Source organism: Anoxybacillus tepidamans PS2 (genome assembly GCF_000620165.1).
Taxonomy (GTDB): Bacteria; Bacillota; Bacilli; order Bacillales; family Anoxybacillaceae; genus Anoxybacteroides; species Anoxybacteroides tepidamans_A.
Genome location: NZ_JHVN01000001.1, coordinates 171,090 through 286,432 on the forward strand (window position 1 = coordinate 171,090; position 115,343 = coordinate 286,432).

Consider the following 115,343-nt stretch of genomic DNA (forward strand, 5'->3'; position numbering starts at 1 on the left):
TTCAATTTTTTTTCTTTTTGTATTTTGCGGTGCCCCCGTATAAATCATAAATGTATTTGCCCCGTATGAAACTGCTTCTTCGCTGGCTGCAAGCAGCATTTTTTTGCCGCTCATCGATACGTGCGAACCAATTTTCAACATCTCCATCTCCCCTTCTTTCGATGCCGCCTTATTTATTTTTTAAGCGGCGTAGCCGTTTTTTTCTTTTTTCGATTTCTTCTTGCATTTTTTTCTTATATCCTGGTTTGACTTTTCTCGGCTTTGCAACAGCTTTTTTCGCAAGCTTCTCAATTTCTCCCTCTTGTCTTGCCCGCTTGCTTCGTTGATTCCACGCCGGCAAGTCTGTCCATTCTCCGCGCACAAGATCACGGTGGAGAAACTGAATCCCCATTTTTTCAAGCTTTGTCAGCGTATCTTGATCGGAAGGTTCATAAATTGTCACAGCTGTTCCGGTATACCCTGCCCGCGCTGTTCTTCCGACACGGTGCACATAAAACTCCAAATCACTCGGCAATTCGTAATTAATGACATGGCTGACTCCCTCAATATCAATGCCGCGCGCTGCTAAATCCGTCGCAACAATGTACTGGAATTCAAGATCACGAATTTGCTTCATCATTTTTTTTCGTTCCCGCGGTGTTAAATCACCGTGCAATACCCCCGGTTTTAATCCTTTTTCACTTAACGCGTCAGCGACCTCGTCCGCCATCTTTTTTGTATTCGTGAATACAATGGCTAAATACGGATTGTACGCAACGAGTAGATCATATAATAATTTCATTTTATCGCGATGACGAAGCGGAATGAGCACATGTTCAATCTTTTCAGCAGTTACTTGCTTCGGGTCGACATGAACATATTTCGGATTCTCCATATACTTCTTCAAAAATGGTTTTAATTTTTCTGGAATCGTCGCAGAAAATACTAACATTTGCAATTCTTTAACCATTCTCGATGCAATTTGGTCCACATCGAAAATAAATCCCATATCAAGCATCAAGTCTGCTTCATCCACTACAAGCGTCGCAGCAGTATGTACAGATAACGCTTGTTCACGAATCAGGTCGTTGATTCTTCCAGGTGTTCCGACAACAAGGTGCGGCTGTTTTTTTAATTTCTCGATCGTCTTTTGCTTATCCGTTCCCCCAACAAAACAACGGGCCGTAATCGCTGCCTCTTTCGGACTGTATTTTGTAATTTTTAATATTTCATGATAAATTTGCGTCGCAAGCTCACGTGTCGGCGCCGTAATCACTGCTTGCACTTCCTCGCGCGATGGATCAATTTTTTCAATGATCGGCAATAAATATGCATGCGTCTTGCCGGTTCCCGTCTGCGACTGTCCGACAACGCTTTCCCCGCGAAGAATCCCCGGAATCAGCCGCTCTTGAATTTCTGTCGGTTTGTAAAAGCCGAGGTCTTTAATAGCTTCTATAATAAAAGGTTGAAACGAAAACCGTTCGAACAATGTCTCTTTCACACTTTCCTCTCCTTTCGTCTCCTATTTCATGCCGCTAAACAAACCCGATTTACCATTATAGCTGATTTTGGCTTTTCCCTGCAAGAATAGGCAGCCGTCTAAATAAAAAACACTTTTTAGGATAGTGGCATATTTTATGATAGAAGTGACCTATAAGAAAGGAGGAACACAGATGATACGTCCCCCTATGTTCCCAACTTCCTCGTCCCGGCCGTTTCCATTTATGAACTCATTATTTCCACAGCAAGCCATGTATTCAAGACCGGGAATGGGCGGATTTTTAGCAAGACTGTTTTCCCGGACTCCGGCAATGCCGACGCCGTCATCCCCATTTTTCTCGATGCCGGCTATGCAGAATATCGCAAGTAGTGCGGGAACGACGGGCGGAGGAATTACAGGCATGCTCGGCAATGTGCAAAAAATGCTCGGGATCGCTCAGAACGTTGTCCCAATGGTACAGCAATATGGCCCGTTGATTAAAAATCTCCCGGCGATGATGAAAATATTTAGAGAACTCAAATCAACAGACGAGAGCGAAGAAGAAAAGGAACAGCAAGAACCGCAGACAGCGCAAAAACAACAATCAAAAGGAAGCGACAAGCCTGCTTCTAATGTTCAACGCGAGTTGCCGACCTCCAAACGAGCGGCAAAAGAAAAAACTGTTCAAGAACCGAGGCCATCTACCCCTAAGCTGTACATTTAATTCTTCTTTGTGTTCTTCCTCCTTCTCCGATATAATGAAAAGGGAGTGTTCTAATGCCCTGTTGAAGGAGGATCTTTGCGTTATGGAAGTGATTAAAATTACGCCGCGCGGCTACTGTTATGGAGTGGTGGATGCCATGGTGATGGCGAGAAACGCCGCGTTGGACCCGACGTTGCCGAGACCGATCTATATTTTAGGAATGATCGTTCATAATAAACACGTAACTGATGCGTTCGCTGAAGAAGGCATCATCACGCTCGATGGGGAAAACCGCTTGGAAATTCTCGAGCAAATTGATCATGGAACCGTCATTTTTACCGCTCACGGTGTGTCGCCGGAAGTCAAAAAACGCGCTCGTGAAAAAGGACTTGTCACCATCGACGCCACATGCCCAGATGTTACGAAAACACACGATTTAATTCGCGAAAAACTAGCGAACGGATATGAAATCATTTACATTGGCAAAAAAGGGCATCCTGAGCCGGAAGGAGCCATCGGCATCGATCCAGAGCGCATTCATCTTGTCGAGACGGTCGACGATGTCGCGAAATTGGCGATTCAAAGCGACCGTGTTATGGTCACAAACCAAACGACGATGAGCCAATGGGATGTTGCTCATATTATGGAGAAAGTAAAAGAAAAATATCCGCATGTAGAAATGCATAAAGAAATTTGTTTGGCTACCCAAGTGCGTCAAGAAGCGGTGGCTAATCAAGCGAAAGATGCAGATGTCACCATCGTTGTCGGCGATCCGCGAAGCAACAACTCAAACCGTCTTGCCCAAGTGTCTGAGGAGATTGCTGGAACAAAAGCATACCGTGTTGCCGATGTAACAGAAATTGACATTGAATGGATTAAAAACGCTAAAAAAGTAGCTGTTACCGCAGGCGCATCAACACCGACGCCGATTACAAAGGAAGTCATCGAATTTCTTGAACAGTTTGATCCGAATAATCCTGAGACATGGAAACGGGAACGAAAAGTACCGCTACAAAAAATTTTGCCAAAAGTAAAGACGAAGCACGAACAATGAATCTCTCTCTCCTACATATGGTGTAGAAGTGGGAGATGAAGCGGTGATGATGTTAAAAAGGGTGTCCGTATTGCGGCACCCTTTTGTATTTGAATAGATATCTCCTACCTACAATATAGAAGAAAAAATGGGTCGGCGAACGCGTTAAACAAACATAAACGGGTCGGTATGCACTTGTGATGCATAAACAGTCGTTGCCCATTTTTGCTTGCTAAATTCCTGTTTTAAAAAGCGAGCGACGCCTTGCTTCATTACTTTTTCTACATTATGTCCAGGGTCGATGATGTTTAGGCCCATCGCCATTGCGTCATGTGCTACATGATAGTAGATATCTCCTGTTACATACACATCCGCTCCGCTCATTTTCGCCTGCCAAATATATTTATTCCCATCGCCACCGACAACTGCTACTTTTTTAATTTTGTCTTGCAAATCCCCAACTACGCGAACTTTTGGGACATCCAACGACTTTTTTACGTGTTCAGCAAACTCAGCGAGCGTCATCTCTTGCGGCAGCTGTCCGATTCGCCCTAAACCCCATACGCGCCCTTTATTTTCAAGCGGATATATATCATACGCCACTTCTTCATACGGATGAGCCTTGAGCATCGCCGCAATCACTTTTTTTTGCAGCGAAGCAGGGAAAATCGTCTCAATTCGCACTTCCTCAACTTTTTCGAGCGCACCTTTTTCACCGATAAAAGGATTTGCTCCTTCCTGCGGCAAAAATGTTCCGACGCCATCGCTGTTAAACGTACAATGGCTATAATTGCCGATATGGCCGGCACCCGCGTTACCGAGCGCCTCTCTCACAACATCCGCGTGTGTTTTTGGAACATAGACAACTAATTTTTTCAGCGCTTCCTCGTATGTAGGAACAAGCACTTCTACGTGCTGAAGCCCCATCGCTTCAGCGAGCCAATCATTGACTCCGCCTTGGGCGATATCTAAATTAGTATGAGCCGCATATACGGCAATATCGTGTTTAATGCATTTTTCAACAATGCGGCCTTGCGGCTGTTCGGTCACAACTTGTTTCAATGGGCGATAAATTGGCGGATGGTGAGCAATAATTAAATCGACACTTTTCTCTATTGCTTCATCAATTACATTCTCAAGAACGTCTAAAGCGACCATTACCGTCCGAATCGGTTTATTAAGCGTGCCGATTTGCAGGCCGATCGGATCCCCTTCCATCGCTAAATGTTTTGGTGCAAATCGTTCAAACAGTTGGATCACTTCATATCCATTTGGAATCTTACTCATTGCAAAACCCCCTCTACTAACCGAATTTTTCGTTCCAATTCCTCTTTTTTCGCTATGCTTTCTTCGGTCGTCCCTTTGGCCTCGAGATGCGCCACGATCCGCTTCCAATGACCTACTTCACTTTTCCATTTTTTTAAAAAAACTCCATTGCGTTCTTGCAGCAAAAACGGTCCAACCAATAACTCTGCTTCAAGGCGGTGATACGGTTTTAGTCCGCTTCCTTTTTCTGCTACAAGCACTTCATAAATTTGGCCGTCTTCCTCTAAAATGCGCTCATCTATTAATTCCCAATCGTTGTCAACTAACCATTTCCGCACGATATGCGCACCGACATTCGGCTGCAATATCAAGCGCTTTACTCCTTCTAGCTTTTCCTTCCCATCTTCTAAAATGTTCGCAATCAGCGTCCCTCCCATTCCGGCGATCGTGATGCAATCGACCTCGCTCGGATGAATAACGGCAAGGCCATCACCCTTTCTCACCGAAATGACGTGGCTAAGCCCGGTTTTCTCGACTTGCTGCTGTGCTGAACGAAAAGGACCGTCGGCCACCTCTCCCGCCACCGCCATCGTTATGTAACCGTGAAGATAGGCATAGCAAGGCAAATAGGCATGATCAGAGCCTATGTCAGCCAGCCTTGACTGCTTTGGTATGAACGAAACAACTGTTTCAAGCCGTTTCGACAACTTTAACTCATTCATCGTATCTTCCTTTCACCGTTGCGTCATTTCTTCGCTATTGTACCATAAACAAAAAATCCCTTCACCTAAGGTGAAGGGGATTCGGTCATTATTTCAATTTAGAAAGCCATTTTGCCATTTCATCAGCTTTTTCAGGTGGAACAAGTCCAGAAGGCATGTTGCCGCGGCCGTGTTGGATGACATCTTTGATTTGATCTAAAGAAAGACGTTTACCGACGCCTTTTAACGACGGACCGACGCCACCTTCATAGTTTACACCGTGACAGCCGCTACATGTTTGTTTATAAAACTCCTCCGGATTGGCAGCAGCCGTTTGTTCTGTTTTATTGCCGCCTTCTTTCTCCTTCGCAAGTTCCTTTGCATCGCCAAGCCCTTTGAATGAAAGAGTGATCGTAAGACCAATCCCAAATACCATAATGAGTACAAACGGGATCAATGGATTTCGATTCATTGTTTTTACCTCCCTTATGTATACACTCTCCTAAAAATGTAACCGCTACAAACAATTTTATTTTACTGTAAATTCAAAAGAAGGAAAAGCCCTAAATGACATTCTCGTTGAAAATCGTCGAAAAAACGGCAGCTAGAAAAAGAATGAAGCGAGCAATAATAGAATACCAATTGCTCCAGAAATAGTGAAATAAAGGAATCGAAAACGTATTCCGATCGCCAGCCATAGTAAACAATTAATAAAAATCGTGATCCCTGAGACAAATGTCATTTTCGGAAAATAATAATCGCTGATCCGAATCGATGAAAGGAACAATAAAAACGCCCCGCTAACAAGCGGAAGATGAATGAGCTTCGCTTCCTTTCTCCATGCCCATCCCCCGATAAAGCAAATTAGGATAAAAAAGGACAAAAAGAGCATTTGCAAAACAAACGACAATTCAGTAAAATAAATGACAAGAATACCAGATGGAAACAATAGACAAATTAACAATATCAAGAAAATGCGCTTCCCTGCAAACGTGCGCAGCCTTTCTGAATGCGAGTTGGGAATATCGCCTTCGGTATAAAGCGCGAGCAAATAGTCGCAGTATTGTTCCGGAAGGAGACGAGAGCGCTTCCAATATTCAATTTCCCGCACAATGATTTCACGCCGTTTTCCATTCATGCCGATCGACCTTTCCAACTTGGAAATAAAAATAGTTTACTTCCGCAAACTAGAAGTAAACTATTTGTCCTCGATCGTTGCTAAAGCAAGCATAAATTTGTGAAAAAAGAGGATTCCTCTTTTTTCACAATGATTCGATGGATCGAGAACTTAAGGTTAGAACTCATCACTCAAGAAAGTCCTTTAAGCGCTTGCTGCGGCTTGGATGGCGCAATTTTCGAAGCGCCTTCGCTTCAATCTGGCGAATGCGTTCTCTTGTAACGCCAAATACTTTTCCGACCTCTTCAAGCGTGCGTGTGCGTCCATCATCTAGCCCAAAACGGAGGCGAAGCACATTTTCCTCTCGATCTGTAAGCGTGTCGAGCACGTCTTCAAGCTGCTCTTTTAGCAGTTCGTAGGCCGCGTGTTCTGAAGGAGAAGTCGCATCCTGATCTTCAATAAAATCTCCTAAGTGCGAATCGTCCTCTTCACCGATCGGTGTTTCAAGCGAGACGGGTTCTTGAGCGATTTTTAAAATTTCGCGTACTTTTTCCGGCGTCAAATCCATTTCTTCGGCAATTTCTTCCGGAGATGGTTCGCGCCCTAAATCTTGTAAAAGCTGGCGCTGAACGCGAATGAGTTTATTGATCGTTTCGACCATATGAACTGGAATGCGAATCGTCCGTGCTTGATCAGCAATCGCGCGCGTAATCGCTTGGCGGATCCACCATGTCGCATACGTGCTGAACTTATATCCTTTTCTATAGTCGAACTTTTCTACAGCTTTAATTAAGCCCATATTTCCTTCTTGAATCAAGTCAAGAAATAGCATGCCGCGGCCGACATAGCGCTTGGCAATGCTCACGACAAGGCGCAAGTTTGCTTCTGTTAAGCGGCGTTTCGCATCTTCATCGCCTTGTTCAATGCGCTTGGCCAATTCGATTTCTTCTTCAGCGGAAAGAAGAGGAACGCGGCCAATTTCTTTTAAATACATGCGAACAGGATCATTAATTTTAACGCCAGGAGGTACTGTTAAATCATTCAGGTCAAATTCTTCCTCTTTCACAAGATCATCTAAATCCGGGTCGTCGTCTAAATCCGATTCGCTAATGACATCAATACCTTGCTCTGTTAAGTACTCGTAATACTCATCCATTTGATCGGAGTCGAGATCAAATCCAGATAACCGTTCGGCAATTTCCTCATACGTTAATACTCCACGCTTTTTTCCTAATTCCAGTAATTGCTCTTTTGCTTGCTCTACTGTTGCATCAGAGTCGACTTGTTTTGAACGAGCTGATTTTTCAGCCATTTCGTCCCCTCCTTCTAAAACTTTCAAACGACATTATGAGCTGGATAACAGTTTTTTCATTTCAATAATTTCTTTAGCAATACGAGCAGCCTTTAAAAAATCCTTCTGGCGCTCCGCTTCAATTTTTTCTTGCTCTTTTTCTTTTAGCTTTAACCATTTCGGATAATTCAACACATGTTTCACATAATCATTTAGCTCTTGTGAAGAAATATGCTCGTTAATAAGCATCATCGACAACTCTGTAACAAGCGGCTTAAGTTCGTCGGGCAGACGTGCAAGCAACGCGCTCACATCCGGGCTATTTCCTTCCTCGTAAAAAGCGTATACGTAAGCTGCAATCGCCCGGTGCTCCTCGATATTAAAATTTCCTTGGATTTCCCGCTGAACAGCCAAAGCCACATCTCGGCTTCGAAGCATATGGGCTAACAGCATACGTTCAGCATTATGAAACGCCGGAAACAATTTTTTTTGCATAGGTGAAAGCGCCTTTGTCTGCTTTGCGATTTCGGAAGCCGTGACCTTCGTTTTTTTGTATCTTTCTAGCTGCTGTTGCAAAGCCGATAATGAGAGAGAAAATTCGTTCGCAAGCTGCCGCAAATAATAATCCCGTTCAACAGGACTGGATAGTTGAGCAATTTCTTTTAGCACTTCTTCAACATAACGAATCTGGTCGCTTTCACTTTGCAAATTTTTCCCTTTTCGTAAATATGCCATTTTAAATGCCATCAACGAACTGCCCGCTTCTAGCACATCGCGCCGGAATCTCTCTGAGCCGAACTTCTTAATATATTCATCGGGATCGAGGCCATCAGGAATCGTTGCTATTTTCACATGACAGCCTGCCTGTGCCAACAATTCGGCTGCACGGAACGCTGCTTCAACTCCCGCTGCATCCCCATCGTAACAAATAACAATAGACTCAACATTGCGACGTAGGATGCGGGCCTGTTCATCAGTTAACGCAGTTCCCATTGTCGCAACTGCATTCGCCACTCCTGCTTTCACCGCAGAAATGACATCTGCAAATCCTTCAAACAACACAGCTTGTTGATGTTTCCGAATGTGCAACCGCGCTTGGTGAAAGTTATATAAAATTTTGCCTTTATGGAAAATCGGCGTTTCCGGACTATTTAAATATTTGGGTTGTTCATGTCCCATGCTTCGTCCCGAAAACGCGACTGTTTCCCCCTGATGATTATGGATTGGAAACATGATTCGATTGCGAAAGCGGTCAAAATACTCGCCGTTTTCTTTGCGAATGACAAGTCCCGCTTTTTCCATTAGTTCAAGCGAATAGCCATGACCCTTTAAAAACTTTACAGCAACATCCCATGAATGAGGGGAGTAGCCAATCTCAAATCCGTCGATCAGCTCGCGGTCTATTCCGCGCGCTTGTAAATAGTCGAGCGCATTTTGCCCCTCTTTTGTATTTATGAGCAAATGATGATAAAATTTCTTTAAAAGTTCGTGGGCTTCGATCATTTTTTTGGCATCGCTTGTTTCCGACAATCTTTTTCGCTGATCATCGCGCGCAAGATGCGATAAATCGATGTTTGCCCTTGCTGCTAATCTTTCTGCGGCATCAACAAATGAAAGACCCTCTATGTCCATAAGGAATGAAAACACATTTCCACCTGCGCCACATCCAAAACAATGAAAAATTTGTTTCTCGGGCGAAACAGAAAAAGATGGTGTTTTCTCTCCATGGAATGGACACAATCCAAAATAGTTGCGTCCCTGTTTTTTTAACTGGACATAATCGCTGATGACGTCGACAATGTCGATCGATCGCCGGATTTCTTCAATTGTTTCCTCGGGAATACGGTATCCCATACGAACAACTCCGTAATGTTATTATTCTCGGCCTACCTCTTATTTCCTGCGAATTTCGACAAAATTTTTTCGAAGCTTTTTCGAAACTCATTTCGTTCTTCATTTGAAAAACGCTTGATGCCTTTAGTGTATATGCCCCTTTTGCGCAGCTTCGCATGAAGGTGACGAATGTAGAGCTGTTGCCCCATTTCTTTTTCCTCATATACCTTTCCGCGTGGGGACACAACACAAATTTCTCGGCTCACTAGCATGCTCGCTAATCCGATATCTTGTGTAACAACGATGTCCCCTTTTTGTGCATGATTGACAATATACAAGTCAACCGCCTCTTTTTCTGTATCTACATATACCCATTCCATTTCTTCATCATGAGAAAAATGGTTATATGAAGATACAAAAACGCTCTTTATATTATATTGACAAGCAAGAGCGAAAATTTCACCTTTTACAGGACATGCATCAGCGTCGACAAAAATAGTCAAATGTCGCCTCCTATATTTTTTATATTCTACATCGCTTTCGAAAATCCTGCTTCTCCCCTGATGCGACAAACGAATTTTGTCGACATCCGTTTCTTGACAATAAACTATAAATAGTTTACTCGTTCTATATGTACTCTAAACATGTTGACATTTATTTTTATCACAATTTTTTATTATAATACAACTATCGAAAATATGCCATAAAATTTTATAAACATGGTGTAAAAAAAAAAACGAAGCACAATGCTTCGCTTCTTTTATAACTTTCTCTTTTTCATAATAATATTTGCCGTTTCTTCCACCGCTTTATTTGTGACGTCAATAACGTCACAACCGATTTTTTTAATGACTTGATCAAAGTAATCGAGTTCTTCTTTAATCCGCTCCATGTTTGCATAAATTGCTTTATCGTCTAAACCGAGTGATTTTAATCGTTCACGCCGAATCGAGTTTAACTTTTCCGGACTAATTTTTAACCCAAAGCATTTGTCCGGGGCCACTTTGAACAATTCCTCCGGCGGCTCGACCTCCGGAACAATTGGAACGTTCGCCACCTTTAGCCTTTTATGTGCTAAATATTGCGAAAGCGGTGTCTTCGATGTACGTGATACACCGATCAATACAATATCCGCACGCAAAATGCCGCGCGGATCGCGCCCGTCATCATATTTGACCGCAAATTCAATCGCCTCAATTTTCTTGAAATAATCTTCATCTAACACGCGAACTTTGCCTGGCTCATAACGAGGTGTCATGCCAAATAAATCCCGCATTTTCTCGATAAGCGGACCTATGATATCGTATACCTCTACCCCTTCGCGCTCGGCCTCTTCGATTAAAATTTGGCGCATTTGCGGTACGACGAGCGTAAATGCAATGATAGCATCATTCATTTTCGCAAGCGCTACAACTTCCTTTAATGTCGATGGATCCTCGACATAAGGCACTCGCTTTAATTGGATTAGCGCGCTATTAAATTGGCTTGCAGCTGCTTTTACGACTAATTCAGCGGTCTCTCCTCCCGAGTCAGAAACGACGTATACAACACGCTGGCTCATCTTCAACCTCCTCAAAGCAAATCGTCTTTTGCTAGCGCAACGAACGCTTTTGCAATGTTCGTTTTTGTAATCCTTCCAATCACTTCATACCCCTTGTCCGTTTTTTTAACGACCGGCATTGCGTCAATTTGCTTTTCAATTAACCGCTCAGCGACATCGATGAGCAGATCGTCTTTGTAGCAAACAGTAATATTAGGCATTCTCGTCATAATAATATTCACCGGAATCGACGTGAGTTCCTGTTTGCCGATGCTGGCCCGTAATAGATCTTTCCTCGATAAGACACCAGCCAAGAGCGACTCTTCATCCACAACAAACAGCGTTCCCACATCTTCAAGGAACATGGTTACAATCGCATCGTATACGCTGACATTTTCGTTGACGACAACGGGAATGGATTGATAATCGCTTACTTTCATTTTTTTGATCCGGTCCGCCAAAAGTTGGGTCCCTGTTTTCCCAGTATAAAAATAGCCGACTCTCGGTCTTGCTTCCAAATAGCCAGCCATTGTTAAAATCGCCAAGTCGGGACGCAATGTTGCTCTTGTTAAGTTCAATTTTTCTGCAATGCTCTCTCCCGTAATTGGGCCGTGATCTTTTACAATTTGCAAAATTTGTTCTTGGCGTTTATTGAGTTCGATCGTTATTCACCACCTTGCTAAAAAACTAAAAGCGCTATGCTCATATGAAAATATTATAACTTAATGAATGGTTTTGCAAAGAGAAATCAAGAAAATTCATTTTGTTCAAAAAAGAATTTTATATAAACAAGGGCTGCCCATCTTCTTTTGGTCAGCCCTATTTACTGCAGACGATTTTTTAATTGTTCGATTTGTGTTAAAAAGCGCCTCGTTTTTAACGAAAGACCCGAATATTCATCGTAATAGGCGGAAATGACCCGGTGCAATTCGTCCTTCGTTTCTTTTTTCACAGAAATTTTACCCAGCCTTGATAAGTCAAGATAATAAAATAACCTCAAAAGCTTTACTGCTGCAGGAGAAAGGGAAATGCGATACGGATCTTTCACCGCACATTGGTCGCACAGAAATCCTCCTTCTTTTACGGAGAAGGAAAATTTCCCCACGCTTTGCTTGCAAATCGCGCATTCGTCTAGCGAAGGATATAGGCCGATGATGTTCAACATTTTCATCTCATAAATATATGTAAGAATTTCTAAATCGAACCCATCGTTCATATACTTTAGTGTTTGCAGCAGCAGTTCAAATAAATACGGATTGGGGCGCCTCTCCTCTGTAATTTTGTCAGTTAATTCAACAATATATGAAGCATATGCTGTAGCGAAAATATCTTCGCGAATCGCCCTCAATGCATCAATGACTTCTCCTTGATGCAAGCTCCCCACTCCGCGGCTTCTTTGCACTAAATAATGACCATATGTAAACAACTGCGTAACAGAGGAAAGGCGGCTGCTTGGCTTTTTTGCCCCACGAGCCATCACAGCCACCTTTCCCCATTCCCTTGTCAACAGCGTAACAATTTTATTTGTCTCTCCGTAATCGGTGGTACGGAGTACAATCGCCTCACATTTTTCAAACAATATGATCACCACCAAGCTGAGAAAAAGCAGCTTAGAAAATCGGCTGGTCCATTTCCGCTAACTCTTGTTCTTGTTCATCGCCATTTGGCTGATGCTCCCTTTCAAGTTCTTTAAAAAGGAGATATGTGTCAATATTGCCCGTTTGGCTGAACAACTTCCACGTAAATTCTAGCATCGAACCACACCTTTCCGCCTGTAGGATCGCTTATTATAAAGCTTAGAGCCGTCCTTGTTAGGGAACAGATCTTGCTTCATAGTTTACTTATAGGTTGCTTCCCTACAAACCGTTTATGTTACACAAAATTTGTTAATATTCGTCTTCCCGGAATCCGAAATCGCGCAACTGTGACAATTTATTGCGCCAATCTTTTTGCACTTTAACCCACAATTCCAAAAACACTTTAGAACCAAGCAATCCCTCAATATCCATGCGGGCGCGCTGGCCGATTTCTTTCAGCATCCGGCCTTGCTTTCCAATAATGATACCTTTTTGCGAATCGCGTTCGACGATAATCGTCGCCCCTACATAGACGGCATGGCTATCTTCCCGGCGTTCAATCGAATCAATGACTACCGCAATGGAATGCGGAACTTCCTCCCGCGTTAAATGAAGGGCTTTTTCTCTAATGAGTTCTGCAATGATAAACCGCTCTGGATGATCCGTCACTTGGTCAGCCGGATAATATTGCGGACCTTCTGGCAAATACTTCTTTATTTGCTCAATTAATGTTTCTACATTGTTTCCTTGCAAAGCGGAAATCGGAACAATTTCGGCAAACGGATAGAGCGATTTATACTGGTCAATAAGCGGCAGCAGTTCATCAGGGTGAACCTGATCAATCTTATTGATCACTAAAAATACCGGAGTGTTAATTTCCTTTAGCCGTTCTATAATAAAGGCGTCCCCGCGTCCCAATCCTTCCTCAGCGTTGATCATGAACAAAATGAGATCAACTTCCTTTAGGGCGTTTTGCGCTACTTTCATCATAAAGTCGCCTAGCTTGTGCTTCGGCTTGTGGATTCCAGGTGTATCAATAAAAACAATTTGCACATCATCAGTTGTGTACACGCCCTGAATTTTATTGCGTGTCGTTTGCGGTTTGTCGCTCATAATGGCAATTTTTTGCCCAATGACGCGATTCAAAAACGTTGATTTTCCAACATTTGGTCTACCAATAATCGAAACAAATCCTGATTTGTATCCTGTCCTAATCATGCAAATCCTCCGCTGAAAATGCTGCTGGCAATAATTCTTTTACTGTAAGCTCCGTAACGTCTCCTTTAGTATTCGCCAAAATGACTTTCATATCCGATGGGCATAATTCGGAAATGACTTGGCGGCATACTCCGCAAGGCGGAACTGGACGTGAAGAATCGGCAATGACCGCGAGCGCCGCAAAATCTCGATCGCCTTCCGAATACGCTTTAAACAGCGCAGTTCGTTCGGCGCAATTGCATGCGCTATAAGCGGCATTTTCAATATTGCAGCCACGGTATATTTTACCGTCTTTCGTTAATAAAGCAGCACCCACTTTGAATTGAGAATACGGCACATAAGCATATTCCCTTGCCTTTTTCGCTTCTTCAATTAACCATGACGTATTCAACAATGCTCTTCCTTTCTAACTAGAGGAAAGAACTCCTCTTTTTCATTTTACAAGAAATTGAGAAAAATTTCATCTCTCTTCATGTAAATATAACAGAAAAATTCGAATTTTCTTATCTAATCATGTACGGTATAAAAATAATGCATCCTATCACCACAGCAATAATCGCGCTGACGAAAACCGCCCCAGCAGCTATATCCTTTGCCGCTTTTGCGAGCGGATGAATTTCTTTTGTCGCCAAATCAACGGCGCGTTCGATTGCTGTGTTGACCATTTCTAGGCTAATAACTAAACCAATTGTTAATAAAAGTACGAGCCATTCCCATTTGGTAATATGAAAAGTGCTAGCAAGAACAATGGCTAAGGCAGCAAAAGCGAGATGTATTTTCATATGTATTTCCTCTTTTACTGCCGCCACAATTCCCGACCAAGCATAAAGAAACCGTTTCCATCGTTTGCTTCTCTCGCTCATTGCCTAACGCCTTAATCCATATTGTTCAAGAATTTGTTCTTGTTTTGCAAACATTTCTTTTTCTTCTTCTTCTGTTTCATGGTCATATCCTAATAAATGCAAAAAGCCATGCACCGCTAAAAATCCGAGTTCACGCATTAGCGAATGGCCGTACTCTTCTGCCTGCTCTTTTGCTTTCGGAACAGAGATAATAATATCGCCTAACATCGGAGGCATCTCCGCTCCGACAATTTCAATTTCTCCTTCCCCCATTTCCTCTAAAGCAAATGAAATCACATCAGTCGGCTGATCTTTTCCGCGGTACTCCCGGTTAATGATACGAATGCGTTCATTATCAACGAACGAAACGCTTACTTCCGCTCCAGCGGGAACGTGCTCAACTTCCGCTGCATAATTTAACAGTTCTGCAATCAGATTGGTTTGATCTGCTGTTACCTCATTCGTCTCATCAATCCAATCAATATGTAGCCTCATCTTTTTTGCCTCACCTTTTCTTCAATTTTATAGCGAATCACAAGTGTTGTTGATCCATTATTTTACTTAAAAAAACAAAATAGTATGGCTAAACACTGGCTTTTCTGCCGAGGTCGGCAAGCATGGCTCCCTCGAACAATGAACGCTTTGCAGGCAAATGAATTTTGTCCGTTGATGTTATTGTTCAACCAGAGGCAGAAAAGCTAGGAATCAAGCAATGTTAATTGGTTTTTATTGGATAATCAACACACCTGATAGCGAATATAACTTTACGATAAAAAGAGACCCATTCTCGAAATGGGCCTTACATTGTTATTAGAGTGGCCAAGAACATGTTCAGTAAAATATTTCCATTACAGACGAGGTGCTGGCCGATTCGCTAAAGCCATTCATCTTACATGCACGCTTTCTCTTCTCATCATATCATAAACACACTTCAAAAGGAAAAATCAATATACTGATTCTCTTCATATTCCTGCACGATCGTACGCCTCGATGATTTTTCCGACAAGCGGATGACGAACCACGTCTGCCTGTTCTAAAAAGATAAAGGAAATTCCACCGACGGACGATAAAACTTCCTTCGCAGCTGCAAGCCCGGACTGGACGCCTTTTGGCAAGTCGACTTGAGAAATATCTCCTGTGATCACCATTTTCGATCCAAATCCTAATCGAGTTAAAAACATTTTCATTTGTGATGGTGTCGTATTTTGCGCTTCATCTAAAATGACGAACGCATCTTCTAGCGTGCGACCGCGCATATAGGCAAGCGGTGCAATCTCAATAGTTCCTCGCTCAATAAGGCGTTGTGTATGGTCGGTTCCCAATATATCGTGAAGCGCATCATAAAGCGGCCGCAAATATGGATCGACTTTTTCCTTTAAATCTCCCGGCAAAAAACCTAAATTTTCACCAGCCTCTACCGCTGGACGCGTTAAAATGATGCGCTTTACATGGCCATTTTTTAGCGCATGCACAGCCATGACAACCGCTAAGTACGTCTTTCCTGTTCCAGCTGGGCCAATGCCAAATACGAGGTCATGTTTTTTAATTGCCGCTACATAGTGGCGCTGTCCTAACGTTTTTACGCGAACCGGCTTTCCTTTTGCATTTTTTGTGATCTCTTCTTCATACAGTTCAGTAAAATATTCAAGCGTCCCGTTTTTCGCCATTTGAATAGCATACATAACATCCCGCTCGCTAACGGTGACTCCTTTGCGAATGATGATTAATAAATGGCGCAATATATCGTCAACGAGCTGAACATTTTCATGGCTCCCAGAGACATGTACGACTTCCCCTCTTGTCACAATCGAAACGCCTAACTCTTGTTCAATTCGTTTTAAGTGAACGTCATGAGTGCCAAAAAGGGAAATCGCTTCATTTGCATTTTCTAATTGTTGGCTTATTGTCACAAACTCTTCTGACATTCTCTAGTCTCCTTGAACAATAGGTTGTGGTATCGCAATATTTTCAATGACTTGATAATGAATCTCTACTTTTACTTTACCATTCTCTCTCACCGCATGCAAAACCTTTTCTCCTTTAATGGAAGCATCTTCCTCTAATTTTGTTTTTAGCTCGTTCCGCGCGATCTCTTTTGCTTTTTGAAACGCCTCATTCCACGAATAGGTTCGTTTTACTTCCTCTGTTTCTCGATAAATGACCCGCTCATAAAAGATCGGCAGTTCCCAACGCCAAAACCGAAACGCCTTTTTTTGCTTTTCAATTTTATAATGTTTAAACTGCGGGTTTTTAAATCCTTTGACAGGAATCGAAAAAAACTTCCCTGTTATATAATCTTTCTCAATATACTTTCCAGTAAACACATGAAAAACAGCATTGAGCGGTAGGACAACGCTAGACTTGTACCATGTTTCGCCAAAAATTTTTCCCCGGGCTGGCACGAGTTTCGTTTTGCCTTCTGTTCCAATAATCCCTGATACTAAAACTTGTCCTTTTGTTACATAGTCGTGAACAGACACAAGCGGCTGCCCTTCTTCAACAAACATATTAGTAATAACTGCCTTCTTTTTGGCTACTAAATGGCGGACAGGAATTTTTTCCGGTTCCTTCGGTTTCTTTTTTTCCACGACTTGAAAATAAAAGGTAGTCCCTTTTAATTCAACTCCTACCCATGTGATCGTTTCAATGCGTTCCGTCAATTTTTGCTGGATTGTTTCAGGAGGGGCAAGAAGAAATTGAAACGCTCCCCTTTCAACCCCCATTTGTTTTAATTCTTTTAAAATGCGGTACTCCGTTTCCGGTTTGGCACCTTGAACACGCATATCCCACACCATGTTTGAGAGCAAAAATACAACGGTAAAAAATAATAAAAGCCCAATAACAAACCCGCTATTTTTTATCGTCCTTTTCACTAAAAAAGGAAACCCGCTTCTTCCTATAAAAAAAATTTTACATTCGCTTTTTCGTACAACAGTACGCATGCGCGGTACATCTTTCAAAAGGATAAAAAAAGTTGCTGTATTTTCACTTTGTTTTCTGACGCTCCAAATATATATCCCGTTGCGTAAGCAAGCATTAATAAACCGTTCTACTCCTCTTCCTTGCACCTTAAGTTTTACGCTCCCGTAAAAAAAATTAAGCCATTTGTTCTTCATTGTCTTCCTCCTTGACCACTATTCCTCTAAATAGATTACATGGTTTATTTTTCCTTCGAGTAAAATTTCTTCCGGTAAAATGGTCTTAATGACAAACTGTTCACCGCGAACGAGCAGCTGCCCCTGTTTTAACAGCAAACGCAATTCTTTATCGCTAAATGTTAGCAAACCACGATGGTTTTCGATATAAATATGTATATGTCCAATCATCGTAATGCGAGGAAGGTCCATCACAAGATCGGCAGGCAGTTCCAATTGATTCGTTAACCAATTTCTCACTTGCTGGCGCCATTTTTTTACCATCAAAACGAACCCCCTTTCATCTCATACATATGAAAAAAAAGGGGCATATAGCACAACCGGCATAAAAAAAGAAGGTTTTGCTTTAAAGCAAAACCTTCTTTTTTTATGCCAGGTGTTGTTGAACAAGTTTGTTGACAAGTGAACCATCCGCTTTTCCTTTTACTTTTGGCATGATGGCTCCCATCACTTTTCCCATGTCCGCTTTCGAAGAAGCTCCAACTTCGGCAATCGTCTGCTTTACGATTTCCGTTAACTCTTCTTCAGTTAGCTGTTTAGGCATATATAATTCAAGTATACGAATTTCTTCTTTTGTTTTGTCGGCAAGGTCTGAACGACCAGCGTTTTCGAATTCTTGGAGGGAGTCTTTACGTTGTTTCAATTCGCGAGAAAGTACAGTCAGCTCTTCATCCTCAGACAGCTGGCTTTTGCCAAGTTTAATCGCCTCGTTTTGCAACGACGCTTTCACCATCCGAATGACGGAGAGTTTTTCTTTTTCCTTGTTTTTCATCGCTTGTTTCATATCATCATTTAAACGTTCAAGAAGACCCATAAATACACCCTCTTTTAATGCTTGCGCTTTCTAGCCGCTTCAGACTTTTTCTTGCGTCTTACGCTTGGCTTCTCATAGAATTCACGCTTTCTTGCCTCTTGCAACGTACCTGTTTTTGAAACAGCACGTTTGAAGCGACGAAGAGCATCTTCAAGCGATTCGTTTTTGCGAACGATTGTTTTTGACATTCTACTTCCCTCCCTCCGAACAACGCCACTTGCATTTGTGTTACTAGACATGTACTTGTCAATTATAATATATCCTTTACAGCAGGTCAACTAAAAAAGCTGTCATTCTCTCCCTCTCTTGTCCATACAATGGTGAAGAAGGGAGAGAAGCATGATGCATTTATTTATATTATTTTCCTTATATATAGGCATTTTCTTGCTTGGTATGTTTATGATGAAATCAGGCCTTTACATGCTTTCCGGCCATCGGTTAAAGAAATGGCTCATGCACTTTACAAAAACCCCTTTTCAAAGCTTTCTCACGGGCACGCTCATTACAGCGCTCCTGCAGAGCAGTTCAGCGATGATGGTGATTACTGTCGGTCTTGTCGCAACGGGCTATTTAACATTCCGACAATCGATTGGCATTATTTTAGGCAGCAATATCGGCTCAACGATTACAACCGAAATTATTACTCTTGATCTCGGAAGAGGCGCCATCCCTATGTTGCTGATTGGATCATTTCTTGTTTTTTTCGTTCGCCATCGCGTTGGCTATAGTATAGGAATGACACTCGCTGGGCTTGCTTGCTTGTTTTTTGCGATGGAAGGATTTAGCGCTCTTGCCAAGCCGCTTTCATCTTATCCTCTTGTCTACAAATGGCTAGAGCAAACGAATCACTCACATCTATTAGGAATCCTTGTCGGTACAGTATTAACGTCCATCATACACTCGAGCGCAGCCACCATCGGCATTACAATGGGGTTTCTCCATGAACGCTTGCTGAATGTGCCAGCAGGTATTGCCATTCTCCTCGGCGCCAACATCGGGACATGTGTGACTGGGCTTTTAGCAAGTATCGGGGCAAGCCGAGAAGCGAAATTAACCGCTTATACACATTTATGGTTCAACGTTGTCGGTGTCGGGCTGTTTTATTTTTGGATTCATCCGTTGGCCGCTTTTGTCGGCCTATTGACCCCGAAACCAGATGTGCAGCTTGCGCACGTCAGCGTCTTATTCAACGTCATTTGTTCTGTCGTTGCTTTGCCATTCACTCGTTCCATTGAATCATGGATTATGTTTGTACATAAAAAATAGATTAATAGTCAGATGAAGCTGTTTTCCCTTGAACAATCGCCGCTCCCGAACTTGTGCCGATTCGCGTTGCACCGGCCTGAATCATCGCTTCAGCTCCCTGAAGATCGCGAACGCCGCCCGATGCTTTCACGCCAATGTTTGGTCCAACCGCTTGCCGCATCAATGCGATGTCTTCGACCGTCGCGCCGCCGGTGGAAAATCCCGTCGATGTTTTCACATAATCAGCCCCTGCCTCGACTGCTAAGCGGCAAGCTCGCACTTTTTCTTCTTCCGTAAGCAGGCACGTTTCGATAATCACTTTAACAAGCGCTTTTCCTTTCGCCGCATCGACAACAGCGCGAATGTCGCGTTTCACCAACTCGTCATCGCCGTCTTTTAAAGCTCCGATATTGATAACCATATCGACTTCTGTCGCGCCTTTTTCGATTGCATCTTTCGTTTCGAACGCTTTTGTTTCCGGTGTATTAGCGCCGAGAGGAAACCCTATAACCGTACATACTTTAACATCTGTGCCCTTTAGAAGCTCGGAAGCAGTCACTACCCACGTCGGATTTACACAAACAGAAGCAAATCCATGTTTTTTTGCCTCTTCGCATAATTGAACAATTTGACTTTTTGTTGTATTCGCTTTCAATAGCGTATGATCAATCATTTTTGCAATGTTATTTGCCATATGAAGTATATCTCCTTTCTCCTGTTAAAGAAGTCTGACCTCAATCATCATACCATTTTTCATTTTCAAAAACTAGTTCCTTCAAACAAAAAACCCAGCACAAAACGCTGGGTTACGAACTTAATTTCATTTGTCCGGCTACCTCGTCCGATACAACGCGGACAAATTCCCCTTCGTTATACGGGTAGCCTGCCTTTGTAATTTTAACTTTGACAAGCTGACCGATCATTTCTTCTGTTGCTGGGAATTTTACTTTTAAGTAATTGTCCGTATATCCGACATATAAGCCGCTTTCCGGTTCTTCCTTATACCGCTCTTCCGGAATGACCTCAAGTACTTGTCCCTCAAATTGCGATGCATATTCTTTAGCGAGTTGGTCAGAAAGAGCGATAAGGCGATGAACGCGCTCGTTTTTCACTTCTTCGTCCACTTGATCTGGCATACGAGCTGCAGGCGTTCCATTTCGCTTCGAATACGGGAACACATGGAGTTCTGAAAATTGATTATCACGAATGAAGTTGTACGTTTCCATGAACTCTTCTTCCGTCTCCCCAGGGAAGCCGACGATGATATCAGATGTCACAGCCAATCCAGGCAATGCTTCACGCAATTGCGCTAGCCGCTCCGCAAAAAATTCCGTTGTATACTTGCGGCGCATTCGCTTCAAGACGCTGTTTGAACCGGATTGAAGCGGAATATGCAAATGGCGGACAATCTTATTGGATGTTTTCAGCACATCGATCACTTCATCCGTAATTTGGCTTGCCTCAATCGATGAAATGCGAAGCCGCTTTAAGCCGACAACTTGCGCATCAATATCGCGCAGCAATGCCGCTAAATTGTAATCTTTCATATCCTCTCCGTAACCGCCCGTGTGAATGCCAGTTAGAACAATTTCTTTATAGCCGGCATCTACGAGCTGCTGCGCCTGGCGGATCACTTCCTTTGGATCGCGGGAACGCATGAGGCCGCGCGCCCATGGGATGATGCAAAACGTACAGAAATTATTGCATCCTTCCTGAATTTTTAAAGATGCGCGCGTGCGGTCTGTAAACGCAGGAACGTCCAATTCCTCATAGACGCGCGTTTTCATAATGTTTCTTACACCGTTAATCGGCTGGCGCTCCCGCTTAAATTGTTCAATATAGTCAAGAATTTTAGCACGGTCTTGCGTTCCAATGACAATATCGACGCCAGGAATCGCCATGACTTCTGCTGGAGAAGTCTGCGCATAACAACCGGTAACGCAAATAACGGCGTCAGGATTTTGCCGGATCGCTCTCCGGATGACCTGCCGGCTTTTTTTATCCCCGGTGTTTGTTACTGTACACGTATTAATGACATACACGTCAGCCTGGCTTTCAAATTCCTTCCGCTCATAACCTGCCTGCTTAAATAGCTGCCAAATGGCCTCTGTTTCATAATGATTCACTTTGCATCCTAACGTATGAAAAGCCACTGTTGCCAATGTTCTCACCTCACCTTAATTCCCACTCATACGATGCAGCAGCTAGTACATAAAGGGGAGCCGTTTCCGTCCGCAAAATGCGCGGGCCAAGACCACATAGCAAAAAGCCGCAATCATGTAATAAACGTATTTCATGCTCGGAGAAACCTCCCTCAGGCCCAAACACAACAAGTAGCGACTCGCCCGGTTTCATTTGACATAAAATGCTTCGCAAAACAGATGTTTCGCCTTGTTTTGCCTCTTCTTCATATGCAACGACACAGTGATCCATTGCCTTGGCAAATTCAATTAATTGCTCGATAGTCATCGGCTCATAAATATCAGGAATTCGCGTGCGCTGCGACTGCTCGGCAGCTTCTTTGGCGATTTTTTTCCATCTATCTAGCTTCTTTCCGGCTTTTTTCTCTTCCCACTTCACGACAGAGCGAGCCGAAAGAAGAGGGATAAAGGAAAATGCGCCAAGTTCTGTGCCTTTTTGGACGACAAGCTCGAATTTATCTGCTTTTGGCAACCCGTGCGCAATATAAATGCGAACAGGAAGTTCCCTCTGTTCTTCTACCCATTTTATAATGCGAAGGGTAAGATTCTCACTGGAAATTCGTTCAATTTCACACAATGCTGCATGACCTTTTTCATCGCAACAAATGACGGTGTCACCTTCGTTCATGCGCATGACGCGTACCATATGGTGATAATCGTCCCCCACGATGACGATTTGATTATCAATGACTTGGTCGCTTGAAACAAAATACCGTTGCAAACCGACACCTTCTTTTCATGCTTTTCTTGCGATTAATGCAACCCAGTCTTCCATGACAAGGGTTTCCTCAATGACAAATCCAGCTTTGATGAGTCCGTCTTTTACTTCTTGCTTTTTCGCTTGAATAATTCCTGATGTAATAAAATAACCGCCTTGTTTTAACAAACGATGCGCATCATCTACAAAACGCAAAATAATCTCAGCTAAAAGATTCGCTACAATAATATCGACCGGTTCCTTTACGTTATCCAGTAAATTCCCCTGTGATACAGATACCGTATTTTGCACTTTGTTCAATTTCACATTCAGTTTTGCGCTGTCAACCGCAACTGGATCTAAATCGAGCGCTTTTACTGATTTCGCTCCGAGCATAGCGGCTGCGATGCTTAAAATACCTGATCCGGTTCCAACATCAATAACATCATCGTTAGAGCGTACACATTTCTCCAACGCCTGAATACACATGACCGTTGTCGGATGGGTTCCTGTGCCGAATGCCATGCCAGGGTCCAATTCGATAATAAACTCATCGCTTGAAACCGGCTCGTACACCTCCCATGTAGGCACAATCGTAAACTTTTCTGAAATTTTCACAGGGTTGTAATATTTCTTCCAAGCTGTCGCCCATTCTTCTTCATTTACTTCGCTAATGGTAATTTTATTTCTTCCAACGTCGATATTATAAAGCATTAAGTTATTAATTGCTTGTTTGATTTCTTCTACGGTTTCGCCCAAAAAGCTGTTAACAGGCAAATACGCTTTAATAATAACCCCTTCATCTGGATAGTCATCGGGGTTGAGCTCATAAATTTCCCCAAACGCCGTATCACGCTCTTTTGTTAAATCAAATGGATCTTCAATAACCACTCCGCCAGCGCCTGCTTCATGCAAAATATTCGAAATCGCCTCAACCGCTTCCTGCGTCGTATGAATGCTAATTTCTGACCATTTCATAAATGTGTTTATTCCCCTTTAAATGCTTTTTTCACTTTCTCAAAAAAGCTGTCATGTGGCCCTTGGTGCATGCTGTGGCCACCTAACTGATCGAACTCGCGCAGCAATTGTTTTTGTTTTTCTGTTAATTTCGTCGGTGTCACGACGCGAACGATCACATGCTGATCCCCATGTCCGTATCCGTGCACATTTGGCACACCTTTTCCTTTCAGTCGGAATTTCGTTCCTGTTTGCGTGCCAGCCGGAATTTTCAGTTTTACTTTTCCGTGAAGAGTCGGCACTTCAATTTCATCACCGAGAGCGGCTTGAGCGAACGTCAATGGGATTTCACAATAAATATCGTCGTCATGGCGTTCAAAAAATTCATGCGGTTCCACGCGGAACACAATATACAAATCGCCAGCAGGACCTCCGTTTACTCCCGGTTCTCCCTGCCCAGCAACGCGTAATTGTTGACCATCATCGATTCCCGCTGGAATTTTCACATGAATTTTTTTCCGTTTTTTCACGCGACCGCTTCCGCCGCATGTCGCACATTTCTCTTTAATGAACTGCCCTGTACCGCCGCAGTAATGGCAAGCGCGGCGATTCACAATGCGGCCAAACGGCGTAGCCTGTTCAATGCTGATTTGCCCCGTTCCACGGCAATGCGAGCAAGTTTCTTTCTTCGTTCCCGGCTTCGCTCCAGAACCGTGGCACGTCTCGCATGTTTCCTCGCGCGGAATTTCAATGTCCGTTTCTTTCCCGAACGCGGCTTCCTCAAACGTTAACGTCATCGTATATTGCAAGTCGGCTCCTGCTCTCGGGGCATTCGGATCGCGCCGTCTGCCGCCGCCAAAGAAAGAGTTGAAAATGTCTTCAAACCCGCCAAAACCACTAAAGCCGCCAAAGTCAAAATCGTCGCTTCGGAATCCGCCGAAGCCTTGATTCGGATCGGCGTGGCCAAATTGATCGTAATGGGCCCGCTTCTGGTCGTCGCTCAATACTTCGTAAGCTTCTTTAATCTCTTTGAACTTTTCTTCCGCATCCGGCGATTTATTAATATCTGGATGATATTGTTTGGAAAGTTTTCGGTACGCTTTTTTGATTTCATCTTTTGTCGCTGTTTTGCTTACTCCGAGAACTTCATAATAATCTCGTTTCGTCATCATCATCCACTCCCGATTCACTCACATAAAGCTAATTGTATCATTGATTTATTTATCAATGCAATAGATCATCTCTATCTCTACATCTTTCCACTAGAAAAAAAGTCAAAGCCAAGACAGGCCTGACTTTGACTTTTCGCTATGTTTACTTATCATCTTTAACTTCTTCAAACTCCGCATCAACGACATTGTCGTCTTTTTTCTCTGCGCCTTCCGCACCTGCTTGTTGTGCTTGCGCCTGTTGCGCCGCTTGCTGGTACAATTTGACCGACAATTGTTGAACGATTTCTTGGAGCGCATTTTTCTTTGTGCGAATTTCTTCGATATCTTTTTTCTCCAACGCCGCTTTTAACGCATCTTTCGCTTCCTGCGCTTTTTTCACTTCAGATTCGTCAACTTTTCCTTCAAGTTCTTTCAACGTTTTCTCCGTCGTGAACACTAAATGGTCGGCTTCATTGCGAAGCTCGGCTTCTTCTTTCCGCTTTTTATCCGCTTCCGCGTTTTCTTCTGCTTCCTTCACCATCCGCTGAATTTCTTCTTCTGACAGACCGGATGAAGATTTAATCGTAATCGACTGCTCTTTATTTGTGCCTAAATCTTTCGCGCGTACATGCACAATGCCGTTCGCGTCGATATCGAACGTCACTTCAATTTGCGGAACACCGCGCGGCGCTGGTGGGATGTCCGTTAACTGGAAGCGGCCGAGTGTTTTGTTGTCTGCCGCCATTGGGCGCTCTCCTTGCAAGACATGAATATCTACAGCTGTTTGGTTGTCCGCGGCTGTTGAGAAAATTTGCGATTTGCTTGTTGGAATCGTCGTATTGCGCTCAATCAGCTTTGTGAATACACCGCCCATTGTTTCGATACCTAATGAAAGCGGCGTAACGTCAAGCAATACAACATCTTTTACGTCGCCGGCAATGACCCCACCTTGGATGGCCGCACCGATCGCTACAACTTCGTCAGGGTTCACGCCTTTGTGCGGTTCCTTGCCGATTTCTTTTTTGATCGCTTCCTGAACCGCTGGAATGCGCGTAGAACCGCCGACAAGAATGACCTTGTCGATATCAGCTGGTGTTAATCCGGCATCTTTCAACGCCTGACGCACAGGGCCCATCGTGCGCTCAACAAGATGAGCGGACAGCTCTTCGAATTTCGCGCGTGTCAATGCCGTTTCTAAATGGAGCGGACCCGTTTCATTCGCGCTGATGAACGGCAACGAAATTTGTGTTTGCGTAACACCAGAAAGGTCTTTTTTCGCTTTTTCAGCGGCATCTTTTAAGCGCTGTAACGCCATTTTATCTTTTGCTAAATCAATGCCGTGTTCTTTTTTAAACTGTTCCACTAAATAGTCGATAATGACTTGGTCGAAATCATCCCCGCCAAGATGGTTGTCCCCGGCTGTTGCTTTTACTTCGAATACGCCATCTCCCAACTCCAAAATCGACACGTCAAATGTACCGCCACCTAAATCGTACACAAGGATCGTTTGGTCTTCATCCATTTTGTCAAGACCGTAAGCAAGCGCTGCGGCTGTCGGCTCGTTGATGATGCGCTCCACTTCTAATCCAGCAATGCGCCCTGCGTCTTTTGTCGCTTGGCGCTGCGCATCGTTAAAATAAGCCGGAACAGTAATCACCGCTCTTGTTACAGGCTCTCCTAAATACGCCTCTGCATAAGATTTTAAATATTGTAAAATAATCGCCGAAATTTCTTGTGGCGTATATTGTTTTCCTTCAATTTCCACTTTGTAGTCCGTACCCATGTGGCGCTTAATAGAGATGATCGTGTTTGGATTCGTAATCGCCTGACGCTTCGCCACTTCCCCTACTTGGCGCTCCCCATTTTTGAACGCCACAACAGAAGGAGTCGTACGGTTTCCTTCCGGATTTGGGATAACCTTTGGCTCACCGCCTTCTAGCACCGCTACACAAGAGTTCGTTGTTCCTAAGTCAATGCCGATAATTTTGCTCATCGATATCACCCTCCTATGACGTTATTGACTCACCTTTACCATCGCTGGACGAATCACGCGATCTTTTAATTTATACCCTTTTTGGAATTCTTCTACGACCGTATTCGGCTCGTAATTGCCATCTTCGGCTTGCATCACCGCTTGGTGCAAATGCGGATCAAACGGCTTTCCGACCGATTCAATCGCTTCAACGCCTTCCTTTTTCAACGCTTCCATCAATGAGCGATATACCATTTCCATCCCTTGCAAAATCGATTTCGCCTTTTCGTCCTCTGCTTCAATTTTCAAAGCCCGTTCGAAGTTATCTAACGCAGGCAAAAGATCTGTTACTAAGCTTTGAGCGCGATATTTTTCTGCCGCCTCAAATTCGAGTCTTGTGCGACGACGAAAATTATCAAAATCCGCATGTAAGCGGAGATAGCGATTTTCCAATTCTTGCAACTTTGTTTCAAGTTCTGCAATTTTTTCATTCGCAGCTTCTAACTCTTTGTTTTCTACAGATTTGCTTTCATTTTCTTCTAATTGCGATTCCATCGCTTCCGCCTCTTGCGGTTGTTCATATGTAGTTTCTTCTTCCACTTGGATCATATCTTTTTGTTCCTTTTCCACCGACTTCACCTCCCTTAAATGAGCAAACGGTTATGTATAAAAAAGCCATTCACAAGGAAAGGATGGGGTGTCTTGCACCGACCATCCATTATCCAATATGACCAATGCTAGCTGTTTTGATACCAGTCTGTCAATGCCGTCGATAAGTCGGACGCAACGCGCTGCAAAATGGCGATTACTCGGGAATATTCCATGCGAGTCGGTCCAAGGATCGCGATCGTTCCTAACTGCTCTTCGCCCGCTGAGTAAGTGGCGGTAATTAAGCTGCAGTTTTCCATACCGCTAAGCTGATTCTCGCGACCGATTGTCACTTGAATTCCCTTTTTGCTGTTTTGCCGCAGCAGGCGATAAAAATCCTTTTCCTGCTCGATCATTGCCATTAAAGAACGGATTTTTTCAATGTCGTTAAACTCCGGCTGGATCAGCATGTTCGTTTTGCCCGCAAAAAACATTTTTTCTTCTTGCGGGATGTCAAGCGTCTCAGCGATTGTTTTCAACATGCTGTCATAGCTGTAAATATGGGTGCGTAGCACATTGGCTACCTCTCTATAAATTTTATCTTTTAGCTCGGCAATGGATACGCCAACTAAACGCTCGTTTAAAATGTTGACCATTTTTTCTAGGTCAGAAGCTTCTACAGACGCCGGAAGCGTGATCATGCGGTTTTCCACGTGCCCCGTGTCCGTTACAATAATGGCCACTGCTGTTTCTCTATTTAAAGGGATAATTTGCAGCCGTTTAAGCCGATTATCTTTTACCGCCGGACCAAGAACAATCGATGTGTAGCTCGTCAAATCAGACAAAATTTGCGCTGATTTTTGGACGATTTTCTCTAATTCATAAATCCGTTCAGCAAAAATGGATTTGATTTTCCTCATATCGTCCGGCGTAAGCCGCTCCGGTGACAATAGATGGTCAACATAATAACGATAGCCTTTTTCCGACGGCACTCTCCCTGACGAAATGTGCGTCTTCTCGATATATCCTAATTCCTCTAAATCAGCCATCTCATTTCGAATCGTCGCTGAGCTAAACGTAATTTTGTCTTTTTTGGACAACGTCCGGGAACCGACAGGCTGACCGTAACGAATAAAATCATCAATAATCACTTGCAAAATAAGCAATTGGCGATCGGTTAACAAACTATCACCACCTCTGTTAGCACTCACATACATCGAGTGCTAAATCTACTATTAAAGTATCAAATCCGCTCGTTCCTGTCAACGTCTAGATTGTTCCGATGAACGCTTGAAACACTTCGTTTCCAAGCAATTTCCCCCGATGGGTAAGACGGATATGGCTTTCTGTTTCTTCTAATAGTCCTTTTTGTTTTTCTCGTTCAATGGGCTCTTTAAATACGTCATTAAGCGAACGAAGAAATTTTTCAGCAAATCGTTGCTTCGAAACCCCTTCCGTTTTACGGAGCCCTAAAAACATTTCTTCCTCCATCCGCTCTTCATGCGTTACCTCGTGGCGCTCTACGTACGGAACGCTCGTTTTTTCCACCAATCCGATGTATTTTTTTAGCGGGCCGGCATTGACGTTCCTCACCCCATTGATATAGCTATGTGCCCCCGCTCCGATCCCGTAGTACTCTTCGTTGTTCCAGTACGTAAGGTTATGGCGGCTTTCAAACCCTGGCCGTGCGTAGTTGCTGATTTCATATTGCTTATATCCATGACGCTCCATTTGCTCCATAATTTCCTCATACATTTCCGCTTCTTCCTCTTGGCTAGGCAGCAAAAGGCGCCCTTTTCTCATTAAGTTATAAAACACCGTTTTGGGTTCGATAATGAGCGAGTAAGCTGACACATGCTGAACATCAAGCGAGAACGTCATCCTTAAAGTATCGCGTAGCTGTTCGATTGTCTGCCCTGGCAACCCGTACATGAGGTCGATGCTGATGTTGGAAAACCCTATATTTTTGGCCATTTCAATCACTTGGAGTACATCTCGTTGACGGTGAGTGCGCCCAATTCGCTGCAATAATTCATCGTCAAACGTTTGTACACCGAAGCTTAGCCGGTTTACCCCAGCGTCTTTTAATAACTTTAACTTTTCTTGCGATAGTTCATTCGGATTTGCTTCAAATGTAAATTCGACGTCTCCAGCTGCAAACGGAAGATGCTTATGAATGCTGTTTAAAAAGAACTCAAGTTGGTGCATTTCAAGTACGGTCGGCGTGCCGCCGCCGACAAAAATTGTATGAAGCTTGCGCGTCGGAGCCATTTCGAGCGTGTGCTTCATTTCTCGCTCCATCGCCTGCAAGTATTCAGCGACGGGCTGGCCTTTGAAAAATACTTTGTTAAAGTCGCAATAATGACAAATTTGTGAGCAAAATGGAATGTGCAAATATATTGCTCGAATCAATCTATATCTCTCCTTATTGATAACAAACGAGGCTATCCCACCGGAATGAGACAGCCTCGCATGCCATTATTTTTTATTATCATCCATTTTAAGCACAGCCATAAACGCTTCTTGCGGAACCTCAACCGATCCGACTTGCTTCATTCGTTTCTTTCCTTCTTTTTGCTTTTCTAGAAGCTTGCGTTTACGCGATACGTCACCGCCGTAACATTTCGCTAACACGTTTTTGCGCAACGCTTTAATGGTCGATCTTGCAATAATTTTATTGCCGATCGCTGCCTGAACCGGCACCTCGAATTGTTGGCGCGGAATTAAATCTTTCAGCTTTTCGACGATGACCTTGCCGCGATCGTACGCTGAATCGCGGTGAACGATAAAGGAAAGGGCATCGACTTTTTCGCCGTTGAGCAAAATGTCCATTTTAACAAGCTTTGAAGGCTTATAGCCAATAAGCTCATAATCGAAAGACGCATATCCTTTTGTGCTCGACTTTAAAATGTCAAAGAAGTCATACACAATTTCCGAAAGCGGAATTTCATAAATAAGCATGACGCGCTTTTCGTCAAGGTATTGCATGTCGACAAAGATGCCTCGTTTGCCTTGGCATAGCTCCATAACCGCACCGACAAAATCGTTCGGCACCATGACCGTCGCTTTTACGTACGGTTCCTCGACACGATCAATTTTTTGCGGGTCCGGCATGTTGGACGGATTATCGACTTGTACTTCCGTCCCATCCGTTAAATAGACTTTATATACAACGCTTGGCGCCGTCGTAATTAAATCAATGTTAAATTCGCGTTCAATGCGCTCTTGAATAATCTCCATGTGCAACAAGCCTAAAAAGCCGCAACGGAACCCAAAGCCAAGCGCTTGAGAGGTTTCCGGTTCAAATTGCAGCGCTGCATCGTTTAATTGCAATTTTTCTAACGCTTCGCGCAAGTCGTTATACTTCGCTGTATCAATTGGATACATACCGCAGAATACCATTGGATTTAAGCGGCGATATCCTGGAAGCGGTTCAGCGGCCGGATTTTTTGCATCGGTGATCGTATCCCCTACACGTGTATCGCTCACGTTTTTAATCGATGCTGTTAAGAAGCCGACATCGCCAACTGTTAACTCATCGACCTGTTTTGGCTTTGGAGTAAACACGCCGACTTCGACGACTTCAAATTCTTTTCCGGTCGCCATCATTTTAATTTTTTGCCCCGGTTTAACCGTCCCTTCGACAACGCGGATATAAGCGACAACCCCGCGGTATGAGTCGTAAAGCGAGTCGAAAATCAACGCTTTTAACGGCGCATCCGGGTCGCCGGCCGGCGCCGGCACTTTCTCGACAATTTGTTCTAAAATCTCTTCGATGCCAATACCAGCCTTCGCTGATGCCAATACCGCTTCTGAAGCATCCAATCCGATAACGTCTTCGATTTCTTGGCGGACGCGCTCCGGCTCGGCACTTGGCAAATCAATTTTATTAATGACCGGTAAAATTTCTAAATTGTTATCTAGCGCCAAATAGACGTTCGCCAATGTTTGTGCCTCGATCCCTTGCGCCGCGTCCACAACAAGGATTGCACCTTCGCAGGCGGCCAAGCTGCGGGACACTTCATACGTAAAATCGACGTGCCCTGGCGTATCAATTAAATGAAAAATATATTCTTCCCCGTCTTTCGCTTTATATTTCAATTGAACGGCGTTGAGCTTAATTGTAATGCCGCGCTCGCGCTCTAGCTCCATTGAATCTAGCATTTGATCTTTCATTTCTCGCTGTGAAAGCGCCCCTGTTTTTTCAAGGATGCGGTCTGCTAGAGTCGATTTCCCATGATCGATATGAGCAATAATAGAAAAGTTACGAATTTTTTCTCTTCGTTTTAATCTTTCTTCACGATTCATCTTTTTTCACTCCTACTGTCCCCGAAACTACACTAGCTTTGATTATAGCAACACAATTGTCAAGATTCAATGAGAGAAGAAAAAAAGTCGGGGAAGAAACCCGACTTCATTTAATGAGTTAGCTAAGAAACGAAAGAAGTTCGCGCATGGAAGAACGAACGGCTTCCGCTAAACGTTTTCCTAGTTCTGAAAACATATTGAACATTTTCATTTGCTCTAGTTTTTTCTTTTTTTCATCCACATTTTCAACCGTGACCTTATTCCCCATTACCATCGCTTCAAGCTTTCCGTCCTCATCTTTTGATAAATGAAGCACTGTTTGAAACGATGGATCATGATACCCTTTCATTTTAACCATGCCTTCATTGGCCTGCTGCATTCCAAGCAACACACCGAAAAAAAGGAGAACGACGACTGCAAAAAACTGAATGGTAAACCTCACCATTTTATTTCCCCCTCACTGCTTTTGAGCCGGTGCTGGCGCTTGCACTTTTTCTGCCTGCCAGTAGTACTCACTGAACGCCTCGGCAACTGCTGCAGTTGTTCGGAACAATTCCTCAAACGTATTATCAACCCCTCCAACTTCAATTAAAATCGCATTCCCTGATAGATCTTGGTTAAACTTCCCATTCGTTTCCGCCCCTTTTTTCTCGATGACTCCGCGGCTTAATCCTGGATATTTTTTTTGCAACAAATGATGAAGTTGTGTAGCTAATTGCAAATTCTTTTCATAATTCGGATTTTCCCCACCAATAATAAACGCCACGCGAGCATAATTAACTCCATTAATTGTTGTAGTCGTATATTTGCGCCTTCTAGAATCGCGGTGGATATCAATCAAATACTGCAAGCTGCGATTATGTGCCATCGCCTGCACAACCACTTCCCTCGACATATCGTACGATTGATAGTACTTCATCCCTTTTTTAGATAACTCCCCTTGAATATCAACAGGGCTTTCTTCCGCTCCAATCCCCCGCTTTTCCAGTTCCTCAGCTAGCTTTTGTCCTACTTTTGTAACGTTTACAGTGCGATGAAAAGCAAGATCTGGATTCGTCGTTCCTTTCAAAGCAGGCAAATACGATTCGTACGTATGCGTGCTATAAATATAAACCACTTTCTTTCCACCAGTTGTTTTTGTTGGCGGTGGTACGGGCTTCTCATCTTGTGCTTCATTCGCTTTTTCTAGGTTTTCCAAAGACGCTTCTCTTTCAGCGAGCATGACCTCAAGCGGCGGCGCTGATTCATAAGGCATAGTTGTATAGTCCGTTCCTTCTCCTGCCACCACAATTTTACTGTCGTATAAAGCAAAACCGGGAAGTTCGCTTCCAAGCAAACTGCGCGGGTCATCCGGATTGATGCTTGTCATCATTCTAAATAAAATGGACGAATAGTTCATTTTTTGTCGTTCCTTCGGCAAGCTTTGCAAAAAATAATGATTTTCAAAACTAAATAAATGGATAAACGCCTCCTCGGGAAAATGGTTTGTTACGCTATTAACAGAAGAAGAGGAAAGGCGATATTCCGGTTTTAGCGAGGTCATTAAACCGACGAATGTAAACATCATCATCCATCCTAAAACCGCTAAAATCGCTATTTTTTTGATACTTGTCCCATGAATGGTAACGACCATTTGCCGAGAACGTAGCCGCTTCATGCTCTCACCCTTTCTAAGCTTGTCTACTAATTTAACAGTATGGCCAAGCTTAAAAAGATAGAACATCTTTTTGAACGATTAATGCGTGTAAGACCCTGTATTGCTTTGGTCAATCTGGTTGTGAAGCGCCGCGTTTAAGCCGCTTGCTAGCAAATTTGCCATATCTTCAATAAATGTATCGACTTCTTTCGGCGTCACCATCAAATTATGCCCAAGTGGTGCCAACACTTCGTGGATCAACGCGCGTTTTTCATCATTGTTGAGTGTGCCGACCATTCCAAGAAACGTCGACCGTTGCGACTGTGACGGAAGATCTTCATCGGTCAATTTTTTTCGTTTGCCAAATAACCATCCTGCCGGAGCCAAAGCGTTCGACGGACGATGTCCTTCTTTCATCTCCCGGCCAAAATGTTTCAAAAGAAAATCGATTGTATCACTTGTAATCGACACCGCGTCGACAACGGTTGGCACACCGATCGCAATCACTGGAATTCCAAGTGTTTCTTTACTCAGCTCTTTTCGCTTATTTCCTACCCCTGATCCCGGGTGAATGCCTGTATCGGAAATTTGAATCGTAGCGTTGACACGCTCGATCGAACGCGCAGCCAGCGCATCGATGACAACTACGAAATCAGGTTTTGTTTTTTCTACAACGCCGCGAATAATGTCGCTCGTTTCAATTCCTGTCGTTCCCATAACTCCCGGAGCGATAGCGCTCACAGGCCGGAACCCCTCTTCAACACTCTCCGGCTGAAGCTGAAATAAATGTCTAGTAATCAGTAAATTTTCGACCGTTAATGGTCCGAGGGCATCAGGCGTCACATTGTCATTACCAAGCCCCACGACAAGGCAGCTTGCTTTATCTGGAATGTTCAACCGCCGCAAAAACGCATGAAATTCTTTGGCGAATACTTCCTCTACCTTTTTTTGCAGTTCCGTATCTTGACTGCGGATTCCTTGCGCTTCGATCGTTACGTACATTCCTGCTTTTTTGCCGATCGATTTTGCTCCATCGTCGTTCACTTCCACATATGACAATTTAATACCGTCGACTTCGCGGTCGTGAATGACGACTCCTTCCACTTGTGAAGATGCTTCGCTTTTTTGTTCCAATCTTTCTTCTATCGCGATTTCATGCGCTTCAACCGCTAAATCCGTCCGGACCGAATATACGCTAAGATCTAATGGGTGATCCATCATCTTCCTCCTTTTTACATCATTTTTATTTATTGTCGCCGCTTTACTCTTATTTCATTCGGCAATCAGTAAAGTATTTTTGCTTGAATAGTCTTGCATAATTGAAATGTGTTTGATAGAATATCTCTTGTTCTTGATATGTCTATATCGCTAAATACGACAAAAGAATAACGTATATGGACAGCATTACGGAGGTGAAAGACATTGGCAAATATTAAATCTGCTATTAAGCGCGCAAAAACAAGCGAAAAACGCCGTGCTCACAACGCTGCAGTGAAATCAGCGATGCGCACAGCGATTAAAAAATTTGAAGCGCTTGTAGAAGCAAAAGATGTAGAAAAAGCGCAAGAAGCGTTTGTCCTTGCTTCTAAAAAATTAGACAAAGCGGCAAGCAAAGGATTAATTCATAAAAACGTAGCTAGCCGCCAAAAATCTCGCTTAGCGAAAAAATTAAACAGCATCACAGCATAACAACGCATAAACGACCTTTTGCAGAGGTCGTTTTCTTTTTTCTAAACGATCGTTGCTTGTTCAATCGGCTCTATGAAATGTGCCGATACAACCGATAGAAAGATCTTGATGTTAGCATGTATTAGTTTAGGGATTGTATGTATTTTTAACAGGACACTGATGCTTTTTATGTCGTGGGATGAAATAGAAATGAGGAATGACCTAGTAAAAAAGGAATTTTCGGTTGTTTGCGCTCGTAGAAATAGTCGGTTTCATTTTTCGCATAATTTCCATCAGAGGAACACGTATCGTATATTTAACATATCTACCGAGAAGTCTCCCACCTCTAAGCGAAGTGTAGGTGGGGGCGGTTCATAGCCTCGCTAATCATCATTGGCATCGTCTTTACCGCAATGAAATTTTGGACATTTCTCCATTAGAGCGTTTTCGTTCAATCGCGATGAAAAGCGGACGGCCAAAAGCCGATTTAACGGCTAGCGGCGTCCGCTTTTCCGTTCCATTTCACTAGTAGCAGCTCGATTAGTAAACGTTTATCGATGGCGCTGCTTTTCATTTGATAATCTGCCTCGGCTAGATCGTTCATGATCGCGAGTAACTCCTGTTCGGAAAATAAAGCGGATTGTCCAATCGCCAGTTTGACACGAAACGGATGCACTTTTAATAAAGAAGCGATATGCTGTTGTCCATAGCCTTGAGCAGCAAGCGATTTTACTTGATATAAAAGCCGAAATTGTCCAGCTAGCAGCGATAAAATTTTAATCGGTTCTTCATTATGCTCAAACAAATCAGACAGTACTTGCAGCGCTTCTCCAACGTTTCGTTGAACAACTTTTTCGATAAGCACAAAAACATTGTGCTCAAGCGTGCGCGAAACAAGCAGTTCTACTGTTTCCTTTTCAATCGTCCCTCCTTGTCCTACAAAAAGCGATAGTTTATCTAATTCATTAGCTAAGGACATCAAATTCGTTCCTGCTAGCTGCAATAGGGTCTCCGCCGCTTCTTGTGTAATAGCCGTTCCGTTAGCGTGTGCTCGGTCATCTATCCACCTACGCAGCTCTTTTTCCCCTAGAGAAAAGGCAGCGGCTACTTCCGCTTCATTCATTAAACGCTTTACGATTTTTTTCCGCTCGTCTAGTTTTTCGTATAAACCGGTGAAGATGACAATGGAAAAAGGCGACGGAGACGTTATGTATTCCTCAAGCTTTTTTAAATTATGCTCTATTTTTTCTTTCGCTTTTTCCGGTGTAAGAAAGTAAGGATTTTTCACAATCACTACCTTCCTTTCCCCGAAAAAAGGAAGCGTCTCCGCCTCCTCAATCGCAACTTCAATAGGAGTCTCTTCACAGTCATATACGGACAAATGAAAATCCCGCTCCTCATCTCGCAAAGCGGCCTGAATAATTCGCTCCTGCGTTTCGTTTAATAAAAATGATTCTGTTCCATATAATAAATAAAGAGGTGCCAATGTTTGTTTTTTGATTTTTCCCCAAAGGTCTACCACCATGTTTCTCTGCTCCATTTCTTTTTTAAAGCGTCCATGATGAAAAGATACACTGTTTTTGGCACATTTACAAGGGAATCGGCGGACGGAAAATGCCGATTCCCATTTATATAAACGTTGATAAACGAGCCCTAGCCGTAGGAACTTGTTTATCAACGGGTATTTTTATATTGTCCCGAGCTGCGCAAACTATTTGTGTTAACTGTTGTCAACGTAGGAAATCGACAATTGTCATGTAGATTTTTTTTTACTTTTGACGTATACTAAAAATGATTGCATGAGGAGGGGTAAAAATCATGAACGAATTTGAAAAAGACGTGCAAAGCAAGCGCAATGATGCGGTTGACTCCGGCGTTGGGTTCGGGGTTTCTTTTGGCTTTTTCGCTACAATGTTCATTATTGCGACATTAGTGAAATTTTTTAGTTCATGATGGAAAAGAGATTGCTTTGAAGCAGTCTCTTTTTTTTGCTCCAATGTTTAGTTAGATGTCGCAGCTAAAACGCATACAGAATCGGTTCACTGTTGCTAGCAGGAAGAAAACTTCTTTCGTGGTGTGATATTATACTATGGCAACATAACAGTAAAGGTTCCGAATTTTTTATTGTATATATATTGAATTGCGCCATGCTGATCAGTACGCAACACCTTAATATGGTGCTTCTGAAGCCGCTCGATGACGTCCGGATGCGGATGGTGGTAACGATTATTTTTTCCGACAGAAATGACAGCAATCTTAGGTTGTATCGTTTGTAAAAAATGCTCTGATGTTGATGTTGCGCTTCCGTGATGGCCTACTTTTAAAATATCAACGCGCAGATGCGGAAAGGCGCGAATCAGCTTCTCCTCGCCTTCCTTTTCTAGATCCCCTGTAAACAGCCATGACAATGCCCCGAGTTTTGCATATACAACGACAGAACGGTTATTATCTGTCGATAGCTCCTTTTCGTCTGACGGATTGAGCACATAAAATATTGCACTGCCTGCTTCCCAACCTTCACCGCGTCCTACTTCCCTTATAGCAACGCCTTGTTTTTTTGCGGCAGCAATAAGCGACATCTGCAACGGTTGTTGCGCTCCCCCTTTACCGATTAACATTTCTTTTACTTGAATAGCGTTAATGACTTCTATGGCCGCTCCCATATGATCCGCATCGCCATGGGTAATGATAAGCCGGTCTAATTTACGAATCCCCTTTGCCTTCAAAAATGGAATGACAATATTGTTCCCCACACTCCATTCCTTTTGCCGTTTTTGCCACGGCTGCTTTGACAACTTCATCTCTCCGCCAGTATCAATGAGGTACACTCCTTTCCGATAGGGCAATTCAATATAAATACAATCTCCTTGTCCAACGTCAAGAACGACTACTTCTCCGTAACGATTGAAATAAGGAACAATCATATGCAAAAATACGACTGCAGCTATCCATAATAAAGAGCGATATTGTTTTTGTTCCATCTGCATAAACGCAAACACAATCGCTATACTATAGCACGTGAGCAAAAATGGTGATGGCCGGCCAAGGATGAGAGATAACGAATGGTGTTGCTTGAAAGCGAGAACCCACTCGTTTGAAATCGTAATGATCTGTTCCAATCCTTTCATCAGAAAACTACTCATAGGCTCGAATATGTAATGAGCAGCTAATGAAACAAGGGAGAGCGGTAAAATCACAAATGAATATAACGGAATGAAAACAATGTTAAATGGAAGGCTTAACAGCGAGAACTCAAAAAAGTGATACAGTAAAAATGGAAGAGCACTGATTTGCGCAATAAGAGTCGTCATAAAAAGACGGGTTAAAGGCGATAAATATTGCTCAATAATCTCTATAGATAAAATAAGGGTGAAGGAAACAATAAACGATAGTTGAAAGCCCGCTTGAAAAAGTGCGTACGGCTGAACAATGAGCATAGCGAGAAAAACGGCGCTGAGGGCATCTAAAGGAAGGATGATTGATTTTTTATAACTAAACCACAGCAAAATCATCGCGGTTAATGAAGCGCGAACCACTGAAGGAGAAGCCCCTGTAATCACCGTGTACACGGGAAGAAGAAGCAAAAGAACGAGCGCCGCTTGCTCTCTTGTAATAAAGCGAATAAACATATAAAAACAGGCTCTGACAAGCAGGGTGACATGTGATCCGGAAATCGCAAGTAAATGGACTAATCCTAATTTTTGATAAGCATCAAGCAAAGAATCATCCATCTCCGTCCGTTCTCCATACACAAGGGCTTGAACGATACCGACAGTCGAAGAGGGAAAAGAGGATTCAATGTCATCTAAACCTTTTTTTCTCATTAAGAGCAAGGATTCATAAACGGTTAACGGCGTTGGGCGGCAATGACGAAGAGAAAAAGAAGAAGGCTGGACGATCCAATGAATGTGTTGAAACCGCAAATATCGCCGATAATCAAAGGCACCGATATTCCGAGCGGGCTCAGGTGTTTTAAGCGTTCCTCGAAATGTACAAATCATGCCAATTTGAATGCCGGAGAGCTGTTGCTGTTCCCGCTCGCTTTTGATGCGATAAACAAGTTGTAGTTTTTCACTTTCATTGATGGTTTTTACGATTCCTTTCAATTGATCGCCGTCGATGGCTGGCGAAGTAATAAAGCGCACAGAAAAATTCATCTGGTCGCGAGAAAGAACGGTTTTGTTATGGCGATCCACCCAAAGCATATACAAAGAGAAAAAGGCAGCAGCGCATAGGCATATAGGCAGGACAGCGCGTTTTCGAATAAAAAGGAATAAAAAATAAAATAGCAGCGCTATGAAATGAAAAGGTTGTAATTGTTGATAGCCAATCACTACTCCACATAAACCGGCAATCGCTATATAAACAACATTCCCTTTCATTTTCGTTCCCCTTTTTGTTCCCCCTGCCGCCTTAGAAATAAAAAGCAGCAGGAGGAATGCTATTTTGGCAGATGTGTTGATTATCCAGTAAAAACTAATTGATATGGCTCTATTCCTAGCTTTTCTGCCGTAGTCGGCAAGGCAAGCTCCACCACCTGGCATACTTAGCATGTCCCCTCAAACAACGAACGCTTTGCAGGCAAATGAATTTGCGAGCTAGCGTTCTTGTGCGAGGCAAGAGACAGAAAAGCTTGTATTTGCCCATATCATTCTGCATTTTTAAGTCAAATAATAGATCAGCAACGCTTGTGCTATTTTTGCAGAAGCAGCAACGTTTCCCGGTCGAACGGGACATGTTTTACAAGGATGTTCGCTTGCTCAAACAATTCAAGAGCGTATGGATGGTTTTTATAGTCTTGGGCGTAGTAGACGGCGCGAATCCCACTTTGGATAATCGCCTTGCAACAATGCAGACAAGGAAAATGCGTCACGTATATCTCCGCACCTTCAGTCGGTACCCCAAACTTAGCGCATTGGATAATGGCGTTCATCTCGGCGTGAATTGTGCGAACACAATGGTTATCAATGACATAACATCCTTCATCAATACAATGCGCTCCTCCAGCGATCGACCCATTATATCCACCTGCGATAATTCGTTTATCGCGGACAATGGTCGCTCCAACTGCTAGACGCGTACATGTGCTGCGCAATGCCAATAAATGGCTCTGTGCCATAAAATATTGATCCCATGTAATCCGTTCCATTCTTAACCTCTCCCCTAACATGACATATAAGATTAGTTTAATGGTCTAAAAAAAAGGCGTCAATTTACCTGTTGAGTAAAATGTACTGGAAATCTGTCTCCTGTTGACTGCATGTTATTTGAAAAGTCTAATGTGATGCGAGCTTAAAGAATAAACTACATCCAGTTATTTAACATGATATTGCAGAATGGACTTCTTCTGCCTACACATCGTTTAGAGGTAGGAGACTTCTCGCTGAATATGTTAAATCAGACATCAACAGTTGTTCTAGCGAATCATAATTTGCTCTTTCATTTTTTCAAGTGATTTCTCCCCAATACCTGATACGTTCAATAAGTCTTCGATTTTTCGAAACGGCCCATTCTTTTCGCGATACTCAATAATCGCCGCTGCTTTCGCTGGACCGATTCCTTCAATTTGCTCAAGCTCCTCGAGCGTCGCGCTATTAATATCGATTTTTTTCTTTTCTTCCTCCGTTGGTGCAGGCGATGGTGAAACAGAAGCGTTCGTTTCCCCTTTCATTGGAACGTAAATCATCATCTCATCATGGACTTTGGCGGCTAAATTGATTTTCGTCTGATCCGCGTCTTTTGTAAATCCCCCTGCCTGTATCACAACGTCATGGACGCGTGCATTCTCAGTTACTTCATATATACCTGGATGTACAACAGCACCTTTAATATCTACAATAACAGCCGCTGGCAGTGATTGTTTCTCAGGCGTTGTGTTGGCTTTCGGTTTCTCGGAAGCCAGAGGCATTGTCGGAGAAAGCGGTCGCTCTTTGTCCCGTTCATAATAAATGAATGCAATGGCCATGAGAAAAATAGCGAGCGCTGCCACATACCATCGTTTCCCATATTTATGGATAAGCTTTTCCACACACCATTCTCCTTTCTAAAAATCGTGCATAAAATTCCGGCTCCTTCATATATATCGTTGAGAGGAGAGATATCGGCTAATAAACAAAGAGGGGGGAGAGCGATGAAAATCGGAGTGATTGGCACAGGAAACATGGGGAGAATTTTAATAGAAGCGCTGCTTGAATCGAAGGCAATCGACGCAACAGAGCTTATTATTACGAACCGCACAATCGAAAAAGCAATCGATATTCAAAAAAAGTATCCTCAACTTGAGGTAGCAGCCAGTCCGGAGAATGTTGTCAAGGGAGCGACTATCATCTTTCTATGCGTCAAACCATTGGATATTTACCCCCTTTTGAAGGAGCTGTCTCCTTATTGGACTAAAGATCATTGTCTCGTTTCCATTACAAGTCCTATTACTGTACAACAGTTGGAGTCCGCTGTTCCTTGCCATGTTGCCCGAGTGATTCCTAGCATTACAAACCGGGCTCTTTCAGGAAGTTCTCTTATGACATTCGGACGCTGTGCGGCTCATTACCGTGCATATATAAAACAGCTATTTCAACATATCTCCAATCCTTACGATATTGAGCAGGATATTACCCGAATCGCCTCCGATTTGGCAAGCTGCGGACCAGCATTTTTCAGTTACTTGCTGCGACAATTCATCGATGCAGCCGTTCGAAAAACAAACATTTCTAAAGAAATGGCGACAGCACTAGCAAGCGAGATGATTATCGGCTTGGGGGAGCTGCTGAAAAAAGGAGTGTATACGCTGCCCGCTTTACAGGAAAAAGTGTGTGTAAGAGGCGGAATTACTGGAGAAGGCATTTCAGTGCTGGAGGAAGAATTAAACGGAATATTTGACCACGTATTTGAAAAAACGCATGCAAAGTTTGGGGAAGAAATTGAGAAAATAAAAAAACAATTCAATGATTAACGTTCCACAAATCGATAAAAAATCCTTCTTACCTTAATAAAAAAGCTGCCCACCATCATAAATGGGCAGCTTATTTTTTGGCCACAAAGAAAATTCTCTCAGCTTGTTCACTAGGCGGCTGCTCATTAAAATCAGCGCTGATCTCCATTATTTTGAATCCAGCATCTATGAGCCACTGTTCATACTCGGAAACAGCAAATGTGCGTTGCACGTGCCATTCATCGTATCGTTCATATCGCCCATCTTCTTCTTGCACAAAAAACGTCAAATCATGCGCTACGGTATGCGGTGTTTCTTCCAACGCATCGCATGTCCAAATATAACTGATTGATTCCTCGTTGCTCGCAAATGTCGCCCCTCGAAAGAGATAGTCGATTTTATAAACGGAATGGACGTCAAACAATAAAAGCCCACCTTCGTGCAAAAGGTCGTAAATACGCCGAAATGTTTGCTGCACATCTTGCTCATGTTCCAAATAGTTAAGCGAATCGCAAAAGATCATAACCGCATCAAAAGGAGCGTAGCCTTCTAGTTCGGTCATGCTTTGTTGAAAAAATTCAACATTCACCCGTTGCAGTTCCGCTTTTGCTTGTGCGATAGCGAGCATATTTTCCGACAAATCAACACCCGTGACATCAAAACCGTCTCTCGCCAACCGAACCGCTAACTCCCCTGTTCCGCATCCAACATCAAGCAGCCGCTTTGTACTCTTTTTTCCATATTGTTGAATTTTTTGATGCACAAAGGCCTTCCATTTGTCATATGGCGCCTCTTTCATCAATTCATCATACCAATATGCGAACGATTCGTAGGTCATTGTACTAAATCACTCGCTATATCTTCAAATGGCGCATCTCCCCAAAGACGTTCTAAATTGTAATATAGTCGGTCATCTTTATGGAATACATGAGCGACAACGTCCCCCAAATCAACTAAAATCCATTTCGCCTCGTCAAAACCTTCTAATCGTTTAACGGAAATCCCGTGTTCTTCAGCTTTTTCTTTAATTTCCCGCGCAATAGCTTGCACCTGCTTTTCGGAATTTCCGTGGCAGATCATAAAATAATCCGCAACAAGGGAAATACCTTTCATATTTAAAGCGACAATATTTTCTGCTTTCTTTTCATCGGCCGCTTGAACAACGACACGCAAAATATCCCGTTCCGTCATGTTTCGATTCCCCCTTTTCTGTTCATAACCATTGCATTATACGTATAAAACGTATCCGGGTAAATCGGTTGATTTTTCTTCATTAAAAATTGAATCGTATTTTTAAGTGCTTGAATGAGTGCCTCGTCTAAATCATGACGCGCCAACTCCCGCACTTCCTCTACCCCCGGAAAAATGCGTCCCGGTTCAATATAGTCTGCAACATAAACCACCTTTTCAAGTGCTGTCATATTGGCGCGTCCAGACGTATGGTAACGAATTGCATTTAAAACCTCTTCGTCTTGGATGCCTACTTCTCTCTGCACTAAGTAAGCCCCCACAGGAGCATGCCATAACTCCATGTTGTATGAAAGCAAGTCGTTTGGCATATTTTGCTCTAAAATGATTTGTTTCATTTCCTCTTTCGGACGAAATTTTGCATAATCATGAAAAATCGCCGCCAACTCTGCTTTTTTTTCATCGACTCCATACTTTCTCGCCAGTTCAATGGCCGTCTCCATAACACCGAGCGTATGTTGATAGCGATGTTCAGTCAATTGTTTTTTCACTATTTCTAACGCTTTATGGCGCTCCATATAATCCCTTCCCCTCAATATACAATCTTACGCGTTCCGGCACTAAATACCGAATGCTTTTTCCCTGTTTCACACGCTCGCGGATAAGAGAAGAAGAAACTGCAAATTCAGGAATTTCCACTTCCACAAGCGGATATGTTGTATGAAGGGAAAATCCCGGCCGCTTCACACCAACAAACGTGACCAATTGAACAAGCTGATCAATACAATGCCAATGCGGCAAATATTCTACCATGTCGGCACCGATAATAAAATAAAATTCACATGCAGGATACAGCTCTTTTAATTGACGCATTGTATCATACGTATATGAAGGGCCCTCTCTCTGCAATTCAATCGTCTCTATCTTAAATTGCGGGTGATCGACGATTGCCAGTTTCAGCATATGCAATCGATCGGCGCTATTGGTAACCTGCTCATGGCGTTTATGGGGAGGGATACGATTCGGCATAAACCAAATTTCCGATAGATTAAGTGCGTGCATCACTTCGTTGGCCATTAACAAATGGCCGTTGTGTGGCGGGTCGAATGTCCCCCCAAAAATCCCGATTTTCTGCATACTCCCTTCTCCTTATGAACCCGGGTATTCATATATCAGGGTAAAATAATTTGCTTGTTTTCTTTTGATTCTTTATAAAGCACAATCGTGTTCCCAATCGTTTGGACAAGCTCCGCTTTCGCTCCGGAAGCAAGCTGCGCTGCCACCGTTTCCTTGTCGTCTTCACAGTTTTGCAATATGCTTACCTTAATCAATTCACGCGCCTCGAGGGCATCTATAATTTGCTTTACCATATTTTCATTCACTCCGCCCTTTCCTACCTGAAAAATAGGCTTCAAATGGTGGGCTTTTGCTCGCAAAAATCGTTTTTGTTTTCCAGTTAACATTCTTTTCCTCCTAACTGTTGTATCACAATTCGTCTCATGCGTTCCACATTTGGGAAAATTCCTGTCCATTTTTCAAACGCCAGCGCTCCTTGGTAAACGAACATTCCGACGCCGTTTTGTACGACCGCGCCTTTTTCTTTTGCTTCCCGCAACCATTTCGTTTCAAGCGGATTATAAATAATGTCGCTAACAATCGTATTCACTCTTAAATTCTCAAGAGAAAGCGGCGTCGCATCAACATTCGGATAAAGGCCGACAGATGTTGTGTTAATGACGATCTCATACTCGGCTAAACGCTCCTCTGCCTCTTGAAGCGAGTAAGCTGCGGATGCAATCGAAACGGCGGATTGTTCAATTAATTGCTCGGCATTGCTTTTCGTGCGATTGCAAACGTCGATCCGCGAGGCTTGAGCGCTTGCTAATGCAAAATAAATGCCTCTAGCCGCTCCCCCTGCCCCGACGAGCAGCACACGTTTTCCTTTAATGTCCGTCTTTGTTTCCTCGCAAAGCGCTCGCACAAAGCCGGGACCATCTGTATTATAGCCGATTAAGCGGCCATTTTCATTGACAATCGTATTGACAGCTCCAATCTGTCTTGCCATGTTATCGATTTCATCCAACAGAGGAATAACGGCCGTTTTATGAGGGATCGTCACGTTTACCCCCGCTATCCCGAGTGCCTTCAATCCTTTGATCGCATCACGCAAATGCTCTTTCTCTACATGAAAAGCGTAATAATGGCCGGCAATTCCGAGCTCTCGAAACGCATCGTTGTGCATGACTGGCGATAAAGAATGATGAACAGGACAACCAAGCACCCCGTAAATATTGGCCATTTTCCTCTCCCCCTTTGTCGTTAAATAAGCGATTTTCTAATCACCACATTGACTCCTTTTGGCACATGTGCAACGATTTGCGCTCCCGGTTCATTGCACGTCACCCATCCAAGTCCTGAGAATACAATATCCGTTTTCGGTTCTTTGATCGTAAATGAGTGAGCCACTAGCTCCGGAAACTGCTCTGCATAGCTTTTGCGCGGCGGCTGCAACAATTCGCCTCGTTGTTTTTCATAAAGTTCATCCGCTCTATCTAGTTTTGTCCGATGAATGGACAAGTCATTGGCAAAATAACAAACGAATGAACGACGTCCCCCTTTTATATAATCAAATCGTGCTAAACCGCCGAAAAATAGCGTCTGTTGTTCATTTAATTGGTAGACTTTTGGACGGATCTCCCGCTTTGGCGTAATAAGTTTTAAATCCTTTTTATCAATAAAATGCGCCATTTGATGATGATTAATAATTCCTGGAGTATCGTAAATAGCAGCACCGTCGTCAAGCGGAATTTCAATAAGATCAAGCGTTGTGCCCGGAAAATATGATGTCGTAATAACGCTTCCTTCTCCTGTTACTTCTTGAATAATCCGATTGATAAACGTCGATTTTCCGACATTCGTGCAGCCGACAACATAAACATCTTTTCCCGAACGGTACGTTTCAATCAATTCGATGACTTGCTTCATACCGATTCCCTTAGCAGCGCTGATTAAAGCAACGTCGAGCGGCTTGAGCCCTAATTCTTTTGCTGACTTTTTCATCCATTGAATTAGTTTTGGATATTTCACCGATTTTGGCAGCAAATCAACTTTATTGCCGACAAGCAAAATCGGATTGCCGCCAACAAAACGATGCAACCCTGGTAACCAGCTGCCGTTGAAGTCAAAAATATCGACAATCTTCACAACAAGCGCATCCGATTGACCGATTCCGTGTAAAATTCTTAAAAAGTCGTCATCGTTTAATGATACGTCTTGAATATCATTGTAATGTTTTAAGCGAAAGCAGCGTTGGCAAATAATCTCTTCCTTTTCTAAAGCGCTAGGAGGAGCGTAGCCGATTTTATTCTCATCTTCTGTCTGAATATGCGCTCCACAGCCAATGCAACGAATCATTACATCATTCCTCCCAATACACCATTCCTTTTCGTTTCATCATATGCAAAAGTTTCCGTTCAATTTTTCGGTTGAACCTCGTCCAAAACCCATCTGTTTGCGCGACAGGGACGACTAAAATCGTATGAAAGCCCCCGCGATTGCCTCCCAATACATCCGTCAGCAGCTGATCACCAATCACAACAACCTCTTCTTTTTTTAAGTTCATTTCTTTTAACGCCTGCAAAAATGCTCGCGTCATCGGCTTTTTCGCAGCATAAATGAACGGGATTTCCAGAGGCTCAGCAAACGATTTCACTCGTTGTTCGTTATTATTCGATACGATGACAATTTGAATGCCGCTCTGTTTCATTTTTTCAAACCATTGTACAAGCCTCGGTGGCGCTGATGGCCGATCCCACTCTACAAGCGTGTTGTCCAAGTCGGTAATAATTCCTTTAATCCCTTTATTTTTTAATTGGTCAGGCGTAATTTCCAAAACGCTTTTTGCGTATTCATTCGGCAAAAAATAACGAAGCACTTGTTTCCCCTACCTTTCGTTTCTCTTCAAGCCTTCCCCATCATACATAATTTTTGATACAGTTTCAAAACAAACTTTTACAAATATATACATAATCAAAAAACTTTTCGACAAAATTCTGCTTTTATTTTTCTGTGGATAACATTACTCACATCGTTCACAAGCATTTCATCTCATTCCCAGATGATTATAAACACCTTTTCCACACATTATCCACCATCTCTTGTGGATAACAGAACGATTGTTCTCCACTCATAATCATGATAAAGTAAAGAAAAGATAACTTACCATTATATGTATTGGTTGTAACTTTTATTCCATCGTTAAAGGAGGTTTCTCGCCATGAAACATTTATCGGACGATTTGCTCATTGAATCGTACTTTAAAGCCAGAGAGCTAAAGCTAAGTCCCGAATTTATTGAATTGATTGAAAGAGAAATTCTCCGGCGTTCACTAGGGCATAAAATTAAATTATCGTTATAACGGAGCCATTGCGCTCTTTTTTTATTTCCAATAACCGATTCGCTCGCCCACTTTGATCGCCATCGGCACCGTCATTTTTTCATCGAGTTCTACACTATCCTTCTCAAACAATAATACAACGGTTGAACCGAATGAAAAATATGCCATTTCCTCCCCCTTTATAAGGTGTTCGTTCGGATGGGTAAGTTCAATGCTGTTCACAAACATCGCTCCTACTTTGACAATGGCGACGTGCTTCCCATTTGAAACCACCTCTGTAATCATGCGGTAGTTTTTCGATAGCGGCTGTTTACCGTATTTCAATCCGAGACGATTAACGGGATACGATCTTTTTCCAAGCGACCATTGACGAGTGATCACTCCAGATATTGGGCTATGGATTCGATGATAATGGCTTGGACTTAAATACAAAATAATAAATAATCCGTTTAAGTACTTTTCAGCAATTGATGCGCTTCCGAGCATTTCGGAAATCGAATACCGTTTTCCCTTCACAATGATTTCCTTTTGGTCGCTGATGATCCCGACATCCTCAATCACCGCATCGACGGGGCTGATGATGCTGTCAGGAGATTCATCAATCGGCCGCGCATCAGCTTTCAATTTGCGGATAAACAATTGCTGCAACGTCTTATAATGATGCAAATTTTTTTCCATCTCTTCTTGGTTAATTTGATACACTTTTGCATAAGATGGAATGAGCCAAGCGCTCAATCGCGATTTTGTAAAAAAAGCAATAAATTTTGACGAAATGGCATGATTGGTTAATTCAATCATGATTCGGTATAACCATTTTAACAAGCATATTCCCTCCAATTTTGAACAGAATCATCGTTTTACTACTTCCCATATTATAAATAAAATGAGTATAATGAAAGTATATATTTGCCGTTTCGTTCCATAGTTAAAAAGGAGTGAGGAGAAATGTTTTTATCCGATTATCTAGACCATACAATAAAAAAGCTAAAAGCCAACACCGCTAATATATTGACGTTAACTAACCTCTCTTTAGGCGGTTTGTCTGTCATATTTACGATGAAAGGGCAGTTAAATGCCAGCTTGCTTTTGATTTTTTTAGCAGCACTCGCTGATCGGTTCGATGGAACGGTTGCGCGGAAGCTTAATATCGAATCTGAACTCGGAAAACAATTGGACTCAATGAGTGATATTATATCATTTGGAGTGGCACCTGCACTATTGATTTATCAAAGTTTATTGCATGATTTTGGCGTACCGGGTGCATTTTTCACGATTTTATATATCGGCTGTGGTGCGTTTCGCTTAGCACGTTTTAACATTACCGAAAACAACGGTTATTTTTCCGGCTTGCCAATTACAGCGGCGGGTGTGCTCCTTACATTGAGCTATTTGACAATTCATTACTTTCCGCCACAATTTTTCATTTTTCTAATTATGATTTTATCCTTCTTAATGGTCGGAACATTCAAGTTGAAGAAAGTATGAAAATAATGGAAGTCAAAAAAGCTGTCCTACATCAATGGGCAGCTTTTCTATTTATTGTGTATAAATTTAAAGTTTCGTACCAAATTCCCTTTTCAACCTATTGTATTAATTATATGATAAATTTAAGCGTGAAATCATGTTTTCACAAAAAACGAAGCAATCGTCTTTGCATGTTGAACGAGTAATGGGGGGATTTACTTTGGACAGAACATCAATCATCGGTATTATTCTTGGAATTATTGCTGTAGGGGTCGGAATGTATTTTAAAGGAGTAAGCCCTAGCGTATTAATCAACCCTGCCGCATTTTTAATTATTATAGTGGGGACAGCTGCTTCGGTTACGATCGCTTTCCCAACGCGCGACATTAAGCGGCTTCCTAAGTTGTTTGCTGTTATTTTTAAAGAACAGAAAATTCCGACAGTAGAAGAACTTATTCCTCTCTTTGTGGAATGGGCAAACATTGCTCGCCGCGAAGGATTATTGGCGTTAGAGGCAAAAGTTGCGGAGATCGAGGACCCGTTTTTACGTAACGGATTGAGCTTAGCGATTGACGGACAAACGCAAGACTTTATTCGCGATGTGATGTCTGAAGAAATTTCGGCAATGGAGGAACGCCATCAAGCGAATGCCGCTATTTTTACACAAGCTGGAACATACGCTCCAACTCTAGGAGTGCTTGGAGCCGTTGTCGGATTAATTGCTGCTTTAGGAAATATGGATAACGTATCAGAATTAGGGCATGCAATTAGTGCAGCGTTCGTGGCGACATTAATGGGGATTTTCACCGGATACGTTTTATGGCATCCATTTGCTAATAAATTAAAGCGAAAATCGAAGGAAGAAGTCAAAGTAAGACAATTGATGATCGAAGGGGTTTTATCAATTTTAGAAGGACAAGCCCCTCGCGCCATTGAGCAAAAATTATCATCGTATCTCCCAGAGAATGAACGAAAAAAATTAATGGAACAGGGAGAGGCAACAAATGGGTAAAAAAAAGAAGCAGCACCACGAAGATCATATTGATGAGACATGGCTTATTCCATACGCCGATCTTTTGACACTACTTCTCGCTTTATTTATCGTCCTGTTTGCGAGCAGCCAAATCGATCAAAAAAAGTTTCAGGAGATCGCCCGATCTTTTAGTAGCGCTTTATCAGGAGGAGCAGGAGTGCTTGATTTTCCAAGCCCTGTTGAGCAGAACAACCCAAAAACATCGATTCCTAACAAAGAACGATTAACTAAAAAGCAGCAGGAAGCAGCGATTGAACAAAAAGAATTGCGAGAAATTCAAGCAAAAATTAATCAATATATCGAAAAACAACATTTGCAAGGCGAGTTAAAAACAACGCTCACAGAGGAAGGCTTATTAATAACGATTTTAAATGATATTTTATTTGATTCGGGAAGCGCTGATGTAAGACCGCAAGATAAGCAAATTGCCAAGGAGATTTCTCGCTTGCTTGTAATGAACCCGCCGCGCAGCATTATTATTAGCGGTCACACTGATAACGTTCCAATTCATAACTCAAAGTTTGCATCAAACTGGGAATTAAGTGTGATGCGGGCGGTTAACTTTATGAAGGTGTTGTTAGAAAACAAGCAGCTTGATCCGCGCTGGTTTAGCGCTAAAGGATATGGAGAATTTAAACCAGTAGCGTCTAACGCCACTCCAGAGGGACGGCTGAAAAACCGTCGCGTTGAAATCCTGATCACGCCAAATACAGCAACAACAAAGTAAAAAGGCTGACCATAGTCAGCCTTTTTACTTTGTCAAAGCTTATATCGTTTTGAATGAGTAACATACCCCTTGCCTGTCTATGAACAACGCCATTTCTTATGAAAATAAGAGGGCGTTGCATTCTCATAAACCGCATACAACAAGATATAAGTGTTTATTTCACGCTGTATTACTAAATCTTAAATGAAAATTTAATCACACCCGCTTTTACCATTGCCTCGATAATGATGACAAGCGCAGGGCCAATGAACAGACCAATAAAACCTAGCAATCGGAAGCCTAAGTACACGCTTACTAAAGCCGCCAATGGACTAATGCCTAGATTAGAAGAGAAAATCTTCGGTTCGATGATTCGACGGACTACCGTAATAACAGCGAATAAAACAATAAGGCCAATTCCTGTTCCTTCATGACCGTTGGCAATATTAAAAATTCCCCAAGGCACAAGCACAGAGCCCGTTCCTAAAATCGGCAAAATATCCACAATTACAATTAATAGTGAAAAAAGAATCGGATAATCGACTTTCAATATTAATAATCCGCCCAAAGCAAGAAGAAAAGTAATAGCGCTCAATAAAAACTGCGCCTTAATAAAGCCGACTCCCGCCCGGCTTAGCTGTGTAGTGACAATCGTTAAACGCTGCTTCGTTCGCTCCGATAGATGGTTTTCGATTCGATCTTTCAAATTCGGCCAATCTAAGCTAATCAGAAACAACGCCACCAAATAGACAAGAAAATGGATAATAAACTCTGGAATCATCGTCACGTAGCGAATCATTGATTGAGTGACGTTAGTAGCAAAGGAGAGAAGCAAATTCTTTACCGTTTCCACACTATTCTCGAGCGAAACAATGACCTGCTTTGGAATTGAGCTAGAATAAGATTGCCATTTTTGAATTAATTGGTTCACAACTGTCGTCACTTCCGACAGAAGAAACGGGAGCTTTTCGGAAAACATCATTGTTTGTTGAACAAGAATGGCCACAATGAAATAGGCAAAAAAACCAATCGCTAACACAAACAGCGAAAAAACCGCCGTCACTGCGTGAATACGTTTCAAACGGCCGCCTTTTTGCAATTTTTTAACCGCTGGCTCCAGCAAAAATGCGGTAACAAACGCAAAAATAAGAGGCAAACTGTAAGGAACTAGATAAAAAACAGCTGCCACAAGCAAACCAAGAACAATCCACTTTTTCATCTCGTCTCATTCATCCCATTTCTTTTTAATTTCAGTGCTATATAAAGCTTTGTTCACTCCACCATATTGCGATTAATCTTCACAAAGGTGGACAATCGAACCAAAAATACCGAAATCTATATTGGAACTTATAGATATAAAATAAATATAACAATTGAACCTCTAATCACTAGACAATAAAACTTCTATACTGTCATTTTCAACGAAGTACGAATTAGCAGATGCCCCATAATTTCTATCGTTAAATTGCAATTTCATTATAGGCTCACCGCTTTATCCTAGCTGTTAAGGCTGTTTTCACGCTACAGATAAACAACCTTAAATATTGCAGGAGAACGGGAGACAGCTGGCGAAGCTCATTTGCACAGCTACACCATGATATATTTGTTCAATATCATTGTAACATAAAGAACGGACTTACGAGAAGGTTTTAGCTTTTCGCAAGTCCGAAGGCAAATCTTTTTATCGATAAACAATCATATAACCGCCAAAAACGAGTGCTACTGTCAACCCTTTCAAAATATCCCTGTCATTTGCAGCGTCAATACGAGCAGCCCAAGGATCCATACATATACAGCGAATGCTTTCAACGAATGTTTTTGTAAATAACGGATCATCCAACGAACGGCGATATAGCCGAATAAAGCGGATGAAATCGCTCCGATCGCTAAAGCACTTGCAGAAATGTTTTCTGCTTTCCCCTCGAATAAATCAAACGACTGCAGGACAATCCCGCCGGCGATCGCTGGTATCGATAGTAGGAAGGAAAAATAAGCAGCGGTTTCGCGATCTAACTTGCGAATGAGACCGCCGACAATGGTTAAACCAGAACGGGAAATGGCCGGAAAAATCGCAGCAGCTTGAAACGTGCCGATTACAAATGCATCAGTATATGTAATATCCTCCATTCGCTTATAACCATTTTTAATTCCGTCCGCTCCCCAAAGGAAAAGGCCGGTAATCAAAAATTCCCAACCGATTGTGATCCCTGTTTTTGAAATGTTTTCGAAGTAATCTTTAAATAATAGTCCGACAACGACAGCTGGTATCGTGCCGACCACGAGTAAAAATGTGAGTTTGCTTAATGGTTTTCGAACCATATAAAATAATTCCTCTTTATAAAAAACAAATACGGCAAGCAATGTTCCGATGTGCAGCATTGTATCAAGAAATAATCCTGCTTCATCTAGCCCGAATAAATGCCTTCCTAAATACAAATGGCCGGTACTGCTAATCGGCAAAAATTCAGTCAATCCTTGAATCAGCCCTAAAATAAACGCTTCTATTTTTGTCATGTTCCTCCTCCTTCTTCTCCCCCATTGAATGGATCTTTACATTGTTTCCAAAAGTCGAATCATATCGTCTAAATGAAACGGAGCCTGCCTCTTCATCGTTTCGGCGAAAGAACTAACCATTTTCAACGTTTTGATGCTATCAATGGGATGCTTTCCCGCCGCGCTTTCAGCCGATAACATGACGGCATTCGTTCCATCTAACACTGCTTGGAAAATATCTGTCACTTCCGCCCGTGTCGGTTTCTCATGCTCAATCATCGACTGCAGCATTTGTGTCGCCGTAATGACGTATTTGCCGGAGCGATTGCACTCGTAAATCATCGCCTTTTGCAATAGAGGCACCCAAGCAAACGGCAATTCTACTCCTAAATCGCCCCGCGCGACCATTACTCCATCAGATTGGCCGAGAATATCCGCAAAATTTTTGAGCGCCTCTAGCGTTTCAATTTTTGCGATCAACATCGGCTCGTTCGCGTTAAAGGAGCGAATCTGTTTGCGAATTTCACGTAAATGATCCGCTGCCCTGACAAACGAACAAGCGATCATCTCCACCTTTTCATCAAGCAAAAAGCGTAAATCGCGTTGATCCTTTTCCGTCAAAGCAGGAAGAGACAACTTGGTACCAGGAACATTGACGCTTTTTCGGCTTCCAATAACGCCCCCTGTTACGACCTCTGTTTCGATCGATGAGTCTGTAACGTTTTTTACAATAAGCTCAACTTCCCCATCATTCAGCAATATTTTCGCACCTACTTTTACGTCTTTGGCCATATTCGGGTAATCCACGCTTGCTTCTCTCTCGTTTCCAGCGCACGGAGTCATTTGCAATGTGAAAGGCTGTCCCTTTTTTAGCTCCGCCTTTCCCTCTTTTATGTCCCCAAGCCGAATTTTCGGCCCTTGCAAATCACCTAAAATTTTAATTGGCTTTCCCAATCGCTCACTTAGCGAGCGAACGGTGCGAATCACTTGTTGGTGCTGCGCATGGTCTCCGTGCGATAAATTAAGGCGCACAATCGTCATGCCATGAACAATCAGTTCATAAATCATTTTCTCATGATTCGTCGCTGGGCCAATGGTGCAAATTTGGTCAATCGCCATCGTTCATCTACCTCTTTCGCAAAAACTTTTTTTCTTAGTTTTGGCGATTTCGGCCCCTCTAAACCTCTTTTTCTTGCATGGTTGTTTTATCTATTTTTTCTGCGACGATAAACTTGAAACGCGATATAGACAATTGTCGCCGCAACAGCTATAGCGATTACAGGGCGCAAATACGGCTGGGCAATTTCATCAATCTGTTGCCAATGGTTTCCTAAACGTTCGCCGAGAAACACAAAGAAAATCGACCATGGGATGACGGCACACACCGTATAGATCGTGAATTTAGACCACGACATTTTCGCAATCCCCGCCGGAATCGAAATCGCATGGCGGACTACTGGAATAAAACGCGCAGTAAAAATAACACCCGGCCCATATTTTTTAAACCATTCCTCTGCTAAATCTAAATGCTTTTTATTAATTAATAAATACTTGCCGTATTTATCTAAAAATGGACGGCCGCCGTAAAGCCCCATCCAATAAAGAAAAAGCTGCGCGATTGTGCCGCCAATCGTTCCAGCAATCACCGCACCGACAAATGATACTTCCCCGCGTGACACGAGATACCCGGCATATGCCAGCACAATCTCGCTCGGAATGACTTCAATCATTAACGCGAGCGCAATTCCTATGTATCCTAAGTCAGCTAAAAAGGCAAAAATCGACTGAATTAAATCGTGCATCATTCTTCCTCCTATGTATAAAACAAGCTCTTATTACACCATATTCAAAACAAAATTATACTATACGATTGAAAAGAAAAAAATAAAAACGGCTATCCCCTTTGAAGAGATAGCCATTCATGTTTATTATGCGCTTTTAACAACTTCCTCGACATATTTCGTTGCTTTTTCCTCGTTATACTGCCCTTCCCATTTAGACATGACAACAGCAGCTAGTGAGTTTCCAACTACGTTTACAGCGGTGCGAGCCATGTCTAAAATACGGTCGATTCCAGCGATAAATGCTAAACCTTCCACAGGAATCCCTACGCTTCCTAACGTCGCTAACAAGACGACGAACGATACGCCCGGTACGCCGGCAATTCCTTTTGAGGTAACCATTAATACTAATAAAAGAGAGATTTGTTGCGAAATCGACATATCAATGCCGTAAAGCTGCGCAATAAAAATGGCTGCTAATGCTTGATAAAGCGTAGAACCGTCTAGGTTGAATGAATAACCTGTCGGAATAACAAATGATGTAATCGCTTTCGGACAACCGAATTTCTCCATTTTCTCCATGATCTTCGGAAGAACCGTTTCTGAGCTGGCCGTACTGTAAGCGAGAATCAACTCATCTTTTAAAATTTTAATGATATGCCATAGCTGAACTCCGACGAGCTTAGCAACAATGCCGAGCACAACGACAATGAAGAATAACATCGTGCCGTATACAACAATGACTAGCTTGCTCAATGGAACGAGCGATTGGACACCAAATTTTGAAACGGTTACACCGATTAAAGCAAAGACCCCAAACGGCGCAAACTTCATAATTTGGTTAGTTACATAAAACATCGCTTCAGATACACCTTGGAAAAACTGAAGCACCACTTTCCCTTTTTCACCGATCGCCGCAACGCCCAATCCAAACATTACAGAGAAGAAAATAATCGGCAGCATATTTCCTGTTGAAAGCGACTCAAAAATATTTTTCGGAACGATGTTGACAACTGTGTCAATCATCGAATGGCTTTGCACTTCGTTTGTCGTATCAACATATGTTTGGATGTCCGTTTTTTCAAGCGTTTTCATATTGACGCCTGTGCCTGGATGGAACAAGTTCGCTGCTAGCAATCCAACAACGATTGCTATTGTTGTAATAATTTCGAAATAAATAATTGTTTTTCCACCCAATTTTCCAAGCTTTTTTAAATCCCCAACATTCGCGACACCTACTACAAGGCTCGCAATCACAATTGGGATGACAATCATTTTAATGAGTCGAAGGAAGATATCTCCTATTGGCTGCAAATAGGTAGCCACTGTTGGATTTCCGTAGAAAATAGCCCCGACAGCAATACCGAGGATCAATCCGATAAAAATTTGCCAAGCTAATCCGATTTTTCTCATGTATCTACCCCCCTTTAGACATAAAGCAACAAAAGTTATTCTAATATGTTCTTTTTGTTATGTCAAGAATATTCGTATAATAATGTAAATTATTACCTTTCATTTTTTTTATATGTCCAAACACGGACAGTCTTCCCCATTCATACATATAAGTATAGGCTAACGCCTAAAACAATAAGGGTGGGGTGAGAACATGTCAGGTATACTGTCTGCATTAGCATTCATTATGAAAGAACTAATGTTTTTAGTTTCATATATTAAAAACAACGCATTTCCCCAACCATTAAGCGCCCAAGAGGAAGAAAAATATTTACAACGGATGGCAGAGGGTGACGAGGAAGCGCGCAATCTGCTCATCGAGCATAACTTACGACTTGTGGCTCACATTGTAAAGAAGTTTGAAAATACGGGTGAAGATGCCGAAGATTTAATTTCCATCGGCACAATCGGTTTAATTAAAGCAATCGAAAGCTATTCGCAAGGAAAAGGGACGAAGCTGGCCACATACGCAGCGCGGTGTATTGAAAACGAAATTTTAATGCATCTTCGTTCACTAAAAAAAACAAAAAAAGACGTGTCACTTCATGAACCGATCGGGCAAGACCGCGACGGAAACGAAATCAGCCTTATCGATGTGCTCAAATCGGAAGGTGAAGATGTGGCCGATGAAATTCATTTAAACATGGAAATTGAACAGGTGAAAAAGTACATCGACGTGCTTGACGAACGGGAAAAAGAAGTAATCATCAGCCGTTTTGGCTTGGATTTGCAGAAGGAAAAAACGCAGCGCGAAATCGCTAAAGAACTCGGCATCTCAAGAAGCTACGTCTCCCGCATCGAAAAGCGGGCATTGATGAAAATGTTTCACGAGTTTTATCGCAATGAAAAAGAGAAAAGACGGTAACGAAAAATGGAGGCTGCTGCGCGCAGCCTCCATTTTGTGTTGATCAAAGCTGAGATAGCTCAATGGCCTTCTCGATCGCTTCCCCCAATTGACCAGGCTGAAAGTCGTTTGGAAGGACCATATCAGGACCTATTCCATCATATCCTTTACGCCCCTCATTTTTAGTAGGACAAACTTCATCCCCCTTCTCTTTTGTCCAAAACACCATCACTAGCTTCTTATTCTTTAACACTTTTGTGCGTCCCCGAATCTTTAAATATTTCTCTAACGGTATACGTGTATCGCCGTCCCACGGAATGCTATCGAATTGGTCCATAGTCTTAAGAGCGAATTCCTCTATATCCTCAATCGAATATGGATAAGCGAGTTCGTTCACAAGATGGATTTGGATCACTCCACCTGTTTTTTCATGGATTCCATTGGCTACAAAATATAAGTGGCTATTTTCTGTATCAAAATATACGCTTACTAATTTTTCCTCATATGTCATCCATCGCCCCTCCGCCTGTGCACTGAAACTCGTTCATAAACAATATTATAATCTCTAGGTACTAAAAAATCAGACGCCAAGCGCAAAATGCATTTGAATCATTCCGCATCAATACCAAACGCCCGGAAACAACTCCCGGGCGTTTGTTTTTCTATCTATTCCCCTCTTAGAAATGAAGTAGCCGTAATACAGCGATGTTCATTGCGCTTCGACGCTGATTTCCGCACTAATAATTAATGCAATCGCCGCTGTAATGACAATCCCCATCACCATTAAGAACATCCCTTATTCCTCCCTTAATAGTTCTTTTTCTATTATTTTACACGAGAAAGAGGCAAGATTCGCCGCAAAGTTTTGAACAATTTATGAAGCCGGATTTTAAAAAAGAAAACGCGAAGCATCATCGGCATTCCCCCTTTAGTTAGGTGGAATCCCCCGTTTCTGCCAGCCACATCATCATTCGAGATTTCGTCATCATTTCTTACCATCCTCCTTCTTAAAATCGCTGATATATCGAACACTTCCGATCCATGATCTCCTCTTCAACCTGTTTGATCATCCTTTCTCTTTCGATCTCAGCTACCGTCCATTTTCTTCGTTGAATAGTAACTGTAATAAACAATAAATGTAGCGTCATCGGTTTCCCTCCTTTCACATAACAAAGCCGCAGGCAAATGATCTTCCTGCGGCTTTTGGGCGCAAAAAAGCCGCAAGAAACGATCCCTCCTGCGGCGTTGCGTGCTTTTTCATACAATAACGATAGTAGTGTCATTGGAAGGTCGAATCGTTTGAATAAGTTTTATACAGTTGCTTGCGTGGGTTGTCATCGTCGCCATCGTGTTCGACCTCCTTCAAAATAATTTACACAGGTAATTATATCCAACAGAGAATAACTTGTAAACGGCTCATGGTAAAAATAAGAAAAAAACCTATTCCCGCATATGGGCAATAGGTTCAATGAACTGTTAATAAAATCGCACGATCGCTACAAAGACACTTCATCCTCATCGTCTAACTTCCGCAGACACGCCGCAGAACAGCGCGAAAAATAAATAGAGGCAGCCAAAAATACAACGATAGCGATGAGGACGAACGGTTTTTTGGCGGCCTCCAACGCATGCGGGATAATGGTCCCGAGATAAAAAAGAACGCTCACAGCAAACAGAACAAGACTGTAAGCTTTGTAATCGCTCGCTTTGGCGCGCAGTTGTTTCCGCTCCCGTTCGTTCAATTCTATTTCCTCCTCTTCTTCGCTTTTCCTTTTTTCAATGTACCATAGGAACGAAGATAGGAGGGGATGTAATTTATGCCAACGCCTGCGCCAAGTCTTCGATTAAATCTTCCACGTCCTCAAGGCCGACAGAAATGCGCACGAGCCCATCCGTGATGCCAAGTTCTTCGCGACGCTCTTTCGGAATCGAAGCGTGCGTCATTTTCGCCGGAAGAGAAATTAAGCTTTCCACTGCTCCTAAACTTTCGGCGAGCGTAAAGTAGCGAACGCGGTTTAATAATTGATCGGCTTTTTCCGCGCTTCCTACATCAAATGATACCATGCCGCCGAAGCCGCGCATTTGTTTTTTCGCGATTTCGTGATTTGGATGCGTTTCAAGACCTGGATAATACACTTTTTTCACGGCTGGATGAGTCGTTAAAAACTCGACGATTTTACGCGTATTTTCTTCATGCTCTTCCATGCGGATGCCGAGCGTTTTAATGCCGCGCATGAGAAGCCATGAATCTTGCGGCCCAAGAATGCCGCCTGTCGAGTTTTGAATAAAATGCAAATCGGACGCGAGCTGCTCGGAATTTACCACAACAAGACCTGCTACGACATCGCTATGACCGCCTAAATATTTCGTTGCGCTATGAACGACAATATCCGCGCCAAGGACAATCGGCGTTTGCCAATACGGCGTGCTGAACGTGTTGTCGACAATCGTGAGCAATCCGCGCTGCTTCGCAAGCGCTGACACCGCTTTTAAATCCGTAATTTTCAACAATGGATTTGTCGGCGTTTCGATATGAATCGCCTTCGTATTTGGTTTGATGTGCTTTTCAATATTCGAAATATCGCTTGTATCAACAAATGTTGATTCAATACCGAGGCGATTTAATACTTTCGTCATCACGCGATACGTGCCGCCATACACATCGTCCGTTAAAATGACGTGGTCGCCGCTATTGAACAACATCATGACCGCGGTAATCGCCGCCATGCCGGAACTGAAGGCAAATCCCGCATGTCCTTCTTCAATATCTTTAATCAGCTGCTCTAATGCATGGCGCGTCGGATTGCCTGTACGCGAATACTCGTACCCTTTATGGCCTCCGACCCCTTCTTGTTTATACGTGCTCACTTGATAAATCGGCACGGATACGGCTCCTGTATGCGGGTCGCCTGCGATGCCGCCATGAATGAGTTTCGTTTTTCGTCTCATAATTATATCCCACCTTCGTAAATCTTTTTGCTTAAGTATCGTTCACTGCTGTCTGGAAAGATCACAACGATATTCGTGCCTGGCTTCGCTTGCTCTGCTTCGAGCATGGCTGCGTGGAAAGCCGCGCCGGACGAACTGCCGACAAGCAAGCCTTCTCGTTCCGCGAGCTCTTTTACCCGGCGAAACGCATCGTCATCTAACACCGTATGAATCGCGTCAAAATAGCTTGTGTCCATATAATCCGGCAAAAATTCCATGCCGATTCCTTCTGTTTTGTGCGGCCCCGGCTCACCGCCGTTTAAAATCGATCCCTCTGGCTCAACGATGACCGTTTTTATACTTGCCTTTTTCTCCTTTAAAAATTGTGCCGTGCCCATAAATGTGCCGCCCGTTCCCGCTCCAGCGACAAACACGTCAATATTTCCGTCGAGCTGCTCCCAAAGCTCTGGCCCAAGCGTTTTATAATACGTTCTTGGGTTGGCAGGATTGGCGAATTGCTGCGGACAATATGAATTCGGAATTTCCTGAAGCAACTCTTGCGCCTTGCGGATCGCCCCTTGCATCCCTTCGCTTGTCGGTGTGTTAACGACCGTCGCTCCAAGCGCTTTCATTAACTGCTGCTTCTCGACGCTAAATTTTTCCGGTACGCAAAAAATCACGTTGACATTTTTGCCAACCGCCGCTAATGCAAGCCCAATGCCAGTATTGCCTGCCGTCGGTTCAATAATGGTGCCGCCTTCTTTTAGTTTGCCGCTTTCAAGCGCATCGTTTAACAACTCTTGGCCAAGGCGGTCTTTGACGCTTCCGCCCGGGTTAAAATATTCGAGCTTCGCAAACAAATGGACCCCTTCTGGAAGCGGAAATTGCGTAATTTCAACGATCGGAGTGTTGCCAATCAGCTCATGGACGCTTCTTGCTATTTTCATGTTGTCACCTCTTTCACAATATGAAAAAAGGAGAGAGCCCCCTCTCCTTATGAACGTTTCAATTCGTCCACCATCGCTTGAACAAGTTCGGATGAATGAAGCGCTGCTTTATGCAAAAACTGTTCAAACGATACATTCGACTCCTTCCCGGCAATGTCGGACAATGCACGAATGACAACAAACGGAACGCCAAATTGGAAGCATACTTGCGCAATCGCTGCCGCTTCCATCTCGACCGCATACAAATCCGCAAGCTTTTCGCGCACAAACGCGACGCGCTCCGGATCGCTCATAAACGAATCGCCTGTGGCAATCAATCCTTTGACAACTTGAATCTCACGAATTTGCTCGGCGCTTGTTTCCGCTACCGCCACAAGCTTCGCATCGGCCGCATAACGCGCCGGCATGCCCGGCACTTGTCCGTATTCATAGCCAAATACCGTGACATCGACGTCGTGATGCACCACTTCCGTCGAAATCACGATGTCGCCGACATTTAATGTTGATAAAAATCCACCGGCAGACCCTGTATTAATGACATAGTCCGGTTGAAAACGCTCAAGCAAAATCGTTGTCGACATCGCCGCATTGACCTTGCCGATTCCCGATTTTAATAAAATGACATCGACACCGTTTAATGTCCCTGTGTAAAATTCGCAATTGGCGACGACCGTATCTTGGCGGTTTTCCATTTTTTCGCGCAAAATCGCGACTTCTTCTTCCATCGCTCCAATAATCGCTACTTTCATCACTTCGACCTCTTTCGCTTATTGTTTCACAGCCTCCATCAACCAAACAAAACGATTCAACGGCGCAAAGGAAACGGAGAAGCCGTGTTTTCCAAACATACTCTCAAGTACAGGCAGCGTCGTATAATATTCGCGCTCTAGATCCTCGGCTAAATTATGAAACCCTTTCTCTTTCGCTTCCTTAATCATTTGCTCAAAGGCTTTTTGATCGACAAAGGCTGTATCCGCAAACACTATTTTACCACCTTTGTTCAATCGCTTTCCATACTTGCTAATCGCTTGTTCTTTTTCCTCATCGGTTAAATGGTGGAACGCATACGTGCTGACGATCGTATCAATTGCCTCGTCCGGCCACGGAAAGCTTAAGAAGTCGCCATCTTGAATCAGTACCGCATCTCCTAGTTTTTCATGTGCTTTTTCTCGCATCGGTGCCGACGGTTCAATGCCGTACACCTTTTTGCCGCTCTCAAGGAGTTTTTTCGTCAAATTCCCGGTTCCGACTCCGAACTCCAATACGACCGAGCCCGACTTTTCAACGACTGTATTTAAAATCGTATCGTATCCGGCAAATACGTCACGATACTCCTCATCATGTCCATGAACCGATTCATCATACGATTGTGCCCATGTTTCAAATAATTCAAGAAATTCTCTTCCCATGATGTCACGCTCCATAATGTTAATAATTCCTATAAGTATAGTATGAATTAAATATATTGCTGTTCTCAATCTATCATAATTTTTTCGTTTATTCAATGGAAATATGCTAAACTACAGATGGAAAGGAGGAGCGGCATGAACATTTCATTCGACTTGATTCAAGACAAGGTGGAATTTTTTGAGGCGACGGACTTAGCGACATTGGAGAAAAAAATTAATGAACAAATCGAACATAATAAAGCGATTTTGCTTGAGGTGCATCATGTGTCACATCAAATGCATGTTGCGGAAAACGGCCAGCGCTTCTACAGCGCCGTTGTCCACTTCAAAGCGAAAAAATAAACGGATTTCTCGCAAAAAGAGAAATCCGTTTATTTTTTAAGCTGCTGCACCTTCGTCGGTTTCCAGCCTTGGTTTTCTACCCATTCGATGTAAACACGGTATTTGACGCTTTTGTCTTTCGGAGAAACGGTAGCGACCGCTTTGTTCGGCCCGTTATTGCCGATAAACCAGACAATCATATCCGTTTGCGATAGGCCCGTCGCATAACTGACCGCATCAAGCATTTCTTTCCAGTCAACGGATTGTTCATCAAATTGCGTCACGTGCGGCTCTGTTTGCGTTGTTCCAACCGGCTGCCATGACGGATTCACAATTTCTTTTAGCACGTCAGACGAAGGATCTCCGGCCGTTTCAATGACTTGTTGCGCCGGCTCTTCAGTTTTCTCCTCTTCTTCTGTTTCTGTCGCCTGCTTTTCTTTTTCTCCCATTTCCACTTCGACTTTGTCTTCATCCGTTTCTTTATGTTTCGTTATTTTTTCTTTATGTACCGATGCTTCTTCATGTTCGCTTTTATTGCTAAAAAGCAACGGCCAGCCAAAAGCGATAATCAGCACAAATACGATAGCAAGCGCAATATTTAACGTGCGATTTATTTTTCTTCGCTTAGAGCGCTGTTCAAAACGCGAATGCACCTCTTTTGCCAATCGCCATCCCTCCCCGCATTCTTGCAATCGCCTTAATGGTAGCACAATGGTGCCACTTCACCAATAAAACGAAGTTCGTTTGGCATCTAGCCTTTCTGCCGCAATCGACGGAGCGCTGCTTGCGGCTATGCACCTGCCTTCTTCGAACCGTGAATCAATTGGCATGCTAGTGTTTTTTGTTCGGGGAATGAGACTCAAAAGCGTACGTTAAGCCTCATTCCCTCATATTTTTCAGTAAATAAGGGATCATCAACACTTGTGATTATACCATTTTTGTTCACCATCATAAATGCCTTCTCTGTCATTTCGGATTTACGTCCCACGAATTTCGCTTGGCATCAAACTCATATATTCTCTTGACAAGATCGTAAAATACGTCATTTGTCACAGCTTGTGAGTTCGGGCTGTCTAAATCGACGACAACAAGGGCATATTTCGGTGCTTCGGCCGGAAAATAGCCAGCAAACCATTTATTAATTACAGTTTCTCCCTGAGGCGTCGTTTTTCCTGTTTGCGCGGTTCCTGATTTTCCAGCCACAGCATAAGGGAGCGTTTGAAACCGCCGGCCTGTACCGCGCTCGTCGGTGACTACTTTCCGCAGCAACTCTTGCAGCTTCATAGCGGTTGAATGGGAAATAGGTGACTCCTCTGAAAATGGTTGTTTCGAAAATGAAAAAAACGTGGTCCCATTTTTATATAACATTTTACTAACAGCCCGTACTTGCTCTGCGTCCCCCCCTCTAGCAATCGTCGCCATCATATTAGCGACAGCAAGAGGAGAAACACGCACATTTTTTTGGCCGATCGATGTCTGCGCCACCGCCAGCGGAACGAACTTATCGCTTTTGTCATACCAAATCGTGCCGCTCTTTTCTTCTGGAAGTTGGCGGAAATTCTCCAAATGGTAAACATCACCTTGCCAGCCTGCGAGCGGATATAATCCTAATTTTTTAGCGTATTGTTCGATAATTCCCGGGTCTTGCTTCACAAGCTCTTTTCCTAAAGTCGCAAACGCATTGTTACAGCTGACGGCAAAACTTTCGTCAAAAGACAGCATTCCATATGAATGCTCCGTATCGGGAGCGCCATCAATTTTTCGGCTGCAATTAAACATCCGCCCTTCTTTGGCAATCCCTTTCTCGATGGCTGCGGCAGCGATGACGGTTTTAAACACAGAACCAGGAATTTGCGGCAACAGCATTTGATTTTCCGCTGCTTTATTTTTGTATGGGTCATGCGGATCCATCGCCGGACGGCTCGCCATCGCTAATACGCTATTTGTCCTTACATCCAGCAGCACAACTCCTCCTTTTTTCAGCTGGTGTTGTTCAAGCACGTCCTCTGCCATTCGCTGTAAATCCCGATCAATCGTCGTTTGTACAGAGATTGGATAAAATGGATTTCCCGGATCGCTATATTTTACATCAATGCCAAACAGCGGTCCTCCTTCGGCATCAACATGATATAAAAGCCTCGTTTCTCCCTCGGGAAGCAAAAACTCATCAAATGCTTTTTCCAGTCCGTGAATCCCTATTTTCGTATATTGAGAAACATGGCGATCTGGATAGCGTTCCCGCAATAGCTGCGGGTCTTGGCGGGTAAATCCGATTAATTGTGCTGCATACACATGCTCCAATGGGTATTGTTTATCAATGGCGAGCACCCCAGGAATATGGAGTTCATTAATTTTTTCCATTTGTTCTTTTGTTAGCGGAAACGGATCGGTTCCAAGCGAAAAAACAACTGGTTTTTTTGCTTTTTGAATATAAGAACGAATGAGATCTGAAGAAACGTTCAAAATACTCGCCAATTTTTCAATGGGCCAATTCATCGTTTTCAAAAATGGGAATAAAATGAGGGAAGGAACCGATTGAACAGTGAGCGGTTTGCCATTGCGATCCACGAATGTTCCGCGCCCCTCGTTGATGACCATCTCTTGTGTCCTTTGAGCGACGCTTTCTTCAATTAAATTGATATGCTGTTTGGAAAACGATTCTGTACTTACTAACTGAATTTGCACAAGACGGCCAATCAATAAAAAAAGACCGAGTTGGATCAATACAAGCACTGTCACGATTCGTTTTTTCCGCATAAAAAACACCTCGTCTTCATTGTTGACGAGGTGGAATGTTTTAAAACCTATTTCACTGCTACAATTTTAACGAACATTTCTCCTCCTGGAGTTTGTACACTCACTTCATCTCCTACTTTTTTGCCAAGCAGAGATTTGGCGATCGGCGAGTCGTTTGAAATTTTTCCTTCAAACGGATCGGCTTCCGCACTTCCAACAATCGTATACGTTTCTTCTTCACCATCAGGCAATTCGATAAATGTAACGGATTTTCCGAGCGATACAACATCCGGATTTTCAGTATCTTCTTCGATAATTTGCGCATTGCGGATCATATTTTCGAGCGTTTGAATGCGCGCTTCCACGAAAGCCTGCTCATCCTTCGCAGCATCGTACTCTGAGTTTTCGGAAAGGTCACCGAATCCGCGCGCGATTTTAATGCGCTCCACAACTTCTTTTCGCTTTACCGTTTTTAAATATTCGAGTTCTTGTTCTAGTTTCTCTTTCCCAGCTTTTGTCATCGGGTATTGTTTTTCATTCGACATACCGTTACCTCCTCGTTTTTATGTATATAAAAGGTACGAACGGTGAAAAATTCGTTCGTACAAATGGGGCTTATAGACTGTAAACAGCTGCCTTGGCCACACGGTAGGAGCCCTGCTGCTTTTACATGTTATCTATGCTATGTTATTACAAAAAAGACTTTTGTTCAAGAATTGTTTGAATTTTTGTAACCATCAAATCGATGGCGACATGGTTGTGTCCGCCTTCTGGAATAATAATATCCGCATAACGCTTTGTTGGCTCAATAAATTGGTTATGCATCGGACGAACAACGGAAACGTATTGCTCGATAACCGATTCTAACGTGCGTCCACGCTCATTAATATCCCGCAGCAATCTCCGAATAATGCGGATGTCAGCGTCTGTGTCGACATATACTTTAATATCCATTAAGTTGCGCAATCTCTCATCTTCTAATACAAGAATTCCTTCTAAAATAATGACATCTTTCGGCGCGACGCGAATGACTTCGTCCGCCCTTGTGTGCAGCGTATAATCGTATACAGGCTTTTCAATCGGTTCATAATTGAGCAATTTTTGAAGATGCTCAATCAACAAGTCATTATCAAAAGCAAGAGGATGATCATAGTTCGTTTTGAGCCTTTCTTCAAACGGGAGATGACTTTGGTCTTTATAATAATAGTCTTGCTCGAGCATTAAAATCGAATGTCCTTGAAAATGCTCATAAATGGCTCTTGCAACACTCGTTTTCCCCGAACCGGAGCCGCCCGCGACTCCGATGACCACCGGTTTCTTCCCCATCTTAGTGCTCCTTTCTCATCATGTTGTACGGGAAGACTTCTTTCTCTACTTTAAATTTCACAATTTGCAACGGATGGCGCGCCGCATCGATTTCATTGCCGTCTTCATCCCAAATCGTACCTACTACTTGCGTAAAGTTTTCGATTTCCGGACCGAAAAATTCAACAATATCGCCAGGCTTAAAGAAATTGCGCTGCTGCAGCGTCACCATTTTTGTTTCACGGTCATAGTCCAACACAAATCCTGCAAAATCGTATGTCGTTTTTTTGCTGTGAACACCAAACATTTGTTCTTTGTAACCAGGAACCCCTTCGAAAAAGGCAGGAGCCGTATCTCGGTTTGCGCATTTATCTAGCTCATCGAGCCACTCTTTTCGAATGACAAAATTGTCCGGATCGGCACAGTAGGCGTCGATCACTTTGCGATAGACGCTGACAACGGTAGCCACATAATGGATGGATTTCATCCGTCCTTCAATTTTCAAGCTATCGATGCCTAATTCGATCATTTTTGGAATCGATTGAATAAGGTTCAAATCTTTCGGGCTCATCGCAAACGGATCGTCGCTTTCATCAAAGAGCGGGGTTTCCTGCTCCCCGTTGAGCTTATATAAATCATAATCCCAACGGCACGATTGACAGCAGCCGCCGCGGTTTGAATCACGAGCCGTCATATGGTTGCTTAACACGCAGCGTCCCGAATAAGCGATACACATCGCGCCATGAATAAATGTTTCAATTTCAATATCCACTTTTTCTTTAATTTCCCGAATCTCTTCGGCGCTTGTTTCACGCGCCAGCACGACGCGTTCTAATCCTTCTTCTTTCCAAAACTGCACCGCTTTCCAGTTCGATAGCGATTGCTGCGTGCTTAAATGCACTTCTAACTTCGGCGCCACGCGACGCGCTGTTTCAATAATGAGCGGGTCAGCCACAATAATGCCGTGCACACCCGCTTCTTGCAGCCCTTTTAAATATTCCTCTAGCCCTGGCATATTTTCATTATGGGCGTAAATGTTTGTAGTAACGTAAATTTTGGCGCCATACTTTTCAGCAAAACGAACCCCTTCTGCCATTTCTTCAAGCGTAAAATTATCCGCATTTGAACGGAGTCCGTATTCCTGCCCGCCGATAAATACGGCATCCGCTCCATAATGAACGGCCACTTTCAGCTTCTCTAAATTGCCGGCAGGAGCAAGCAGCTCAGGCTTTTTGACAATGACGCGCTTTCCATCAACGATCTTGGAAATTTTATCGTTTTTTAACAACATGCTTGTCCCTCCTTCTCTGTAGTTTAGTAAACTGTTTCTTTAAAGAAGAATCCGGTGTCTAACGGACGATGTTTCGGCTGAATCGCTTCAATTTCCGAAAGCAGCTGTCCTTTTTTCTCCTCATATTGGTCGCGCTCGTCGGCACATAAATCAATGGCGCGGCGATATAGCGACGTCACCTTTGTAATATAGTCAGCTTCATGAAGCACACCATCGATTTTAAAGCTATCGATGCCCGCATCAACCATGTCTTGAAGTTCATCAATAATGCAAATATCGTTCGGGCTCATGATGTGCGTACCGTTTTCATCTTCAAAAATCGGGTATTTATTATCGCGCTCTTTATCATATAGGAACATGCCTTTTTCATATTTCTGTTTTTCGACTTCCATTACTTTTCCTTGATACTCAAAGTAGTTCCCAATGAGCGAGCGCTTCGATTGGAACATGCACGTCATGCCATGCACCTGTACTTCGATTTCCACTTCGGCATGTTCTTTAATTTCTAAAATCGCATCCATATTGATTTCGCGCGCCAACACTGCGCGCTTGGCCCCTTTTCGTCCCCAATAATTGCATGTGTACCAATTCGTTGCTGTTGTCTCGGTATTCCAATGCAATTTCATATGCGGAGCTGTTTCGCGTACCGTCATAAGCACCGCAGGGTCGCCAAAAACAATAGCATCAACTTCCGCTTCGGCAAGAAAGCGGATGTAATCGCTCAACTCATCCACTTTGTCATTGTGAAAAATGGCATTCATCGCCACATATACTTTTACGCCGTACTGACGAGCCGCTTTCACGGCTTCCACTACATCTTCGCGTTTAAACTCTCCCGCTAGGCGCAAGCCATAACGTTGCTCACCGATGATGATGGCATCCGCTCCCGCTTGAGCCAAGTCGTGAATATGTGAAACGCTCGTCGGCGTCACTAGCAATTCTGGCTTTTTCATGTTTGTTCACCTCGTTTTCTCGATATGGCAATTCCGTCGCCGATTGGCAAAATGATCGTGTCGTAATCTTCTCGTCCCATGAGCCACTCGTTATATTTGCGAATCTTTTCGACTAATTGACGAATTCGTTTATTTTCAATCGGTTCGTTCGATGCTACTAGCCCTTTAAATAACACATTGTCCGTAATGATGACGCCGCCATCGTTAAGAAGCGGACTGTACAAGTCAAAAAAACGTTGGTATTGGCCTTTCGCGGCATCGATAAAAATCGCATCAAACGGCGCTTGTTTTTCCACTTCTTTATATACCTCAAGTGCATCGCCAAACAGCACATGAATTCGATGATTGAGTTGCATCCGCTCGATATAAAAAAGCGCCCTTTCGTAACGTTCTTTGTCGCGCTCTATCGTCAGTACATGGGCACTTGGCAGCTCCATTGCCATGCGGATCGCTGAATAGCCAATCGCTGTGCCGATTTCCAAAATCCTTTTTGGCTGCACGAGCTGCAATATATGCAACATCGCTTCGATTCCAATGGCGTCCATAATCGGCACACCTTGTTCTCGAGCGTATGCTTCCATTTCTTGAATCGTCCCGTCGCGTTCTGGAATGAGCGTTTCCAGATAGCGAATCATTTCATGCGATAACAAACACGCTTCCTCCTCGTAAAAATAAGAGTCCAAAATAGACTCTTATAAACGGAATATATAGGCAATCTGCCGCATCAGATATACCCATAACTTTATATATACTATCACAAAACGAAAAGAAATGCGAAGCTTTTATTCTTTTCCAATATATTTCGCCTTTTCGCGATTATGGTCCGCCAATGTATTTGTAAAAATGACATCTCCTGCTGGAGTCGCGAGAAAATAAAGATAGCTTGTCTTCGCTGGTGCAAGCGCCGCCTGAATCGACATTTCTCCCGCACAAGCAATCGGGCCTGGCGGCAATCCTTGATGAATATATGTGTTATAAGGAGAATTGACTTTTAAATCTCCATAATACACTCGCTCTTTATGTTGTCCAAGTGCATAAAGCACCGTTGGATCCGTTTGTAGCGGCATCCCAATGCGCAAGCGATTATAGAAGACGCTGGCGATTTTTTGCCGATCGGCTTTTTCTGTCGCTTCTGCCTCAATGAGCGATGCCATCGTTAACAACCGATGCGTCGTAAATTTCTTTTCGCCCATTTCCCTTTCGTACTTTGCAAGCACTTCCGCCGTTTTAGAAATCATCGCCTCGATAATGGTGGAAAGCGGCGGTTTTTTTTCTGGAAATGAGTAGGTAGCTGGAAATAAATAGCCTTCAAGCGGATAACGAATGTTTTTATTTAATATTTCCGAAGACAGCACTGCCGGATATTTTTGCATCAGCTGCTGGATGTAGGAGCGGTCATTAAGCTGTTTCATTACCTCTTCTTGCTTATATCCTGTTTTCTTCGCGATAATTGTAGCAATTTGATCAAGCTGTTTTCCTTCTGGAATCACCAATTTTAATTTCGGTTTCGCCATCACTTTCCCAGTTTTTAAAGAAGCGATAATTTCTTCTAGCGTCATCGCTCGGTTCAATTGGTAATCTCCTGCCTGAAAATCGGCATGGTTTCTAAATTTCACGTAATAGCGAAAAACGGTAGCGCTTTTAACCAAGTCTTTTTTCTCTAATATCGAGGCAATGTCGCCCACGGAAGAACCGATCGGAATCGAAACGCGAACCGTTCGCGTATCTTTTGAATCAACCGGCTTAAGTGCAGATTTGATATATATATAGCCTCCTATCGCGGTTGCCATCAATACAATACAAATGAACGCGCTGATCATAAACACGACTTTTCTTACCATTTTTATATCTTTTTGTTCCATGAAACCCCTCCCTTCGCTCTCGAGATATTATACTACAAATTTCTGCATTTTTCCCCTGTCTTTTTCTATTTTCTACACCAAAAAGCGAAGGCGCCGCGTTCAGCCGCGCACGCCAAATGTTCTCCGACCGTATGAAGTGCCGCGCACTTCGAGGGCGGAGGTTATTTGGCGAAAAGCGGCTTGGCGCCGGAGCTAGATTCCACCAAAAAAGACGGCCGATTGGCCGCCTTTTTACGATTCGCAAGTTATTCTTCGTCTTCTTGTTCCGCGCAGAACGTGTTCCATACTTCTTCGATCATGTCCCATTCTTCTTCCGATTCAATCGGTTGAAGCTCTCCTTCTTTCCCCTCTTCCCCAGGGGTAAAAGCGGACACGTGAATTTCCGTTTCTTCTTCGTCATCGTATTCCGCACCGATCGGATAGTAAAAAACATACGACTTTCCGAAGTCTTCGGATTCAAACGTGAACAATACTTCACATAATTGTTCGTTGCCGTTTTCGTCTACGACCGTAATGTGTTTTTCACCATGTTCCATGCTGTTCGCCTCCATTATCGTTTACTGTCAAGATACGACTGCAAAATCATCACCGCAGCCATCTTATCAATCACTTGCTTCCGCTTCCTGCGACTCACATCGGCAGCGATAAGCATGCGCTCCGCTGCCATTGTTGAAAGACGCTCGTCCCATAAAACGACAGGCAGGGAAAATTCACGCTTCAGAAGTTCCGCAAAACGCTCACTTGCCTCGCCGCGCGGACCGATCGTTCCGTTCATGTTTTTCGGAAAACCGAGCACAATCGTTTCTATACGATATTCTTGAATAATTTCGCGAAGCCGCTTTAGACCAAATTGCTTTTTCTCTTCATCGATCGGAATCGTTTCAATTCCTTGAGCAGTCCAGCCAAATTCATCGCTGACTGCCACTCCAAGCGTTTTCGTTCCTAAGTCGAGTCCCAATACGCGCATAGGTCAATCCTTTCAGCGGTTCTGTAAATAGAATTTCACTAATTCTTCAATTAATTCATCCCGTTCAATTTTGCGAATAAGCGCCCGGGCATCTTTATGGCGCGGGATGTAAGCTGGGTCGCCAGATAGTAAATAGCCGACAATTTGATTAATCGGGTTGTATCCTTTTTCTTGAAGAGCCTCGTACACTGTTAGCAACGCTTCCCGGATATTCGTTTCCGCAGGCTCTTCAGAAAAATTAAATTGCATCGTTTGATCAAATGAGCTCACCGTTATGCACCTCGCTCTCGATTCACACTGGCATCTCCATATCTTACATCCATTGTACACTATATCCACAAATTATAAAACGGATTTTGCCCATTCTTCGACAAATTGCAGCGCTTCACCTACTTTATTCGGCTCTTTTCCGCCTGCTTGTGCCATATCTGGGCGGCCGCCTCCGCTTCCCCCGCAGCGAACGGCAACTTCTTTAATCAATTTACCTGCATGGTATCCTTTTTCGACTAAATCTTTTGTTACCCCAGCAATCAAGTTGACTTTTTCACCTTGCACCGAAGCGAGCACAATGACACCCGAACCGATTTTTTGCTTCAACTCGTCCATCATCGTACGCAAACTATTCATATCAGCAGCGTTTACTTTGCTTGCAAGAACGTTAATGCCGTTCACTTCTTTTACTTTGTTAACAAGGTTTGCCGCTTCCATGTTGCTTAAGCGCGCAGCCAACGATTCATTTTCCCGCTGCAATTCGCGAATCTCGCCCATCAACGCATCAATTCTTGCCACAATGTCTTTCGGATTCGCTTTTAATTTTTGCGCGGCATCTTGCAGCAATGCGAGCTGGTCATTCATGAAGCGATAGGCTGCTTCTCCAGTGACCGCTTCGATGCGACGCGTGCCAGCTCCGATTCCAGATTCGGAAACAATTTTGAACAAGCCAATCGCTGCTGTGTTCGGCACATGGCATCCTCCGCAAAGCTCTAGACTGTAATCGCCGACCTGCACAACGCGGACGATGTCGCCATACTTTTCGCCGAACAGCGCCATGGCCCCCATTGCCTTCGCTTCATCAAGCGGTTTGTAGTCAATGTGGACAGGGAGGCTGCGCCAAATTTGTTCGTTGACAATCGCTTCAATTTGCTCTAGTTCTTCCTGTTTGACTTGGCCAAAATGTGAAAAGTCAAAGCGCAAACGCTCCGGAGTGACTAATGAACCCGCTTGATTGACATGTGCTCCTAGAACATCTTTCAATGCTTGGTGCAACAAATGTGTTGCCGTGTGGTTTTTGATAATGCTTGCCCGCTTTTCTTCCACAAGAGAGGCTGTATATGTTTCGCCTTTTTTCAATGTTCCTTTTTCAACCACGATATGGTGCAAATGCTGTCCGTTTGGCGCTTTTTGTACGTCTTTTACATACGCTCTCACTGTTGCGCTTTCAATGAAACCTTGGTCGGCAATTTGACCGCCGCTTTCGGCATAAAACGGCGTGACATCCAGCATAATTTGCGCTTCTTCACCTTCAACAACTTCCTCGGCAAGTTCGCCATTTTTCACGATGACAGTCACGGAAGATTGGGTGCGAAGCTGATCGTAGCCAACAAATTGGCTCTCAACTTTAATATCGCCGAGCACGCCGCCTTGTACTTGCATCGAGTCGGCCTCTTGCCGCGCCGCCCGTGCACGCTCTCTCTGACGTTCCATTTCTTGTTCGAAACCAGCGTGATCGACCGTCATTCCTTCCTCCGCTGCATACTCTTCCGTTAATTCAACAGGGAAGCCGTACGTGTCATAAAGACGGAACACATCCTCGCCAGAAATGACGCTGCTTGCGCTTGCTTTCTCTTTTTGTATGACGCTCGCTAAAATCGCTAATCCTTCGTGAAGCGTTTCGTGGAAGCGTTCCTCTTCGTTTTTAATCACCCTTTGAATAAATTGCGCTTTTTCTTTCACTTCTGGATAATAATCAACCATGATTTCGCCAACAACTGGTACTAATTCATACATGAACGGACGGTCGATGTTCAGTTTTTTCGCATAGCGCACTGCACGGCGCAATAGGCGGCGCAATACATAACCGCGTCCTTCATTGGATGGGAGGGCGCCATCACCAATCGCAAACGTCACCGTGCGAATGTGATCTGCAATAACTTTAAATGCTACATCTTTTTCAACATCTTCGCGATATTTTTGACCCGAAATTTGTTCTGTTGCGCGAATGATTGGCATAAATAAATCGGTATCAAAGTTTGTTGGCACGTCTTGTAAAATAGAGCACATGCGCTCTAGTCCCATGCCTGTATCAATGTTCTTTTTCGGCAACGGCGTGTACGTGCCGTCTGGATTATGGTTAAATTGAGAAAATACAAGATTCCATACTTCTAAATAGCGTTCATTTTCTCCGCCTGGATATAACTCCGGATCGTTCGGATCATTGCCGAACGCTTCGCCACGGTCGTAGAAAATTTCCGAATTCGGTCCACTCGGCCCTTCGCCGATATCCCAAAAGTTTCCTTCTAAACGAATGATGCGTTCTTCCGGAATACCGATTTCTTTCGTCCAAATTTCAAACGCTTCATCATCTTCCGGGTGGATCGTAACAGACAGGCGGTTCGGATCGAAGCCGATCCATTTTTCGCTCGTTAAAAACTCCCACGCCCAATGAATCGACTCACGTTTGAAATAGTCGCCGATCGAGAAATTTCCGAGCATTTCAAAAAACGTATGGTGGCGTGCCGTTTTCCCGACATTTTCGATATCGTTGGTGCGAATCGATTTTTGCGCGTTGCAAATGCGCGGATTGTCTGGAATAACACGGCCATCAAAATATTTTTTTAATGTCGCGACGCCGCTGTTAATCCATAATAGTGAAGGATCATCGACTGGGACAAGAGATGCACTCGGCTCGACTGCATGACCTTTTTCCTTAAAAAAGTCTAAAAACATTTGTCTCACTTGTGCAGACGTAAGTTTTTTCATGTCCTTGCCTCCTTGTAGTTTAATATACTAAAAAATAAACTCCCATCCCTATTCAGGGACGAGAGTTGTGCTCGCGGTACCACCCTGTTTATGGACAGACGTCCATCACCTCGATAAGCCGTAACGTGGCTTCTCCGTCAGGTTTTGCCTGCGCTCAGGATTAGCGTTCTGTTACCCTTCATCTGGAATTTCTTTCAGCCGCGGAAATTCCTCTCTGTGCGCACACGCGCGTTAAGATGGACTGTAACATACTCGATCCGTCATCGCCTTATACGTATGTCTTTCACTCACAGATTATAGACAAGCTACCTTTGTTTGTCAATGTGTGCCGAAATGCTCCTTCGCATGCAGCAAGGCGGCTTTTAAAACAGCTACAATTGGAACGGCCACGATCATTCCAACCACCCCCGCCACCTCCCCGCCAAGGAAGAGCGAGAACATAATGATCAGCGGATGAATATGCAAACTTTTACCAACAATGAACGGAGACAAAATATTGCCCTCTAAAAATTGCAATAAAAAAATGATCGCAAGAACGATAAGAAGCATTTTAACGGAGACGGTCGCCGCCAAAAGCGCGGCCGGAACGGCCCCAATAATCGGCCCAAAATACGGAATGACATTTGTCGCTCCGATAATAAACCCTAATAAAAGCGGATAATCCATTCCCGCAATTCGAAACGCTAGAGCGGCCAATCCCCCTATTAAACAACAGACAAACAATTGCCCCCGGATATATCCTCCAAGCGATTTATCGACATCTTTCAAAAACTCGACCCCTTCGCTGCGCCACTTTTTCGGCGTCAGCTGCCATGCAATCCGCTTCATTTGTTCTATGTCTTTCAACATATAAAATGCGATAAATGGAACAAGCAAAAATACCATCGCCGAATTGAGCAGATGCTTTGCACCGGCAACCGCTTTCGTCAGCCATAGTCCCACAAGCGCTTCAACCTCAAGGATGATCGTTTCCACGCGTTTATGCATTTCTTTCGGCCAGGCTGCTGTTTCATGGTGAATCATTTTTGTCCAGCCGTTATACGTATCGACTAGAAGCGGTAAGCTTTCAGTCATTTCTTGAAGCTGGTGCAAAATAATCGGAATCCCTTTATATAGACCGTAGCCTACTCCTCCAAAAAACAAAACGTAAATCATTAAAATAGCCAATGCTCTCGGTATTCCTTTTCGATGGATATATTCAACAATCGGATGAAGCAAATACGCAATAAATGCAGCGATTAAAAACGGGGTGAGCACCGTAAAAAGGATGTTTAAAACGGGAAGCCAAAACTCCTTCAATTTCATAATCAAATATATAAAGATGGCGACTAGCAACATTTTGGCGAGGCGAATAAAAAAGCGAATATGTTCGTTTTGCACCGGCATCCCTCCTATTTTCATAGTTTGAAAAGAAAAAGAAGGGATTATACGTAAAAAAACGGCCATCTCTTGTTGAGATAGCCGTTTTTCTTACATAAATGAACGAGTTAACTGTTTTCCCCATTTTTTTATTTTGCGCATATTCATGCCGCCGTTGCGTTGTGCGAGCTGGTAAGCGGCAATTCCTAAGCCGATGGCAGCAAGCGATTTCATTGTGCGGTTCATCGTCATTCCTCCTAAAGTTGCGTTATGACGAAAGCGTTCGTTCTTGCTCACTAAACAAATCATCAAGCGAACTGAGCGTTCCGTCTTCTTCCACTTGATGCGTGTAAATCATACCTTTGTGGACAGAAAGTTCGATAAAGCAGTTCCAGCAATAATATTGGTTGACCCCTATTTTTCCTAAATCTTTGCTTTGGCAATTTGGACATTTTAACACTGAAAGGCACGCTCCTCTTGTTCAAATCTTTTACATGTTATATTGGTCAAATATTTCCAAAACTATACATACTTTAAGGAGCGCTGCCTTTCACAAAAGTGTTGCATGTTTATTTTATTTCTTCATTCATAAAGTCATACGGTGAAACGTTTTCCATTCCAATGTTTGCATCTTCTAACGGAAGCTCCCCTTTGCTTATCGGCTGAAACAATTGCTGAATTTTTTCAGCGAGTGTTGTTTGCCGCACGCTGTCATCGCCACGCGCCACCCCCATTTTAAACGCTTCATCTTCACCGCACAAAATTAAAAATTTCTTGCTTCTTGTTACCGCCGTATATAGTAAATTGCGCTGTAGCATTCGGTAATAGCTTTTGACAACCGGCAAAATGACGATTGGAAATTCGCTTCCTTGCGCTTTATGGATTGAACAGCAATAAGCGTGGGTAATTTGCGTCAAGTCTTGCCTTGTATACGTTACCTCGATTCCATCAAACGATACAACGACTAAATCTTGCTGTTCTGTATTTTCCTTTGCGTAAAAAATAGCCACTATTTCGCCGATATCCCCGTTAAATACATTTTGCTCCGGTTGATTGACGAGCTGAAGCACCTTGTCGCCAACGCGATAGACCGTATCTCCCAACGAAAGTTCTCGCTTCTCTTCCGATTTCGGATTGAACAGCTCCTGCAGCACTTGATTCAAGCGGTCAATCCCCGCAGGTCCCCGGTACATCGGCGCTAACACTTGGATGTCTTTGACCGAATATCCTTTTTTTCTGGCATTATCAGCTATTTGCCGTACGACATCGACGACCTGCCCAGCTTGACAACGAATAAAAGAGCGGTCCGCTTTTGGGGCAGTTAGATCAGAAGGAAGAGTTCCTTTCTTCATCTGGTGGGCGAGTTCAATGATCGAAGAACCTTCTGCTTGACGATATACTTCAGTCAATCGGACGGTTGGAATGATCCCTGTCGCCAGCAAATCTTTCAATACTTGTCCTGGCCCGACAGACGGCAATTGATCCTCATCGCCGACTAAAATGACTTGCATGCCGCTAGGAAGCGATTTTAACAATTGATTCGCCAACCATGTATCAACCATCGACATCTCATCAACGATAAGCAATTTGCCGTCAATTGGCGCATCCTCATCATGCGTAAATCCTTCTGCCGCATTATAACCGAGCAGACGATGGATCGTCATCGCTGGCAATCCGGTCGCCTCGCTCATGCGCTTTGCTGCCCTGCCTGTCGGAGCAGCCAATAAAATCGGAAACGGCCGTTCTTTATTATAGTCTTTCACATCGAGGGAACAGCCATGCAAATCAGCAAAAATCTCCACGATCCCTTTAATAACGGTCGTTTTTCCCGTTCCTGGGCCCCCTGTTAAAATAAATAGTGACGAAGAGATGGCTTGTTGAATCGCTTCCTTTTGCAAAGGAGCGTATTGCACTGAAAGCCGCTCTTCCAGACGGCCAAGAGCCAGCAAAAACTCTGATTCAGGAAACTCCGTCACTGTTTGCTCAAGCAGCCGTTTCACATTTGTGACAATCCCTTTCTCCGCAAAATAAAGCGAAGGAAGATAAAACTTGTCGTCTTCTCGAATAAGTTTGCCTTCTTCGGTAAGCATGAGCAACGCATGAGCGATCGACGATTCCGAAACTTCTTCTTCGCGCTTGCTTTCGAGCAGCTGCTTGACGTTTTCAATCAGCTGCCGTTCTAGCAAATACACATGCCCTTCCTGCAAGCAACGGGTTTCAAGAATGAATAGGCACCCGGCGCGAACGCGGTCCGGATGACTTCCAGAAATGCCGAGCAAACGTCCCAATTCATCGGCCCGGCCAAAACCGATTCCTTCGACATCTTCAACGAGCTGGTATGGATTATTCTGAATAATCTCGAGCGCCGTTTCTTTATATACTTGATAAATTTTCATCGATAGCTGCGGACCAAAGCCGAGCTGAGAAAGCGCGATCATAATTTGTTCAAGCCCTTGATGCTCTTTTAATGTTTCATACAACTCTTTCGCCTTCGTCTTCGACAGCTTCGGCACTTTCAGAAGCGAATCAGGGTCGGCGAGGATGACGGAAATTGCTTGTTCTCCAAGCGTTTCTACAATCAGCTCCGCCGTTTTTTTGCCGATTCCTTTAAACAAATCACTCGATAAGTAGTGGATAATTCCTTCTTTCGTCTGTGGGACGTCTTTTCGAAAGTAATCGGCGACATACTGCCGACCAAATTTTGGATGTTCTTTAAACACTCCATAAAAAACATACGTATCATGGTCGTGCATGCGAGGGAAGTATCCAGTTACAACAACTTCTGGCTCATCGTACACTTCGTTCGTTTCTTCAACACGAATGCGCACAACAGAGTAAAGGTTGCTCTCATTATGAAAGATAGTCGCAATATGCGTGCCTTTAATATACGATTTTTCCGCCAAGGCAAACGATTCTTGTTGCTGCAATCGGAATCCCTACCTTTTTTCAGTTTCCAAGCGTTCGTTCCATAAGTTTTTTTCCATGTCCTGCAAGCAAGTGGTCTGGTTGGATCGAGAGAGCTTTTGTAAACAGTTGCAGCGCTTTCTCGGCATGATCTTTATACGCATACGCCACTCCTAAATTATAGTAAGCATCCGCATGCTGATCATCTAAAGCGATCGTCTTCTCAAAGCAGCGCATCGCTTCATCGACAAACTCGAGCTGGGCGAAGCATAGCCCGAGTTGAAAAAGCGCCTCCACATCGTTCTCATTCAATTCAGATGCGCGCTGCAAATACGGAAGAGCAAGTCGCGGCTCTTCTAGAAATATAAGCGACATTCCGAGCATGAAAAACACATCGCCGTCATCAAGTCCTTTTTGAACCGCTTTTTCAAACATGTCTTTCGCCTGTGCAAACTGCTGGCGGTTATAGTAGAGGGAACCAAGCCCATAGTATGCCGTCGCCGCCTCCTCATCTAACTCAAGCGCCTTTTTAAAAAAACGGATTGCTTTCTCTTCTTCCCCTACAGCTGACAACACATTCCCAAAGTTGATGTAGCCAACCGGATCGTTCGGATTTGTCTCGATCGCCTCATGAAAACATTTGACGGCTTCCTCGTACTTTCCTTCTTGCATATATTGAATGCCAAGCGTATTTTTGTTGTCCATATTTTCATCTCCTCTATTTTGTCATATATAAAACCCCAACTCTTTAAAGAGTTGAGGTTTTCATTTATCCAACATACGTCAGCTTTTCGCCGCCGCGAAACACTTCGTCAATCGTTCCGCCGCCGAGACATTCCTCGCCGTTATAAAAGACGACCGCTTGTCCAGGCGTTACAGCACGAACTGGATGGTCAAACACGACGCGAACCGTTTGCTCGTCGATGATATGGACAGTCACCCCATTATCCGGCTGACGGTAACGGAACTTTGCTGTACACTTGAGTGGCTCCGTTGGCACATGGTTCGATACCCAGTTGACGTTCGTGGCGATAATCGAATCTGAATACAACAGCTCATTATCAAACCCTTGAGCAACATATAAAATGTTCTCTCTCACGTTTTTGCCTACAACAAACCAAGGCTCGCCGCTACCGCCGATGCCAAGGCCATGCCGCTGACCGATCGTATAGTACATCACGCCATCGTGCTTGCCTTTTACTTCACCATCGAGCGTTCGCATTTCCCCAGGCTGCGCCGGCAAGTAGTTACTTAAAAATTGCTTAAAATCCCGCTCGCCGATAAAGCAAATACCTGTGCTATCTTTTTTATTAGCGGTGGCGAGTCCCGCTTCCTTCGCGATTTGACGCACTTGCGCTTTTTCAAGCTCCCCAAGCGGAAACATCGTTTTTGCTAACTGCGCTTGTCCTAACTGATTTAAAAAATATGTTTGATCTTTATTTTGATCGACGCCGCGTAGCATTTTATACTCGCCATCCTCGTATGCCACTCGCGCATAATGCCCTGTCGCCAAATAGTCGGCGCCAAGCGACATGGCATGCTCTAAAAACGCTTTAAATTTAATCTCTTTGTTGCACATCACATCCGGATTCGGCGTGCGCCCTGCCTTGTATTCATCCAAAAAATACGTAAATACTTTATCCCAATACTGCTTTTCAAAATTGACGGCATAATACGGAATACCGATTTGATTGCAGACGCGCATCACATCTTCGTAATCTTCCGTCGCTGTGCACACTCCATTTTCATCCGTGTCATCCCAGTTTTTCATAAAAATCCCGATGACATCATACCCTTGTTGTTTTAAAAGGAGCGCAGCCACCGATGAGTCAACACCGCCGGACATGCCAACGACGACGCGCGTATCTTTCGGAGCTTTGTTCATCGCTCTCACCTCCGTTATTCGCTTGTCAGTCTCCTTACAATTTTCACTGTTTCATACGCTGCTTTTTCAATTTGTTCTTCCGTATTGCCAAGGCCAAAGCTAAAACGAATCGAAGAGCGAACGCGCTTCGAATCTTTCCCAAACATCGCGACAAGGACGTGTGACGGATCGATCGACCCAGCGGTGCATGCCGACCCGCTTGAAGCGGCGATACCCGCTAAATCGAGATTCACAAGCATCGACTCTACATTCGTTCCCGGAAACGCGACATTGAGCACGTGCGGAAGCGCATCGTCCATATCGCCGTTTACTATATACGAAATGCTTTCATTGTCGAAAATGTTTAGCATTATTTTTTTAAAAGAACGGTACAGAGCCGTTTTTTCCTCTATCGTTTGTTGTGCGATTTCCACGGCCTTTGCCATTCCGACAATGCCTGGGACGTTTTCTGTTCCAGCGCGCCGCTTTCGCTCTTGCTCCCCTCCGTGCGAGCGGGGCATCAGTTTGACTGTGTCCTTGGCATATAAAAAGCCGATACCTTTTGGTCCATTAATTTTATGAGCCGAAACCGAAAGCAAGTCGATGTGAAATTCCTTTACATCAATCGGAACGAGTCCATATGCCTGTACGGCATCTGTATGAAAAAGCGCTTGATGATCCTTTAGAATCTCCCCTATTTCTTTAATGGGCTGAAGAACGCCCGTTTCATTGTTGCCGTACATAATCGAAACGAGAATCGTATCATCGCGAAGCGCCTGCTGTAAATCATGAAGCGAAATTTGACCTTGTTCATTTACCGGGAGATAAGTAACGTGGAAGCCTTGTTTTTCAAGGTAATGGCATGTATGCAACACCGCGTGATGTTCAACGGCTGAAGTGATGATGTGCGCGCCTTTTTCACGGTTTGCCATCGCCACGCCGATTAATGCCAAATTATCCGCTTCTGTTCCACCGCTTGTAAAAATAATTTCATTCGCTTTTGCCCCGATGCTTCTCGCTATCGTCTCCCGCGCCTCATCGACCGCATGGCGGCTCTGTCTGCCGAAAAAATGAATGCTTGACGGGTTGCCAAACCACTCCGTCATAAACGGCACCATCCGTTCGACAACAGCGGGATGAACCGGCGACGTCGCCGCATGGTCTAAATAAATGCGTTCCAACGAAAAAATCTCCTTTCTAGCCGTTAAATATAAAACATATACGATTCTTCATCGCCGCTATATTTTGCCAAGTCTTCTAGCGTCGTACTGTCTAATACTTCCTGCACCGCATCGCGAATGCGAATCCATAGCTCGCGTTTCGCTGGTTCTTCTTCTTCGAGTCCTTCAACCGGACTAATCGGCCCTTCAAGCACCCGAATCACATCCCCAGATGTAATTTTCGCTGGGTGATCGGCTAACACGTAACCGCCATAGGCGCCGCGAATGCTTTTGACAAGCCCCGCATTTCGCAACGGCGAAATTAATTGCTCCAAATAATGCTCCGACAAATTGTGCGCCTGGGCGATCGATTTTAAGGAAATCGGACGATCCCCATATTTTTTAGCCAGTTCAATCATAATGGTTAATCCATATCGGCCTTTTGTTGAAATTTTCATCGTACTCCCCCTAACGACTTAACCCATTCGTTTCCATTTGAATCGTCATCATGCGTTTTGTCATTTTTTTGCAATGCGGCAAGGCGACACCAAATACCGACCCGATCGTCACGCTGAAAATAAGCGTACCAAGCGACACAGGACCTCCTAGCATCCAGCCGATTAAAAGAACAAACACTTCCATGACAATACGAATGTGTTGCACTTTCCATCCGGTCTTCTCCATTAACGCTAGCATCAAGCTGTCGCGCGGACCGGCTCCCATGTCCGCCGAAATGTAAAAGCCCATTCCATACCCAGTGATTATAATGCCTACAAGCAGCATCGAAAGTTTTCCGAAAAACGTATGTGGAGTTTGCAAAGATGGAATCAGCATATACATATCGATGAAGATGCCAACAAGCAACATATTAAGAAATGCCCCGATCTTGGGCCATTTTTTTGCAAGCAACGAAGAAACAGTTAGCACAACTATCCCGACAATAATGGACCATGTGCCGATCGTCAATCCGAATTGGCGATATAGCCCGATATGAAGCACATCCCACGGAGCGCTCCCCATATTGGCTTTAATCGTCAGCACAATGCCAAATGACATAATCAACAGTCCAACAAAATAAACGCTCCAGCGGAGTAGTGATCCTTTCATAAACACGCCCCATTACATGAAATATGAAACCTTTGTCATTATAACATACTTTTTTTCTTACTTCATTTCTTCCCGCTTAAATCACACAGTCTCGCATATACTCTTGCATAATATTTTTCTTCGCCGCTTTCTTTCGGAACGTAATATTGTGCACCGACTAATTCATTCGGCAAATATTGTTGCGCCACCCAGCTATTTGGGTAATCGTGCGGATATTGATACCCGATTCCATGGCCTAATACGCCCGCCCCTCGGTAATGCGCGTCCTTTAAATGGTTAGGAATCTCGCCAAGTTTCCCTTGGCGCACATCGCTGATCGCTTTATCAATGGCTTGGTAGGCGGAATTCGATTTTGCTGAGAGACATAATTCAATCGTCGCCGCCGCTAAAGGAATTCGCGCTTCAGGAAGCCCTAATCGTTCAGCAGCTTGGATCGCAGCGTTCACCTTGACTCCCATAAGAGGATTCGCCAAACCGATATCTTCATACGCAATAACGAGAAGACGACGGCAAACCGCTGCTAAATCACCGCCTTCTAACAGCCTCGCCAAATAATGCAGCGCCGCATCAGCATCGCTGCCGCGGATGCTTTTTTGAAAGGCAGATAACAGTGAATAATACATATCGCCATTTTTATCATGGGTAAATCCTTTCTTTTCTACGCAATCAAGCACTGTTTTCTCGTCAATGACGATGCGCCCATCCTTTGTTTCACAAGCATTCACAACTGCTTCTAAAGCGTTTAAAGCGGAACGCGCGTCTCCATTCGTGCTAGCAGCGATTATTCTAAGCAAGTTTTCGTCTATGTCAATCGCTAACGTCCCTAGTCCTCTTTCGGCATCGCGTAGTGCCCTATTTAAAAGAGTCATAATATCTTCAACGGTCAGCGGTTTAAGCTGCTTGATTTGTCCACACCGACTGCGAATGGCCGGATTCACTTCATGGAATGGATTTTCCGTAGTGGCTCCAATCAAGGTAATCAATCCGTTTTCAATGTTCGGCAGCAAATAGTCTTGTTGCGCTTTATTAAAGCGGTGAATCTCGTCTATAAATAGAATGACATTTCCAGTCATTTTTGCGGCCGCCACTACTTCCTCCATTTCTTTTTTCCCCGACATCGTCGCATTAAGGGCAAAAAACTCTCGCCTGGCTGTTCCGGCAATCGCATAGGCGAGCGACGTTTTTCCGACCCCTGGTTCTCCGTACAAAAGCATGGATGGAACGTAGCCGTTTTGAATCATTTTATATAATGCAGTCTTCGGTCCGATAATATGCTGTTGGCCGACAACCTCATCGAGCGTCCGCGGTCTCATACGAACAGATAAAGGCGGCTCGGAAAAAAGCATTCCCTTTCTCTCCTTTAAGCGTGTGAAATGAAAATAGAAAGCTCTCTGCCTAAAAACAGAGAACTTTTACATTCTAAAATAATAGTCAATCGTTTCCTTTAAATCGTTCCAAAGAGGAACGCGCGATCGCTCCAGATACAGCATAAGCGCCTCTACAATAAATTTGCGCGCTTCTTCTATCTGATTAAATTCCTGCTTCAGTGCCTGAAGCGAACCGATGATATCGCTTTCATTCTTTTTTGCTTCATCGAGCATTTCCATCATTTTTTCGATGCAGGCAATAACTTGTTCTCGCATTTCTTTTTTACTTGTTTTCGCAACACAAAGATAATCTTGCATCATCTCATCGTTCAATAACGGACTGTCTTTTGCCGTGAGGCTCTCGACAATGGCATCAAGGCGCTTGAGAACGAATGGAACAAGCTTAGAACATGGCAGTTCTTTTTGCTCGATCGCCATATAAAACATATATTCTTTCAGCATGCCGTTAAGCATTGTTGCACAATCGAGCGCGAAATGACGAATGCGCTCCCCGTATATATCAATAATTGCTTGACGATACCAGTTGATCGTTTTGGCGCGAATGCGGAACACAAGCTGATGGACCTCATCATTGACTTTCACTGCTTGCTCGCCCATGTGCATTCGCACTAGTTCTTTATGCCGAGCGAACTCTTCGACTTGGATAGAAAGCTGCTTTTCAAATTTGTCGCGCGGGGATAATGTGTGATCATTTGCGACTGCTTCCATCTTTCTAAACAATATTTCATAGTGATAGCGAAAAATCGAAATCGCAATCTCTTCTTTCGATTTGAAGTAATTATAAATCGAGCCTTTCGCCATACCGCTTTGCTCGGCAATTTCTTGCATCGACGTTGCATGGTATCCTTTTTGCGCAAACAGCTTCATCGCTGCTTGGATGATCGTTTCTCTTCTATTCAACGTTTTCTCCTTCCTTGCCTTGTATTATAAATTTTATTATACATAACTGAAATACGAAAATGAATGGTGAAAAGGGGATGTCTTTTAGATCGACATCCCCTTTCATTTATGCCTTTTTATCGGCCTTTGCTTGCCGAATGAAAAACAGTTCATACATCACCGGAATGATTACAAGCGTTAATAATGTCGACGATGTAAGGCCGCCGATGACAGTAATGGCTAATCCTTTAGAAATCAATGTTCCCGATGCTTTCGTCAACGCAAGCGGGATAAGCGCTGTAACCGTTGCGAACGCTGTCATCAAAATCGGGCGTAAACGCGTTTTTCCTGCTTCAACGAGCGCATCGCGAATCGCCATCCCTTTCTGCTCCCGATTTTGTCCGATTCGGTCGACTAGAACGATCGCATTTGTTGTGACAATGCCGATCAGCATTAATAGACCGATCATTACGCTTACCGACATTGGCTCATGAGCTAAATAGAGCCCTAGAAGCGAGCCGATTGGCACAAAAATCAATGATGATAAGATAATAAATGGAATTCGCGCTTTTCCGAACGTTACAAGCATCGTAATATAGACAAGGCCGATCGCCACGACCATCGCCAAACCGAGCTGCTGGAACGTCTCAACCGTTTCATCGCTTCCGCCGCCACCTTCAAATGAAACGCCTTTTGGCAGCTTAACCTCTTTTTTCACACTATTGACGACATCTTGCGTTACTTTTTGAATATTGTCCCCGACAATTTGTGCCGACACGCGGGCAAATACTTTGCCGTCTAGTTTTTGAATGGCGGTGTATGTCTCTACTTCTTTCACGTCGGCAATTTCCGATACAGGAACAAGGCCGCGCTTCGTGAAAATCGGCGTCTTTTTCAACGTGTCTACCGAATCAACGTCCTTATCGTACGACAATTGAACGGTTCGCTCAACGCCATCTAATGTGAGTGTTCCAACTTCGACCGGCTTCGTAGCATCCGTAATCGTGCCGAGCACTTGGAAGCCAGATACACCGTAAGCAGCCGCTTTTTCTGGATCGATTTGCACAACCACTTGCTTCTGTTGATCTGAGAAGTTGTTTGTCACATATTTTAAATCTTTCCGTTTATTCATGTAGTTTTCGACATCTTTTGCTGCTTTTTGCAATGCCGCTAGATTATTGGAATACAAATCGATATTAACATCATTGTTCGACGGCGGTCCGCCTGAACTCATTTCTTGCACTCCAAGCTTTGTGCCCGGCGCTTCCTTGTCGGTAATCTCCTTCATGTGCTTCTCAAGCTTTTTAATAAATGGAGCCACATCCGCTCCTTCTTTTAGGCTGATAAAGTAATTCGCCTGATTTGGCCGCTTCAATCCAGTGCGGAAGTCGCGGCTGCCGACTCCGGCGGTCACTTCTTTAATTTCCTCTTGCTCATTAAACATTTTTTCGATTTTTAACGAAACATCATTGGTTTTTTCAAGCGATGTGGAAGATGGCAATTCGATGCTTGCCACCAGTATTTTTTGTTCCTCGTTCGGCAGGAATGTAAATCCTAGCTTCGGAACGAGGGCAAATGAGCCGACAAGCAACACAATCGATACAACGAGAACAATCAACTTATGGTTCAATGACCAGTTGATCACACGGCCATAGAAATGTTGCAACGCTCCTTCTTTCTCTTCCGGCGGCACCTTTTTAAATGAAAATTTGGCTAAAATCGGCACGATCGTCACCGCTACAAGAAGCGACACAAAGAGAGAGAAAACAATCGTTAAGGCAAACGGCAAGAAAAATTCTCCCGTAATCCCGCCGACAAAACCGAGCGGTAAAAAGACAACGACGGTTGTAATGGTCGAGGACGTAATCGCCTTTAGAATCTCTTTTGTTGAATCTTGCACTAGCTCATCGGTCAGGCCTGTCTTGGACTTGCGGACGCGGCGGAAAATGTTTTCAATGACGACGATGCTATCGTCCACAACGCGGCCGACTGCCACCGCCATTCCACCGAGCGTCATGACGTTCAATGAAATGTCCATGCGGTTTAAGAAAATTGACGCTACCAATAGCGACAGCGGAATTGAAATAATCGCAATAATTGTAGCGCGCACATTCCGCAAAAAGACCAGCACGGCAATCGACGCAAACAGCGCCCCCAACAATCCTTCGCGAACAAGCGATTCGACAGATTTTTTAATTCCTTCGGCCGAATCAAAACCAATCGCATAATCAAACTCGTCTTTATGATCATTTAACACTTTAATAACTTGATCCGCCACTTCGACCGTATTGGCATCTTGCTTCTTCGTGACCGCCATTGACAAGGCGTCTTTCAAATTATAGCGCGTCACTTCCGGCTGATCCGTTACCGCTTCAATTTTGGCAATATCTTTTAATTTTAGCGGCGGAAGAGGACGGCTAGCCAAAGCAGGATTCGTTGAAGATGGCATTTGCGTCATTGGCGGTGTTAGCGTCATGTTTTCGAGCGCTTGAACTGTGTCCAGCTTTTCTTGAACGCGCACCGGAATTTGCAGCGTATCCGTGTTCACGTTTCCAGCAGGGAACGAAAGATATTTTTCATTAATTTGATCTTTAATTTGTGATAAGCTAAGCCCTGCTTGCGCCGCCTTTTGCTTATCAATTGTAATTTGTACGATTTCTTCCTTCATGCCGCCGACAGACACAGAGTTGATGCCGTTAATTTTATTTAGTTCTGGAATCACGTCCTGCTCTAATACCTTTTGTAAATCGACATCTTTTTTCGCGAATAATGAAATGTTAAAAATCGGGAATGTGCCGAATGAAAAGCGATTCACTTTCGTTTGGACATTGTCCGGCAGTTTCGTATCTTTAATTAACGTACTGACTTGCCTCTCGATTTCATCCATATCGGTATGAAACGGAAACTCAAGGTTGATGATGGAAATGCTCTCAAACGAAGAACTTTGCATTTTTTTGATTCCTTCAATCGCTTTGAATTTTTCTTCTAATTTCGAAGTGACTTGTTCGTTGATGTCTTCAGGTGAAGCCCCCGGATAGACAACTTCAATTGACAGCTGTGGAAACTCAATATTCGGTAGTAAATCCACTTTTAAAGAGGAAAATGAATATAATCCCCCTAAAATAAGGAGAAAAGAAATAATAAATACAGCTACCGCATTTTTTAAACTAAACTTCGTTAAAAAATTCATGCTCTCCGTCCTTTCTTCGGTAACATAAGAATGACTGTTCGTTTTTATAAAATTTGACCGAACGGTCGTCACAATATGTACTATAAATCATTTCACCACTCTTTTCAACTGCTGGCATCCGTAAAATAGAAAAACAGGGCCCGCCACACTTGCAAGCCCTGTTTCGTTCATTCTTCTCCGACACGAGCAATTTTTACATCCTTTAACAGTTCGCGCACAACATATGAAGCCATAATGAGCCCCGCCACCGACGGCACAAAGGCGTTTGATGAAGGAGGCATTTGCGCCTTGCGAATTGCCGATTGATCATTGCCGACCTCTTTGCGAACGTCCTCGCGAATAATGACTGGTTTTTCGTCGGAAAATACGACCGGAATTCCCTTGCGGATTCCTTCTTTTCGCAATTTTGTCCGAATGACTTTCGCAATTGGATCCGTATGCGTTTTTGAGATATCGGCAATCTGGAAGCGGGTCGGATCCATTTTATTTGCCGCCCCCATGCTCGAAATAATCGGAATATTGCGCTTTAAGCACTCTTTCATAAGGTGAATTTTGTACGTGATTGTATCCGAAGCATCGATGATAAAATCAAGGCCATAGCTGAAAAACTGCTCGTATGTTTCTTCTGTATAAAACATTTTTAAGGCAATGACTTCGCACTCGGGATTGATATCGGCGATTCGCTCTTTCATTAAATCGACTTTCGGACGTCCCACTGTTGAAAGAAGCGCGTGGATTTGGCGGTTAATATTTGTGATATCGACATCATCTTTATCAACTAATACGAGCCGTCCTACGCCGGAACGAGCGAGCGCTTCTACCGCAAACGAACCGACACCGCCGACCCCTAATACAGCAACTGTTGCCTTTTTTAGTTTTTCGAGCCCTTCTTTTCCAATCGCTAATTCATTACGCGAAAACTGATGTAGCATTAGTACCCTCCATACATTGTTTCATCGTTTTTGTATCGCTTTTATCCTACACAATATATATAAGTATTTCAATCGGATTTTTTAACCTGTTCGTAATTTGCGTGATTTATTACAAAAAACCCCTATGCAAAGAGCGTTCTTTACATAGGGGATTCATTCGAAATATACGATATTGCCATGTCCACAAGTCCCAATCGTGCCGTCGATGCCTTCGTTTTGATCCCGCTCCAGGCAGGTGGGTGCTCTGTTTCAAGGTTTGCACGTCCTCAAAAGAAGAGGCATGTACGCCGCTTGAAAACCCGAGCTCCCGTATAACATATTGTTCGGTCAAAACAATAGGTTATACGACGAACACATCAGGACTTATCGGTTTTGAGAGAATGATAACACATTTTTTAAACGTTTTCAAGAAGCAGACAAGGCGCAATTATTCATTTTTTTCCATATTTACAACTAAATGAAGCTCTTCAAGTTGCTTGTCGCTTACGGTGCTTGGTGCTTCTGTTAACAAGCAGCTTGCACTCGCCGTTTTTGGAAATGCGATTGTATCGCGAAGATTTGTACGTCCGGCCAAAAGCATTACAAGCCGGTCAAGCCCTAACGCAATGCCTCCGTGCGGCGGCGTTCCGTATTCAAACGCATCAAGCAGGAAGCCAAACTGTTTGCGCGCTTCCTCTTCACTCATTCCTAACGCTTTAAACATTTTTTCTTGCACATCGCGCTCAAAAATACGCAGCGACCCGCCGCCTAATTCATAGCCGTTTAATACAAGGTCATAGGCTTGCGCACGCACGTTGTCCGGCTCTGTTTCGAGTTTTGGCAAATCGTCACGCACCGGCATTGTAAACGGATGATGCGCTGCATAATAGCGATCTTCCTCCGCATCATACTCTAAAAGCGGCCAATCCGTAACCCAGAGGAAATGGAATTTCGTCTCGTCGATGAGCTGCAATTCTTTGCCCAGTTTCAAACGCAACGCACCGAGCGCATCGGCAACCACTTTTTTCGTATCAGCAACAAACAGCAACAAGTCTCCTGTCTCTGCCTCTAACGCTTGCTTGAATCCTGCTTGTTCTTTGTCTGTAAAGAATTTAGCAATTGGACCTTTCAACCCGTCTTCTTCCACTTTGAGCCATGCTAGCCCTTTCGCTCCGTAGCGGGCCACAAATTCCGTCAGCCCGTCAATATCTTTGCGGGAGTATTTTTCTGCTGCGCCTTTGACATTGATCGCTTTTACTTGCCCGCCGCTTTCAACCGCGCCAGCAAATACTTTAAAGCCGCAGCCTTTTACTTGTTCCGATAGATCGACAAGTTCCATGCCAAAGCGGGTGTCCGGTTTGTCTGAACCGTAGCGGCTCATTGCTTCATCATATGACATACGCGGAAACGGTAAAGCAACATCCATCCCCTTGGCAACTTTCATCACCCGTGCCATCATTCGCTCGACCATGTCCATAATATCTTCTTGACTCATAAAAGACGTTTCAATATCGACTTGCGTGAACTCCGGCTGACGGTCGGCCCGCAAATCTTCATCGCGGAAGCAACGGGCAATTTGATAATAACGTTCAAACCCGCTTACCATTAGCAGCTGTTTAAAAATTTGCGGCGATTGCGGCAGCGCATAAAATTCTCCTGGATGGACGCGGCTTGGTACTAAGTAGTCGCGGGCGCCCTCCGGTGTGCTTTTTGTTAAAATCGGCGTTTCGACTTCCAAAAATCCTTCTTCATCGAGGAAGTCGCGAATAGCCTTTGTCACTTGATGCCTCATTTTGAATGTCTGAAACATCACGGGACGGCGCAAATCTAAATAACGATACTTCAGACGCACGTCCTCAGCGACATCCGTGTCGTCGGAAATAATAAACGGAGGTGTTTTTGCCTCGCTTAAAATCGTCACTCGATCTACATGAACTTCAATTTTCCCCGTTGTTAAGTTCGGGTTTACTTGCCCCTCTTCACGGCGAACGACAACTCCTTCGACGTCTAATACATATTCATTGCGAATCGCTTCCGCCACACGCAACGCCTCTTCCGATACGTCCGGGCTGAAGACGATTTGCACAATTCCTGTCCGGTCGCGTAAGTCGATAAAAATGAGTCCGCCTAGATCGCGGCGTTTTTGCACCCATCCCTTTAATGTTACCTTTTCTCCAACGGCTTGCTCCGTAATCTCACCGCAGTAATACGTCCTGCCAAACATCGTAAAACTCCTCCTATTCTAACGCTTTCTTCACGTATTGTACAAACTCATTAAGCGGCACTTCTGTTTGCTCGCCTGTCGCCATGTTTTTAAGGTTGATCACTTGATTTGCGAGCTCATCATCACCGAGAATCGCTACATATTTTGCATTGAGGCGATCGGCCGCTTTTAGCTGCGCCTTGACTTTCCGGTCTTGGTAATCTTTTTCGACAGAAAGGCCCGCTTGGCGCAATTGATTAACAAGGATCACCGATTCATCTTTCGCTTTTTCACCAAGTGCCACAATGAAACAATCGATTCCCTGTGATACAGGCAACGAAATTCCTTCCGCCTCAAGCGCCGCAAGCAATCGCTCAATGCTTAGGGCAAATCCAATTCCCGGAGTTTCCGGTCCGCCGATTTCTTCAACTAACCCATTGTAGCGTCCTCCGCCGCACAACGTTGTAATCGCTCCGAATCCTTCGGCATTGCTCATAATTTCAAAAGCCGTGTGATTGTAATAATCAAGCCCGCGAACAAGACGGGAATCCACTTCAAATTCCACGCCCAACTTCGTTAAGTATGCTTGTACTTTTTCAAAATAAGCGCGCGATTCATCGTTTAGATAATCTAGAATGGACGGAGCCGTAGCCATCAACTCGTGATCGCGGTCTTTTTTACAGTCCAAAATGCGCATCGGATTTTTTTCAAGGCGCGATTGGCAGTCTTCACAAAGCTCGCCGATTCTTGGTTTAAAGTGATCAATGAGCGCCTGACGATGCGCTTTTCGGCTCTCCACATCTCCAAGGCTATTAATCACAAGCTTTAACTTTTTCAATCCTAGCGAACGGTACATTTCCATTGCAAGTGCGACCACTTCTGCATCAATTGCTGGGTCATTGCTGCCAAGCGCTTCGACGCCAAATTGTACAAATTGGCGGAACCGTCCCGCCTGCGGCCGCTCGTAGCGAAACATCGGCCCCATGTAATACAATTTCACGGGCTGGTTCGGGTTTCCATACATTTTATTTTCTACAAAAGAGCGAACAACCGACGCGGTTCCTTCAGGACGAAGGGTAATGCTGCGACCGCCGCGGTCTTCAAACGTGTACATTTCTTTTTGCACGATGTCCGTTGTATCTCCAACGCTCCGCAAAAATAGTTCCGTATGTTCAAAAATAGGTGTACGGATTTCTTGGTAGTTGTAGCGGCGGCAAAGCTCCCTCGCCACTTGCTCGACATATTGCCATTTTTCAACTTCTCCCGGCAAAATATCTTGCGTTCCTCGCGGAATTTGAAACGACATGCTTCAGTCCTCCTATTTTTCTATGTAAAAATAAAAAACTCCCTTCCCTATGAAACATAGGGACGAGAGCGATTTTCCCGTGGTGCCACCCTAATTGAAGCTAACGAGCTTCCACTTTGTCCCGATAACGCCCGGTACGCGTCCTCCTCTACTAGCTTTCGCGTTCAAGGAGAAACCTACGGAGTGTTCATTCGTTAAGTCATCATGGAGAAATGCTTTCAGCCTAAGGCATTTCCTCTCTGGCCATGTGTATTCTTAACTACTCTTCTCCATCATCGGCATTTTATGCAACAATTTTATTTTTTATGTTACGAATGAACGCTTACTTTGTCAATAAGAAAACGGCGATTTACGAGCGAGATAGTTGTTTTTTTAATTTTCGCACATCCTGCAATGTCAAACCGAATTCTGATGCAAGCTCATAAGCGGTATGATTCGCTTCTTTTTGTATAAATTCATGGAAATCGACATGAAATAACTCGCTTGCGCGTGCATGGGCATACTCGCCTTTGGCGCTGTTCCTCACTTTTTTCATCCCTTTCCTTGCTGAATGTACTACTTATCTTTCCCGCCCTATCAAAAAAATAAAAGGATTTTTTCTTTTTTTGTAGAACTGTAATAATCCCACCACTTTACAAAGGAGGCTGTCATGTGAAAAAAGCGGCTTATGTTCTCTCAGTCGCTCTATTTCTGTTTTCTCTTCATGTTTCTGAGTGGGCGGAAGCAAAGATGATTGTCACTAAAATAGATCGCTTAAACGTGCGGGAAGGGCCAGGGCTTTCTTATCCCGTCAAAAAGCAGCTAAGCAAAGGGCAGAGATACACCGTCGTCCAAGAAACGAACGATTGGTTGCAGCTAAAGCTCAATGAAAGGGAAACGGGATGGGTAGCTGGACAGTATGTCTCTAGTGTGAAGGAACAAGTAAAAGCGGCCGTTGATCGGCTTCGTGTTCGTTCAGCCCCAAACAGCCAATCTAAAATACTTGGCTACTTAAAGCTTGGACAAACAGCAACAGTCATTGAAACGAAAGAGGAATGGACAAAAATACAAACAGGCTCGCTTGCCGGTTGGGTGTCGTCTCATTACTTGACTGAAAGCGCTAGCGCAGAAAACACGCAATTTGGAACCGTTGCCGCTGATACGTTAAACGTGCGCGCAGAGCCTTCCCAACAGGCTGCTGTTGTGGCAAAAATGACATTTGGGCAACAAGTGACCATTATTGGAGAAACAGGGGACTGGTATCAAATTCAAGCAAATGGAAATATCTCCGGTTGGGTGTATCGCGCATACATAATGACAACTTCTTTTTATATTCAAGTGTTGGACGACGATACGAACATCCGAACAAAACCGTCGCTTTCAGCAAGCGTGCAAATGCGAGCGAAAAAGGGGCAACAATATCGGGTCATTGCCAAAGAAGGAAACTGGTACAAAATCGAGCTTTCTGGCCAACAAAGCGGCTATATTGCTGAGTGGGTGGTATCGATCGTCCATAATAACAACAGAAGCAACGGCTCGATCAAAAACAAGACGATCGTGATTGATCCTGGACATGGAGGCAAAGACAGCGGCACGATCGGAAGCAACGGCTTGATGGAAAAAACGTTAACACTAAAAACGGCTCGTCTCTTGAAAAACGAATTGCAATCGGCTGGCGCCAACGTCGTTCTTACACGAGAAAACGATACGTACGTTTCTTTGCCAGATCGCGTAAAAATCGCCGAGCAGTGCCACGCGGATGCTTTTATTAGCATTCATTATGATAGCTCCCCAAATGGACTTGCGAGCGGGATGACCGTCTATTATTACGACGCTCAAAGCGATTATCCATTGGGCTTATCGCTCGATCCTGTTCTTTCTGAAACAGAGACGGTTCCATATCGCGGCGTTCGTTTTGGCGATTTTCATGTCATTCGGGAAACGACGATACCATCTGTTTTGCTTGAGCTAGGATATGTAAGCAACCCGACGGAATTAAGCACAATTGCTTCCGATTCATATCAACAACAAGTCACGAAGGAAATCGTTGACGGACTCAAACGCTATTTTAGCAACTAACTATTCTGATAAAGAAGGAGACGCCTCATGAAAAGTGTGATCGGATTGATTGGAAGCACGATCATGATTTCTATCATTGCCGTTCCGCATATCATTCACGGTCCCACCTTCGATAGAGTGTTGGGCACGGCCGCGTTATTGACACAGTTCATGGTGCTTTTTTATACCATTAAAGATGCCAAAAAACAAAATAATCATTTTTGAAAAATTTTATAGTTTGATGTCCTTTTTCAAACAAAAAAGCGGGTAACATGTTCGTTACTCGCTTTTTTGTTTGCTTTCGACGATCAGCGTCACCGGACCATCATTCGTTAAACTGACTTCCATCATGGCACCGAACTGGCCTGTTTCGACCACCACACCTTTTTTTCGCAGTTCTTCATTAAATGTTTCGTAAATAGAGAGCGCCTGCTCCGGTCTTGCCGCTTCCATAAAATTCGGGCGTCTTCCTTTGCGGCAGTCGCCGTACAAGGTAAACTGCGAAACCGATAAAATCGCGCCGCCTACATCTATCAATGAATGATTCATTTTGCCGGACTCATCCTCGAAAATGCGCAAATTCACAATTTTGTCGGCGACAAACGCCGCATCTTCTTCCGTATCATGATGCGTTACCCCGACGAGAAGCACAAGTCCAAATTCGATGCTGCCGACCGTTTCTCCGTTCACTGTTACTTTGGCATTCTTCGCACGTTGTACAACTACTCTCATGATCGCATTTCCTTTCTAATTGTTCATAATCCGCTGTACCGAATAAATATCCGGGATTTGCTTAATGCGTTCTACGACTTTTTGCAGATGGCTCACATTTTGAATCGCGATCGTCATATGGATCGTAGCAATTTTATGGCGATGGTCGGACCTGCCGGAAACAGCAGAAATATCTGTTTTCGTCTCATTGACCGCCTGTAGCACTTCGTTTAACAGGCCGCGCCGGTCAAATCCTGAAATTTCAATTTCCACGTTATATTCTCGGTTTGTTTTCGTGTTGCTTTCCCATTCAACCGAAATGAGGCGATCCTCTGCTTCTTCTGATTGAACGTTCGGACAATCGGCCCGATGGACAGAAACTCCGCGTCCTCTTGTAATAAATCCGATAATTTCATCGCCAGGAACCGGATTACAGCAGCGTGACAAGCGGATTAATAGGTTGTCGATTCCTTGCACGCGGATGCCATAGTCGCGCTTCTTGCCGATCGGTGTTTTGATTTCTTGCGTCGCTTCTGCCAGTTTCTTTTGCTGCTCTTCTAAATCGCGTTGCTTCCGCCATTTATCTGTTAACCGATGAGCGATTTGAGCTGCGGTAATGCCGTGGTAGCCAACGGCGGCATACATATCTTCCTCGTTGGAAAAATTAAATTTTTCCGCAACTCGTTTGACGTTTTCGACCGTTAGTATATCTTTCACATCAAACCCAAGGTTGCGAATTTCCTTTTCAACGAGCTCTTTTCCTTTTTCAATGTTTTCTTCACGCCGCTGCTTTTTGAAAAATTGGCGGATTTTATTTTTTGCATGGGACGTTTGCGCTAGTTTCAGCCAATCTTGGCTCGGTCCGTACGAATGCTTCGATGTTAAAATTTCGACGATGTCGCCAGTTTTTAGCTTGTAATCTAGCGGAACCATCTTTCCGTTCACCTTTGCGCCAATCGTTTTGTTTCCGATCTCTGAGTGAATCCGATAAGCGAAATCGATCGGCACTGAACCCGCTGGCAATTCGATCACATCGCCTTTTGGTGTAAATACAAACACCATATCCGAAAACAAATCTACTTTTAGCGTCTCCATAAATTCTTCGGCATTGCTTGCATCGTTTTGCCATTCTAAAATCTCGCGGAACCAAGAAAGCTTCTCTTCAAACGAATTTGGTTTGACCGCTTTTCCTTCTTTATAAGCCCAATGGGCCGCAATCCCGAATTCGGCAATTTGATGCATTTCAAATGTGCGAATTTGCACTTCGAGCGGCTCGCCCTTCGGCCCGATGACGGTCGTATGAAGCGATTGATACATGTTTGGCTTCGGCATCGCAATATAATCTTTAAAGCGTCCTGGCATTGGCTTCCAGCATGTATGAATGATTCCGAGCACTGCATAGCAGTCTTTAATGCTATTGACTATGATACGGACGGCGAGCAAATCATAAATTTCATTAAACTGTTTATTTTGCAGCACCATTTTTCTGTAAATGCTGTAAATATGCTTCGGCCTTCCGGAAATTTCTCCTTTGATCGACAACTCGTTTAGCCGTTCGCGCACTTCCTGAATCACTTCTTCCAAGTACTGCTCCCGTTCTGCCCGCTTTTTTTTCATTAAATTTACAATGCGATAATATTGCTGCGGGTTCAAATAGCGGAGCGACGTGTCTTCAAGTTCCCATTTGATCTTGGAAATTCCAAGCCGATGCGCAAGAGGAGCGAAAATTTCTAACGTTTCATTGGCGATTCTTCTTTGCTTCTCAGCCGGCAAATGTTTGAGTGTCCGCATATTATGGAGACGGTCTGCCAATTTAATTAAAATAACTCGAATATCTTGAGCCATCGCCAAAAACATTTTTCGGTGGTTCTCCGCTTGCTGCTCTTCGTGTGATTTATATTTAATTTTCCCAAGTTTGGTTACGCCGTCAACGAGCATCGCCACTTCATCGCCGAACGCTGCCTCGAGATCTTCTTTCGTCGCATTCGTATCTTCGACAACATCGTGTAAAAAACCAGCCGCAATTGTGATCGCATCCATTTTTAAATCCACTAAAATTCCCGCGACTTGAATAGGATGGATAATATACGGCTCTCCCGATTTTCGGTATTGTTCTCGATGAGCCTCCTTAGCAAACTCATACGCTGCCTTGATCAGTTCAACGTCTTTTTCCGACAAATACCGCCCCGCCTGCTCAATGACTTGTTCCGCCGTTAACACCTGTTCGTTGGCCATGAGATCACCTTTATATATAATTTAATACCATTATCGTGAAAATTTTGTCAGATGTAAAGAATTGCTTAACATGAAACTAATAAGAAAGAGCACCCGTTAGAGTGCTCTTCCCAAACATCTCTTCTTACCATTTTAGCGAAATTAAAGGCGGATGTCGATGGTTAGAATTGCATTAATGTTAAAATATCGTATCCTTCCAATTTTTTACGTCCTTCAAGATATGTGAGCTCAATGAGAAAAGCGATGCCAGCGACCACACCACCTAGCTGTTCGACAAGCTTAATCGTCGCTTCAATCGTTCCCCCCGTCGCCAGTAAATCATCGGTAATTAATACGCGTTGTCCCGGTTTAATGGCATCTTTATGCATCGTTAATACATCTTTTCCATATTCTAATCCGTATTCAACACGAACGACTTCTCTTGGAAGTTTTCCCTCTTTGCGCACCGGAGCGAATCCGACACCAAGCGCATAAGCAACAGGACAGCCGATAATAAATCCTCTCGCTTCCGGACCGACGACAATATCAATTTCTTTTTCACGCGCGTACTTCACAATTTGATCCGTTGCGTACTTATATACTTCCCCTTTATCCATAATCGTGGTGATATCTTTAAACATAATTCCTGGCTTAGGGAAATCAGGAACAATTGTTACGTATTGTTTTAAGTCCATGACAGTTCTGCCTCCTCATATGTCCGCAAACCGTTTATCTCACAAAAGGTTCGCTTTAATTGTTCATACGATGAATATAAAAACATATTTTCCAGCTCTAGTTGAGCCTGCTTTAAGCGATATGTTGGAGAATCCGTCAAGTCCCGTTTCTTCGGCTTTGGTACTGGAGAAACAATTCCGTTTTGAATCGTAACGAACTGCAATTCTAGAAATACTTGCACCATAAATTGAATCGTTTCTTTCGTCCACCCGCGAGAGCGCGCAACTTCTGCACCGTACCTCTCTAAATGAAACGCGCCCCGCTTCAGCAACAGCGCATAAAACCATTTAAAATGATCGCGTGTTGGCAGCGTGCTGAAGAAATGGGTCTCCCTTTGATAGAATAACGCATAAATGCGCTCAGGTAAACTAGAACTTAATAAAACTTTAATCATTTCGACAGATGGCGGTAAATCAAGCAAAACAACGTACCGTCCCTCAATCGAACAGCGTCTTGCTTCCTCGACAGATTGAATCACACATATTTCGTTACGATAATCCCCAAGCCGCAGCGCCTCGATTGTTTCACGGTGAAAAGCAATAAACAGCCGTTTTTCAACAGGCAGCGACAAAAACAGGGAACTTGCTTGCCTCGCCCCGCGCATATCAAATAGCTGCCATTCTCTTACAGCCGCATCACAAATCATGAGCTGCGGTTTTCGCACATTGTTCCATTCATTGAGCGACAACGATCCGACAACGGACACGCGGGCGTCTCGGGCAATTTCGTCATACAAATACCCGTATCCAAAGCCGACAGCATCAAGCACCGCGTCGCCTTGTTCAAACACGATTTTCAAATGCGTTTGATCGGCGCCAATTTTTCGCATCGTCTGCACAGCTGCTTGTTCAATTAAAATAAGAGGTTTCGGGTTATCGACACCGAATGGGGCTAACATCTCGATCTGTTCGAGCGTCCCTATTGTAATATCGCTAATAGAGCAAGCGGCATCTACTGAGGTAATCGGAATAAAATCGGCAGCGGTTAATGTGTCCCGCGCCGATGCATTAAGACGGTTGCGCAATTCAGCGACATGTTCAAGCGAAAGCGTCATTCCCGCCGCCATCGGATGCCCGCCAAAATGCGGCAAAATATCGCGGCAAGCTGATAAATGCGCGAACATATCGAAGCCTTGAATGCTTCGCGCTGAACCTTTGGCAATTCCTTTTTCCCGATCGATGCTTAAAACAATCGTTGGGCGATAAAATCGCTCGACCAGTTTGGATGCGACAATACCAACAACCCCCGCATTCCATCCTTCCTTTGCCACTACCAGCACGTGATGCTCATCCGGTGGAAATTGCGTTTGGATTATTTCAATGGCTTCTTCAGTAATAGCATTAACAATTCGTTGCCGCTCCCTGTTTAGCGCTTCCATTTCTTTCACTAAGAGGCGCGCTTCTGTTTCGTCTTCGGTTACCAATAAGCGAACCGCCGGTTCAGCATCTCCTAATCGCCCAACTGCATTGATGCGCGGGGCAATGGCAAAACCGACTGTTTCTTCATCCACTTCTTCAAGACTAGCTCCACATTGTTTCAAAAGCAGACGGAGTCCGATACGATTTGTTTTCCGCAATTGCTCAAGCCCTTTGACAACAAGCAGACGGTTTTCACCCGTAAGCGAAACAAGATCAGCAACCGTCCCAATTGCCACAACATCAAGTAGATGATTCGGTACACTCCCGAGTAAGGCGTGCGCCACTTTAAAAGCGACGCCTACCCCTGCCAATTCATGAAACGGATATGTACTTCCCGGTTTCTTCGGGTGAATAATCGCAAGCGCATCCGGAAGCGTAGGCCCTGGCTCATGATGGTCGGTCACAATCACATCCATTCCTAATTCATTCGCCAATGCTACTTCTTTCACTGCTGCAATTCCTGTATCAACGGTAATAATAAGCGAAATGCCCTGCTCTTTTGCCATGCGAAACGCTTTTTCGTTCGGACCATATCCTTCAGTAAAGCGATTTGGTATATAAAAATCGACGTTCGCTCCAATCTCTTTTAAAGCGCTCAACATAACAGTCGTGCTGCTGACTCCATCAGCATCATAATCTCCAAATACAAGAATTTTCTCGCCGTCACGTACTGCCTGCTGAATTCGCGCTACTGCTACGTCCATTCCGTCAAGCAAAAACGGATCATAGAATGACTGTTTTGCCGGATATAAAAACGCATCCGCTGCCTCGGCTGTGTCAATTCCTCGATTGATAAGCAAAGAGGCCAGAAGCGGAGCGATATTCAACTGTCGCGTCAATTCATTGATTTTATCTGCACAAGGACGTTTCACATCCCAGCGAGTTTTTGCTGCTAACATGTCCCCCACCTCAACTCCCCCTATTATACAAAAGGAGATAAAAGTGGGCAATGAAATTAATCGGTTTTTTTTGGATGATATGGATTGATGTGTACCATGACATTTTCTACGTTGGGCAGTTTAAGCAACCTTTCTTTCACTCGTTTTCCAATCCGATGTCCTTCTTCTACTGTGAGAAGAGGATCTACTGCGATCTTTAAATCCACAATGACATAATGTCCGTGCTCACGTGCGTGCAACTCATGAATTTGTTTGACTTCCGGAAACTTCAATACTGCTTCCCGAAGATGTGTCGTATCTTCCTCATGCAACACGTGATCCAACGTTGTGTGAATCGATTCTTTTCCAAGAATCCAGGCCATTTTTAATACAAGTAAAGAAACAAATAAACCGGCAACTGGATCGGCATAAATCAGCCAGCCAACTCCTAATGCGTTTCCAATCATGGCCGCTGTGATTCCAACTAGCGCTGCAATGGAAGAAAATACATCGGATCGGTGTTCATATGCATTAACAATAATCGCATCGCTATTTAATTTTTTTCCTAAACGATATTTGTAGCGGAACATCGCCTCTTTGGCAATAATCGAGACAATGACAACATATACGGCAATCATCGTTGGCGGCTCAAGCGGCTTGAGAAATGCTAAAAACGATGAACGAGCAATTTCAATACCAACAATAAATAGAAGTACCGCTACTATAATAGCAGCCACTGATTCTGCTTTACCGTGGCCATATGGATGATCTTTATCCGGTGGTCTTTTCGCAGCGCGCAAGCCGACCCATACTGCAAGAGAGCCAGCCACATCAGAAGCGGAATGAACGGCGTCGGCAATAAGTGCTTTACTATTTCCAATAATTCCGGCTCCCGCCTTTATAACCGCTAGCACAATGTTTCCGACAATTCCGACGATCGCTGCAAACTCTGCTTGCTTAAAACGTTGTTCTTTTTCCACCATCCTCTTCCTTTCATAAAAACATCATTTACGCTTATTTTGTCCCATTTTTATATTCTCACTATAAAAAACAGGGCGCTCTTCTCAGAGAACGCCCTGTTCTAATCACATTTACACTTGCGGTTCGAGGTCTTTTTCCGGCCGCTTTTTCACTTTTCCTTTTTTCAACTGATTGCCTTTCCAAACGACCCACAGCTGCGAAGCGATAAAAAGGGATGAGTAGACGCCGGACACTAAACCGACTAAAAGCGCTAAATTGAAATTGCGAATCGCTTCACTGCCGAAGATTAATAAGGCAATAACGGTAATAATAACCGTAAGCACCGTGTTAATGGAGCGTGTAAACGTCTGTTGCAATGCCCGATTCACGATATGTTTCAAATCATCGACTGTTTTCACTTTCCGTTTTTTCATTAAATCGCGAATACGGTCAAACGTTACGATCGTGTCATTAATTGAATAACCGATGATCGTTAATACGGCCGCGATAAACGTCAAATCGACTTCAAGGCGAGTCAAGCTAAAGAACGTTACAATGATAAACGCATCGTGCAATAATGCGATAATGGCTGCAAGCGCCATATACATTTCAAAACGGATCGTCACGTAAATAATGATGCCGATTGACGAAATAATGACGGCAATTAATGCATTTCTCGCAAGTTCTTTTCCGACCGTCGGCGATACCGTGCTGACGTTTGGTTCAAATCCATATTTCTGCTTAAAATGGTTTTTAAGTTCAGAAATTTCTTGTTTGTTCAACACCCCAATAAAGCGGGCAACACCAACTTCTCCCTTATTTCCGGACAACACAATATCTTTTGGTTCAAGATGCAGCTTATGAAATTCTTCTTGTAGCTGCTGGACATTTAACTTTGAGTCGCTCATTACTTCGACGCGCGTCCCGCTTGCAAAATCAATGCCGAGATTTAACTTCATCGTCAATAGGGCAACAATCCCTACTATTGTGAGAGCAATAGAAAGAATAAAGAATTTTTTGCTATGTTTAACAAAGTCAAGACGATCGAATTTCGTCGGCACTTCTGTATGTTCATTCGTCTCAGCGATATTTAAAATTTCTGATTTCTTCACTCCGAAATATCCCGGCTTGTTGTGAAGAATGCGGCTGTTAACAAGCAGGCCCAACAACAAACGCGTGCCATAAACAGCTGTAATAAAGCTCACTAAAATGCTGATAATCAGCATCGTTGCGAACCCTTTGACAGAGCTTGTCCCGTAAATAAACAACACGACGCCGGCAATAATGGTTGTAATATTAGCATCGAAAATCGTCATAAATGAACCTTTATTTCCTGTGCGGTATGCCGACATAATCGATTTGCCGAGCTTAATCTCTTCTTTAATACGCTCATATGTGATAATATTGGCATCGACCGCCATCCCGACTCCTAAAATAAGGGCGGCGATTCCTGGCAATGTTAGCACGCCGTTCATCCAATCAAAAATAAGCAAAATTAGATAGATATAAACAGATAACGTAATAACAGCAATAATCCCTGGCAAGCGGTAGAAAGCGATCATAAACAAGAAAATCGCCGCTACGCCAACAATGCCCGCAAAAATCGTTTTTTGCAAGGCGTTTTCACCAAATTGCGCACCAACTGATGTCGAATAAATTTCTTTCAATTGCACCGGCAGCGCACCGGCATTCAACAAATCAGCCAGTTGTTTCGCTTCACTAACAGTAAAGTTCCCGACAATGGATACGTCCGTTTGATCGAACACTTGGTTGACCGCTGCAGCGGAAATATACTTTGGCTTCGCCTTTCCTGCCTCTTTTGCATAAGAATCGACACCGTCTTTAAAATCGAGCCAGATCACTAACAAGTTGTTTGGCGGCCCCATTTTATATACTTTTTCCGTCACTTGTTTAAACTTGTTGGCATCTTTTAATTTGATCGCAACGCTTGGCTTTCCATGCTCGTCGAATGAAAGCTTCGCCCCTCCTTCGGCAAGATCGCTTCCATCCATCAACACGTGATCGTGCACGTCACGAAATGTCAGCTTCGCTTGCGTCGATAAAATTTTCCGCGCCTGATTTTGATCCTTCACGCCAGCAAGCTGCACGCGAATGCGGTTTTTCCCTTCGGTTTGTATGTTTGGCTCGCTCACACCGAGCACGTTAATCCGCCTATTTAAGGCGCTCACTGTGCTTGTAAGCGTATCTTTGTCAATTTTGTCGCCTTTTTTAGCTGGCTTTACCTCATATAAAACCTCAAAGCCGCCTTGCAAATCGAGACCCAATTTCATATTTTGTAAAATTCCTTGAATCGTTGTTCCCATCGTACCGCCTAAAAGCAGCAACAAGAGGAAAAACGCAATGATGCGACTTCTTTTTACCATAAAAAATCCTCCTTACGTCGTGAACAAACGTCGCTATGTAGCTATAAGTTTCTTTAACATTCCTAATTATGACGCAGTGCGCAAATGCTGTCAATTTTGCACATTATTATAGTAATTCGCTTAATATCGTTTCTAAATTGTTGTCTTCGCCAGAGCGCTGCGTACGGTACGACTCTGCTGTCAAAAACGCCATATATTCTCCAATTGAAAGCGATAAAATGTCATTTACAAATTCATAGAGTTTTTTTTCATCATCTATCTTTTTCCATTTTTTATTGCACAAACAGTTCCAAATTTGTTCAATTGTCACGTGATCATAACCAAGCAGGCGAAACTCATCATACTTGCACTCGACTGCTGGCATTAACTGTTCGCGTAACGCCTCCATTCGTTTTTGCTCCATCATCACCGCTCCCCATCTTATACCGCAATACTTGTCATGCTTGTTCACATATCGTGCATATAGTTAATTGTATAAAAGATCGTCTTATTTGAGAAGGGAGGGAAAGACGATATGTCCAAATTTTTGAAAGGGACGCTTATTCTAATCGTCGCTGGCTTAATTACACGGGTGCTTGGCTTTATTAACCGCATCGTTGTCGCTCGCGTGATTGGCGAAGAAGGCGTCGGTTTATATATGATGGCTGTTCCCACACTCGTATTAGCCATTACAATTACACAAATGGGCCTTCCTGTAGCGATTTCCAAATTAGTCGCCGAGGCGGATGCAACCGGTGATCAGCGGAAGGTGAAGAAAATTCTTGTTGTTTCTTTAGCAACGACAGGTGGCCTCAGTATTCTCTTTTTTCCAACAATGGTGCTACTTGCGCCTCTTTTAGCCAAGACGCTATTTACTGACCCGCGCACATATTATCCGCTGCTAGCCATTTCTCCAGTGGTCCCAATCGTCGCCGTCTCCTCTGTTTTGCGCGGATATTTTCAAGGGAAACAGCAAATGAAGCCATATGCCTACTCACAACTAATGGAACAAATTGTCCGCATTAGCTTAATTGCATTTTGTACAAATCTTTTCTTGCCATATGGCATCGAATATGCGGCCGCAGGCGCCATGTTTTCATCAGTGATCGGCGAATTAGCATCGCTCGTTTATTTGATGTATATGTTTAAGCGCAAAAAGAAAATAAAAATTCGTCCGCAGTTTTTCAGTTATGCTAAATCTGGAAAAGAGACATTTATTAGTTTAATGCGCATCGCTTTGCCGACGACTGGCAGCCGCTTAATCGGTTCTATCGCATGGTTTTTTGAGCCGATTGTTGTCGCCAATAGTTTAGCAATTGCCGGAGTCGCCACCGCTTTAGCGACAAAACAGTACGGCGAACTGACAGGATACGCCCTTCCATTATTAATGCTCCCGTCGTTTATCACATATTCTTTATCAACTTCGCTCGTTCCTGCCATTAGCGAAGCTGCTGCACGGCAGCAGTTATTCATGATTGAACACCGCGTCCAACAGGCGATGCGGCTTTCCCTGATTACAGGCGGATTAGCGACTATTGTCCTTTATGTATTTGCGGATCCACTCATGCAGCTCATGTATGGCACGAGCAATTCGGCCATTTTTATTAAAGTAATGGCTCCGTTTTTTCTTTTTTATTATTGCCAAGGCCCGCTTCAGGCAGTACTGCAAGGTCTCGATTTGGCAAAAGCAGCGATGATCAACAGCTTCATCGGCTCCGTTGTAAAAACTGTTTGCATTTTTGCCTTAGCGACAAGGCCAAGTTTAGGTATTATGGGAGCGGCGCTTGCCATCTCTATTGGTACGGTTCTTGTTACGCTCCTTCATTTTGCGACAATTGTCAAAGCCATTTCGTACTCGATTTATCTGTTTGAGTACATTTATACACTTTTAATTATGGCGATAGCTGGAGCAGTCGGGCATATCACTTTTCATTATTCATGGTCTTCACTTCCCATCAATATGCGAACACTGGCATCGATAATCGTGACAACAGTCGTCTACACAGTGCTTTTAATCATTTTCAAGCTGCTCAAACGGGAGGAATTGGCCCGCATTCCACTCCTTCGCCTCTTTTTTAGAAAAAACTAGACAAGATGATTCTAAACATGTCCCTTGCCGAATATATTGTTGCTAAAACAGCTCAAACGGGGGGAGAAGCATGTCGCGTTTCGGCCGGGCTATCATCTACGGAGTGGCAACAATTTTTTTATTGGCATTCGTCATTAGTTTAGTATTATCATCTCTTCTTAAATGGACGAACATCTCAGAATCTTCATTGACGTGGGTCATTTTTGCCGGGTCCGTTTTATCGGTGTTTGTCGGCGGATTTGTTGCTGGCGGAAAAGGAAAAGAAAGGGGATGGATTGTTGGCGGAGCAACAAGCATATTATTTACGTTAATTGTATTTTTGTTCCAATTTCTCGGACTAGAACAGACGTTTTCCGCGAAACAATGGATCTATCATCTCGCTTTTCTAGTAGCAGCCATGTTCGGTGGAATTATGGGAGTCAATGTATCCTCCACACGCGGACACACTCATTGACAGTCCATGAACTTTAAGAAAACAAAAGGCTACCTTTCGTCGAAAGGCAGCCTTTTTTCCATTTATTTATTTTCTGTTACGACTTCACGAACGGCAGAACGATCATATGTAAGACGAGTTCCGTCTCCTGCACGGATGACGACTTTGTTTTCATCTAATGAGTCGATAATTCCATGCAATCCGCCAATCGTTACAATTTTGTCGCCTTTCTGCAGATTCGCCTGCATCTGCTGCACAGCGCGCTGACGTTTTTGCTGCGGGCGAATGAGCAAGAAATAGAAAATCGCGAACATTAACACAATCGGTAAAAGATTCACAAGTGATGCCATCGTTTTCCCCCCTTTCTAAAAGTTTTTCGCATTTGGTTGATTAAATCCATATCGTTCGAAAAATTCCTCGCGGAAATCGCCGAGGCGATCCTCACGAATCGCTTGTCTCACTTGCTCCATTAATTTTATCAGAAAATAGACATTATGGTAAGAAGTTAAGCGAATACCAAATGTTTCATCGCATTTAATCAAATGGCGAATGTAAGCGCGCGTATAATTGCGGCATGTATAACAGTCGCAGTTCGGGTCAAGCGGCGTGAAATCGCGCGCGTATTGCGCATTTTTAATCACCACGCGCCCTTCGCTCGTCATCACCGTTCCGTTCCGGCCGATGCGCGTTGGCAAGACGCAATCAAACATATCAATGCCGCGGATCGCCCCATCGATGAGGGAATCCGGAGAGCCAACTCCCATTAAATAGCGCGGTTTATTAGCCGGCAAGAGCGGTGTTGTAAATTCGAGCACCCGGTTCATAATTTCCTTTGGCTCCCCAACCGACAAACCGCCTACAGCATAGCCTGGGAAATCAAGAGAAACAAGATCTTGTGCGCTTTGTTTGCGCAAATCTTCAAATTCGCCCCCTTGAACGATGCCAAATAACCCTTGTTCATTAGGGCGCTTATGGGCTTTTAAACAGCGTTCCGCCCAGCGGCTTGTCCGTTCAACAGACTTTTTCATATATTCATACGTCGCCGGATACGGCGGGCATTCATCAAACGCCATCATAATGTCAGGGCCGAGCGCATTTTGGATTTCCATCGCTTTTTCAGGCGAAAGAAATAGCTTATCTCCGTTTAAATGATTGCGGAAATAAACTCCCTCTTCTTCTATTTTGCGAAACTCGCTCAAACTAAATACTTGAAAGCCGCCTGAATCCGTCAAAATGCCACGGTCCCAATTCATAAATGAATGCAGCCCGCCCGCTTCTTTCACGATTTCATGGCCCGGGCGGAGCCATAAATGATATGTATTGCTTAAAATGATGCCTGCGCCCATTTCTTTTAATTCTTCCGGCGACAACGTTTTGACAGTGGCTAATGTTCCAACTGGCATGAACATCGGTGTTTCAAACGATCCGTGCGGGGTGTGGATCATGCCGAGCCGTGCCCCTGTTTGTTTACACGTTTTAATCAGTTCATAACGAATGGGTGTCAAATCGGTAGCTCCTTTCCTAGATAATTAACATGGCATCCCCGAAGCTAAAGAAGCGATAGCGCTCTTTCACCGCTTCTTCATAAGCGCGCAACACGTTTTCACGTCCGGCTAAGGCGCTGACAAGCATAATCAGCGTCGATTTCGGCAAATGGAAGTTTGTGACCATGCCGTCAATCGCTTTAAACTCGTAGCCCGGGTAAATGAAAATATCGGTCCAGCCGCTTTCAGCGACAAACGTACCGTTATGGCGGGACGCGATCGTTTCGAGCGTACGCGTCGACGTCGTCCCAACCGCAATAATTCGTCCGCCCCGCTCTTTTACTTCATTTAAAAGGCGTGCCGTTCCCTCTGTCATTTGATAAAATTCGGCATGCATATCGTGCTCCTCGATGTTTTCAACATTGACAGGACGGAACGTACCAAGGCCGACATGAAGTGTAATAAACGCGATATGAACTCCTTTTTGACGAATATCTTCAAGCAGTTTCTCCGTAAAATGGAGCCCCGCGGTTGGCGCTGCGGCTGAGCCGCGCTCGCGAGCGTATACAGTTTGATAGCGTTCACGGTCATCTAGCTGCTCTTTGATATAAGGTGGAAGCGGCATTTCACCGAGCGATTCCAACACTTCGTAAAAAATGCCGTCATAGAAGAATTCTAACATTCTTCCGCCATGTTCGAGCGTCTCGCGGCAAATCGCTGTGAGACGACCATCGCCAAAGATGATTTTCGTTCCTTCCTTGACACGCTTGGCCGGTTTCACGAGCGTTTCCCAGCGGTCTCCTTCCACTTGCTTTAACAAAAGCACTTCAATTTTGGCCCCTGTATCTTCTTTTTCGCCATAAAGGCGCGCCGGCAATACCCGTGTATCATTTAAAACAAGACAATCCCCTTCACGTAAATACGATAAAATCGCTCGAAAGGTTTCATGTTTTGTTTCACCTGTACGTTTGTCAAGCACCATTAATCTTGACGCTTCCCGATCTGGAAGAGGAGTTTGGGCAATTAATTCCTCAGGTAAATAAAAATCAAACAAGTCTATTTTCATAAACGCTCACCTTCTCCTTTTTTGAAATTAACGAAAGCGGCCAATAAGGTAAAAAATAAGCGAAAGCACGACACTCAAAACGATCGACGTTACAACCGGAAAATAAAAGGTTGTATTCCCTTTTTGAATGACAATATCTCCTGGAAGTCTGCCTAGTTTAATAAATTGCATGAGAAAACCGACAACAATGAGAATGGCACCGATCGTCATAATCATTTTCGGAAAGCTGCTCATCATTTGGGAACCTCCATTCCAAAATGTTCATAGACGCGATGAGTGACGATGCGGCCGCGCGGAGTGCGCTGCAAAAAACCGATCTGCAACAAATATGGTTCGTACACATCTTCGATTGTTTGCGCCTCCTCCCCGATGGTGGCCGCAATGGTATCTATTCCTACAGGACCGCCGCGAAACTTCTCGATCATCGCTCTCAATAATTTATGGTCAATATGGTCAAGTCCTAAACGGTCCACTTGCAATGATTCGAGCGCCTCGACTCCCAGTGCATACGCAATCATACCATCGCCCTTCACCTGGGCAAAATCTCTCACTCGGCGCAACAGCCGATTGGCAATGCGCGGCGTGCCGCGTGAACGGCGCGCAATTTCAAAAGCAGCCGCCTCCTCAATCTCAACCCCAAGAATATCCGCTGTGCGCTTGACAATTTGCGCAAGTTGCTCAGGTCCATAGTACTCAAGACGGCTTAGCACGCCAAATCGATCACGAAGCGGTGCAGACAGCGCTCCCGCCCTTGTCGTAGCGCCTACGAGCGTAAACGGCGGCAAATCGATGCGAATGGAGCGCGCCGCCTCGCCTTTGCCGATCACAATATCTAAGCAATAATCCTCCATGGCTGGATACAACACTTCCTCAATCGAACGATGGAGGCGATGGATTTCGTCGATAAACAGCACGTCTCCCGGCTCAAGAGACGTTAAAATGGCCGCCAAATCCCCAGGACGCTCGATGGCAGGGCCTGACGTCGTGCGCAGCTGAACGCCCATTTCGTTTGCAATAATAGCTGCAAGCGTCGTTTTCCCAAGCCCGGGCGGTCCGTATAAAAGCACATGATCAAGCGTTTCTCCCCGCATCTTTGCCGCTTCAATAAACACTTTTAAATTTTCCTTTACTTTATCTTGTCCAATATAATCGCGCAACAGTTGCGGACGAAGGCTGTATTCGAGCGACACATCTTCGCTCGAGGCACCGCTTGATACAAGACGCTCTTCCATCGTTCTCCCTCCCTACTTTAATAATAATTGTAACGCGCGCTTAATATATTGATCGGTCGACAACGTTTCCTGTTTTAAAATTGGTGTGATCTTCCGAATTTCCCGTTCCGCATATCCAAGGGCCTTTAACGCCTCGATCGCTTCATCAAGGGCAGTAGACCGATCGATATGTTCCCACTCAGCAAATAAATTTGGCATCGCATCAGGCATCACATGCTGCAATTTTCCTTTTAAATCTAGAATCATTTGTCTCGCCGTCTTTTTTCCCACTCCTGGAAATTTGCATAAAAACGCTTCATTTTCCTCCTCGATCGCTTGCACTAACCGCCTTACATCTCCGGTAGCTAAAATGGCAAGCCCGCCTTTTGGGCCAATTCCGGAAACTTGCAAAAGCTTAGCAAACAGCGTCCTTTCCTCACGCGTGCGAAAACCGTATAAAGCGATCACATCTTCACGTACATAATGGTATGTATAAACCGTCATGATTGTATCACGACTCGGCCGAAACGAAAATGGATTCGGGACAAAAATTTGATAGCCGACTCCATTTACCTCCATCACGATGTATTCGGGACAAACATAATCAATATATCCTCTTACAAACTCAATCAAGATCGTTCCCCTCTCCTTTTTCTCACTGTTTTTCATTTTACCATATGATTTTTAAAAAGCGAATGTATATTCCTCTTTTCGCAAAACAAAAAGACTTATCAAAATCGATAAGTCTTTTACGGATTGAGCGCAAACGGGCGATATGTTTCAATAATATCTTGATATCGCGCTTTTGAAACAACACGAATGCCTTTTTTCAGACGCTGTTGCTGATGGCTTTCTAGTCTTTTGATATCAATTTGAAAGAATGACTGAATGACACGCGATGATTTGCTTGGCTTCCCTTCGAAAATTGATAGCGTTCCATCTTCCGTTAACCCAAAATATCCATTCGCTTTTAATAGCGGGGAAATATCGTGAACCGTTTTTTGAAAAACGATTTGCTTATCATCGAGATCAACAAGCTGCCATCCTTTATATTTTTCCCATAGATCCTTCATCGACGCTACAGCTTCTTTTTTAACTTCTTCGCTCACTTCCCCGTCTAAATACATCCGCTCTAAAATTACAGTCATTTCCGCTTTAGGTGCCTGAGCAAATCCAAGTGAAGAGCCTAACAGCGGAATGGAAGCGAGCAAGCAAGCAAGCAAAATGCGCATTGCTTTCCCCTCTTTCTTGGTAAAGATGAAATGTATTTCTAGTTTCACCCTGTTCGCAAAATTTTATCCGCACAAAAAACGCTCACTCGAAATGGAAGGTGAGCACTTTATCTTGACTCTTCAATAAGTCGTTGGCGATCAAGAAAATGCGGCGGCTGCTCAAGCCAGCCTCTTTCGATCATCAAATTAAGCCCATCTTCCGCGTACGTGCCAGCTTTGCCCATAAGAGTGGCGTAAAGAGCCGCTACATCCCGCCGCATCGTTAGCGCCAGCGCTTGCCCATACATGGCAATCCCCAAGCTTGACAGCGCATTAATTAAAAAGAGCATCAGCTGTTCTGAAAATGGGGCGGTGGTTGAATCAGTCACGACCGTATCCCACGTCATTGATGCGGGAAGATCAGCTTCTTGGAGAACATCAAAAATGGAAACCATAATATCAGAACAAACCTTTTTCCCGCGCAAAAAGAAATTTCGAATCTCGGGATCTTGTGCCACTTGCGCAAAACCGATTAGTGTCGCTTGGGCAATTCTATTGTTGATCGAGTTCGCAACTAAATATGCTGCCTCTACTGCTAACAGCGGCCTTCTTCGCCCGAACCATCCTGTTAGAAAGTTTTGTTTCTCAACATAATCCACTTTTTTCGGATAAGACATGTAAGGGGGACGAATATAGACTCCTTTTTGCTTCATCACGTCGCGCACGCTGCGATTGACTTCAATTGCGTCTTGGATAAATTGGGTAAATAATTCATGGATATCCCGGCGAGATGCCATCACAATCGACGTCATATGGGAAGAAATTTTGAACTGGGTCATTTGGTTCGCATACTCGAGATAAAACACATCCGAAAAAAGCTTGGGTGCGTTCAAATTGACATGCTTGTCGATTGGAAACCCCTCCGGTTTCACAATTCCTTCTTCGCTCAACAATTGCTCAATCTTATTAAGATGGTTCCCGACAAGCTGAAGCATTTGTTCAACGATCATTTTTACTTCTTTGTCTTCAACCGTATGTTTAAAATGGGTCATTACACACTCTACCATGCTGTCTTGCATGCATAAATTCCATATATTAGCGATTTCAGCGCTTGTTAACTGCACTTTCGTCGTTTCCATGGTCATCCCTCCATTTGACCATTATTATGCTCTGTAAAAAAATGAAGTATGTAAAAAGAAAAAGAAATCGCCGATAGGAGCGATTCCTTACGCTTATTTTTATTCAATCATTCAATCTCCGATTCGTCTAAATTGTGGTACACTTCCTGCACATCGTCATCATCTTCGAGCATATCGATGAGCTTAAGCATTTTCGTTAAGTCATCGCCGGAAAGTGTTGTGTACGTTTGCGGAATCATAGTAATTTCAGCAGTTGCAAACGTAAACCCGTTTGCTTGAAGCTGATTTTTCACCTCTTCAAAATGCTCCGGTGCAGTATAAATTTCAAAGGAATCTTCCGTTGTTTCCATTTCCTCCGCTCCCGCCTCAATCGCTTGAAGAAGCATCTCATCTTCGTCGATAGTCAGTTCTTCGCGGGCAATAACAAGCAATCCTTTTCTTTCAAATAAATAGGACACGCATCCGGTTTCGCCAAGATTTCCTCCATTTTTGGAAAATGCTACACGAACGTTTGAAGCGGTGCGGTTTTTATTCTCCGTCAAACAGACGACCATGATGGCGACACCGCCTGGACCATATCCTTCGTAACGAATTTCTTCGTAGTTCGCCTGCTCTTGATTGCCGGTCGCTTTCTTGATCGCCCGTTCAATATTTTCGTTCGGCATATTGGCCGCTTTAGCTTTTTCAATCACGAGACGTAAGCTGGCATTTGCATTTGGATCGCCGCCGCCCATTTTTGCTGCGACATAAATCTCCTTCGCCAATTTCATAAACAGCTTGCCGCGTTTCGCATCTTGTGCATTTTTTCGACGTTGGATATTTTTCCATTTGGAATGTCCAGCCACTTTCAACTTCTCCTCTCACCACACGAATTTCCAATACTAATATAACAAAAAAACGGGAAGCGGTAAATTTCACATAAAAAAGGAGATGCCTGCAAAAAGCATCTCCTTCGGTTATTATCTTGTATTCGCTGGACGTTCAATAATTTTTCCGTTATAGAAAATCGTTTTTAAATCGCGTTCGATTTCGTCAAATGGGCGGCCATATCGTATGTTGTTATCGATGACTCGGGCGCGTTGATACATGCTTGGATTGGACACAACACGCACATGTTTGCCTCTTGTATACGGCGCAATCGCTTTAGCCACCCGCTGTTCTACTTGGTTTTTATTCGCTTCATTTGTCCGAATAGCTACAAGCACATGATTTTTATAAACGAGCGCGCGGGCATCATCGACTTTTTCGACCTTAGCTGCTTGCTTCGCTAACGTCTCGGCCAAACGTCCGTCATAATATCGGTAATAGGAAGGATGCGTCTTACCGTTGTTCATGGAGTTTAAATGACCATGGTAGTTTCGATCCGTTGTTTCCCCGAAATTCGCCCTGCGCGGCAACGACGGAGTGGCCATATCGTAACGATCCGATGCATCATAACGGCCTTGATTCGTGTTCGTATCCAATAAATCAGACAGCGGGCCGTTCCGGTTATCGATGATATAGGCATTTCCGTGGTTTTCCCGATTCATCCCGTAACGATTATATGCATCTTGTCTGTCAGTCGAATAATAACCGATCGGCCGCGTATCATCACGATAACGGGTCGTACGGTCTTCCGCATAATTAGCGCATGCTGCAAGTCCGCTTACACAACAAAAAATGCCGATTGTCGCGATTGTCCTTCTCAACGGAAAACCCCCCTTATTTGCCTCGGGTCAAACATATCGACCCATTTTTAGCTTGGCAAATAGGGGAGAGTTTTATCGCTGTTAGTTAGCGGCAAAAATGTATGCGGGCTTTTCTGTGATGCCAAGAAAACTAAAATTTTGGCGGTGCGGCAGCCAATTGCCGCTTATGGTGCGACCGATTATGTAATTTTTCAATAATGAGACGATCTTTTTCAGGAATTTCCTCCCCTTTTAAATACTTATCAATCATCTCATAGGTTGTTCCCATCTCATTTTCGTCCGTTTGCCCTTCCCAAAGACCGGCGCTCGGCGCTTTCGTAATGATTTCTTCAGGGACGCCGAGGATACGAGCCATTTCGCGCACTTCCCCTTTGGTAAAATGAACAAGCGGAACGAGGTCGACGCCTCCATCTCCGTATTTTGTAAAATATCCTGTATGCCATTCGGCCGCATTATCCGTTCCAACAACGATGTAGCCAT

At 43.8% G+C, this 115,343-nt stretch carries 122 protein-coding genes, 1 other RNA gene and 1 other annotated feature (2 of these 124 cut by a window edge); of the genes, 16 read left to right on the forward strand and 107 right to left on the reverse strand.

Going from position 1 to position 115,343, the window contains the following annotated elements:
* Positions 1-141, reverse strand: partial view of a deoxyribonuclease IV gene (locus N667_RS0100990; protein ID WP_027407825.1) — the 5' end (the start) only. The gene continues 753 nt to the left of window position 1, outside the view; the window shows 141 of its 894 coding nt (coding positions 1-141); it begins with the start codon at positions 139-141; its stop codon lies beyond the left edge, outside the window.
* A 28-nt stretch (positions 142-169) separates the two neighbouring features.
* Complete coding sequence (locus N667_RS0100995) at positions 170-1,480, reverse strand: DEAD/DEAH box helicase (RefSeq protein WP_027407826.1); 1,311 nt, start codon at positions 1,478-1,480, stop codon at positions 170-172.
* A gap of 172 nt (positions 1,481-1,652) precedes the next feature.
* Between N667_RS0100995 and vrrA the strand changes: the two genes are divergently transcribed.
* Entirely contained in the window at positions 1,653-2,183 is a 531-nt protein-coding gene (gene vrrA / locus N667_RS0101000) for a VrrA/YqfQ family protein (protein WP_027407827.1), read from the forward strand.
* An 82-nt stretch (positions 2,184-2,265) separates the two neighbouring features.
* The gene (locus N667_RS0101005; protein WP_027407828.1) at positions 2,266-3,216 is read left to right on the forward strand and encodes a 4-hydroxy-3-methylbut-2-enyl diphosphate reductase; all 951 of its coding nucleotides are present in this window, start codon (positions 2,266-2,268) and stop codon (positions 3,214-3,216) included.
* 144 nt (positions 3,217-3,360) lie between these two features.
* Here N667_RS0101005 and N667_RS0101010 read toward each other — a convergent pair whose 3' ends face one another.
* The 20 genes from N667_RS0101010 to rpsU all read right to left on the reverse strand — a co-directional run bounded on the left by N667_RS0101010 (position 3,361) and on the right by rpsU (position 18,737).
* Positions 3,361-4,482, reverse strand: coding sequence for a Nif3-like dinuclear metal center hexameric protein (locus N667_RS0101010; protein ID WP_027407829.1), 1,122 nt, complete (start codon positions 4,480-4,482; stop codon positions 3,361-3,363).
* Positions 4,479-5,183, reverse strand: coding sequence for a tRNA (adenine(22)-N(1))-methyltransferase (locus tag N667_RS0101015; RefSeq protein WP_027407830.1), 705 nt, complete (start codon positions 5,181-5,183; stop codon positions 4,479-4,481). Before N667_RS0101015 ends, N667_RS0101010 begins: the two co-directional genes overlap by 4 nt.
* 88 nt (positions 5,184-5,271) lie before the next feature.
* The gene (cccA, locus tag N667_RS0101020; protein WP_027407831.1) at positions 5,272-5,634 is read right to left on the reverse strand and encodes a cytochrome c550; all 363 of its coding nucleotides are present in this window, start codon (positions 5,632-5,634) and stop codon (positions 5,272-5,274) included.
* 132 nt (positions 5,635-5,766) lie between these two features.
* Positions 5,767-6,300 carry a hypothetical protein gene (locus tag N667_RS0101025; protein WP_027407832.1) on the reverse strand — a complete coding sequence of 178 codons (534 nt, stop codon included), beginning with the start codon at positions 6,298-6,300 and terminating at the stop codon, positions 5,767-5,769.
* Between the two features lie 166 nt (positions 6,301-6,466).
* Positions 6,467-7,591 carry an RNA polymerase sigma factor RpoD gene (gene rpoD, locus N667_RS0101030; protein WP_027407833.1) on the reverse strand — a complete coding sequence of 375 codons (1,125 nt, stop codon included), beginning with the start codon at positions 7,589-7,591 and terminating at the stop codon, positions 6,467-6,469.
* Positions 7,592-7,624: 33 nt separating this feature from the next.
* Complete coding sequence (gene dnaG / locus N667_RS0101035; RefSeq protein WP_027407834.1) at positions 7,625-9,424, reverse strand: DNA primase; 1,800 nt, start codon at positions 9,422-9,424, stop codon at positions 7,625-7,627.
* A 32-nt stretch (positions 9,425-9,456) separates the two neighbouring features.
* Positions 9,457-9,906: a YaiI/YqxD family protein gene (locus N667_RS0101040; protein WP_027407835.1), complete on the reverse strand. Its 450-nt coding sequence runs from the start codon at positions 9,904-9,906 to the stop codon at positions 9,457-9,459.
* A 257-nt stretch (positions 9,907-10,163) separates the two neighbouring features.
* On the reverse strand, positions 10,164-10,964 hold the full coding sequence (locus N667_RS0101045; RefSeq protein WP_027407836.1) for a pyruvate, water dikinase regulatory protein: 801 nt from the start codon (positions 10,962-10,964) through the stop codon (positions 10,164-10,166).
* Positions 10,965-10,975: 11 nt separating this feature from the next.
* Complete coding sequence (locus tag N667_RS0101050) at positions 10,976-11,605, reverse strand: helix-turn-helix transcriptional regulator (RefSeq protein WP_269528340.1); 630 nt, start codon at positions 11,603-11,605, stop codon at positions 10,976-10,978.
* Between the two features lie 161 nt (positions 11,606-11,766).
* Positions 11,767-12,522, reverse strand: coding sequence for a DNA repair protein RecO (gene recO, locus N667_RS0101055; RefSeq protein ID WP_027407838.1), 756 nt, complete (start codon positions 12,520-12,522; stop codon positions 11,767-11,769).
* A 31-nt stretch (positions 12,523-12,553) separates the two neighbouring features.
* Entirely contained in the window at positions 12,554-12,697 is a 144-nt protein-coding gene (locus tag N667_RS19240) for a YqzL family protein (protein WP_084278796.1), read from the reverse strand.
* 132 nt (positions 12,698-12,829) lie between these two features.
* Positions 12,830-13,738, reverse strand: coding sequence for a GTPase Era (gene era / locus N667_RS0101065; RefSeq protein ID WP_027407839.1), 909 nt, complete (start codon positions 13,736-13,738; stop codon positions 12,830-12,832).
* Positions 13,731-14,129, reverse strand: coding sequence for a cytidine deaminase (locus tag N667_RS0101070; RefSeq protein ID WP_027407840.1), 399 nt, complete (start codon positions 14,127-14,129; stop codon positions 13,731-13,733). Before N667_RS0101070 ends, era begins: the two co-directional genes overlap by 8 nt.
* Positions 14,130-14,241: 112 nt before the next feature.
* The gene (locus tag N667_RS0101075) at positions 14,242-14,601 is read right to left on the reverse strand and encodes a diacylglycerol kinase family protein (RefSeq protein ID WP_027407841.1); all 360 of its coding nucleotides are present in this window, start codon (positions 14,599-14,601) and stop codon (positions 14,242-14,244) included.
* A gap of 3 nt (positions 14,602-14,604) precedes the next feature.
* On the reverse strand, positions 14,605-15,075 hold the full coding sequence (gene ybeY, locus N667_RS0101080; RefSeq protein WP_027407842.1) for an rRNA maturation RNase YbeY: 471 nt from the start codon (positions 15,073-15,075) through the stop codon (positions 14,605-14,607).
* Between the two features lie 467 nt (positions 15,076-15,542).
* Positions 15,543-16,505 carry a PhoH family protein gene (locus N667_RS0101085; RefSeq protein WP_027407843.1) on the reverse strand — a complete coding sequence of 321 codons (963 nt, stop codon included), beginning with the start codon at positions 16,503-16,505 and terminating at the stop codon, positions 15,543-15,545.
* A 3-nt stretch (positions 16,506-16,508) separates the two neighbouring features.
* Complete coding sequence (yqfD, locus tag N667_RS0101090) at positions 16,509-17,696, reverse strand: sporulation protein YqfD (protein ID WP_027407844.1); 1,188 nt, start codon at positions 17,694-17,696, stop codon at positions 16,509-16,511.
* 18 nt (positions 17,697-17,714) lie between these two features.
* On the reverse strand, positions 17,715-17,999 hold the full coding sequence (gene yqfC, locus N667_RS0101095) for a sporulation protein YqfC (protein ID WP_027407845.1): 285 nt from the start codon (positions 17,997-17,999) through the stop codon (positions 17,715-17,717).
* 103 nt (positions 18,000-18,102) lie between these two features.
* Entirely contained in the window at positions 18,103-18,549 is a 447-nt protein-coding gene (locus N667_RS0101100; RefSeq protein WP_027407846.1) for a GatB/YqeY domain-containing protein, read from the reverse strand.
* 14 nt (positions 18,550-18,563) lie between these two features.
* Entirely contained in the window at positions 18,564-18,737 is a 174-nt protein-coding gene (rpsU, locus tag N667_RS0101105; RefSeq protein WP_027407847.1) for a 30S ribosomal protein S21, read from the reverse strand.
* Between the two features lie 151 nt (positions 18,738-18,888).
* Between rpsU and N667_RS0101110 the strand changes: the two genes are divergently transcribed.
* Positions 18,889-19,815: a Na/Pi symporter gene (locus N667_RS0101110; RefSeq protein ID WP_027407848.1), complete on the forward strand. Its 927-nt coding sequence runs from the start codon at positions 18,889-18,891 to the stop codon at positions 19,813-19,815.
* Between the two features lies 1 nt (position 19,816).
* Here the strand turns inward: N667_RS0101110 and deoC are convergent, their stop codons facing one another.
* The 13 genes from deoC to gpr all read right to left on the reverse strand — a co-directional run bounded on the left by deoC (position 19,817) and on the right by gpr (position 34,522).
* Positions 19,817-20,488 carry a deoxyribose-phosphate aldolase gene (deoC, locus tag N667_RS0101115; protein WP_027407849.1) on the reverse strand — a complete coding sequence of 224 codons (672 nt, stop codon included), beginning with the start codon at positions 20,486-20,488 and terminating at the stop codon, positions 19,817-19,819.
* A gap of 112 nt (positions 20,489-20,600) precedes the next feature.
* On the reverse strand, positions 20,601-21,956 hold the full coding sequence (gene mtaB, locus N667_RS0101120; RefSeq protein ID WP_027407850.1) for a tRNA (N(6)-L-threonylcarbamoyladenosine(37)-C(2))-methylthiotransferase MtaB: 1,356 nt from the start codon (positions 21,954-21,956) through the stop codon (positions 20,601-20,603).
* Positions 21,957-21,966: 10 nt separating this feature from the next.
* On the reverse strand, positions 21,967-22,716 hold the full coding sequence (locus tag N667_RS0101125) for a 16S rRNA (uracil(1498)-N(3))-methyltransferase (protein WP_027407851.1): 750 nt from the start codon (positions 22,714-22,716) through the stop codon (positions 21,967-21,969).
* A 15-nt stretch (positions 22,717-22,731) separates the two neighbouring features.
* Entirely contained in the window at positions 22,732-23,670 is a 939-nt protein-coding gene (prmA, locus tag N667_RS0101130) for a 50S ribosomal protein L11 methyltransferase (protein WP_027407852.1), read from the reverse strand.
* An 8-nt stretch (positions 23,671-23,678) separates the two neighbouring features.
* Positions 23,679-24,818, reverse strand: coding sequence for a molecular chaperone DnaJ (gene dnaJ / locus N667_RS0101135; protein WP_027407853.1), 1,140 nt, complete (start codon positions 24,816-24,818; stop codon positions 23,679-23,681).
* A gap of 145 nt (positions 24,819-24,963) precedes the next feature.
* Positions 24,964-26,793 carry a molecular chaperone DnaK gene (gene dnaK / locus N667_RS0101140; RefSeq protein ID WP_027407854.1) on the reverse strand — a complete coding sequence of 610 codons (1,830 nt, stop codon included), beginning with the start codon at positions 26,791-26,793 and terminating at the stop codon, positions 24,964-24,966.
* 21 nt (positions 26,794-26,814) lie between these two features.
* A complete protein-coding gene (gene grpE / locus N667_RS0101145) occupies positions 26,815-27,327 on the reverse strand; it encodes a nucleotide exchange factor GrpE (protein ID WP_232223875.1) in 513 nt (170 codons plus the stop codon).
* A gap of 182 nt (positions 27,328-27,509) precedes the next feature.
* Complete coding sequence (hrcA, locus tag N667_RS0101150; RefSeq protein WP_027407856.1) at positions 27,510-28,544, reverse strand: heat-inducible transcriptional repressor HrcA; 1,035 nt, start codon at positions 28,542-28,544, stop codon at positions 27,510-27,512.
* Between the two features lie 85 nt (positions 28,545-28,629).
* Positions 28,630-29,772: a radical SAM family heme chaperone HemW gene (hemW, locus tag N667_RS0101155; protein ID WP_027407857.1), complete on the reverse strand. Its 1,143-nt coding sequence runs from the start codon at positions 29,770-29,772 to the stop codon at positions 28,630-28,632.
* A gap of 66 nt (positions 29,773-29,838) precedes the next feature.
* A complete protein-coding gene (lepA, locus tag N667_RS0101160) occupies positions 29,839-31,668 on the reverse strand; it encodes a translation elongation factor 4 (RefSeq protein WP_027407858.1) in 1,830 nt (609 codons plus the stop codon).
* 118 nt (positions 31,669-31,786) lie between these two features.
* Positions 31,787-32,113: a YqxA family protein gene (locus N667_RS0101165; protein ID WP_027407859.1), complete on the reverse strand. Its 327-nt coding sequence runs from the start codon at positions 32,111-32,113 to the stop codon at positions 31,787-31,789.
* Between the two features lie 12 nt (positions 32,114-32,125).
* On the reverse strand, positions 32,126-33,325 hold the full coding sequence (gene spoIIP / locus N667_RS0101170; protein WP_027407860.1) for a stage II sporulation protein P: 1,200 nt from the start codon (positions 33,323-33,325) through the stop codon (positions 32,126-32,128).
* A 78-nt stretch (positions 33,326-33,403) separates the two neighbouring features.
* On the reverse strand, positions 33,404-34,522 hold the full coding sequence (gene gpr / locus N667_RS0101175; RefSeq protein WP_027407861.1) for a GPR endopeptidase: 1,119 nt from the start codon (positions 34,520-34,522) through the stop codon (positions 33,404-33,406).
* 204 nt (positions 34,523-34,726) lie between these two features.
* On the opposite strand from gpr, the gene rpsT reads away from it, so the two are divergent.
* A complete protein-coding gene (gene rpsT / locus N667_RS0101180) occupies positions 34,727-34,993 on the forward strand; it encodes a 30S ribosomal protein S20 (protein WP_027407862.1) in 267 nt (88 codons plus the stop codon).
* Positions 34,994-35,459: 466 nt separating this feature from the next.
* Here rpsT and holA read toward each other — a convergent pair whose 3' ends face one another.
* Entirely contained in the window at positions 35,460-36,497 is a 1,038-nt protein-coding gene (gene holA, locus N667_RS0101185; protein ID WP_027407863.1) for a DNA polymerase III subunit delta, read from the reverse strand.
* A 293-nt stretch (positions 36,498-36,790) separates the two neighbouring features.
* Here holA and N667_RS19245 point away from each other — a divergent pair, with 293 nt between their 5' ends.
* Complete coding sequence (locus N667_RS19245) at positions 36,791-36,925, forward strand: YqzM family protein (protein ID WP_027407864.1); 135 nt, start codon at positions 36,791-36,793, stop codon at positions 36,923-36,925.
* A 134-nt stretch (positions 36,926-37,059) separates the two neighbouring features.
* Here the strand turns inward: N667_RS19245 and N667_RS0101195 are convergent, their stop codons facing one another.
* The 3 genes from N667_RS0101195 to N667_RS0101205 form a co-directional block, all read right to left on the reverse strand.
* The gene (locus tag N667_RS0101195; protein WP_027407865.1) at positions 37,060-39,354 is read right to left on the reverse strand and encodes a DNA internalization-related competence protein ComEC/Rec2; all 2,295 of its coding nucleotides are present in this window, start codon (positions 39,352-39,354) and stop codon (positions 37,060-37,062) included.
* Between the two features lie 311 nt (positions 39,355-39,665).
* Positions 39,666-40,121: a ComE operon protein 2 gene (locus N667_RS0101200; RefSeq protein WP_027407866.1), complete on the reverse strand. Its 456-nt coding sequence runs from the start codon at positions 40,119-40,121 to the stop codon at positions 39,666-39,668.
* 267 nt (positions 40,122-40,388) lie between these two features.
* The gene (locus tag N667_RS0101205) at positions 40,389-41,000 is read right to left on the reverse strand and encodes a helix-hairpin-helix domain-containing protein (protein WP_027407867.1); all 612 of its coding nucleotides are present in this window, start codon (positions 40,998-41,000) and stop codon (positions 40,389-40,391) included.
* Between the two features lie 102 nt (positions 41,001-41,102).
* Here N667_RS0101205 and comER point away from each other — a divergent pair, with 102 nt between their 5' ends.
* Entirely contained in the window at positions 41,103-41,921 is an 819-nt protein-coding gene (comER, locus tag N667_RS0101210; RefSeq protein WP_027407868.1) for a late competence protein ComER, read from the forward strand.
* Between the two features lie 70 nt (positions 41,922-41,991).
* Here the strand turns inward: comER and N667_RS0101215 are convergent, their stop codons facing one another.
* Genes N667_RS0101215 through N667_RS0101250 form a run of 8 tightly spaced genes read right to left on the reverse strand, consistent with a single transcriptional unit; the run spans position 41,992 to position 47,022 of the window.
* A complete protein-coding gene (locus N667_RS0101215) occupies positions 41,992-42,738 on the reverse strand; it encodes a class I SAM-dependent DNA methyltransferase (protein ID WP_027407869.1) in 747 nt (248 codons plus the stop codon).
* Positions 42,735-43,091, reverse strand: coding sequence for a ribosome silencing factor (rsfS, locus tag N667_RS0101220; protein WP_027407870.1), 357 nt, complete (start codon positions 43,089-43,091; stop codon positions 42,735-42,737). Before rsfS ends, N667_RS0101215 begins: the two co-directional genes overlap by 4 nt.
* Positions 43,088-43,666 (reverse strand): bis(5'-nucleosyl)-tetraphosphatase (symmetrical) YqeK, encoded by a 579-nt coding sequence (gene yqeK, locus N667_RS0101225; protein WP_027407871.1) that lies wholly within the window; start codon positions 43,664-43,666, stop codon positions 43,088-43,090. Before yqeK ends, rsfS begins: the two co-directional genes overlap by 4 nt.
* Complete coding sequence (locus tag N667_RS0101230) at positions 43,653-44,225, reverse strand: nicotinate-nucleotide adenylyltransferase (protein ID WP_027407872.1); 573 nt, start codon at positions 44,223-44,225, stop codon at positions 43,653-43,655. The genes yqeK and N667_RS0101230 overlap by 14 nt, the downstream gene beginning before the upstream one ends.
* Positions 44,226-44,260: 35 nt before the next feature.
* Positions 44,261-44,551, reverse strand: coding sequence for a ribosome assembly RNA-binding protein YhbY (yhbY, locus tag N667_RS0101235; protein ID WP_027407873.1), 291 nt, complete (start codon positions 44,549-44,551; stop codon positions 44,261-44,263).
* Entirely contained in the window at positions 44,545-45,387 is an 843-nt protein-coding gene (gene aroE, locus N667_RS0101240; RefSeq protein ID WP_027407874.1) for a shikimate dehydrogenase, read from the reverse strand. Before aroE ends, yhbY begins: the two co-directional genes overlap by 7 nt.
* 20 nt (positions 45,388-45,407) lie before the next feature.
* Positions 45,408-46,502, reverse strand: coding sequence for a ribosome biogenesis GTPase YqeH (yqeH, locus tag N667_RS0101245; protein WP_035097753.1), 1,095 nt, complete (start codon positions 46,500-46,502; stop codon positions 45,408-45,410).
* A 4-nt stretch (positions 46,503-46,506) separates the two neighbouring features.
* Positions 46,507-47,022, reverse strand: a complete 516-nt coding sequence (locus tag N667_RS0101250) for a YqeG family HAD IIIA-type phosphatase (RefSeq protein ID WP_027407876.1) — start codon at positions 47,020-47,022, stop codon at positions 46,507-46,509.
* Positions 47,023-47,364: 342 nt separating this feature from the next.
* Between N667_RS0101250 and N667_RS0101255 the strand changes: the two genes are divergently transcribed.
* Positions 47,365-47,505: a sporulation histidine kinase inhibitor Sda gene (locus tag N667_RS0101255; RefSeq protein ID WP_027407877.1), complete on the forward strand. Its 141-nt coding sequence runs from the start codon at positions 47,365-47,367 to the stop codon at positions 47,503-47,505.
* Between the two features lie 21 nt (positions 47,506-47,526).
* On the opposite strand, the gene N667_RS0101260 is transcribed toward N667_RS0101255, so the two are convergent.
* The gene (locus N667_RS0101260; RefSeq protein WP_027407878.1) at positions 47,527-48,306 is read right to left on the reverse strand and encodes a phosphatidylserine decarboxylase; all 780 of its coding nucleotides are present in this window, start codon (positions 48,304-48,306) and stop codon (positions 47,527-47,529) included.
* A gap of 123 nt (positions 48,307-48,429) precedes the next feature.
* Here N667_RS0101260 and pssA point away from each other — a divergent pair, with 123 nt between their 5' ends.
* The 3 genes from pssA to motB all read left to right on the forward strand — a co-directional run bounded on the left by pssA (position 48,430) and on the right by motB (position 50,708).
* Entirely contained in the window at positions 48,430-48,969 is a 540-nt protein-coding gene (gene pssA, locus N667_RS0101265; protein WP_027407879.1) for a CDP-diacylglycerol--serine O-phosphatidyltransferase, read from the forward strand.
* A gap of 199 nt (positions 48,970-49,168) precedes the next feature.
* Complete coding sequence (motA, locus tag N667_RS0101270) at positions 49,169-49,960, forward strand: flagellar motor stator protein MotA (protein WP_027407880.1); 792 nt, start codon at positions 49,169-49,171, stop codon at positions 49,958-49,960.
* Positions 49,953-50,708 carry a flagellar motor protein MotB gene (motB, locus tag N667_RS0101275; protein ID WP_027407881.1) on the forward strand — a complete coding sequence of 252 codons (756 nt, stop codon included), beginning with the start codon at positions 49,953-49,955 and terminating at the stop codon, positions 50,706-50,708. The genes motA and motB overlap by 8 nt, the downstream gene beginning before the upstream one ends.
* 172 nt (positions 50,709-50,880) lie before the next feature.
* Here motB and ytvI read toward each other — a convergent pair whose 3' ends face one another.
* The 5 genes from ytvI to gltP form a co-directional block, all read right to left on the reverse strand.
* Positions 50,881-51,906 carry a sporulation integral membrane protein YtvI gene (ytvI, locus tag N667_RS0101280; protein ID WP_027407882.1) on the reverse strand — a complete coding sequence of 342 codons (1,026 nt, stop codon included), beginning with the start codon at positions 51,904-51,906 and terminating at the stop codon, positions 50,881-50,883.
* Between the two features lie 515 nt (positions 51,907-52,421).
* Complete coding sequence (locus tag N667_RS0101285; RefSeq protein WP_027407883.1) at positions 52,422-53,201, reverse strand: undecaprenyl-diphosphate phosphatase; 780 nt, start codon at positions 53,199-53,201, stop codon at positions 52,422-52,424.
* Positions 53,202-53,237: 36 nt separating this feature from the next.
* Positions 53,238-54,299 (reverse strand): pyruvate kinase, encoded by a 1,062-nt coding sequence (gene pyk, locus N667_RS0101290; protein WP_027407884.1) that lies wholly within the window; start codon positions 54,297-54,299, stop codon positions 53,238-53,240.
* Positions 54,300-54,385: 86 nt separating this feature from the next.
* Complete coding sequence (locus N667_RS0101295; RefSeq protein WP_027407885.1) at positions 54,386-54,982, reverse strand: DedA family protein; 597 nt, start codon at positions 54,980-54,982, stop codon at positions 54,386-54,388.
* 126 nt (positions 54,983-55,108) lie between these two features.
* The gene (gltP, locus tag N667_RS0101300; RefSeq protein ID WP_027407886.1) at positions 55,109-56,374 is read right to left on the reverse strand and encodes a glutamate/aspartate:proton symporter GltP; all 1,266 of its coding nucleotides are present in this window, start codon (positions 56,372-56,374) and stop codon (positions 55,109-55,111) included.
* 193 nt (positions 56,375-56,567) lie between these two features.
* On the opposite strand from gltP, the gene sigK reads away from it, so the two are divergent.
* A complete protein-coding gene (gene sigK / locus N667_RS0101305) occupies positions 56,568-57,278 on the forward strand; it encodes an RNA polymerase sporulation sigma factor SigK (RefSeq protein WP_027407887.1) in 711 nt (236 codons plus the stop codon).
* 43 nt (positions 57,279-57,321) lie between these two features.
* Here sigK and N667_RS0101310 read toward each other — a convergent pair whose 3' ends face one another.
* The 7 genes from N667_RS0101310 to N667_RS0101350 form a co-directional block, all read right to left on the reverse strand.
* On the reverse strand, positions 57,322-57,768 hold the full coding sequence (locus tag N667_RS0101310; protein WP_027407888.1) for a hypothetical protein: 447 nt from the start codon (positions 57,766-57,768) through the stop codon (positions 57,322-57,324).
* A 496-nt stretch (positions 57,769-58,264) separates the two neighbouring features.
* A complete protein-coding gene (locus N667_RS19250) occupies positions 58,265-58,405 on the reverse strand; it encodes a YrzI family small protein (protein WP_084278798.1) in 141 nt (46 codons plus the stop codon).
* Positions 58,406-58,753: 348 nt separating this feature from the next.
* On the reverse strand, positions 58,754-58,999 hold the full coding sequence (locus N667_RS0101330; RefSeq protein ID WP_027407889.1) for a YrhC family protein: 246 nt from the start codon (positions 58,997-58,999) through the stop codon (positions 58,754-58,756).
* Between the two features lie 73 nt (positions 59,000-59,072).
* Entirely contained in the window at positions 59,073-60,206 is a 1,134-nt protein-coding gene (locus tag N667_RS0101335) for a bifunctional cystathionine gamma-lyase/homocysteine desulfhydrase (RefSeq protein WP_027407890.1), read from the reverse strand.
* A gap of 2 nt (positions 60,207-60,208) precedes the next feature.
* Positions 60,209-61,132 (reverse strand): PLP-dependent cysteine synthase family protein, encoded by a 924-nt coding sequence (locus N667_RS0101340; protein ID WP_027407891.1) that lies wholly within the window; start codon positions 61,130-61,132, stop codon positions 60,209-60,211.
* A gap of 47 nt (positions 61,133-61,179) precedes the next feature.
* Entirely contained in the window at positions 61,180-61,881 is a 702-nt protein-coding gene (mtnN, locus tag N667_RS0101345) for a 5'-methylthioadenosine/S-adenosylhomocysteine nucleosidase (protein WP_027407892.1), read from the reverse strand.
* 18 nt (positions 61,882-61,899) lie between these two features.
* Positions 61,900-62,541, reverse strand: a complete 642-nt coding sequence (locus N667_RS0101350; RefSeq protein ID WP_027407893.1) for a class I SAM-dependent methyltransferase — start codon at positions 62,539-62,541, stop codon at positions 61,900-61,902.
* 135 nt (positions 62,542-62,676) lie between these two features.
* Here N667_RS0101350 and N667_RS0101355 point away from each other — a divergent pair, with 135 nt between their 5' ends.
* Positions 62,677-62,883 (forward strand): YrzA family protein, encoded by a 207-nt coding sequence (locus tag N667_RS0101355; RefSeq protein WP_027407894.1) that lies wholly within the window; start codon positions 62,677-62,679, stop codon positions 62,881-62,883.
* Between the two features lie 29 nt (positions 62,884-62,912).
* Here the strand turns inward: N667_RS0101355 and N667_RS0101360 are convergent, their stop codons facing one another.
* From N667_RS0101360 to N667_RS18155, 29 genes are all read right to left on the reverse strand, one after another.
* A complete protein-coding gene (locus N667_RS0101360; protein ID WP_035097756.1) occupies positions 62,913-63,527 on the reverse strand; it encodes a YrrS family protein in 615 nt (204 codons plus the stop codon).
* A 301-nt stretch (positions 63,528-63,828) separates the two neighbouring features.
* Complete coding sequence (locus N667_RS0101370; RefSeq protein ID WP_027407896.1) at positions 63,829-65,619, reverse strand: peptidoglycan D,D-transpeptidase FtsI family protein; 1,791 nt, start codon at positions 65,617-65,619, stop codon at positions 63,829-63,831.
* A 47-nt stretch (positions 65,620-65,666) separates the two neighbouring features.
* Positions 65,667-66,143 carry a transcription elongation factor GreA gene (gene greA, locus N667_RS0101375; protein ID WP_027407897.1) on the reverse strand — a complete coding sequence of 159 codons (477 nt, stop codon included), beginning with the start codon at positions 66,141-66,143 and terminating at the stop codon, positions 65,667-65,669.
* Positions 66,144-66,288: 145 nt separating this feature from the next.
* A complete protein-coding gene (udk, locus tag N667_RS0101380) occupies positions 66,289-66,924 on the reverse strand; it encodes a uridine kinase (protein WP_027407898.1) in 636 nt (211 codons plus the stop codon).
* A gap of 1 nt (position 66,925) precedes the next feature.
* Complete coding sequence (locus N667_RS0101385) at positions 66,926-68,194, reverse strand: peptidase U32 family protein (RefSeq protein WP_027407899.1); 1,269 nt, start codon at positions 68,192-68,194, stop codon at positions 66,926-66,928.
* 23 nt (positions 68,195-68,217) lie between these two features.
* On the reverse strand, positions 68,218-69,147 hold the full coding sequence (locus N667_RS0101390) for a peptidase U32 family protein (protein WP_027407900.1): 930 nt from the start codon (positions 69,145-69,147) through the stop codon (positions 68,218-68,220).
* Complete coding sequence (locus tag N667_RS0101395; protein ID WP_027407901.1) at positions 69,144-69,797, reverse strand: O-methyltransferase; 654 nt, start codon at positions 69,795-69,797, stop codon at positions 69,144-69,146. Before N667_RS0101395 ends, N667_RS0101390 begins: the two co-directional genes overlap by 4 nt.
* A gap of 132 nt (positions 69,798-69,929) precedes the next feature.
* Entirely contained in the window at positions 69,930-71,009 is a 1,080-nt protein-coding gene (mltG, locus tag N667_RS0101400) for an endolytic transglycosylase MltG (RefSeq protein ID WP_027407902.1), read from the reverse strand.
* A 245-nt stretch (positions 71,010-71,254) separates the two neighbouring features.
* Positions 71,255-71,545: a DUF1292 domain-containing protein gene (locus N667_RS0101405; protein ID WP_027407903.1), complete on the reverse strand. Its 291-nt coding sequence runs from the start codon at positions 71,543-71,545 to the stop codon at positions 71,255-71,257.
* Between the two features lie 14 nt (positions 71,546-71,559).
* A complete protein-coding gene (ruvX, locus tag N667_RS0101410) occupies positions 71,560-71,976 on the reverse strand; it encodes a Holliday junction resolvase RuvX (protein ID WP_027407904.1) in 417 nt (138 codons plus the stop codon).
* Between the two features lie 12 nt (positions 71,977-71,988).
* Positions 71,989-72,246, reverse strand: coding sequence for an IreB family regulatory phosphoprotein (locus N667_RS0101415; RefSeq protein WP_027407905.1), 258 nt, complete (start codon positions 72,244-72,246; stop codon positions 71,989-71,991).
* A gap of 72 nt (positions 72,247-72,318) precedes the next feature.
* A complete protein-coding gene (gene alaS, locus N667_RS0101420) occupies positions 72,319-74,955 on the reverse strand; it encodes an alanine--tRNA ligase (protein ID WP_027407906.1) in 2,637 nt (878 codons plus the stop codon).
* Positions 74,956-75,273: 318 nt separating this feature from the next.
* Positions 75,274-76,341 (reverse strand): AI-2E family transporter, encoded by a 1,068-nt coding sequence (locus N667_RS0101425; protein WP_035097759.1) that lies wholly within the window; start codon positions 76,339-76,341, stop codon positions 75,274-75,276.
* A gap of 84 nt (positions 76,342-76,425) precedes the next feature.
* Complete coding sequence (locus N667_RS19255; RefSeq protein ID WP_198020501.1) at positions 76,426-76,560, reverse strand: YrzQ family protein; 135 nt, start codon at positions 76,558-76,560, stop codon at positions 76,426-76,428.
* Between the two features lie 22 nt (positions 76,561-76,582).
* A complete protein-coding gene (locus tag N667_RS0101435; protein ID WP_027407908.1) occupies positions 76,583-76,774 on the reverse strand; it encodes a hypothetical protein in 192 nt (63 codons plus the stop codon).
* A 109-nt stretch (positions 76,775-76,883) separates the two neighbouring features.
* Positions 76,884-79,241, reverse strand: a complete 2,358-nt coding sequence (locus tag N667_RS0101440; protein WP_027407909.1) for an ATP-dependent RecD-like DNA helicase — start codon at positions 79,239-79,241, stop codon at positions 76,884-76,886.
* Between the two features lie 19 nt (positions 79,242-79,260).
* The gene (locus tag N667_RS0101445) at positions 79,261-79,923 is read right to left on the reverse strand and encodes a tetratricopeptide repeat protein (protein ID WP_027407910.1); all 663 of its coding nucleotides are present in this window, start codon (positions 79,921-79,923) and stop codon (positions 79,261-79,263) included.
* 64 nt (positions 79,924-79,987) lie between these two features.
* A complete protein-coding gene (gene mnmA / locus N667_RS0101450; protein WP_027407911.1) occupies positions 79,988-81,103 on the reverse strand; it encodes a tRNA 2-thiouridine(34) synthase MnmA in 1,116 nt (371 codons plus the stop codon).
* A 14-nt stretch (positions 81,104-81,117) separates the two neighbouring features.
* Positions 81,118-82,263 carry a cysteine desulfurase family protein gene (locus N667_RS0101455; protein ID WP_027407912.1) on the reverse strand — a complete coding sequence of 382 codons (1,146 nt, stop codon included), beginning with the start codon at positions 82,261-82,263 and terminating at the stop codon, positions 81,118-81,120.
* A gap of 23 nt (positions 82,264-82,286) precedes the next feature.
* Positions 82,287-82,700: a cysteine metabolism transcriptional regulator CymR gene (gene cymR, locus N667_RS0101460; RefSeq protein ID WP_027407913.1), complete on the reverse strand. Its 414-nt coding sequence runs from the start codon at positions 82,698-82,700 to the stop codon at positions 82,287-82,289.
* A gap of 10 nt (positions 82,701-82,710) precedes the next feature.
* Positions 82,711-83,349 (reverse strand): YczE/YyaS/YitT family protein, encoded by a 639-nt coding sequence (locus N667_RS0101465; protein ID WP_027407914.1) that lies wholly within the window; start codon positions 83,347-83,349, stop codon positions 82,711-82,713.
* 62 nt (positions 83,350-83,411) lie between these two features.
* On the reverse strand, positions 83,412-84,695 hold the full coding sequence (locus N667_RS0101470) for a replication-associated recombination protein A (protein WP_027407915.1): 1,284 nt from the start codon (positions 84,693-84,695) through the stop codon (positions 83,412-83,414).
* Between the two features lie 66 nt (positions 84,696-84,761).
* Positions 84,762-85,637 (reverse strand): TetR/AcrR family transcriptional regulator, encoded by an 876-nt coding sequence (locus N667_RS0101475; RefSeq protein WP_027407916.1) that lies wholly within the window; start codon positions 85,635-85,637, stop codon positions 84,762-84,764.
* Positions 85,638-85,743: 106 nt separating this feature from the next.
* Positions 85,744-88,806, reverse strand: a complete 3,063-nt coding sequence (locus N667_RS0101485; protein WP_027407917.1) for an efflux RND transporter permease subunit — start codon at positions 88,804-88,806, stop codon at positions 85,744-85,746.
* A gap of 167 nt (positions 88,807-88,973) precedes the next feature.
* Positions 88,974-89,738, reverse strand: a complete 765-nt coding sequence (locus N667_RS0101490) for a ThiF family adenylyltransferase (RefSeq protein ID WP_027407918.1) — start codon at positions 89,736-89,738, stop codon at positions 88,974-88,976.
* A 183-nt stretch (positions 89,739-89,921) separates the two neighbouring features.
* A non-coding RNA gene (gene ssrS, locus N667_RS19260) (6S RNA) lies at positions 89,922-90,104 on the reverse strand.
* Between the two features lie 61 nt (positions 90,105-90,165).
* Positions 90,166-91,941 (reverse strand): aspartate--tRNA ligase, encoded by a 1,776-nt coding sequence (gene aspS / locus N667_RS0101495; protein ID WP_027407919.1) that lies wholly within the window; start codon positions 91,939-91,941, stop codon positions 90,166-90,168.
* A gap of 13 nt (positions 91,942-91,954) precedes the next feature.
* Positions 91,955-93,226 carry a histidine--tRNA ligase gene (gene hisS / locus N667_RS0101500; protein WP_027407920.1) on the reverse strand — a complete coding sequence of 424 codons (1,272 nt, stop codon included), beginning with the start codon at positions 93,224-93,226 and terminating at the stop codon, positions 91,955-91,957.
* A 55-nt stretch (positions 93,227-93,281) separates the two neighbouring features.
* Positions 93,282-93,511, reverse strand: a binding site (T-box leader).
* Between the two features lie 64 nt (positions 93,512-93,575).
* Positions 93,576-93,761, reverse strand: coding sequence for a hypothetical protein (locus tag N667_RS18155; protein ID WP_084278802.1), 186 nt, complete (start codon positions 93,759-93,761; stop codon positions 93,576-93,578).
* 116 nt (positions 93,762-93,877) lie between these two features.
* On the opposite strand from N667_RS18155, the gene N667_RS0101510 reads away from it, so the two are divergent.
* Together N667_RS0101510 and N667_RS19690 are read left to right on the forward strand one after the other, a co-directional pair.
* Complete coding sequence (locus N667_RS0101510; protein ID WP_027407921.1) at positions 93,878-95,284, forward strand: SH3 domain-containing protein; 1,407 nt, start codon at positions 93,878-93,880, stop codon at positions 95,282-95,284.
* A 27-nt stretch (positions 95,285-95,311) separates the two neighbouring features.
* On the forward strand, positions 95,312-95,488 hold the full coding sequence (locus tag N667_RS19690) for a hypothetical protein (RefSeq protein WP_156936073.1): 177 nt from the start codon (positions 95,312-95,314) through the stop codon (positions 95,486-95,488).
* A 54-nt stretch (positions 95,489-95,542) separates the two neighbouring features.
* Here N667_RS19690 and dtd read toward each other — a convergent pair whose 3' ends face one another.
* The 7 genes from dtd to N667_RS0101550 all read right to left on the reverse strand — a co-directional run bounded on the left by dtd (position 95,543) and on the right by N667_RS0101550 (position 104,966).
* Entirely contained in the window at positions 95,543-95,995 is a 453-nt protein-coding gene (dtd, locus tag N667_RS0101520; protein ID WP_027407922.1) for a D-aminoacyl-tRNA deacylase, read from the reverse strand.
* A gap of 15 nt (positions 95,996-96,010) precedes the next feature.
* Complete coding sequence (locus N667_RS0101525) at positions 96,011-98,209, reverse strand: RelA/SpoT family protein (protein WP_027407923.1); 2,199 nt, start codon at positions 98,207-98,209, stop codon at positions 96,011-96,013.
* Between the two features lie 161 nt (positions 98,210-98,370).
* On the reverse strand, positions 98,371-98,883 hold the full coding sequence (locus N667_RS0101530; RefSeq protein ID WP_027407924.1) for an adenine phosphoribosyltransferase: 513 nt from the start codon (positions 98,881-98,883) through the stop codon (positions 98,371-98,373).
* Positions 98,874-101,240, reverse strand: coding sequence for a single-stranded-DNA-specific exonuclease RecJ (gene recJ / locus N667_RS0101535; protein ID WP_027407925.1), 2,367 nt, complete (start codon positions 101,238-101,240; stop codon positions 98,874-98,876). The genes N667_RS0101530 and recJ overlap by 10 nt, the downstream gene beginning before the upstream one ends.
* Positions 101,241-101,296: 56 nt before the next feature.
* Positions 101,297-102,199, reverse strand: coding sequence for a cation diffusion facilitator family transporter (locus tag N667_RS0101540; RefSeq protein ID WP_027407926.1), 903 nt, complete (start codon positions 102,197-102,199; stop codon positions 101,297-101,299).
* Positions 102,200-102,310: 111 nt separating this feature from the next.
* Positions 102,311-104,563, reverse strand: a complete 2,253-nt coding sequence (secDF, locus tag N667_RS0101545; protein WP_027407927.1) for a protein translocase subunit SecDF — start codon at positions 104,561-104,563, stop codon at positions 102,311-102,313.
* Positions 104,564-104,669: 106 nt separating this feature from the next.
* A complete protein-coding gene (locus N667_RS0101550; protein ID WP_027407928.1) occupies positions 104,670-104,966 on the reverse strand; it encodes a post-transcriptional regulator in 297 nt (98 codons plus the stop codon).
* Between the two features lie 111 nt (positions 104,967-105,077).
* Here N667_RS0101550 and spoVB point away from each other — a divergent pair, with 111 nt between their 5' ends.
* Both spoVB and N667_RS0101560 read left to right on the forward strand, forming a co-directional pair.
* Entirely contained in the window at positions 105,078-106,631 is a 1,554-nt protein-coding gene (gene spoVB, locus N667_RS0101555; protein WP_027407929.1) for a stage V sporulation protein B, read from the forward strand.
* Positions 106,632-106,701: 70 nt separating this feature from the next.
* Complete coding sequence (locus N667_RS0101560) at positions 106,702-107,085, forward strand: TIGR04086 family membrane protein (RefSeq protein WP_027407930.1); 384 nt, start codon at positions 106,702-106,704, stop codon at positions 107,083-107,085.
* Between the two features lie 62 nt (positions 107,086-107,147).
* Here the strand turns inward: N667_RS0101560 and yajC are convergent, their stop codons facing one another.
* From yajC to nadE, 11 genes are all read right to left on the reverse strand, one after another.
* Positions 107,148-107,414, reverse strand: a complete 267-nt coding sequence (gene yajC, locus N667_RS0101565) for a preprotein translocase subunit YajC (RefSeq protein ID WP_027407931.1) — start codon at positions 107,412-107,414, stop codon at positions 107,148-107,150.
* A 15-nt stretch (positions 107,415-107,429) separates the two neighbouring features.
* Positions 107,430-108,569: a tRNA guanosine(34) transglycosylase Tgt gene (gene tgt / locus N667_RS0101570; protein ID WP_027407932.1), complete on the reverse strand. Its 1,140-nt coding sequence runs from the start codon at positions 108,567-108,569 to the stop codon at positions 107,430-107,432.
* Positions 108,570-108,585: 16 nt separating this feature from the next.
* Entirely contained in the window at positions 108,586-109,614 is a 1,029-nt protein-coding gene (queA, locus tag N667_RS0101575) for a tRNA preQ1(34) S-adenosylmethionine ribosyltransferase-isomerase QueA (RefSeq protein ID WP_027407933.1), read from the reverse strand.
* 27 nt (positions 109,615-109,641) lie between these two features.
* Positions 109,642-109,848 carry a DUF2905 domain-containing protein gene (locus N667_RS0101580; protein WP_084278833.1) on the reverse strand — a complete coding sequence of 69 codons (207 nt, stop codon included), beginning with the start codon at positions 109,846-109,848 and terminating at the stop codon, positions 109,642-109,644.
* Positions 109,848-110,846, reverse strand: coding sequence for a Holliday junction branch migration DNA helicase RuvB (ruvB, locus tag N667_RS0101585; protein WP_027407935.1), 999 nt, complete (start codon positions 110,844-110,846; stop codon positions 109,848-109,850). Before ruvB ends, N667_RS0101580 begins: the two co-directional genes overlap by 1 nt.
* 12 nt (positions 110,847-110,858) lie before the next feature.
* On the reverse strand, positions 110,859-111,458 hold the full coding sequence (gene ruvA, locus N667_RS0101590) for a Holliday junction branch migration protein RuvA (protein WP_027407936.1): 600 nt from the start codon (positions 111,456-111,458) through the stop codon (positions 110,859-110,861).
* A 116-nt stretch (positions 111,459-111,574) separates the two neighbouring features.
* On the reverse strand, positions 111,575-112,057 hold the full coding sequence (locus tag N667_RS0101595; RefSeq protein ID WP_027407937.1) for an intercompartmental signaling factor BofC: 483 nt from the start codon (positions 112,055-112,057) through the stop codon (positions 111,575-111,577).
* A gap of 107 nt (positions 112,058-112,164) precedes the next feature.
* Entirely contained in the window at positions 112,165-113,175 is a 1,011-nt protein-coding gene (locus N667_RS0101600; RefSeq protein ID WP_232223869.1) for a DUF3231 family protein, read from the reverse strand.
* Between the two features lie 107 nt (positions 113,176-113,282).
* Positions 113,283-114,020: a YebC/PmpR family DNA-binding transcriptional regulator gene (locus tag N667_RS0101610; protein ID WP_027407939.1), complete on the reverse strand. Its 738-nt coding sequence runs from the start codon at positions 114,018-114,020 to the stop codon at positions 113,283-113,285.
* A gap of 114 nt (positions 114,021-114,134) precedes the next feature.
* The gene (locus tag N667_RS0101615) at positions 114,135-114,863 is read right to left on the reverse strand and encodes a YhcN/YlaJ family sporulation lipoprotein (protein WP_051529920.1); all 729 of its coding nucleotides are present in this window, start codon (positions 114,861-114,863) and stop codon (positions 114,135-114,137) included.
* A gap of 130 nt (positions 114,864-114,993) precedes the next feature.
* Positions 114,994-115,343: the 3' end of an NAD(+) synthase gene (gene nadE / locus N667_RS0101620; protein WP_027407941.1), read on the reverse strand. The gene runs 391 nt beyond the window's last position; the window shows 350 of its 741 coding nt (coding positions 392-741); its start codon lies beyond the right edge, outside the window — the gene reads right to left on this strand; its stop codon occupies positions 114,994-114,996.

Coding starts and splice junctions, on each gene's coding strand:
- vrrA (WP_027407827.1), top strand. CDS start 1,653: ATGATACGTCCCCCTATGTTCCCAACTTCCTCGTCCCGGCCGTTTCCA.
- N667_RS0101005 (WP_027407828.1), top strand. CDS start 2,266: ATGGAAGTGATTAAAATTACGCCGCGCGGCTACTGTTATGGAGTGGTG.
- N667_RS0101010 (WP_027407829.1), bottom strand. CDS start 4,482: ATGAGTAAGATTCCAAATGGATATGAAGTGATCCAACTGTTTGAACGA.
- N667_RS0101015 (WP_027407830.1), bottom strand. CDS start 5,183: ATGAATGAGTTAAAGTTGTCGAAACGGCTTGAAACAGTTGTTTCGTTC.
- cccA (WP_027407831.1), bottom strand. CDS start 5,634: ATGAATCGAAATCCATTGATCCCGTTTGTACTCATTATGGTATTTGGG.
- N667_RS0101025 (WP_027407832.1), bottom strand. CDS start 6,300: ATGAATGGAAAACGGCGTGAAATCATTGTGCGGGAAATTGAATATTGG.
- rpoD (WP_027407833.1), bottom strand. CDS start 7,591: ATGGCTGAAAAATCAGCTCGTTCAAAACAAGTCGACTCTGATGCAACA.
- dnaG (WP_027407834.1), bottom strand. CDS start 9,424: ATGGGATACCGTATTCCCGAGGAAACAATTGAAGAAATCCGGCGATCG.
- N667_RS0101045 (WP_027407836.1), bottom strand. CDS start 10,964: ATGAGCCAGCGTGTTGTATACGTCGTTTCTGACTCGGGAGGAGAGACC.
- N667_RS19240 (WP_084278796.1), bottom strand. CDS start 12,697: ATGCTAGAATTTACGTGGAAGTTGTTCAGCCAAACGGGCAATATTGAC.
- era (WP_027407839.1), bottom strand. CDS start 13,738: ATGATTAGGACAGGATACAAATCAGGATTTGTTTCGATTATTGGTAGA.
- N667_RS0101075 (WP_027407841.1), bottom strand. CDS start 14,601: ATGAGCGAGAGAAGCAAACGATGGAAACGGTTTCTTTATGCTTGGTCG.
- ybeY (WP_027407842.1), bottom strand. CDS start 15,075: ATGAGGCTACATATTGATTGGATTGATGAGACGAATGAGGTAACAGCA.
- N667_RS0101085 (WP_027407843.1), bottom strand. CDS start 16,505: ATGTCAGAAGAGTTTGTGACAATAAGCCAACAATTAGAAAATGCAAAT.
- yqfD (WP_027407844.1), bottom strand. CDS start 17,696: ATGAAGAACAAATGGCTTAATTTTTTTTACGGGAGCGTAAAACTTAAG.
- yqfC (WP_027407845.1), bottom strand. CDS start 17,999: ATGGTAAAAAAATGGCGCCAGCAAGTGAGAAATTGGTTAACGAATCAA.
- N667_RS0101100 (WP_027407846.1), bottom strand. CDS start 18,549: ATGGGTCTTCTTGAACGTTTAAATGATGATATGAAACAAGCGATGAAA.
- rpsU (WP_027407847.1), bottom strand. CDS start 18,737: ATGTCAAAAACAATCGTTCGCAAAAACGAATCGCTTGAAGATGCTCTT.
- N667_RS0101110 (WP_027407848.1), top strand. CDS start 18,889: ATGATGCATTTATTTATATTATTTTCCTTATATATAGGCATTTTCTTG.
- deoC (WP_027407849.1), bottom strand. CDS start 20,488: ATGGCAAATAACATTGCAAAAATGATTGATCATACGCTATTGAAAGCG.
- prmA (WP_027407852.1), bottom strand. CDS start 23,670: ATGAAATGGTCAGAAATTAGCATTCATACGACGCAGGAAGCGGTTGAG.
- dnaJ (WP_027407853.1), bottom strand. CDS start 24,818: ATGACGAAACGAGATTATTATGAAGTTCTCGGAGTAAGCAAAACAGCG.
- dnaK (WP_027407854.1), bottom strand. CDS start 26,793: ATGAGCAAAATTATCGGCATTGACTTAGGAACAACGAACTCTTGTGTA.
- grpE (WP_232223875.1), bottom strand. CDS start 27,327: ATGGAATCGCAATTAGAAGAAAATGAAAGCAAATCTGTAGAAAACAAA.
- lepA (WP_027407858.1), bottom strand. CDS start 31,668: ATGAATCGTGAAGAAAGATTAAAACGAAGAGAAAAAATTCGTAACTTT.
- N667_RS0101165 (WP_027407859.1), bottom strand. CDS start 32,113: ATGGTGAGGTTTACCATTCAGTTTTTTGCAGTCGTCGTTCTCCTTTTT.
- spoIIP (WP_027407860.1), bottom strand. CDS start 33,325: ATGAAGCGGCTACGTTCTCGGCAAATGGTCGTTACCATTCATGGGACA.
- gpr (WP_027407861.1), bottom strand. CDS start 34,522: ATGGATCACCCATTAGATCTTAGCGTATATTCGGTCCGGACGGATTTA.
- holA (WP_027407863.1), bottom strand. CDS start 36,497: ATGGTGGTAGACCTTTGGGGAAAAATCAAAAAACAAACATTGGCACCT.
- N667_RS19245 (WP_027407864.1), top strand. CDS start 36,791: ATGAACGAATTTGAAAAAGACGTGCAAAGCAAGCGCAATGATGCGGTT.
- N667_RS0101195 (WP_027407865.1), bottom strand. CDS start 39,354: ATGAAAGGGAATGTTGTTTATATAGCGATTGCCGGTTTATGTGGAGTA.
- N667_RS0101200 (WP_027407866.1), bottom strand. CDS start 40,121: ATGGAACGGATTACATGGGATCAATATTTTATGGCACAGAGCCATTTA.
- comER (WP_027407868.1), top strand. CDS start 41,103: ATGAAAATCGGAGTGATTGGCACAGGAAACATGGGGAGAATTTTAATA.
- N667_RS0101215 (WP_027407869.1), bottom strand. CDS start 42,738: ATGACCTACGAATCGTTCGCATATTGGTATGATGAATTGATGAAAGAG.
- rsfS (WP_027407870.1), bottom strand. CDS start 43,091: ATGACGGAACGGGATATTTTGCGTGTCGTTGTTCAAGCGGCCGATGAA.
- yqeK (WP_027407871.1), bottom strand. CDS start 43,666: ATGGAGCGCCATAAAGCGTTAGAAATAGTGAAAAAACAATTGACTGAA.
- N667_RS0101230 (WP_027407872.1), bottom strand. CDS start 44,225: ATGCAGAAAATCGGGATTTTTGGGGGGACATTCGACCCGCCACACAAC.
- yhbY (WP_027407873.1), bottom strand. CDS start 44,551: ATGTTAACTGGAAAACAAAAACGATTTTTGCGAGCAAAAGCCCACCAT.
- aroE (WP_027407874.1), bottom strand. CDS start 45,387: ATGGCCAATATTTACGGGGTGCTTGGTTGTCCTGTTCATCATTCTTTA.
- yqeH (WP_035097753.1), bottom strand. CDS start 46,502: ATGATTCGTTGCATTGGCTGTGGAGCGCATATTCAGACAGAAGATGAG.
- N667_RS0101255 (WP_027407877.1), top strand. CDS start 47,365: ATGAAACATTTATCGGACGATTTGCTCATTGAATCGTACTTTAAAGCC.
- pssA (WP_027407879.1), top strand. CDS start 48,430: ATGTTTTTATCCGATTATCTAGACCATACAATAAAAAAGCTAAAAGCC.
- motB (WP_027407881.1), top strand. CDS start 49,953: ATGGGTAAAAAAAAGAAGCAGCACCACGAAGATCATATTGATGAGACA.
- ytvI (WP_027407882.1), bottom strand. CDS start 51,906: ATGAAAAAGTGGATTGTTCTTGGTTTGCTTGTGGCAGCTGTTTTTTAT.
- N667_RS0101285 (WP_027407883.1), bottom strand. CDS start 53,201: ATGACAAAAATAGAAGCGTTTATTTTAGGGCTGATTCAAGGATTGACT.
- pyk (WP_027407884.1), bottom strand. CDS start 54,299: ATGGCGATTGACCAAATTTGCACCATTGGCCCAGCGACGAATCATGAG.
- N667_RS0101295 (WP_027407885.1), bottom strand. CDS start 54,982: ATGCACGATTTAATTCAGTCGATTTTTGCCTTTTTAGCTGACTTAGGA.
- gltP (WP_027407886.1), bottom strand. CDS start 56,374: ATGAGAAAAATCGGATTAGCTTGGCAAATTTTTATCGGATTGATCCTC.
- sigK (WP_027407887.1), top strand. CDS start 56,568: ATGTCAGGTATACTGTCTGCATTAGCATTCATTATGAAAGAACTAATG.
- N667_RS0101310 (WP_027407888.1), bottom strand. CDS start 57,768: ATGACATATGAGGAAAAATTAGTAAGCGTATATTTTGATACAGAAAAT.
- N667_RS19250 (WP_084278798.1), bottom strand. CDS start 58,405: ATGACGCTACATTTATTGTTTATTACAGTTACTATTCAACGAAGAAAA.
- N667_RS0101335 (WP_027407890.1), bottom strand. CDS start 60,206: ATGAGACGAAAAACGAAACTCATTCATGGCGGCATCGCAGGCGACCCG.
- N667_RS0101340 (WP_027407891.1), bottom strand. CDS start 61,132: ATGAAAATAGCAAGAAGCGTCCATGAGCTGATTGGCAACACTCCGATC.
- mtnN (WP_027407892.1), bottom strand. CDS start 61,881: ATGAAAGTAGCGATTATTGGAGCGATGGAAGAAGAAGTCGCGATTTTG.
- N667_RS0101350 (WP_027407893.1), bottom strand. CDS start 62,541: ATGGGAAGAGAATTTCTTGAATTATTTGAAACATGGGCACAATCGTAT.
- N667_RS0101355 (WP_027407894.1), top strand. CDS start 62,677: ATGAACATTTCATTCGACTTGATTCAAGACAAGGTGGAATTTTTTGAG.
- N667_RS0101370 (WP_027407896.1), bottom strand. CDS start 65,619: ATGCGGAAAAAACGAATCGTGACAGTGCTTGTATTGATCCAACTCGGT.
- greA (WP_027407897.1), bottom strand. CDS start 66,143: ATGTCGAATGAAAAACAATACCCGATGACAAAAGCTGGGAAAGAGAAA.
- udk (WP_027407898.1), bottom strand. CDS start 66,924: ATGGGGAAGAAACCGGTGGTCATCGGAGTCGCGGGCGGCTCCGGTTCG.
- N667_RS0101385 (WP_027407899.1), bottom strand. CDS start 68,194: ATGTTGTTAAAAAACGATAAAATTTCCAAGATCGTTGATGGAAAGCGC.
- N667_RS0101390 (WP_027407900.1), bottom strand. CDS start 69,147: ATGAAAAAGCCAGAATTGCTAGTGACGCCGACGAGCGTTTCACATATT.
- mltG (WP_027407902.1), bottom strand. CDS start 71,009: ATGGAACAAAAAGATATAAAAATGGTAAGAAAAGTCGTGTTTATGATC.
- N667_RS0101405 (WP_027407903.1), bottom strand. CDS start 71,545: ATGGAACATGGTGAAAAACACATTACGGTCGTAGACGAAAACGGCAAC.
- ruvX (WP_027407904.1), bottom strand. CDS start 71,976: ATGCGCGTATTGGGACTCGACTTAGGAACGAAAACGCTTGGAGTGGCA.
- alaS (WP_027407906.1), bottom strand. CDS start 74,955: ATGAAAAAACTTACGTCTGCACAAGTGAGACAAATGTTTTTAGACTTT.
- N667_RS0101425 (WP_035097759.1), bottom strand. CDS start 76,341: ATGCCGGTGCAAAACGAACATATTCGCTTTTTTATTCGCCTCGCCAAA.
- N667_RS19255 (WP_198020501.1), bottom strand. CDS start 76,560: ATGAACCGCACAATGAAATCGCTTGCTGCCATCGGCTTAGGAATTGCC.
- N667_RS0101445 (WP_027407910.1), bottom strand. CDS start 79,923: ATGGACAACAAAAATACGCTTGGCATTCAATATATGCAAGAAGGAAAG.
- mnmA (WP_027407911.1), bottom strand. CDS start 81,103: ATGAACAAAGCTCCGAAAGATACGCGCGTCGTCGTTGGCATGTCCGGC.
- cymR (WP_027407913.1), bottom strand. CDS start 82,700: ATGAAAATTTCAACAAAAGGCCGATATGGATTAACCATTATGATTGAA.
- N667_RS0101465 (WP_027407914.1), bottom strand. CDS start 83,349: ATGAAAGGATCACTACTCCGCTGGAGCGTTTATTTTGTTGGACTGTTG.
- N667_RS0101470 (WP_027407915.1), bottom strand. CDS start 84,695: ATGCTTTTTTCCGAGCCGCCTTTATCTGTTCGTATGAGACCGCGGACG.
- N667_RS0101485 (WP_027407917.1), bottom strand. CDS start 88,806: ATGAATTTTTTAACGAAGTTTAGTTTAAAAAATGCGGTAGCTGTATTT.
- N667_RS0101490 (WP_027407918.1), bottom strand. CDS start 89,738: ATGCTACATCAGTTTTCGCGTAATGAATTAGCGATTGGAAAAGAAGGG.
- aspS (WP_027407919.1), bottom strand. CDS start 91,941: ATGTTTGGCAGGACGTATTACTGCGGTGAGATTACGGAGCAAGCCGTT.
- hisS (WP_027407920.1), bottom strand. CDS start 93,226: ATGTCGTTTCAAATTCCGCGAGGAACGCAAGATATTTTGCCGGGAGAA.
- N667_RS18155 (WP_084278802.1), bottom strand. CDS start 93,761: ATGAAAAAAGTGAGGAACAGCGCCAAAGGCGAGTATGCCCATGCACGC.
- N667_RS19690 (WP_156936073.1), top strand. CDS start 95,312: ATGAAAAGTGTGATCGGATTGATTGGAAGCACGATCATGATTTCTATC.
- dtd (WP_027407922.1), bottom strand. CDS start 95,995: ATGAGAGTAGTTGTACAACGTGCGAAGAATGCCAAAGTAACAGTGAAC.
- N667_RS0101525 (WP_027407923.1), bottom strand. CDS start 98,209: ATGGCCAACGAACAGGTGTTAACGGCGGAACAAGTCATTGAGCAGGCG.
- N667_RS0101530 (WP_027407924.1), bottom strand. CDS start 98,883: ATGGACTTAAAACAATACGTAACAATTGTTCCTGATTTCCCTAAGCCA.
- recJ (WP_027407925.1), bottom strand. CDS start 101,240: ATGTTAGCAGCAAAAACTCGCTGGGATGTGAAACGTCCTTGTGCAGAT.
- secDF (WP_027407927.1), bottom strand. CDS start 104,563: ATGGTAAAAAGAAGTCGCATCATTGCGTTTTTCCTCTTGTTGCTGCTT.
- N667_RS0101550 (WP_027407928.1), bottom strand. CDS start 104,966: ATGGAGCAAAAACGAATGGAGGCGTTACGCGAACAGTTAATGCCAGCA.
- spoVB (WP_027407929.1), top strand. CDS start 105,078: ATGTCCAAATTTTTGAAAGGGACGCTTATTCTAATCGTCGCTGGCTTA.
- N667_RS0101560 (WP_027407930.1), top strand. CDS start 106,702: ATGTCGCGTTTCGGCCGGGCTATCATCTACGGAGTGGCAACAATTTTT.
- yajC (WP_027407931.1), bottom strand. CDS start 107,414: ATGGCATCACTTGTGAATCTTTTACCGATTGTGTTAATGTTCGCGATT.
- queA (WP_027407933.1), bottom strand. CDS start 109,614: ATGAAAATAGACTTGTTTGATTTTTATTTACCTGAGGAATTAATTGCC.
- N667_RS0101580 (WP_084278833.1), bottom strand. CDS start 109,848: ATGAGCAGCTTTCCGAAAATGATTATGACGATCGGTGCCATTCTCATT.
- ruvB (WP_027407935.1), bottom strand. CDS start 110,846: ATGGAAGAGCGTCTTGTATCAAGCGGTGCCTCGAGCGAAGATGTGTCG.
- N667_RS0101595 (WP_027407937.1), bottom strand. CDS start 112,057: ATGCGCATTTTGCTTGCTTGCTTGCTCGCTTCCATTCCGCTGTTAGGC.
- N667_RS0101600 (WP_232223869.1), bottom strand. CDS start 113,175: ATGGAAACGACGAAAGTGCAGTTAACAAGCGCTGAAATCGCTAATATA.